This window comes from Morganella morganii (assembly GCF_019243775.1).
Lineage (GTDB): Bacteria > Pseudomonadota > Gammaproteobacteria > Enterobacterales > Enterobacteriaceae > Morganella > Morganella morganii.
Map to the genome: position 1 here is coordinate 2,529,932 of NZ_CP069157.1, position 115,343 is coordinate 2,645,274.

At 52.4% G+C, this 115,343-nt stretch carries 102 protein-coding genes, 2 pseudogenes and 1 other annotated feature (1 of these 105 cut by a window edge); of the genes and pseudogenes, 55 read left to right on the forward strand and 49 right to left on the reverse strand.

Annotated elements, in window-relative coordinates:
• Positions 1-41: 41 nt before the first annotated feature.
• Positions 42-839 (forward strand): envelope biogenesis factor ElyC, encoded by a 798-nt coding sequence (elyC, locus tag JL661_RS12240; protein ID WP_062772336.1) that lies wholly within the window; start codon positions 42-44, stop codon positions 837-839.
• 59 nt (positions 840-898) lie between these two features.
• On the opposite strand, the gene kdsB is transcribed toward elyC, so the two are convergent.
• The 11 genes from kdsB to serC all read right to left on the reverse strand — a co-directional run bounded on the left by kdsB (position 899) and on the right by serC (position 13,474).
• Positions 899-1,648, reverse strand: coding sequence for a 3-deoxy-manno-octulosonate cytidylyltransferase (gene kdsB / locus JL661_RS12245; RefSeq protein ID WP_004235831.1), 750 nt, complete (start codon positions 1,646-1,648; stop codon positions 899-901).
• Between the two features lie 5 nt (positions 1,649-1,653).
• Positions 1,654-1,830, reverse strand: coding sequence for a Trm112 family protein (locus JL661_RS12250; protein WP_004235830.1), 177 nt, complete (start codon positions 1,828-1,830; stop codon positions 1,654-1,656).
• 106 nt (positions 1,831-1,936) lie between these two features.
• A complete protein-coding gene (locus JL661_RS12255) occupies positions 1,937-2,152 on the reverse strand; it encodes a cold-shock protein (protein ID WP_004241772.1) in 216 nt (71 codons plus the stop codon).
• 360 nt (positions 2,153-2,512) lie between these two features.
• Entirely contained in the window at positions 2,513-3,496 is a 984-nt protein-coding gene (gene lpxK / locus JL661_RS12260; RefSeq protein ID WP_062772333.1) for a tetraacyldisaccharide 4'-kinase, read from the reverse strand.
• Positions 3,497-3,508: 12 nt separating this feature from the next.
• Positions 3,509-5,254, reverse strand: coding sequence for a lipid A ABC transporter ATP-binding protein/permease MsbA (gene msbA, locus JL661_RS12265; RefSeq protein WP_004235826.1), 1,746 nt, complete (start codon positions 5,252-5,254; stop codon positions 3,509-3,511).
• Between the two features lie 37 nt (positions 5,255-5,291).
• On the reverse strand, positions 5,292-7,592 hold the full coding sequence (locus tag JL661_RS12270) for a DNA internalization-related competence protein ComEC/Rec2 (RefSeq protein ID WP_062772330.1): 2,301 nt from the start codon (positions 7,590-7,592) through the stop codon (positions 5,292-5,294).
• A gap of 377 nt (positions 7,593-7,969) precedes the next feature.
• Positions 7,970-8,254: an integration host factor subunit beta gene (gene ihfB / locus JL661_RS12275; RefSeq protein ID WP_004235823.1), complete on the reverse strand. Its 285-nt coding sequence runs from the start codon at positions 8,252-8,254 to the stop codon at positions 7,970-7,972.
• Positions 8,255-8,319: 65 nt separating this feature from the next.
• Positions 8,320-9,993: a 30S ribosomal protein S1 gene (gene rpsA, locus JL661_RS12280; protein ID WP_004235822.1), complete on the reverse strand. Its 1,674-nt coding sequence runs from the start codon at positions 9,991-9,993 to the stop codon at positions 8,320-8,322.
• Between the two features lie 226 nt (positions 9,994-10,219).
• Entirely contained in the window at positions 10,220-10,909 is a 690-nt protein-coding gene (cmk, locus tag JL661_RS12285; protein ID WP_004235820.1) for a (d)CMP kinase, read from the reverse strand.
• Positions 10,910-11,025: 116 nt separating this feature from the next.
• Positions 11,026-12,303: a 3-phosphoshikimate 1-carboxyvinyltransferase gene (aroA, locus tag JL661_RS12290; RefSeq protein WP_049246896.1), complete on the reverse strand. Its 1,278-nt coding sequence runs from the start codon at positions 12,301-12,303 to the stop codon at positions 11,026-11,028.
• An 85-nt stretch (positions 12,304-12,388) separates the two neighbouring features.
• On the reverse strand, positions 12,389-13,474 hold the full coding sequence (gene serC, locus JL661_RS12295) for a 3-phosphoserine/phosphohydroxythreonine transaminase (RefSeq protein WP_062772328.1): 1,086 nt from the start codon (positions 13,472-13,474) through the stop codon (positions 12,389-12,391).
• A gap of 353 nt (positions 13,475-13,827) precedes the next feature.
• Between serC and ycaO the strand changes: the two genes are divergently transcribed.
• The 5 genes from ycaO to JL661_RS12320 all read left to right on the forward strand — a co-directional run bounded on the left by ycaO (position 13,828) and on the right by JL661_RS12320 (position 21,426).
• On the forward strand, positions 13,828-15,609 hold the full coding sequence (ycaO, locus tag JL661_RS12300; RefSeq protein ID WP_004235817.1) for a 30S ribosomal protein S12 methylthiotransferase accessory factor YcaO: 1,782 nt from the start codon (positions 13,828-13,830) through the stop codon (positions 15,607-15,609).
• 305 nt (positions 15,610-15,914) lie between these two features.
• Positions 15,915-16,775 carry a formate transporter FocA gene (gene focA, locus JL661_RS12305; protein ID WP_004235816.1) on the forward strand — a complete coding sequence of 287 codons (861 nt, stop codon included), beginning with the start codon at positions 15,915-15,917 and terminating at the stop codon, positions 16,773-16,775.
• A 54-nt stretch (positions 16,776-16,829) separates the two neighbouring features.
• Positions 16,830-19,112 (forward strand): formate C-acetyltransferase, encoded by a 2,283-nt coding sequence (gene pflB / locus JL661_RS12310; RefSeq protein WP_004235815.1) that lies wholly within the window; start codon positions 16,830-16,832, stop codon positions 19,110-19,112.
• A 104-nt stretch (positions 19,113-19,216) separates the two neighbouring features.
• Complete coding sequence (gene pflA, locus JL661_RS12315; protein WP_004235814.1) at positions 19,217-19,957, forward strand: pyruvate formate lyase 1-activating protein; 741 nt, start codon at positions 19,217-19,219, stop codon at positions 19,955-19,957.
• Positions 19,958-20,259: 302 nt separating this feature from the next.
• Positions 20,260-21,426, forward strand: a complete 1,167-nt coding sequence (locus JL661_RS12320) for a CyaA/EF/ExoY family adenylyl cyclase toxin (RefSeq protein WP_062772325.1) — start codon at positions 20,260-20,262, stop codon at positions 21,424-21,426.
• A gap of 76 nt (positions 21,427-21,502) precedes the next feature.
• Here the strand turns inward: JL661_RS12320 and serS are convergent, their stop codons facing one another.
• From serS to lrp, 5 genes are all read right to left on the reverse strand, one after another.
• Positions 21,503-22,795, reverse strand: a complete 1,293-nt coding sequence (gene serS / locus JL661_RS12325; RefSeq protein ID WP_004235811.1) for a serine--tRNA ligase — start codon at positions 22,793-22,795, stop codon at positions 21,503-21,505.
• A 216-nt stretch (positions 22,796-23,011) separates the two neighbouring features.
• Positions 23,012-24,355: a replication-associated recombination protein A gene (locus tag JL661_RS12330; RefSeq protein ID WP_015422574.1), complete on the reverse strand. Its 1,344-nt coding sequence runs from the start codon at positions 24,353-24,355 to the stop codon at positions 23,012-23,014.
• A 7-nt stretch (positions 24,356-24,362) separates the two neighbouring features.
• A complete protein-coding gene (gene lolA / locus JL661_RS12335; RefSeq protein WP_015422573.1) occupies positions 24,363-24,974 on the reverse strand; it encodes an outer membrane lipoprotein periplasmic chaperone LolA in 612 nt (203 codons plus the stop codon).
• A gap of 62 nt (positions 24,975-25,036) precedes the next feature.
• Positions 25,037-28,594 (reverse strand): DNA translocase FtsK 4TM domain-containing protein, encoded by a 3,558-nt coding sequence (locus tag JL661_RS12340; protein ID WP_062772322.1) that lies wholly within the window; start codon positions 28,592-28,594, stop codon positions 25,037-25,039.
• Positions 28,595-28,732: 138 nt separating this feature from the next.
• Entirely contained in the window at positions 28,733-29,227 is a 495-nt protein-coding gene (gene lrp, locus JL661_RS12345; RefSeq protein WP_004235807.1) for a leucine-responsive transcriptional regulator Lrp, read from the reverse strand.
• A gap of 561 nt (positions 29,228-29,788) precedes the next feature.
• Here lrp and trxB point away from each other — a divergent pair.
• The 5 genes from trxB to infA all read left to right on the forward strand — a co-directional run bounded on the left by trxB (position 29,789) and on the right by infA (position 35,457).
• Positions 29,789-30,748 (forward strand): thioredoxin-disulfide reductase, encoded by a 960-nt coding sequence (trxB, locus tag JL661_RS12350; RefSeq protein ID WP_004235805.1) that lies wholly within the window; start codon positions 29,789-29,791, stop codon positions 30,746-30,748.
• Between the two features lie 104 nt (positions 30,749-30,852).
• Positions 30,853-32,622: a heme ABC transporter permease/ATP-binding protein CydD gene (cydD, locus tag JL661_RS12355; protein WP_062772319.1), complete on the forward strand. Its 1,770-nt coding sequence runs from the start codon at positions 30,853-30,855 to the stop codon at positions 32,620-32,622.
• 2 nt (positions 32,623-32,624) lie between these two features.
• The gene (cydC, locus tag JL661_RS12360) at positions 32,625-34,391 is read left to right on the forward strand and encodes a heme ABC transporter ATP-binding protein/permease CydC (protein ID WP_062772316.1); all 1,767 of its coding nucleotides are present in this window, start codon (positions 32,625-32,627) and stop codon (positions 34,389-34,391) included.
• Positions 34,369-35,088 (forward strand): leucyl/phenylalanyl-tRNA--protein transferase, encoded by a 720-nt coding sequence (gene aat / locus JL661_RS12365; RefSeq protein WP_004235802.1) that lies wholly within the window; start codon positions 34,369-34,371, stop codon positions 35,086-35,088. Before cydC ends, aat begins: the two co-directional genes overlap by 23 nt.
• Before the next feature lie 150 nt (positions 35,089-35,238).
• On the forward strand, positions 35,239-35,457 hold the full coding sequence (infA, locus tag JL661_RS12370; RefSeq protein WP_002211347.1) for a translation initiation factor IF-1: 219 nt from the start codon (positions 35,239-35,241) through the stop codon (positions 35,455-35,457).
• A 76-nt stretch (positions 35,458-35,533) separates the two neighbouring features.
• Here infA and clpA read toward each other — a convergent pair whose 3' ends face one another.
• Both clpA and clpS read right to left on the reverse strand, forming a co-directional pair.
• Positions 35,534-37,819 carry an ATP-dependent Clp protease ATP-binding subunit ClpA gene (gene clpA, locus JL661_RS12375; protein WP_004235801.1) on the reverse strand — a complete coding sequence of 762 codons (2,286 nt, stop codon included), beginning with the start codon at positions 37,817-37,819 and terminating at the stop codon, positions 35,534-35,536.
• Between the two features lie 33 nt (positions 37,820-37,852).
• A complete protein-coding gene (gene clpS / locus JL661_RS12380; RefSeq protein ID WP_015422570.1) occupies positions 37,853-38,173 on the reverse strand; it encodes an ATP-dependent Clp protease adapter ClpS in 321 nt (106 codons plus the stop codon).
• A gap of 258 nt (positions 38,174-38,431) precedes the next feature.
• Here clpS and cspD point away from each other — a divergent pair, with 258 nt between their 5' ends.
• Complete coding sequence (gene cspD, locus JL661_RS12385; RefSeq protein ID WP_004235798.1) at positions 38,432-38,662, forward strand: cold shock domain-containing protein CspD; 231 nt, start codon at positions 38,432-38,434, stop codon at positions 38,660-38,662.
• 86 nt (positions 38,663-38,748) lie between these two features.
• Here cspD and macB read toward each other — a convergent pair whose 3' ends face one another.
• From macB to JL661_RS12400, 3 genes and pseudogenes are all read right to left on the reverse strand, one after another.
• Positions 38,749-40,695, reverse strand: a complete 1,947-nt coding sequence (macB, locus tag JL661_RS12390) for a macrolide ABC transporter ATP-binding protein/permease MacB (protein WP_049246904.1) — start codon at positions 40,693-40,695, stop codon at positions 38,749-38,751.
• 3 nt (positions 40,696-40,698) lie between these two features.
• Positions 40,699-41,808, reverse strand: a complete 1,110-nt coding sequence (gene macA, locus JL661_RS12395; protein ID WP_049246905.1) for a macrolide transporter subunit MacA — start codon at positions 41,806-41,808, stop codon at positions 40,699-40,701.
• Positions 41,809-41,822: 14 nt separating this feature from the next.
• A pseudogene (locus JL661_RS12400) lies at positions 41,823-43,504 on the reverse strand (DUF2813 domain-containing protein).
• Between the two features lie 237 nt (positions 43,505-43,741).
• On the opposite strand from JL661_RS12400, the pseudogene JL661_RS12405 reads away from it, so the two are divergent.
• The 6 genes and pseudogenes from JL661_RS12405 (at position 43,742) to artM (ending at position 49,116) form a co-directional block, all read left to right on the forward strand.
• Positions 43,742-44,642, forward strand: a pseudogene (locus JL661_RS12405) (LysO family transporter).
• 13 nt (positions 44,643-44,655) lie between these two features.
• A complete protein-coding gene (locus JL661_RS12410; RefSeq protein WP_062772313.1) occupies positions 44,656-46,104 on the forward strand; it encodes a DUF2867 domain-containing protein in 1,449 nt (482 codons plus the stop codon).
• A 118-nt stretch (positions 46,105-46,222) separates the two neighbouring features.
• On the forward strand, positions 46,223-46,951 hold the full coding sequence (artP, locus tag JL661_RS12415) for an arginine ABC transporter ATP-binding protein ArtP (RefSeq protein ID WP_024474069.1): 729 nt from the start codon (positions 46,223-46,225) through the stop codon (positions 46,949-46,951).
• 39 nt (positions 46,952-46,990) lie between these two features.
• Positions 46,991-47,725, forward strand: a complete 735-nt coding sequence (gene artJ, locus JL661_RS12420) for an arginine ABC transporter substrate-binding protein (protein ID WP_004241743.1) — start codon at positions 46,991-46,993, stop codon at positions 47,723-47,725.
• A 15-nt stretch (positions 47,726-47,740) separates the two neighbouring features.
• Positions 47,741-48,445, forward strand: coding sequence for an arginine ABC transporter permease ArtQ (artQ, locus tag JL661_RS12425; RefSeq protein ID WP_004235789.1), 705 nt, complete (start codon positions 47,741-47,743; stop codon positions 48,443-48,445).
• Positions 48,446-48,447: 2 nt separating this feature from the next.
• A complete protein-coding gene (gene artM / locus JL661_RS12430) occupies positions 48,448-49,116 on the forward strand; it encodes an arginine ABC transporter permease ArtM (protein WP_032098908.1) in 669 nt (222 codons plus the stop codon).
• 64 nt (positions 49,117-49,180) lie between these two features.
• Here artM and rlmC read toward each other — a convergent pair whose 3' ends face one another.
• The 3 genes from rlmC to JL661_RS12445 all read right to left on the reverse strand — a co-directional run bounded on the left by rlmC (position 49,181) and on the right by JL661_RS12445 (position 51,246).
• The gene (rlmC, locus tag JL661_RS12435) at positions 49,181-50,305 is read right to left on the reverse strand and encodes a 23S rRNA (uracil(747)-C(5))-methyltransferase RlmC (RefSeq protein ID WP_062772310.1); all 1,125 of its coding nucleotides are present in this window, start codon (positions 50,303-50,305) and stop codon (positions 49,181-49,183) included.
• A gap of 35 nt (positions 50,306-50,340) precedes the next feature.
• Positions 50,341-50,829: a type III secretion system chaperone family protein gene (locus JL661_RS12440; protein WP_004235786.1), complete on the reverse strand. Its 489-nt coding sequence runs from the start codon at positions 50,827-50,829 to the stop codon at positions 50,341-50,343.
• Between the two features lie 105 nt (positions 50,830-50,934).
• Entirely contained in the window at positions 50,935-51,246 is a 312-nt protein-coding gene (locus JL661_RS12445; RefSeq protein ID WP_046024373.1) for a YbjC family protein, read from the reverse strand.
• Positions 51,247-51,419: 173 nt separating this feature from the next.
• Between JL661_RS12445 and JL661_RS12450 the strand changes: the two genes are divergently transcribed.
• From JL661_RS12450 to JL661_RS12470, 5 genes are all read left to right on the forward strand, one after another.
• Positions 51,420-51,683, forward strand: a complete 264-nt coding sequence (locus JL661_RS12450) for a GrxA family glutaredoxin (protein WP_004235784.1) — start codon at positions 51,420-51,422, stop codon at positions 51,681-51,683.
• A 391-nt stretch (positions 51,684-52,074) separates the two neighbouring features.
• Positions 52,075-52,683, forward strand: a complete 609-nt coding sequence (ybjG, locus tag JL661_RS12455; protein ID WP_062772307.1) for an undecaprenyl-diphosphate phosphatase — start codon at positions 52,075-52,077, stop codon at positions 52,681-52,683.
• A gap of 802 nt (positions 52,684-53,485) precedes the next feature.
• The gene (locus JL661_RS12460; protein ID WP_062772304.1) at positions 53,486-54,805 is read left to right on the forward strand and encodes an HAAAP family serine/threonine permease; all 1,320 of its coding nucleotides are present in this window, start codon (positions 53,486-53,488) and stop codon (positions 54,803-54,805) included.
• 951 nt (positions 54,806-55,756) lie between these two features.
• Positions 55,757-57,076, forward strand: a complete 1,320-nt coding sequence (locus JL661_RS12465; protein WP_015422568.1) for an HAAAP family serine/threonine permease — start codon at positions 55,757-55,759, stop codon at positions 57,074-57,076.
• A gap of 129 nt (positions 57,077-57,205) precedes the next feature.
• Positions 57,206-58,573: an L-serine ammonia-lyase gene (locus JL661_RS12470; protein ID WP_015422567.1), complete on the forward strand. Its 1,368-nt coding sequence runs from the start codon at positions 57,206-57,208 to the stop codon at positions 58,571-58,573.
• A 62-nt stretch (positions 58,574-58,635) separates the two neighbouring features.
• Here JL661_RS12470 and JL661_RS12475 read toward each other — a convergent pair whose 3' ends face one another.
• The 3 genes from JL661_RS12475 to JL661_RS12485 form a co-directional block, all read right to left on the reverse strand.
• Positions 58,636-59,157: a LemA family protein gene (locus JL661_RS12475; RefSeq protein ID WP_004235777.1), complete on the reverse strand. Its 522-nt coding sequence runs from the start codon at positions 59,155-59,157 to the stop codon at positions 58,636-58,638.
• A 152-nt stretch (positions 59,158-59,309) separates the two neighbouring features.
• A complete protein-coding gene (locus tag JL661_RS12480; protein ID WP_036417020.1) occupies positions 59,310-59,765 on the reverse strand; it encodes a GNAT family N-acetyltransferase in 456 nt (151 codons plus the stop codon).
• A gap of 276 nt (positions 59,766-60,041) precedes the next feature.
• Positions 60,042-61,244: a serine hydrolase gene (locus JL661_RS12485; protein WP_004235775.1), complete on the reverse strand. Its 1,203-nt coding sequence runs from the start codon at positions 61,242-61,244 to the stop codon at positions 60,042-60,044.
• Between the two features lie 214 nt (positions 61,245-61,458).
• On the opposite strand from JL661_RS12485, the gene JL661_RS12490 reads away from it, so the two are divergent.
• Positions 61,459-62,079 (forward strand): glutathione S-transferase family protein, encoded by a 621-nt coding sequence (locus tag JL661_RS12490; protein WP_036417023.1) that lies wholly within the window; start codon positions 61,459-61,461, stop codon positions 62,077-62,079.
• Between the two features lie 3 nt (positions 62,080-62,082).
• On the opposite strand, the gene JL661_RS12495 is transcribed toward JL661_RS12490, so the two are convergent.
• Positions 62,083-62,910: an SDR family oxidoreductase gene (locus JL661_RS12495; RefSeq protein WP_049246915.1), complete on the reverse strand. Its 828-nt coding sequence runs from the start codon at positions 62,908-62,910 to the stop codon at positions 62,083-62,085.
• 198 nt (positions 62,911-63,108) lie between these two features.
• Here JL661_RS12495 and hisL point away from each other — a divergent pair, with 198 nt between their 5' ends.
• From hisL to JL661_RS12550, 11 genes are all read left to right on the forward strand, one after another.
• A complete protein-coding gene (gene hisL / locus JL661_RS12500) occupies positions 63,109-63,156 on the forward strand; it encodes a his operon leader peptide (protein WP_101495319.1) in 48 nt (15 codons plus the stop codon).
• Positions 63,132-63,256: a sequence feature (His leader region), on the forward strand. (Overlaps the previous gene by 25 nt.)
• Before the next feature lie 34 nt (positions 63,257-63,290).
• On the forward strand, positions 63,291-64,190 hold the full coding sequence (hisG, locus tag JL661_RS12505) for an ATP phosphoribosyltransferase (protein ID WP_004241717.1): 900 nt from the start codon (positions 63,291-63,293) through the stop codon (positions 64,188-64,190).
• 14 nt (positions 64,191-64,204) lie between these two features.
• Positions 64,205-65,518, forward strand: coding sequence for a histidinol dehydrogenase (gene hisD / locus JL661_RS12510; RefSeq protein WP_150974926.1), 1,314 nt, complete (start codon positions 64,205-64,207; stop codon positions 65,516-65,518).
• Positions 65,515-66,591: a histidinol-phosphate transaminase gene (gene hisC / locus JL661_RS12515; RefSeq protein ID WP_062772301.1), complete on the forward strand. Its 1,077-nt coding sequence runs from the start codon at positions 65,515-65,517 to the stop codon at positions 66,589-66,591. Before hisD ends, hisC begins: the two co-directional genes overlap by 4 nt.
• A gap of 19 nt (positions 66,592-66,610) precedes the next feature.
• On the forward strand, positions 66,611-67,678 hold the full coding sequence (gene hisB / locus JL661_RS12520) for a bifunctional histidinol-phosphatase/imidazoleglycerol-phosphate dehydratase HisB (protein WP_004235769.1): 1,068 nt from the start codon (positions 66,611-66,613) through the stop codon (positions 67,676-67,678).
• The gene (gene hisH / locus JL661_RS12525) at positions 67,678-68,274 is read left to right on the forward strand and encodes an imidazole glycerol phosphate synthase subunit HisH (protein WP_062772298.1); all 597 of its coding nucleotides are present in this window, start codon (positions 67,678-67,680) and stop codon (positions 68,272-68,274) included. The genes hisB and hisH overlap by 1 nt, the downstream gene beginning before the upstream one ends.
• Positions 68,271-69,008, forward strand: coding sequence for a 1-(5-phosphoribosyl)-5-[(5-phosphoribosylamino)methylideneamino]imidazole-4-carboxamide isomerase (hisA, locus tag JL661_RS12530; RefSeq protein ID WP_004241708.1), 738 nt, complete (start codon positions 68,271-68,273; stop codon positions 69,006-69,008). The genes hisH and hisA overlap by 4 nt, the downstream gene beginning before the upstream one ends.
• A complete protein-coding gene (gene hisF / locus JL661_RS12535; protein WP_004235766.1) occupies positions 68,990-69,769 on the forward strand; it encodes an imidazole glycerol phosphate synthase subunit HisF in 780 nt (259 codons plus the stop codon). The genes hisA and hisF overlap by 19 nt, the downstream gene beginning before the upstream one ends.
• 6 nt (positions 69,770-69,775) lie before the next feature.
• Complete coding sequence (hisIE, locus tag JL661_RS12540) at positions 69,776-70,387, forward strand: bifunctional phosphoribosyl-AMP cyclohydrolase/phosphoribosyl-ATP diphosphatase HisIE (protein ID WP_062772295.1); 612 nt, start codon at positions 69,776-69,778, stop codon at positions 70,385-70,387.
• Between the two features lie 100 nt (positions 70,388-70,487).
• Entirely contained in the window at positions 70,488-70,976 is a 489-nt protein-coding gene (locus JL661_RS12545; RefSeq protein WP_073970176.1) for a YbaK/prolyl-tRNA synthetase associated domain-containing protein, read from the forward strand.
• Positions 70,977-70,997: 21 nt separating this feature from the next.
• On the forward strand, positions 70,998-71,666 hold the full coding sequence (locus JL661_RS12550) for a hypothetical protein (protein WP_004235762.1): 669 nt from the start codon (positions 70,998-71,000) through the stop codon (positions 71,664-71,666).
• Between the two features lie 44 nt (positions 71,667-71,710).
• Here the strand turns inward: JL661_RS12550 and JL661_RS12555 are convergent, their stop codons facing one another.
• A complete protein-coding gene (locus tag JL661_RS12555) occupies positions 71,711-73,348 on the reverse strand; it encodes a Na+/H+ antiporter (protein WP_004241704.1) in 1,638 nt (545 codons plus the stop codon).
• A 113-nt stretch (positions 73,349-73,461) separates the two neighbouring features.
• Between JL661_RS12555 and JL661_RS12560 the strand changes: the two genes are divergently transcribed.
• Complete coding sequence (locus JL661_RS12560; protein ID WP_032098883.1) at positions 73,462-73,659, forward strand: hypothetical protein; 198 nt, start codon at positions 73,462-73,464, stop codon at positions 73,657-73,659.
• Positions 73,660-73,797: 138 nt separating this feature from the next.
• Here the strand turns inward: JL661_RS12560 and JL661_RS12565 are convergent, their stop codons facing one another.
• Complete coding sequence (locus JL661_RS12565; RefSeq protein WP_004235759.1) at positions 73,798-75,372, reverse strand: TerC family protein; 1,575 nt, start codon at positions 75,370-75,372, stop codon at positions 73,798-73,800.
• Positions 75,373-75,609: 237 nt separating this feature from the next.
• On the opposite strand from JL661_RS12565, the gene gndA reads away from it, so the two are divergent.
• From gndA to JL661_RS12580, 3 genes are all read left to right on the forward strand, one after another.
• Positions 75,610-77,022, forward strand: coding sequence for an NADP-dependent phosphogluconate dehydrogenase (gndA, locus tag JL661_RS12570; RefSeq protein ID WP_062772293.1), 1,413 nt, complete (start codon positions 75,610-75,612; stop codon positions 77,020-77,022).
• 116 nt (positions 77,023-77,138) lie between these two features.
• The gene (locus tag JL661_RS12575) at positions 77,139-78,017 is read left to right on the forward strand and encodes a rhomboid family intramembrane serine protease (protein WP_004235753.1); all 879 of its coding nucleotides are present in this window, start codon (positions 77,139-77,141) and stop codon (positions 78,015-78,017) included.
• 80 nt (positions 78,018-78,097) lie between these two features.
• Complete coding sequence (locus JL661_RS12580; RefSeq protein WP_029991050.1) at positions 78,098-78,286, forward strand: hypothetical protein; 189 nt, start codon at positions 78,098-78,100, stop codon at positions 78,284-78,286.
• Between the two features lie 55 nt (positions 78,287-78,341).
• On the opposite strand, the gene JL661_RS12585 is transcribed toward JL661_RS12580, so the two are convergent.
• From JL661_RS12585 to apbC, 6 genes are all read right to left on the reverse strand, one after another.
• The gene (locus JL661_RS12585) at positions 78,342-78,620 is read right to left on the reverse strand and encodes a riboflavin synthase (protein WP_062772290.1); all 279 of its coding nucleotides are present in this window, start codon (positions 78,618-78,620) and stop codon (positions 78,342-78,344) included.
• A 69-nt stretch (positions 78,621-78,689) separates the two neighbouring features.
• Positions 78,690-80,078, reverse strand: a complete 1,389-nt coding sequence (gene dcuC, locus JL661_RS12590; protein ID WP_062772287.1) for an anaerobic C4-dicarboxylate transporter DcuC — start codon at positions 80,076-80,078, stop codon at positions 78,690-78,692.
• 197 nt (positions 80,079-80,275) lie between these two features.
• Positions 80,276-82,138, reverse strand: a complete 1,863-nt coding sequence (gene asmA, locus JL661_RS12595) for an outer membrane assembly protein AsmA (RefSeq protein ID WP_062772284.1) — start codon at positions 82,136-82,138, stop codon at positions 80,276-80,278.
• Between the two features lie 59 nt (positions 82,139-82,197).
• Complete coding sequence (gene dcd, locus JL661_RS12600; RefSeq protein WP_004235748.1) at positions 82,198-82,779, reverse strand: dCTP deaminase; 582 nt, start codon at positions 82,777-82,779, stop codon at positions 82,198-82,200.
• Between the two features lie 68 nt (positions 82,780-82,847).
• The gene (gene udk, locus JL661_RS12605) at positions 82,848-83,492 is read right to left on the reverse strand and encodes a uridine kinase (protein ID WP_004235746.1); all 645 of its coding nucleotides are present in this window, start codon (positions 83,490-83,492) and stop codon (positions 82,848-82,850) included.
• A gap of 271 nt (positions 83,493-83,763) precedes the next feature.
• The gene (apbC, locus tag JL661_RS12610) at positions 83,764-84,876 is read right to left on the reverse strand and encodes an iron-sulfur cluster carrier protein ApbC (RefSeq protein ID WP_004235745.1); all 1,113 of its coding nucleotides are present in this window, start codon (positions 84,874-84,876) and stop codon (positions 83,764-83,766) included.
• A 256-nt stretch (positions 84,877-85,132) separates the two neighbouring features.
• On the opposite strand from apbC, the gene metG reads away from it, so the two are divergent.
• The 6 genes from metG to sanA all read left to right on the forward strand — a co-directional run bounded on the left by metG (position 85,133) and on the right by sanA (position 92,262).
• The gene (gene metG, locus JL661_RS12615; RefSeq protein ID WP_004241695.1) at positions 85,133-87,166 is read left to right on the forward strand and encodes a methionine--tRNA ligase; all 2,034 of its coding nucleotides are present in this window, start codon (positions 85,133-85,135) and stop codon (positions 87,164-87,166) included.
• A 124-nt stretch (positions 87,167-87,290) separates the two neighbouring features.
• On the forward strand, positions 87,291-87,743 hold the full coding sequence (locus JL661_RS12620; RefSeq protein WP_004241694.1) for a CidA/LrgA family protein: 453 nt from the start codon (positions 87,291-87,293) through the stop codon (positions 87,741-87,743).
• Positions 87,737-88,432 carry a CidB/LrgB family autolysis modulator gene (locus JL661_RS12625; protein ID WP_004241693.1) on the forward strand — a complete coding sequence of 232 codons (696 nt, stop codon included), beginning with the start codon at positions 87,737-87,739 and terminating at the stop codon, positions 88,430-88,432. Before JL661_RS12620 ends, JL661_RS12625 begins: the two co-directional genes overlap by 7 nt.
• 131 nt (positions 88,433-88,563) lie before the next feature.
• Positions 88,564-89,448, forward strand: a complete 885-nt coding sequence (gene cdd, locus JL661_RS12630) for a cytidine deaminase (protein ID WP_062772281.1) — start codon at positions 88,564-88,566, stop codon at positions 89,446-89,448.
• A 198-nt stretch (positions 89,449-89,646) separates the two neighbouring features.
• Positions 89,647-91,344 (forward strand): NAD-dependent malic enzyme, encoded by a 1,698-nt coding sequence (locus JL661_RS12635; protein WP_004235738.1) that lies wholly within the window; start codon positions 89,647-89,649, stop codon positions 91,342-91,344.
• A 150-nt stretch (positions 91,345-91,494) separates the two neighbouring features.
• Positions 91,495-92,262: an outer membrane permeability protein SanA gene (sanA, locus tag JL661_RS12640; protein WP_062772622.1), complete on the forward strand. Its 768-nt coding sequence runs from the start codon at positions 91,495-91,497 to the stop codon at positions 92,260-92,262.
• Positions 92,263-92,269: 7 nt separating this feature from the next.
• Here the strand turns inward: sanA and yeiB are convergent, their stop codons facing one another.
• From yeiB to JL661_RS18570, 5 genes are all read right to left on the reverse strand, one after another.
• A complete protein-coding gene (gene yeiB / locus JL661_RS12645; protein ID WP_062772278.1) occupies positions 92,270-93,421 on the reverse strand; it encodes a DUF418 domain-containing protein YeiB in 1,152 nt (383 codons plus the stop codon).
• Between the two features lie 3 nt (positions 93,422-93,424).
• Positions 93,425-94,084 carry a GTP cyclohydrolase I FolE gene (gene folE, locus JL661_RS12650; RefSeq protein WP_004235735.1) on the reverse strand — a complete coding sequence of 220 codons (660 nt, stop codon included), beginning with the start codon at positions 94,082-94,084 and terminating at the stop codon, positions 93,425-93,427.
• A 225-nt stretch (positions 94,085-94,309) separates the two neighbouring features.
• Complete coding sequence (locus JL661_RS12655; RefSeq protein ID WP_015422563.1) at positions 94,310-94,498, reverse strand: hypothetical protein; 189 nt, start codon at positions 94,496-94,498, stop codon at positions 94,310-94,312.
• Positions 94,499-94,895: 397 nt separating this feature from the next.
• Entirely contained in the window at positions 94,896-96,077 is a 1,182-nt protein-coding gene (locus JL661_RS12660; RefSeq protein WP_062772275.1) for a YbfB/YjiJ family MFS transporter, read from the reverse strand.
• Positions 96,078-96,155: 78 nt separating this feature from the next.
• Positions 96,156-96,281: a hypothetical protein gene (locus tag JL661_RS18570; protein WP_004241683.1), complete on the reverse strand. Its 126-nt coding sequence runs from the start codon at positions 96,279-96,281 to the stop codon at positions 96,156-96,158.
• Between JL661_RS18570 and moeA the strand changes: the two genes are divergently transcribed.
• Both moeA and moeB read left to right on the forward strand, forming a co-directional pair.
• The gene (gene moeA / locus JL661_RS12665; protein WP_046024224.1) at positions 96,280-97,530 is read left to right on the forward strand and encodes a molybdopterin molybdotransferase MoeA; all 1,251 of its coding nucleotides are present in this window, start codon (positions 96,280-96,282) and stop codon (positions 97,528-97,530) included. The two genes, JL661_RS18570 and moeA, sit on opposite strands and share 2 nt — an antisense overlap.
• Entirely contained in the window at positions 97,530-98,303 is a 774-nt protein-coding gene (gene moeB, locus JL661_RS12670; RefSeq protein ID WP_046024223.1) for a molybdopterin-synthase adenylyltransferase MoeB, read from the forward strand. The genes moeA and moeB overlap by 1 nt, the downstream gene beginning before the upstream one ends.
• On the opposite strand, the gene JL661_RS12675 is transcribed toward moeB, so the two are convergent.
• Positions 98,260-99,564, reverse strand: coding sequence for a cytosine deaminase (locus JL661_RS12675; protein WP_046024222.1), 1,305 nt, complete (start codon positions 99,562-99,564; stop codon positions 98,260-98,262). The two genes, moeB and JL661_RS12675, sit on opposite strands and share 44 nt — an antisense overlap.
• Positions 99,557-100,804, reverse strand: a complete 1,248-nt coding sequence (codB, locus tag JL661_RS12680) for a cytosine permease (RefSeq protein WP_015422558.1) — start codon at positions 100,802-100,804, stop codon at positions 99,557-99,559. The genes JL661_RS12675 and codB overlap by 8 nt, the downstream gene beginning before the upstream one ends.
• A 1,008-nt stretch (positions 100,805-101,812) precedes the next feature.
• On the opposite strand from codB, the gene JL661_RS12685 reads away from it, so the two are divergent.
• Positions 101,813-103,165 carry an APC family permease gene (locus tag JL661_RS12685; protein WP_015422557.1) on the forward strand — a complete coding sequence of 451 codons (1,353 nt, stop codon included), beginning with the start codon at positions 101,813-101,815 and terminating at the stop codon, positions 103,163-103,165.
• Between the two features lie 27 nt (positions 103,166-103,192).
• Positions 103,193-104,914 carry an amidohydrolase gene (locus JL661_RS12690; RefSeq protein ID WP_004235724.1) on the forward strand — a complete coding sequence of 574 codons (1,722 nt, stop codon included), beginning with the start codon at positions 103,193-103,195 and terminating at the stop codon, positions 104,912-104,914.
• A 56-nt stretch (positions 104,915-104,970) separates the two neighbouring features.
• Here JL661_RS12690 and JL661_RS12695 read toward each other — a convergent pair whose 3' ends face one another.
• Entirely contained in the window at positions 104,971-105,432 is a 462-nt protein-coding gene (locus JL661_RS12695) for a GNAT family N-acetyltransferase (RefSeq protein ID WP_032098870.1), read from the reverse strand.
• Positions 105,433-105,444: 12 nt separating this feature from the next.
• Positions 105,445-106,020 carry an LOG family protein gene (locus JL661_RS12700; protein WP_015422556.1) on the reverse strand — a complete coding sequence of 192 codons (576 nt, stop codon included), beginning with the start codon at positions 106,018-106,020 and terminating at the stop codon, positions 105,445-105,447.
• Positions 106,021-106,268: 248 nt separating this feature from the next.
• Between JL661_RS12700 and rhtA the strand changes: the two genes are divergently transcribed.
• The 3 genes from rhtA to JL661_RS12715 all read left to right on the forward strand — a co-directional run bounded on the left by rhtA (position 106,269) and on the right by JL661_RS12715 (position 108,853).
• Positions 106,269-107,168 (forward strand): threonine/homoserine exporter RhtA, encoded by a 900-nt coding sequence (gene rhtA, locus JL661_RS12705; RefSeq protein ID WP_036414183.1) that lies wholly within the window; start codon positions 106,269-106,271, stop codon positions 107,166-107,168.
• A gap of 142 nt (positions 107,169-107,310) precedes the next feature.
• Positions 107,311-107,814 carry a DNA starvation/stationary phase protection protein Dps gene (dps, locus tag JL661_RS12710; protein WP_004235719.1) on the forward strand — a complete coding sequence of 168 codons (504 nt, stop codon included), beginning with the start codon at positions 107,311-107,313 and terminating at the stop codon, positions 107,812-107,814.
• 334 nt (positions 107,815-108,148) lie between these two features.
• Positions 108,149-108,853: a fimbrial biogenesis chaperone gene (locus tag JL661_RS12715; RefSeq protein WP_046024220.1), complete on the forward strand. Its 705-nt coding sequence runs from the start codon at positions 108,149-108,151 to the stop codon at positions 108,851-108,853.
• A 15-nt stretch (positions 108,854-108,868) separates the two neighbouring features.
• Here the strand turns inward: JL661_RS12715 and dinG are convergent, their stop codons facing one another.
• Entirely contained in the window at positions 108,869-110,977 is a 2,109-nt protein-coding gene (gene dinG, locus JL661_RS12720; protein WP_004235715.1) for an ATP-dependent DNA helicase DinG, read from the reverse strand.
• A 188-nt stretch (positions 110,978-111,165) separates the two neighbouring features.
• Between dinG and JL661_RS12725 the strand changes: the two genes are divergently transcribed.
• Together JL661_RS12725 and sseA are read left to right on the forward strand one after the other, a co-directional pair.
• Positions 111,166-111,315 (forward strand): hypothetical protein, encoded by a 150-nt coding sequence (locus tag JL661_RS12725; protein WP_004235712.1) that lies wholly within the window; start codon positions 111,166-111,168, stop codon positions 111,313-111,315.
• A 32-nt stretch (positions 111,316-111,347) separates the two neighbouring features.
• Positions 111,348-112,187: a 3-mercaptopyruvate sulfurtransferase gene (sseA, locus tag JL661_RS12730; protein ID WP_004235710.1), complete on the forward strand. Its 840-nt coding sequence runs from the start codon at positions 111,348-111,350 to the stop codon at positions 112,185-112,187.
• Between the two features lie 56 nt (positions 112,188-112,243).
• Here the strand turns inward: sseA and JL661_RS12735 are convergent, their stop codons facing one another.
• From JL661_RS12735 to rhlE, 3 genes are all read right to left on the reverse strand, one after another.
• Positions 112,244-112,492: a GlsB/YeaQ/YmgE family stress response membrane protein gene (locus JL661_RS12735; RefSeq protein WP_004235708.1), complete on the reverse strand. Its 249-nt coding sequence runs from the start codon at positions 112,490-112,492 to the stop codon at positions 112,244-112,246.
• Between the two features lie 84 nt (positions 112,493-112,576).
• Complete coding sequence (gene dusC / locus JL661_RS12740) at positions 112,577-113,521, reverse strand: tRNA dihydrouridine(16) synthase DusC (protein ID WP_062772272.1); 945 nt, start codon at positions 113,519-113,521, stop codon at positions 112,577-112,579.
• A 12-nt stretch (positions 113,522-113,533) separates the two neighbouring features.
• Positions 113,534-114,880 carry an ATP-dependent RNA helicase RhlE gene (gene rhlE, locus JL661_RS12745; protein WP_004235705.1) on the reverse strand — a complete coding sequence of 449 codons (1,347 nt, stop codon included), beginning with the start codon at positions 114,878-114,880 and terminating at the stop codon, positions 113,534-113,536.
• Between the two features lie 214 nt (positions 114,881-115,094).
• Between rhlE and JL661_RS12750 the strand changes: the two genes are divergently transcribed.
• On the forward strand, positions 115,095-115,343 hold the 5' portion of the coding sequence (locus tag JL661_RS12750) for a CerR family C-terminal domain-containing protein (RefSeq protein ID WP_004235704.1). Its footprint extends 438 nt past the window's final position; 249 of the gene's 687 nt are visible here — the first part of the coding sequence; it begins with the start codon at positions 115,095-115,097; the stop codon falls past the right edge of the window.

Below are 115,343 nucleotides of genomic sequence, written 5' to 3' on the forward strand. Positions count from 1 at the left end.
CCGTTAACCGGTGATAAATCAATCATATTTAAGGTGCGCTCATGCTGTTTGCCCTGAAAAAATACCTCGGCGGTTTTCTGATGCCGCTGCCGTTTATGCTCCTGCTGATCCTGGCCGGATTACTGCTGCTGTGGTTTTCCCGATGGCAGAAAACCGGTAAAACCCTGATCACCGTGAGCTGGCTCGGGTTGGTGCTGCTCAGCCTGCAACCGGTGGCGGATACCCTGCTGCTGACAACAGAAAAACCGTATGAAAAACGTTATGAGCTCATTACCCCGGCAGAAGTTCAGCAACAGGAACTGCGCTATATCGTGGTGCTCGGCGGCGGCTTTACCTATAACCCGGAATGGTCACCTTCCGCCAATCTGATCGGTAACAGTCTGCCGCGCGTCACGGAAGGTGTGCGTCTCGCACTGCGTTACCCGCAGGCGACGCTGATTTTCACCGGCGGGCCGGGCGCAAACAGTATCAGCAGCGCAGAGGCCGCAGCGCAAGTTGCGCAGTCACTGGGGATCCCTGCTGAACGCACACTGCCGCTGGTATTGCCGAAAGATACCGAAGAGGAAGCCGCCGAAGTGAAAAAAGTGGTGGGCGATGCACCGTTCCTGCTGGTGACCTCCGCTAACCATATGACCCGCGCCAAAGCCTTCTTTGATGCGCGCGGCCTGCACCCTATCCCGGCACCGGCTAACCAGCTGGCCGTCACCACCCCGCTGCACAGCTGGGAAAAAACCATTCCTTCCGCGTACTATCTATCACACAGTGAGCGGGTCTGGTATGAAGGGCTGGGGCGGCTCTGGCAGTCAGTAAAATCGTCAGATAATGAAGGACAGGAATAGAAGACAACAAAAACGCGGGTTCAGAAGTGACCCGCGTTTTTGTTTATGACTGATATTTCTCAGCGGGCGGCAAACAATCTGCGCACGGTTTCAAGATCTTCCGGGGTATCAACACCGGTGCCCGGCGCTTCGGATGCCTCCGCGACATGAATTTTTTCACCGTACCAGAGTACACGCAGCTGCTCGAGCATTTCGATTTTCTCCAGCGGGCTGGTTTCCCACTGAATATAGCGGCGGATAAACCCGGCGCGGTAGGCGTAAATCCCGATATGGCGCAGGAAATTATCACCGGCGCTGTCACGGCTGTGCATGAAACGCTCGCGATCCCACGGAATGGTGGCCCGGGAGAAATAGAGCGCATAGCCCTGTTTATCCATCACCACTTTCACCGCATTCGGGTTAAAGGCTTCTTCCGCTGAGGTGATTTTTACCGCCAGGGTGGCCATACCGGCTTCGCTGGCTGCCAGATTTTCAGCAACCTGCGCAATAATACTGTCAGGGATTAATGGCTCATCCCCCTGAACATTCACGATAATCTCATCATCAGCAAACCGGTAGTGATCAATCACTTCCGCCAGGCGCTCGGTCCCGGACTGATGATCTTCGCGCGTCATACAGGCTTCGCCGCCCTCTGCAATCACGGCATCAAATACCGCCTGTGTGTCAGTAGCGACAATGACTCTCGCGGCACCGGAACGTTTTGCCTGCTCCATCACACGGACAATCATCGGCTTGCCGCAGATATCCGCCAGCGGTTTACCGGGCAGACGCGTGGAGGCATAACGCGCAGGAATGATAACTGTAAACATGGAGATTATCCTTCTGAGACCGGCAATTCGCGGGCTTCATTCTCTAATAAGACAGGGATATCGTCACGGACGGGATAGGCCAGACGGCAGCCTTTGCAGATGAGTTCGAGATTTTGCTTGTCGTAGCTGAGTTTGCCGTGGCAAACAGGGCAGGCCACGATTTCGAGTAAACGGTGATCCATACGTCCCCCAATGAGATAAAAACGTTGGCTCAGAATAACATAAGCCCGGTCTCACCGTTAACTCTGTTGTTGCGATATCACTGAGATAATCGCGTTTTTACCCATATTACAGCGCGATCACATCGTTCGCTGCAATACCATAACTGCCGCGGGTCAGTGAGAATTCCACTTCCTGCCCTTCGCACAGTAATTTGTTACGGGAATTGGCGATCCCGTTACGGGTTACCCAGATATCATCGCCGCCGTTAACCGGGGAGATGAAACCGTAACCTTCTTTCGCGTCATACCATTTAACGCGGCCAAGTTGTAATTGTTTAGACATAGTATTAACTCCTTTTATATCACCAGGAATGGTATACACCCCATCGCTGGTTATGTCTGCTCCGGCCGGGCAACACGGGTGCTCTCTTTGCGAACAGCCACCCGGTAATGAGCAAAACATTATAGTTATTATTTTTTATTCTGATTTGCAGCCGGTCAGACACCTGCTGCAAAACATACCGTTTATCCGCGGGATCCGGTCATCCGCACCACAAGATTAACAAGGTGGTGTGAAAAAATTATGACAGCGGGATCAGAATATGTGTTGACACGCGGATTGGTTGCACAGTGAGATATGAAATACATCACAGAAATACAACTTTTTGATTAAGCCATATTCAGATAAAAAGCGCAAGTCCCTTTATGCATTTTTTATGTGAGATATGACTTTATCCAGAATTAAATCGGCGGATTTTGCGGGAATGGCGGCACTGACCGGTAAATACCACCAGTCAGTTGCAGAAAAGGCAAAACATTTCACTGCATCCTTCTCTGTCATCAGGAGTGACTGACCGGGTTTTATCAGTGCGGAAAGCTGTTCAGGGCTGTAAGACTGGTGATCCGGAAACGCAATACACTGTGCCGGTGTCACGCCGAGGGAGTTCAGCGTGGCAAAAAAACGCGGCGGGTGCCCGATACCGGCCATCGCCACACACTCACCGATTTCAGCCGCCGGTTTACGGGTGCCGTCAGCCAGGTTAACAGCCTCTCCCGGCACCAGTTGCATAGCGGTTTCCCCGGGTTGTGCGGTACCACCGTTGACAATCACCGCATCCACCTGTTTCAGACGCCCTGCCCGTTCCCGCATCGGCCCGGCAGGCAGCCACCAGCCGTTACCGAAACGGCGTTCGCCGTCAATCACCACGATTTCCATATCGCGCTGTAGTGCGTAATGCTGCAAACCATCATCGGTGATGATCACATCCACCGGTGCATGCTGCAAAATAGCTTCTACCGCTGCGGCACGGTCTGGCGCGACCGCAACCGGCACACCGGTACGGCGGGCAATCAGCACCGGCTCATCACCGGCCTGTGCTGTCGTCGTGTCTTTCGTGATAAGCAGCGGATAATGATCCGATTTACCGCCGTAACCGCGGGAAACCACTCCGGGACGGTAGCCACGGGCCAGCAGTTGCTCTGTCAGCCAGATAACCACCGGTGTTTTACCGTTACCGCCGGCGGTCAGATTACCGACCACCACCACCGGCACCGGCATACGGCGGGATTTTTTCAGTCCGCAGCGGAACAGCAGACGCCGCAGACCGCTCACCGCCCCGTACAAAAACGAGAGCGGCAGAAGCAGCCAGTAAAGCTTTGAGCGGCCGGACCAAATTTTATCGATCATCAGCAGTGCCGCTTAGTGACCAAACTGCATGTTATAGAGCTGCGCATAGATACCCGGCTGTTTCACCAGTTCATCATGCGTACCGCGCTCCTGCACTTCGCCGTCCTGCACCACGAGGATTTCATCCGCCTTCTCAATGGTGGATAAGCGGTGAGCGATCACCAGACAGGTACGGTTTTTCTGTAACTCATCGAGCGCGGCCTGAATCGCACGTTCAGATTCAGTATCCAGTGCCGAGGTTGCTTCATCGAGGATAAGGATCGGTGCATCACGCAGCAGTGCACGGGCAATCGCAATACGCTGGCGCTGACCACCGGAAAGCAGAACACCGTTCTCACCGATTTCGGTATCCAGCCCCTTCTCCATCTTATTGATAAAGTCCATGGCATAGGCCATTTCAGCGGCTTTTTCAATCTGCTCGCGGGTGTACTTCCCTTCTGTGGCATAGGCGATATTATTCGCGACCGTATCATTGAAAAGGTGAACATTCTGCGACACCAGCGCCACCTGACTGCGCAGTGATGCCAGCGTGTAATCGCGGATATCATTGCCGTCGATCGTAATGTGTCCGCTTTCAATTTCATAGAAACGGGTGATCAGATTGGCAATGGTGGATTTCCCGGAGCCGGAGCGCCCGACCAGTGCCACCGTTTTGCCTGACGGAATAGTGAACGACACATTTTTCAGCGCCGGGTTCTCTTTCCCCTGATAACGGAAAGTCACATTCTCAAACGCCACATCACCTTTGGCATCTTTCAGCACTTTGGTGCCGGTGTCTTTTTCCTGCTCCATATCAAGCAGAACAAACAGTGTCTGACAAGCCGCCATCCCGCGCTGGAACTGAGCGTTCACGTTGGTCAGGGATTTCAGCGGACGCATCAGAGCAATCATGGAAGAGAAGACAACTGTAATGGAACCGGCACTCAGCGCTTCTTTAATTTCAGGGAAACTGGCGGCAAACAGCACAAATGCCAGCGCAAAGGAGGCAATGATCTGAATAATCGGGTCGGCAATAGATGATGCGGTAACCAGTTTCATACCCTGGCGGCGCATATGGTTGCTGACTTTATCGAAACGATCATTTTCCACTTTCTGACCGCCGAAAATCAGCACTTCTTTATGCCCTTTCAGCATCTGTTCAGCACTGGCGCTGACCTGTCCCATGCCGCTCTGCATGTTTTTACTGATTTCGCGGAAGCGGACAGAGACTTTGCGGATAACAAAAGCCACAATCGGCGCAATAACAATCAGAATCAGCGACAGCTGCCAGCTGTTGTAAAACATAAGGCTGAACAGCGCAATAATATAAGCGCCTTCACGGACGACCGTAACCAGTGCACCGGAAGAAGACGAAGCCACCTGTTCGGAATCATAGGTGATACGGGAGAGCAGTGTCCCGGTGGATTGCTGATCAAAGAAGGAAACCGGCATGCCCATCATATGCCGGAACAGGTTACGGCGCATAGTCATAACCACTTTGCCGGACACCCAGGAGAGGCAGTAGCCTGAAACAAAACTGGAGATACCGCGTAACAGCATCAGCCCCAGGATAATCAGCGGCATGATACGGAGAAAATCATTGTCGGCAGTGCCGAAACCTTCATCAAGCAGCGGTTTCAGCAGCGACAGCATAAATGCATCGCCGCCCGCATTGATGACTAACGCAATAGCCGCCACGATGATACCTGTTTTAAACGGTGCGATTGTCGGCCATAACCGGCGGAATGTTTGCCGGGTTGAAATATCAATATCTTTCATTATTGCGTTTACCAATACTAAAAATTAGCTGCCTATATTACCCGTTTACCGGCTGATCTCCAAACCATGCGCTGAACCAGCGGGCGGAGAGATGGGTACGGTAAGTCGCGACGGATACCTCATCAGCAAAAAAGGACACAGAAATCTGGCCGCTGTGCGCAGTATCATGCCACTGCACGCCGAGATTGTGATAGCGACGGCGTACTTTATCAGAAGGCAGACGCCACGGGCTATAGCGCGCAACAGAAACCAGTGCGAAAGCGGGATTTACCGCACGAATAAAAAATTCTGATGAGGAGGTTTTGCTGCCATGGTGCGGAACTTGCAGTACTGTGGCGGAGAGTTCATCTTTATACTTAATCAGCTGTTTTTCTGCCTGTTTTTCGATATCCCCGGTCAGCAAAACCTGATGTTTACCGTCACTGATGCGGATAACACAGGAGCCGTCATTTTTGCTCAGCTGATATTTTTCGTCCGGCCATAACACCTCAAAATACAATGACTGCCATAACCACCGCTCCCCGCGGCGACAAGGTGTATCGGCCTGCGGAATGTTGCCTTTGACCACAGCGGCAGGATAAGCACTGCGCAGAGAGCTCAGTCCCCCGGTGTGGTCACGGTGGTCATGGCTGATCATAATCCAGTCCGGAGTCAGGCGGTGATAACGCAGATAAGGCAATACTGTGCGCAACCCGTCATCCCGTGACCCGAAGCGGTTGCCGGTATCATACACCACCGCCCTGCCATCTTTTATCACCACTGCCGCCAATCCGTGCCCGATATCCAGTATGGTAACTGACCACTCAGGCAGCGGAGTTTTCCGCAGATACAGACAGCAACTGAGCACCATTCCCGGCAGCAGCAGCGGGTGCTGGCGCCACATATCCAGCCGGATGATATAAACAGCCGCCCACATCAGTGGTATCCATATCAGAGCGATATGTCCGGTAACCATCCAGCCCTGTGCCAGAAACGGCAGCGGCCATAATGCCAGCGCCAGAGAGAAATCCGCCAGCGGCAATGCAGGCCCGATCAATAACCCGGCAAACAGCAGCGGCACCGTCAGAAAAGAAATCACCGGTACCACCCACAGATTGCTCAGAAACGACAGCATATTCACGCCGCCGAAGAAAAATCCCTGAACCGGCAGCAGTAACAGAAATAATCCGCACTGGTAAGAGAGAAGCGAACGGATATTGCGCCACAGGCGGGCAAAAGGTGTCAGCGGGATAAATATATTACTGCGGGAGAAAACACCGGTGTGATGCCAGAACAACAGTGCGGTAACGGCAGTATAAGACAACCAGAATCCGGCGGATAGAATTGTCAGCGGATCCGCCAGCAGTAACAGTGCGGCACTGATCATAACAAACTGATACGCTGGCAGATGGTAATGCCGCCAGCGCAGCAGATGCCACAACAGCAGCGCAGACAATGCCCGGCAGGCCGGAACCGCAAACCCGGCCAGCCAGACATAAGCAACAGCGGCACAGACTGACAGCACAGACGGAATAACAGGTGTCACCATACGCAGCGGTAACAACAGCAACAATAACCGCCCGGCCCACCATCCCCATAACGCCGCCAGCCCGATATGCAACCCGGAAATAGCCACCACATGTGCCACTCCGGTTTCCTGCACCAGTCTGCGCTGCTCTGCGGTGATGCCGCGCCGTTCACCAAATAACAGCGCCGCCATCAGTCCGTTATACGGCAGGTTATCCATCGCAGGAAGGTATGCCGCAATCATCTTCTGACGCTGACTGCAGTCTGAAGATAATTTTTCACTGCGTCCCGGCGTCAGAGAAAACAAAACCCGCTCTGACAGTAAATATTGCTGCCGGTTTGACTGTCCTTCATTTAACAGACCGTGTACCGGCCTCAGTACAGGGCGGAATATACGCCAGACTTCACCGGAACATGCCGGTTTAAATGAACCTTTTATTTTTGTATTAATAAAAACAGTATCATCATACATTTTATTATTTATATTAATAATCCGCCCTTTGACGGAATAATAGTCAGATGAGTTAATCATGACATCATGGATCATAATATCGATATTATCGGGTAGTTCAGCGGAAAAGAGTGATAATGTATTACTGATATGAATATTTACTGCCAGAAAAGTACCGGCAATAATGCGGATAAAAAAACTCAGTCTGGTGCGGATAAGAAAAAACAAGCAAATACCAGTGAATAGCAGCAGACTTTCTGCCGGTAACAACAACCGCGGAATCAGCAACAGCGGCATATGCCCGGCCACAACGGCAGCCGCAGCAAGCCAGAGCGGTAACGGACGGGGAAACAGATATTTCATCACAGCCATAACAGACATATTACTCACCGGAAAGGTAACCAGGCCGGTATTATGTTATGGCGGGCATCACGTGTTATTACGATAATAAAAAAATGCGTGTCGTCACGAATTTATATTTCAGGCATACAAATAATCAATTATTTTATGCGAGTCAACTCACAATTATTTGCTTAATTATAAACACAGTCTAATTTCCAATAGTATTTTATGGCGAACTGAATATGATGTCTCCGGTAACCTATTATTAATAAACGAATTCAACTTGCCAACACCAGAACCTTACACAACCATAATTTATTAATACAATATTAACATTTTTATAATAATGATAATTTAATGTTTGCTGCAAAAAAAAATGACGCCGGTGGCGTCATTTTTATTATCTCTGTCAATAATCAAGCATAGATATTTGCGCGGTCGCGTAACTCTTTGCCCGGTTTGAAGTGAGGAACGTGTTTACCTTCCAGTTCCACCTGTTCGCCGGTTTTCGGGTTACGACCTACCCGCGGTGCACGGTAGTGCAGAGAAAAACTGCCGAATCCACGGATTTCAATACGTTCACCGTCAGCAAGCGTATTTGCCATATGCTCAAGGATCTCTTTTACTGCTTCTTCAACAACTTTAGCCGGAAGATGAGATTGTTGGCCTGCCAGCTTCTCAATCAGTTCAGATTTGGTCATATAACCTCCTGGACTACCCTGATTATCATAAAAGCAGACCGCTTGCGCGGCCTGCTGCTGCTTAATTACTCGCCTTTAGCTGCTTTGAAAGCTTCTGCCATTGCGTTGTTAGAGAAGCCAGCTTCTTCCTGCTTGTTCACAGTAGCGATAGCGTCTTTTTCATCCGCTTCGTCTTTTGCACGTACAGACAGGTTGATTACACGGTTTTTACGATCAACACCAGTGTATTTAGCTTCAACTTCATCACCAACGCTCAGAACCAGAGTAGCATCTTCAACGCGATCGCGTGAAGCTTCTGATGCACGCAGGTAACCTTCAACGCCATCCATCAGCTCAACAGTTGCGCCTTTAGCGTCTACTGCAGTTACTTTACCGGTGACGATAGCACCTTTCTTGGTAACAGCGGTGTAGTTGTTGAACGGATCTTCAGCTAACTGCTTAACGCCCAGAGAGATACGCTCGCGCTCTGCATCAACCTGCAGAACAACAGCTGCGATTTCGTCGCCTTTTTTGTATTCACGTACTGCTTCTTCGCCTGCAACGTTCCAGGAGATGTCAGACAGGTGAACCAGACCATCGATGCCGCCATCTAAACCAATGAAGATACCGAAGTCAGTGATTGACTTGATTTTACCTTCAACGCGATCACCTTTGTTGTGAGTTTCCGCGAACTGCTGCCATGGGTTAGATTTGCACTGCTTCAGGCCCAGGGAGATACGACGACGTTCTTCGTCGATGTCCAGAACCATAACTTCAACAACATCGCCCACGTTAACAACTTTAGATGGGTGGATGTTTTTGTTGGTCCAGTCCATTTCAGAAACGTGTACCAGGCCTTCAACGCCTTCTTCGATTTCAACGAAGCAGCCGTAGTCAGTCAGGTTGGTCACGCGACCGGTCAGACGGGTGTTCTCAGGGTAACGCTTAGCGATTGCGACCCAAGGATCTTCGCCCAGCTGTTTCAGGCCCAGAGATACGCGGGTACGTTCGCGGTCGAATTTCAGCACTTTAACAGTGATTTCGTCGCCGACATTCACGATTTCGCTTGGGTGTTTAACACGTTTCCACGCCATATCAGTGATATGCAGCAGACCATCAACGCCGCCCAGATCAACGAATGCACCGTAGTCAGTGAGGTTCTTAACGATACCTTTAACTTCCATGCCTTCCTGCAGGTTTTCCAGCAGCTGATCGCGCTCTGCGCTGTTTTCTGACTCGATAACTGCACGACGGGAAACAACCACGTTGTTGCGTTTCTGATCCAGCTTGATTACTTTGAACTCAAGCTCTTTGCCTTCCAGATGCGTGGTGTCACGAACAGGACGCACGTCAACCAGTGAACCCGGCAGGAACGCACGGATGCCGTTCAGTTCGACAGTGAAACCGCCTTTAACTTTACCGTTGATAACACCGGTAACAGTCTCAGCTTCTTCGTATGCTTTTTCCAGCATCAGCCATGCTTCGTGGCGTTTTGCTTTCTCGCGGGACAGAACAGTTTCACCGAAACCGTCTTCTACTGCGTCCAGAGCAACATCAACTTCGTCGCCAACCTGGATTTCCAGCTCGCCCTGAGCATTTTTGAACTGTTCTACCGGGATAGCAGATTCTGATTTCAGACCTGCGTCAACCAGAACTACGTCTTTATCGATAGCGACAACAGTACCACGGACGATAGCGCCCGGACGGGTTTCGATAGCCTGCAGGGATTCTTCAAAGAGTTGAGCAAAAGATTCAGTCATGTTTGATCTTCAAGTGTTTAAGTATTAACGTCCATTTAGCATCCGGCCGAATGGGGTTGTTTCACATACCTTGCAACATTCCTTGTCACAAAGGGGTGGCAGAAAACTGCTTCTTTGCCTTGTTCTCTGCCGGTAAAAAACTTCAACTTAACATTATAAACAAAAACGAATACAGAAACCTACTAAAAAACACGTTTTCAGTCAGATTTTCCGCAAATTTTGTTTATCATTCCGCCGTTTCTGCCAGTTTTTCCTTCGTATAACGAAGGGCTTCGGCAATAACGTCGTCAATTGACATGGTTGTTGAGTCCAGAATCAGCGCATCGCCGGCAGCCACCAGCGGGGCAACCGCACGGTTGCGGTCGCGGAAATCACGCTCTTCTATCTCAGCAAGAAGGCGGTCAAAATTAACACTAAAGCCTTTGTCCTGCAACTGCTTCATCCGGCGGTGGGCGCGCTCCTGCGCACTCGCGTCGAGGAAAATTTTCACCGGGGCATCCGGGAATACTACCGTGCCCATGTCGCGGCCGTCGGCAATCAGGCCCGGCGCCACACGGAATGCGCGCTGACGGCGCAGCAGAGCTTCACGGACACGCGGGAACGCCGCGATTTGCGAGGCTGTCATACCCACTTCTTCCTGACGGATAGCCCGGCTGACATCCTCACCTTCCAGAATTGTCTCAGGACCGGTGTCTTTTGCCAGGAATTTCACATCCAGATTAGCCGCCAGCGGAACCAGTGCATCTTCCGAAGTGATATCCACATGATGATGCAGTGCCGCCAGTGCCAGAACGCGGTAAATTGCGCCGGAGTCCAGTAAATGCCATCCCATTTCGTTTGCCAGTGCGTGACAAAGGGTACCTTTGCCCGCGCCGCTCGGGCCGTCAATGGTAATGACCGGAACATATACTGCCATGCGCGCTCTCCTGTCGCAGTCCGGCGGCCGTCACAACGGCCGCCTGAAAAAAGATGCCCGTATTATACGCATCTGTGACAGCAGAGGAAACGCCCTGCGCGCAGAACGGCGTTTTTTTATTCTGACAGTGCCGCCAGCTCACTGAAGTAGCCGGGGAAGGTTTTTGCCGTACAGCCCGGATCGAGGATCGTGACCGGGGTGTCTGACAGTGCCACCAGCGAGAAACACATGGCGATGCGGTGATCGTTATAGGTTTCAATTTCCGCATGCTGCAGTTTTGCCGGCGGGGTGACCTGAATGTAATCATGCCCCTCTTCCACCTGTGCGCCGACTTTACGCAGTTCAGCTGCCATTGCACTGAGACGGTCTGTCTCTTTCACCCGCCAGTTATAGATATTGCGGATAGTGGTTGTCCCTTCGGCGAACAGCGCGGTGGTGGCAATCGTCATCGCCGCATCCGGGATGGCGTTCATATCCATATCGATGCCGTGCAGAGTATCGCGGGTACATTCAATGTACGTGTCCGCAAATGTCACTTTCGCGCCCATTTTTTCCAGCACTGCCGCAAATTGCGTGTCACCCTGCAGACTGTTACGCCCGATGCCGGTAACCCGCACGGTGCCGCCTTTAATGGCTGCCGCCGCGAGGAAATAGGAGGCGGATGACGCATCCCCTTCCACCAGATATTCACCCGGGGACTGATACTGCTGTTTTCCTTTGATCAGGAAACGCCGGTAATCTTCATTCACCACCGTGATGCCAAAAGAGGACATCATCGCCAGCGTGATATCAATATACGGTTTGGACACCAGCTCACCGCTGATAGTGATTTCGGTGTCATTCTCCGCCGGTGGTGCTGCCATCAGCAGCGCGGTCAGAAACTGGCTGGATACGGAACCATCCACACTGATGCGGCCGCCGGTAAAGCCACCGCGGATCCGCAGCGGCGGATAACCGTCATTTTCCGGAAAATCAATCTGTGCGCCGCCCTGACGCAGTGCATCGGTCAGATGACCAATCGGGCGCTCTTTCATACGCGGTTCGCCGGTCAGGGTAATGTCATTATCCCCGAGACACAGTGCCGCAGTCAGCGGGCGCATTGCCGTTCCGGCATTACCGAGGAACAGATCAATACCTTTAAATCCGCTGATCGGTTTGCCCTGACCTTCCACAATACATTCGGTTTTGTCGTCAGAAAGCTGATAACGGATCCCCAGTTCCCGCAGTGCGCTGAGCATATGGCGGATATCATCGCTGTCGAGCAGGTTGATAAGGCGTGTTGTGCCCGCAGCCTGTGCCGCCAGCAGCAGTGCCCGGTTGGAGACACTCTTGGAGCCGGGCAGGTTAATCGTCCCGTTAATGCGGGCGATCGGTTGTAACGTCAGGGAATCCATACGAAGTTATTCTCCGGTGTGTAAACATAAAAACGAAAAACGGGGCCGGATGCTTACCCGGTCCCGGAAAAATGTCTGCAAAAAATCAGCTGTGGCGGCTTTCAAACTCCGCCATAAATTCGGCCAGTGCACGCACGCCTTCATACGGCATCGCATTATAAATGGAGGCGCGCATCCCGCCGGCAACTTTGTGCCCTTTCAGGGAAACCAGTCCCTGTGCCTGTGCTTCGGCGAGGAATTTACTGTCCAGTGACGGATCAGACATCTGGAACGGCACGTTCATCAGGGAACGGTTGGCCGCCGCCACACGGTTAATATAGAAATCACAGTGATCCACCGCAGAGTAAAGCAGTTGTGCTTTATCATAGTTGATCCGGGCGATTTCCTGTAAACCGCCCTGTTCAATCAGCCACTTAAAGACCATGCCGGAGAGATACCAGGCAAAGGTCGGCGGGGTGTTGAACATGGAGTCACATTCACTCAGTACGGTATAGTCGAGGATGGACGGGGTTTCTCTGCGCGCTTTGCCCAGCAGATCCTCACGGATAATCACCAGGGTCAGCCCGGCCGGGCCGATATTTTTCTGCGCGCCCGCATAAATCATCCCGAAACGGCTGACATCCAGCGGTTTGGACAGGATGGCCGAGGAGTAATCCGCAATCACGATTTTATCGCCGAAATCCGGCTCTTCATGGATAGCGATACCATCAATGGTTTCATTCGGGCAGTAGTGAACATAGGCTGCATCATCACTGAGCTGCCATTCGCCCATCGGCTTCACGCCGATACCGTCTTCCGATTCGGTTCTGACATTAATAATGTTCGGTGTGCAATATTTTTTTGCTTCTTCTGCCGCACATTCCGCCCAGTATCCGCCCACCACATAATCCGCTTTGGTTTTCTCGCCCAGCAGGTTCATCGGCAGTGCGGCAAAATGTCCGCGTGCGCCGCCGTGACAGAACAGCACTTTATAGTTATCCGGCACCGCGAGGATCTGACGCAGATTATTTTCCGCTTCCTTTGCCACCGACATAAACTCTTTACTGCGGTGACTGATTTCCATGACTGAGGTGCCGAGCCCGCGCCAGTTGCACAGTTCCTGCTCAGCACGGCGCAGCACTTCTACCGGCAGCATAGCCGGACCGGCACTAAAGTTATATACCTGACTCATTGACCTCACCCTATCTGTAAATTAATGCCCTGTATATCCATCATATGAATACGCCCTGTCTGTCGGTTTTATCACTCCCCACCCTTCGCTGCAACGCTTATTGCATGATGGGCGGTAAACCCTTTTTGTCACCCGGCAGAATATCTGACTGCCTCTGACCATCAAATTGGGATATTATATAATGTATTTCCGGAGATGCATGGCGGACAGCGGAAATACAGCGGAATAACCCGGCAGTAACTTTACATTCACAAAGGTAGCCGCTGACACGAAAAATCCGTATTATGTGCGCCTTTCTTCCCCGGTATTCCTGAGTCCGCATGCAGCGGGCCGTTACAGCAATTGTGGATCCCATGACGCAAACACATACTTTTATTCCCGGCAAAGATGCCGCTCTCGAAGATTCCATCAGCCGTTTTCAGCAGAAACTGCAGCAACTGGGTTTCAATATAGAGGAAGCCTCGTGGCTCAACCCGGTGCCGAACGTCTGGTCCGTGCATATCCGTGATACTGACTGCCCGCTCTGCTTTACCAACGGCAAAGGGGCCACTAAAAAAGCCGCGCTGGCCTCCGCCCTGGGCGAGTATTTTGAGCGTCTGTCCACCAACTACTTTTTTGCTGATTTCTGGCTGGGCGAAACCATTGCCAACGGGGAGTTTGTTCACTATCCGGATGAGAAATGGTTCCCGCTGACAGAGGATGACTCACTGCCGGACGGTATTCTCGATCAGTATCTGCGCGATTATTATGATCCGGAAAATGATTTGCAGGGCAGCCAGCTGATTGACCTGCAATCCTCCAATGAGGAGCGCGGTATCTGCGCCCTGCCGTTTACCCGCCAGTCTGACGGCAAAACGGTATATATTCCGATGAATATCGTCGCCAACCTGTATGTGTCCAACGGCATGTCCGCCGGGAACACCCGCAATGAAGCCCGCGTGCAGGGATTATCGGAAGTCTTTGAACGTTATGTGAAAAACCGCATTATTGCTGAGCGCATCAGCTTACCGGCGATCCCGGAAGAGGTGCTGGCGCGTTATCCGCAGGTCACTGAGTCAATCCGCACCCTGGAAAGCGAAGGTTTCCCGATCTTCTGTTTTGATGCCTCTCTCGGCGGTCAGTATCCGGTTATCTGTGTGGTGCTGTTTAACCCGGCCAACGGTACCTGTTTTGCCTCTTTCGGCGCTCATCCTGATTTCGGTGTTGCACTGGAGCGGACTGTCACTGAGCTGTTACAGGGACGCAGCCTGAAAGACCTCGATGTTTTCACTGCACCGACCTTTGATGACGAGGAAGTGGCGGATCAGACCAACCTGGAAACTCACTTTATTGATTCAAGCGGCCTGATCAGCTGGGATCTGTTTAAACAGGATGCGGATTATGATTTCGCTGACTGGCAGTTCCGCGGCACCACCGAAGAAGAATTCACCACACTGATGGCACAGTTCGCGGCATCCGGCCACGAAGTGTATATTGCCGATTATGAGCATCTCGGTGTGTATGCCTGCCGTATCCTGGTGCCGGGCATGTCAGATATCTATCCGGTGGAAGATTTGCATATGGCCAATAACGCCATGGGTATTCATCTGCGTGAAACCATTCTCGCGCTGCCGGAAAGCCGTTACCGTCAGGAAGATTATCTCTCTCTGCTGGCGCAGCTGGATGAAGAAGGCCATGACGATTTTACCCGTGTCCGTGAATTGCTGGGCATTGCCGCCGGTAAAGATAACGGCTGGTCCACCCTGCGCATCGGTGAGCTGAAATCCATGCTGGCACTGGCCGGTGGTGATACCGATCAGGCGCTGGCCTGGGTGGAGTGGACACAGGACTTCAACGCCAGTGTTCTCAGTGCCGCACGGGCAAACTATTACCGCTGTCTGCATACCCTGCTGCTGTTAACGCAGGAGCCGGAGCGGGACACAGAACAGTACCTGCCGGCGTTTGCCCGTATGTATGGTCAGGAAACCCTGAATGCGGCGCTGGATGCCCTGAACGGCAAAAATTGTTTCTTCGGGTTATGTGCATCAGATAATAATTTAACGGCATTTCCTGCTCATCAGGCACTGCTGGCAGCTTATGAAAAACTGCAAAAAGCAAAAGCGCATTTTTGGCCAAACGATAAAAATGCGATTTAATCGTCGTAAATAGCAATAAACGTAAATATTAGGTTAATTTGTTCGTTTTAAGTAACACAAAAACGACAAGTTAACCTGATTTTTTACTTTAATTAAATAAAAAACAAAAAATAAAAATATATTACAATTTTTAAAAAATTGTTTTTCCTTTATATACATAAACTTACATTGATTTTTCAACTTTTTTCAGGGTATTTGACGATTCTCTTGAACGCCTTTATGATCCACATCAAGTTTAATTTTTTCACCCTTTGTTACTATCATTGCGTGCTATAATTATTTGGAATCAAGAGACAGTTAGCATTATGAAAACTGACGCACTTTTTAATTTATTATCTCCTGCCGATATGGCACATGTTGCAGACGATGTGGGTGTCTATAAAGCAACGAAAGCCCCTCACATCACATACTTATCTGCATTTATGGCAGGAATATTCATCTCAGTAGGTTTTGTCTTTTATATTACAGCCACCACCGGTACCGCAGGCATAGTGCCTTTTGGTATCGCTAAACTTATCGGTGGTTTATGTTTCTCGCTCGGTCTGATGCTGGTTGTGGTTTGCGGGGCTGACTTATTCACCTCCACCGTATTAACCAGCGTGGCAAAAGCCACCGGGCGTATCACCTGGGGACAGATGTTTGCAAACTGGACCCGCGTGTATTTCGGTAACCTGGTCGGCGCCCTCTTCTTTGTCGCCCTCATCTGGTACGCCGGACAGTATATGGCAGCCGACGGGCTGTGGGGATTAAATATCCTGCAAACAGCGGATCATAAGCTTCATCACACCTTTATTGAAGCCGTCTGTCTCGGGATTCTGGCAAACTTAATGGTTTGTCTGGCGGTATGGATGAGCTACGCAGGCCGTAGTCTGACCGATAAACTTTTAGCTTTAGTCTTACCTATCGGTATGTTTGTTGCCAGCGGATTTGAGCACAGTATCGCCAATATGTTTATGATCCCGATGGGGATTGCGATTAAAAATTTTGCACCTTCTGAATTCTGGACTATGGTTGGTTCGTCGCCTGAACAGTTTCCGTCCCTGACAGTTTCTGATTTCGTGATTAACAACCTGATTCCGGTCACCATCGGCAACATTATTGGTGGTGCAGTTTTAGTAGGTCTGACTTATTGGCTGATTCATTTACGCGGTGACCAGAAGCATTAATCTCTGTTTATCACGACTGAATTTCTAAGTTCCATTGTTAAAAGGTAAAGTATCATGTCAGAATTAAATGAAAAATTCGCTTCAGCATGGCAAGGCTTTAATCTGGGTGACTGGTCACAGGAAGTTAACGTCCGTGACTTTATCCAGAAAAACTACACCCCATATGAAGGCGATGAGTCTTTCTTAGCGGGCGCTACAGAGGCAACAACTGCTCTGTGGGCGAAAGTTATGGAAGGCATCAAAATCGAAAACAGTACCCACGCTCCTATCGATTTTGACACTGATCTGCCGTCTACTATCACTTCTCACGATGCCGGTTACATCGACCAGTCTTTAGAAAAAGTCGTTGGTCTGCAGACTGAAAAACCTCTGAAACGTGCAATGCTGCCGTTCGGTGGTATCCGTATGATCGAAGGTTCATGCAAAGCCTACGGCCGCGAAATGAACCCGGAAATCGAAAAAATCTTCACCGAATACCGTAAAACGCACAACCAGGGTGTGTTCGACGTTTATACTCCGGACATCATCCGCTGCCGTAAATCCGGTGTTCTGACCGGTCTGCCTGACGCATACGGCCGTGGTCGTATCATCGGTGACTACCGTCGTGTTGCACTGTACGGTATCGACTTCCTGATGAAAGACAAATTCGCACAGTTCACTTCTCTGCAGGCTAAATTAGAAAGCGGCGAAGATCTGCGTGAAACTATCCAGCTGCGTGAAGAAATCGCAGAACAGCACCGTGCATTAGGCCAGATGAAAGAAATGGCTGCCAAATACGGTCTGGATATCTCCCGTCCTGCTGCTAACGCTCAGGAAGCTGCACAGTGGACTTACTTCGGCTACCTGGCTGCTGTTAAGTCTCAGAATGGTGCTGCAATGTCCTTCGGCCGTGTTTCCACATTCCTGGACGTTTACATTCAGCGTGACCTGGAACAAGGTAAAATCACCGAAGTTGAAGCTCAGGAAATCGTTGACCACCTGATCATGAAACTGCGTATGGTCCGCTTCCTGCGTACCCCTGAGTATGATGAACTGTTCTCCGGTGACCCAATCTGGGCAACAGAATCACTGGCAGGTATGGGTACCGACGGCCGTACTCTGGTAACCAAAAACAGCTTCCGTTTCCTGAACACCCTGTACACCATGGGTCCTTCACCGGAACCAAACATGACCATCCTGTGGTCTGAAAAACTGCCTCTGAACTTCAAACGTTATGCAGCTAAAGTGTCTATCGATACCTCTTCTGTACAGTATGAGAACGATGACCTGATGCGTCCTGACTTTGATAACGATGACTACGCAATCGCATGCTGCGTGAGCCCGATGGTTGTCGGTAAACAAATGCAGTTCTTCGGTGCCCGTGCAAACATGGCTAAAACCCTGCTGTATGCAATCAACGGCGGTGTTGACGAAAAACTGAAAATCCAGGTTGGTCCTAAACACGAACCAATTCACACAGATGTTCTGGATTATGATGTTGTTATGGCTCGTCTGGATGAATTCATGGACTGGCTGGCAACTAACTATGTAACTGCACTGAACTGCATCCACTATATGCACGACAAGTACAGCTACGAAGCAGCTCTGATGGCTCTGCATGACCGTGACGTATATCGTACTATGGCATGTGGTATCGCAGGTCTGTCTGTTGCAGCTGACTCCCTGTCTGCTATTAAATATGCGAAAGTAAGCCCGATTATTGACGAAAGCGGCCTGGCTGTTGACTTCAAAATCGAAGGCGAATATCCGCAGTTCGGTAACAACGACTCCCGTGTTGATGACATCGCATGTGACATCGTTGAACGTTTCATGAAGAAAATTCAGAAACACCACATGTACCGTAACGCGGTTCCTACACAGTCAATTCTGACCATCACTTCTAACGTTGTGTATGGTAAGAAAACCGGTAACACTCCGGACGGCCGTCGCGCAGGCGCTCCGTTCGGACCAGGTGCTAACCCTATGCACGGCCGTGACCAGAAAGGTGCTGTTGCCTCTCTGACTTCCGTTGCTAAACTGCCGTTTGCTTACGCGAAAGATGGTATTTCTTACACCTTCTCTATCGTACCAAACGCATTAGGTAAAGATGACGATGTTCGTCGTACTAACCTGGCAGGCCTGATGGATGGTTACTTCCACCACGAATCAAGCATCGAAGGTGGTCAGCACCTGAACGTGAACGTAATGAACCGTGAAATGCTGTTAGAAGCAATGGAAAATCCTGAGAAATATCCTCAGCTGACTATCCGTGTTTCAGGCTACGCAGTTCGTTTCAACTCACTGACTAAAGAACAGCAGAAAGACGTTATTACCCGTACATTCACAAAATCCATGTAATTTGTGCGGTAACCATTTGCTGTCTTATTAAAATGACATAAACTAAAAGGCCCCTCTGTTTCGGGGCCTTTATTATAACTGGTCAGTTTTGGAGTAATCCTGTCATGTCAGTATTAGGTCGTATTCACTCATTTGAATCCTGCGGGACCGTTGATGGCCCGGGCATTCGTTTTATCGTCTTTTTCCAGGGCTGTCTGATGCGTTGCCTGTATTGTCATAACCGCGATACATGGGATCTGCATGACGGTCAGGAAGTCACTGTGGACGAGTTAATGAAAGAAGCGGTCACATACCGCCACTTTATGAATGCATCCGGCGGCGGTGTGACAGCATCCGGTGGTGAAGCGATACTGCAGGCTGAGTTCGTGCGTGACTGGTTCCGTGAGTGTAAAAAAGAAGGTATTCACACCTGCCTGGATACCAATGGTTTTGTCCGCCGTTATGACCCGGTCATTGACGAGCTGATGGAAGTAACCGATTTGGTTATGCTGGATTTAAAACAACTCGATGACAGCATCCACCAGAATTTAGTCGGCGTATCCAATCACCGCACATTACAGTTCGCCCGTTATCTCGCTGAACGCAATCAGAAAACCTGGGTACGCTATGTTGTCGTGCCGGGCTGGTCTGATGATGAGCATTCCGCCCACCTTCTCGGTGATTTCACCAAAGATATGAAGAATATCGAGAAGATTGAACTGCTGCCTTACCATGAGTTAGGAAAGCATAAATGGACGGCAATGAATGAAGAATACAAACTTGATGGTGTTAAGCCGCCGTCAAAAGAGACCATGGAAAAAGTGAAATCCATCCTGGAAAGCTATGGTCATAAAGTGATGTATTAAGTTATCTCACTGCTATTTCTGACAGCACACCCCGGTGTGCTGTTTTTATTTGTATCCCCCCTGTTCGTTTATCTTTTGTTTTACTTACCGGGCGGCGTCTGAAACCGAAGAAGAATAAAATTTAAGATTTAAAAACCAATAAAATACATCTCCTAGCAGAGCCGGAAATAACTAAATCTGCAACCTAAACAGAAAATATAGTCAGCCTGTAATCTTATTTATACTGTTTCCGGTTGTTTTCTGACACTTTTTTCCTGCCAGTTTTTTATCCTGACCTTTTGGCAACAATGGATAATCAACACATGTACAAGATCTCCGGCTCACCTTCTTTACCCGATTCTGTCAGTCCCCCGGAAATATCATCGCCCCCGCTTTCTTCCGATGCCACAGCCGCATTCCCGGGGCTGATAACAGACCGGCAAACCGTCATTTCACAGACAGGTATCGCTGCAGAGCATCTTGCCCCGCTTCAGGCATTAGCTGAAAAGCAGCAACTGGTGATCAGCTTCCGTCCGGTTGAGGCGACCGCAACCGGCCTTATCAGTGCCGGTTACCCGACCAAAAATTTTAATATCAAAGGGAAAAGTGCCAACTGGGGGCCGATGGCCGGCTTTATTCCGGTTGATCAGTTTTACAGTAAACTGTGCGGACAGAAACATAAGACTGAACTGATGAACAGGAAAGTCGCAGAATGCCTGCGGGATGGACATGCTATCGCAGATAATCTGCAAATAACCGGTTCGCGTATAAACGAACTGGTTCATATGGGATTACTTACCCGCCATCAGCCGGATAAAAACGGATTTATCACACTCGAAAGCAAGTCGCCTCATGGTCATCTGCATTTATTCACCGCGAAACCGGCTGAAAATGATTTATATGCTATCTATGCGCAGAAAAATGATACCCCGGTGCAGATTCTTTGTTCCCCGCAACTGAATAAGCCACTGACCGCTGACTATGACCTGATGATTGTGGCTCCCCGTACGGAAGATTTCGGCAGTCAGGATATTCCGCATAACCCGGATGTCAGCGCAGACGCATTTGCGGAGAAACGGCCTTATCTGCTGCGCCGCGGGTCGACAAAAGAGATTATCCGCCGTGAATTACTGGAGAGGGAAGATCCTCATTTTGGTAATAACACCCCGAGAATCACCGCGCTGATCCTACAGATTAATGCAGTTCTGTTTCGCGGGGAAGGCAGAGAAGTCGTGCATCACAGTATGGATGCCACTAACCCTTTTTCTGAGATAGGGGCCAATTTCCCTGCCACCTTTTTCCTGCCGGAGCCGCTGGACGGATTACCGCAAATGCTGCTGGCAAACGATATTGAGGGTTTGCGGACAGTGATCCATACGCTGGAATGTCATGGCTTTATGGTACCCCATAACCCGCTGTGGAGTGATGAGATCCCGTCACTGCGCCGGGAAAGCTTTGAAGCTACCAGAAAACTGTTTAATACCCTGTAATGGTTCAGGGATATAAAAAATCCCGCAGATTTTCACCGGCGGGATTTTTATCAGATCAGTGACAACTGACCGGCAATCAGCCGATATGTGTCAGACCTTTCATATACGGACGTAATACTTCCGGAATTTCGATACGACCATCAGCCTGCTGATAGTTTTCCATGATAGCCACAAGGGTACGGCCGACAGCCAGACCGGAGCCGTTCAGGGTATGAACCAGCTGTGGTTTTTTATCATCTTTACCACGGAAGCGAGCCTGCATACGGCGCGCCTGGAAATCCCAGCAGTTAGAGCAGGATGAGATTTCACGGTAGGTGTTCTGCGCCGGAACCCAGACTTCGAGGTCATAGGTTTTACGGGAACCGAAGCCCATATCGCCGGTGCACAGCAGCACTTTACGGTATGGCAGGTTCAGCAGCTGTAATACTTTCTCAGCGTGGCCGGTCAGTTCTTCCAGAGCTTCCATGGATTTTTCCGGATGCACAATCTGAACCAGCTCAACCTTGTCAAACTGGTGCATACGAATCAGACCACGGGTATCACGGCCATACGAACCCGCTTCGGAACGGAAGCACGGTGTATGAGCGGTCATACGCAGCGGCAGATCAGCTTCATCCAGAATTTCGTCACGGACCAGGTTGGTGACAGGCACTTCGGCTGTCGGGATCAGCGCATAGCTGCTGGTTTCCGCTTCTTCTTCCAGTGGTTTGGTATGGAACAGGTCACCGGCAAATTTCGGTAACTGACCGGTACCGTACAGCGTATCGTGGTTAACCAGATACGGTACATAGATTTCCTGATAGCCGTGCTGTTCTGTGTGCAGATCCAGCATGAACTGTGCGATAGCGCGATGCAGGCGGGCAATCTGGCCTTTCATCACGACAAAACGCGCACCGGTCAGTTTGACGGCAGCCGGGAAATCCAGGCCATCAGTCATTTCGCCCAGTGAAACGTGATCGCGCACTTCGAAATCATACTGCTTAGGTGTGCCCCAGCGGCTGACTTCAGGGTTATCGCTGTCATCTTTACCAAACGGCACTTCGTCTGCCGGAAGGTTAGGAATATTCAGAGCAATGGTGCGTAACTCGGCCTGCACTTCATCCAGCGCAGATTTGGCAGCATCCAGTTTATCCCCTAACAGGTTCACTTCACGGCGCACTGCTTCAATGTCTTCACCGCGGGCTTTCGCTTCACCAATGGACTTCGATCGGGAGTTGCGTTCAGCCTGCAGAGTTTCAGTTTCAACTTGTAAAACCTTGCGGCGCTCTTCGAGAGTGCGCAGCGTGTCCACATCCAGGGTAAAACCCCTGCGAGCCAGTTTTTCGGCAACCGCGTCCAGCTCATTACGCAGTAAATTTGGATCGAGCATGCTATTCCTGTGCTTGTTGTTATAACGTGAGTGTCAGTAACGGAGATGCAACCGGCGAAAAGTGTTTTCCTGCTTTCCGGCAGTGCGGCTGTTATTAACGCAACTGTGAAACGTCTTAATCCGCCCGGAAACCCGCACTGTATGCAGGATGAACATTCTGAGTGTTTTAAGCCATTTACCTATTCTTACATTTCACACCTTACCGCAACAGCGGCATTAACGGTAGCGTTTTATCGGGCTATTTTGATCCTGCTCAGCAAGCCAGGCGAGTTTCTCGCCGATTTTTCCTTCCATGCCCCGGTTTGCCGGAAAATAGTAACGGGTATCACGCATTTCAGGCGGAAAATAGACTTCTCCGGCAGCATACGCATTCGTTTCGTCATGGGCGTAACGGTACTCTTTGCCGAGCCCCATTTCTTTCATCAGTTTGGTCGGCGCGTTGCGCAGATGCTCCGGCACGTCATAATCCCGCCCTTCTTTTGCGTCACGCATCGCCGCTTTGAAGGCGGTGTAAACGGCGTTACTTTTCGGTGCACAGGCGAGATAAACAATCGCCTGGGCAATCGCCCGCTCACCTTCCGCCGGTCCCACACGGGTAAAGCAGTCCCATGCTGAAATGGCGACCTGCATGGCGCGCGGATCCGCATTACCGACATCTTCTGATGCAATCGCCAGCAGACGACGCGCCACATAGAGCGGATCCCCGCCTGCGGTGATAATCCGGGCATACCAGTAGAGTGCGGCATCCGGTGCCGAGCCGCGCACTGACTTGTGCAGCGCGGAAATCAGGTCGTAGTAGCGGTCGCCTTTGTTATCAAAGCGGGCGCTGCGTTCCCCGCTGACTTCCTTCAGCAGTTCTGTGGTCAGAACACGTTTGCCGTCAGCACCGGTTTCGGCCATATCCGCCATCATTTCCAGCACATTCAGCGAACGGCGGGCATCACCGGCGACCAGTTCGGCCAGCAGTTTACGGGTCTCATCCGGCAGGACGATATTTTGTCCGCCCAGTCCGCGCTCAGAATCATTCAGCGCCTGAATCAGAACCGCTTCGATATCTTCCGGTGACAGGGATTTGAGCAGATAAACACGGGCGCGGGATAACAGTGCGGAGTTGAGTTCAAATGACGGGTTTTCGGTGGTGGCACCGATAAAGGTGACTGTACCATCCTCAATATGCGGCAGAAATGCATCCTGCTGGCTTTTATTGAAGCGGTGTACCTCATCCACAAACAGAATGGTGCGGCGCCCCAGATTACGGTTCTGACGCGCCCGCTCGATAGCTTCGCGGATCTCTTTTACCCCGGAGGTCACAGCGGACAGGCGTTCGATATCCGCATCCGCATAGTGGCCGATCACTTCCGCCAGGGTGGTTTTCCCGGTGCCCGGCGGTCCCCACAGAATCATGGAGTGGAGCTGTCCGGCGCGGATAGCCCGCGGCAGCGGTTTGCCCTCTGCCAGCAGGTGAGTCTGTCCGATATACTGTTCCAGTGTCCCCGGCCGCATTCTGGCGGCCAGAGGCTGGTAATCGTTTTGCGAAAAATCGAGAGAAAAGTTAGTCACTGACGCCTCATTGACGCTGATCGTCCAGCGTAACCCCCTTCGGCGGTGTAAAGGTGAATTTGCTCATATTCACATCAGTACTCTGCTGCCCTTTGAGCTGATAGCTGCTTTTCTGGCCATCCTGCTCAACGGCGGCAAACTGCTGAATAATACCGTCCGGAGTTACAGTGATAGTAAATAATTTCAGATTGCCGTCGCTGGTTTTCGGTTTCAGCTCAAAGCTGTCGCCTCGCTGGCTCACCATGTACTGCTGCCAGTCAGCCGGGTCGTTACGCGTGATCAGCATAAACGGGGTATTTTGTGTGGCATCTTTCAGCCAGGTGGCAGTAACCTGCTCAACAAACGGGTTATAGAACCACAGTGTTTTGCCGTCAGAGACCAGCACACTTTCATCCGGCGCGCTCATCTGCCAGTTGAACAGGTTCGGGCGTTTCACCCATAAATCCCCTGTTCCTTCCTGAACCAGTGCGCCGTCAGCATCAGTGACGGTCTGTGCGAAATTCGCATGGAAACTGTTCACTTTTCCCAGACGTGACTGAAGGTCACTGCGGGTATCTGCGTGTGCTGCACTGACTGCGACACCTGCCAGAAGGCAGGCTGTGATAAACACCTTTTTCATGTATGCATTCCTGATGATGCGTTCGGATAAATCAGACGCCGCCTTTGCAGGCAGCGGCGTCATTAAAAGTTATTTGAGGACGGAGCCAGTACTTCGCGGTTACCGTTATGGCCCGGTTCACTGACAATGCCCTGTTCTTCCATTTCTTCCACGATCCGCGCCGCCCGGTTATAACCGATGCGGAACTGACGCTGAACACCGGAAATGGAGACCCGCTGTTTTTCTGTGACGAATTGTACCGCCTGATCGAACAACGGATCCAGATCTTCCCCGCTGACAGAACTGCCGCCTTCTCCGTCATCGCCACCACGGGTGATATTATCGATATATTCCGGACGACCACGGGCTTTCCAGTCATTCACCACATCATGCACTTCCTGGTCACGGACAAACGCGCCGTGAACACGCAGCGGCGCATTGGCACCCTGCGGCAGATAGAGCATGTCCCCGTTACCCAGCAGAGATTCCGCGCCGCCCTGGTCGAGGATGGTTCGTGAGTCAATCTTACTGGATACGGTAAAGGCAATACGGGTCGGGATGTTGGCTTTAATCAGACCGGTGATAACATCCACTGACGGACGCTGTGTCGCCAGTACGAGGTGGATCCCCGCTGCACGGGCTTTCTGTGCCAGACGGGCGATGTGTTCTTCCACTTTTTTACCGGCGGTCATCATCAGGTCAGCAAATTCGTCCACCATGACCACAATATACGGCTCTTTTTTCAGAACCGGATGCGTCATTTCCATGCTGTCTGTCGGTTTCCAGAACGGATCCGGAATCGGCCGTCCCATGGATTCCGCCATCAGGATTTTTTCGTTATAGCCCGCGAGGTTACGCACCCCGAGAGCAGACATCAGTTTATAGCGCCGTTCCATTTCCGCCACACACCAACCGAGAGCATTGGCGGCGTCTTTCATGTCGGTCACCACCTGGGTCAGCAGGTGCGGAATACCTTCATAAACAGAGAGTTCCAGCATTTTCGGGTCGATCATGATAAAGCGGACTTCTTCCGGTTTCGCTTTATACAGGATGCTGATAATCATGGCGTTTACGCCGACCGATTTACCGGAGCCCGTTGTACCGGCGACCAGCAGGTGCGGCATTTTACCCAGATCCGCCACCACCGGCTGACCGGAGATATCTTTCCCCAGCACCACAGAGAGCGGTGATGGCGTATCGCGGAATTCATCGCAGTCCAGCACTTCGCGCAGATAGACGGTCTGACGTTTTTCATTCGGCAGTTCCAGCCCCACATACGGCTTGCCCGGGATAACTTCCACCACACGCACCGCTACAGTCGAGAGTGAACGCGCCAGGTCGCGGGACAGGTTGGAAATACGCGAGGCTTTCACGCCCGGTGCCAGATCCAGCTCAAAGCGGGTGATCACCGGACCCGGTTCATAACCGACCACACGGGCTTTGATGCGGAAGTCATTGAGCCGCGCCTCAATCAGACGGGCTGTCTGCTCCATCGCAAATTCATCCACCGGCTCAATGGTACCCGGCGGTGAAGCCAGCAGATCCAGAGACGGCATCGGGGTGGTTGATTTCGGCAGCGGCTGGTCATTGCGGACCAGGAACGGATGGAACAGGCTCTCTTCCATCTGTTTTTGTAACTGTGCTTCCTGTGACGTTACCGGTGCCGCATTCTGCTGTGGTGCGGCAACAGGTTCAAAGCGCTGAGCAGCGGTCTCCAGTGCGGCATAAACCGGAGCCGGTTCTGCCGCAGGGGCGGTGACCGGTGTCGGGATAAACAGCGGCACTGCCGGTTCCGGATCCACCAGATCCTCCACCGGAGAGAAGGCTTTCAGTTCGGCCAGATCAGATAAAATAGCGTCAGCCTGCCCGCTGTAGCGCTGTTGCTGCATCTGCATAAACTGCGCCTGAAGACGCTGAGCTTCCTGCTCATCTTCATCGTCTTCTTCTGCCACCGGGTGAACATCCGTCACCGGCGGTGCAGACGCAAAGGAGTGATGGCTGACCGGTGCCTGATAGGCAGATGCAGCCGGGATAAAGGCGGAGGCGGTACCGGTGGTAATTTCCGGTTCAGTTACTGCCTGCACCGGCTCTGCTGCCGGAGACATGTCCGCCTCATCATCGCCGTAGCGGTTACGCTGCTGCGTCATAAACTCATCACGCAGACGCGCCTGTAATACGTCGTCTTCATCCGGCTCAGTCTGTGCGGCCTGATGTTCCGGCTGATGCAGTTGTGCAAATTCATCCTGCTCACGGCGCAGACGTTCAAGTTCCGCGTCACGCTGAGACGGAATGCGGATGCCGTAAAGCTCGCGCCGGGTCGGGAGGCGCACCGGATTCGGACGCGGCAGTTCAGGGCCGAGCCCCTGTTTGACCTGTACGGCACCAAAAGCCGCCGCTGCGGTTGCTGCGGCCGCAGAGCTCAGATGTGCGCTGCCGTTATCACCGGTATCCGGCACATCAGGCAGGTCGAACGTAAAGACCGGTTCTGTACGGCCGCTTCCCGCAAACGGGTTTTCCCATTGCGGTGCTGCCGGTTCAGGCTGAATATCCGGTAGATTGATCGGGGCATTCAGGTCAACGGTTGTCCGGTAAGCATCCGGGACATCAAAACGGTAGTGTTCAGGTTCATCCGCAGCCGGTGCGGTGTGTTCCTGTTCAGCCGGTTCCTGTGCATGCACAACAGGCACCACAGATTCAGCGGCGGTTTCCGGATATGCGGAGAGATTCTGTACCGGGGTCAGCAGCGGATCGCTGTTATCCGCCGGATCCTCATAATGTGCCTGATGCGCCAGTTCCGCCGCATTTGGTGCGGAAAACAGCACATCGTCCGCATCATCGTATTCACGGTACTGTGCAGTCTGAGTCTGTGCCTCACTGTCAGGCGCAACAGCAGTCAGAGCTGCGGCAGTTGCTGTCTGCGGTATGTTGTTGTGCTCTGTCTGCTCATCTGTTTTCTCATCGTCGTAGTACTCGTCCTCATCGTCATATTCACGGTCGTCGTGATACTGATCGTCATAACGGTCACGGGAGTGATTGGTGATGAAGGTAATCGGGGAAAGGACCGCTGCACCGGTTTTTTCGGCGATGGTGATCCACGACCAGCCGGTCAGCAGCATCAGACCTATCGCCCACAGACTGAGCAGCGCGAGTGTCGCGCCGAGGGCATTAAACCACGGCATCAGCGCAGAGCTGAATAAACTGCCGATCACCCCGCCTGCCGCGAAGTTCTGCATATCATCCACATTCAGGGATGCCAGGGCACAGGATGAAAGGATAAGAGTCAGCCCCCCGATGATACGCATCGAGAGTGAGAAAAAGTCCACATAATCTTTATTTTCATTACTGCGGAAGGCCGACCAGCACCCCAGGATCATCAGCGGGGGTACGGTGTAAGCCAGTATGCCAAAGGCGGAAAAGAGAATATCCGCAAACCAGGCCCCGATACTGCCGGCCAGATTCTTCACCGGCTCATGCCAGGTGGTCTGGGACCAGCTCGGGTCTGACGGATTAAACGATAAGAGAGCAACCAGCAGAAAGACGGCGCACAACCCGATCACAATAAGGACGGCTTCCAGCAACCGGCGGCCGCTGCTGATTTTTCTGAATTTGATGTGTTTGTCTTCTGTATATTCCTGGCTCATGTCATTTCCTGACGCAACGTCCGGTTTTTTCCTGTCAGTAAAACGGAACAACGCTGAGGGTAGCTCAGCGTTGAAACTGTATGCATAAACAGGAGTGTAACTGATTTATCCCGTTTTGCACATGACGCAGGAAACAAATTAACGGGTCTTGATGACCAGACGGTTACTTTGTTTGACCTCTTCCATCACCACGTAAGTACGGGTGTCGTTCACGCCCGGCAGACGCAGAAGAGTTTCACCCAGCAGTTTGCGGTAAGCCGACATGTCCGGCACACGAGTTTTCAACAGGTAGTCAAAATCACCGGAAACCAGGTGACATTCCTGAATCTCTTCCAGCTTCTGCACGGCGGTGTTGAACTGTTCAAACACATCCGGTGCCCCGCGGTTAAGGGTAATTTCCACGAATACCAGCAGGGAGGCATCCAGATAGTGCGGATTCAGCAGCGCGGTATACCCGGTGATAAAGCCCTGACGCTCCAAACGACGCACACGTTCCAGACACGGAGTCGGAGACAGACCCACACGTTTGGAGAGTTCGACGTTAGAGATACGGCCATCTTTCTGCAATTCGTTAAGAATATTCCTGTCGATTCTGTCAAGATCTTTACCCGGACGCTTTTTGTTATCAATCATCTCGTTATCTCTCTTATTTACTATTTTCCTACACCCATAACACTTCCTTTACCTGACGGAACAAAATCAGCATCGGAAAACATGTTTTCAGGCCAATTCTTTGCATTTCTGATTATTAGAATACGCAACCGGCGCCAGTTTACCGGAACATTCAGATTATTATCGCTATAGTCGTAAGCTGAAATTACCATGCTTCGTCATCAGGACAAACACATCACCGGTGTAACAGGATGTATTAACCCGACGGATAAAAATCTCTTACACTGATGTTTTCGCAAATGCGCAGCCGATTGTCAAAGCAAATGAACAAAAATCAGAACAACCTGTTGAAGAAAATGACAGAAAAACGTTTCGCTGACAAACAGGACGTGCTTTTGGTGTGATATTCAAACAACTTAGGAATCTTCTGAATAATCACTTTCTCGTACAATCGCCTGAAAATCTACTCATTTCCGGCTGATTTCAATTTTGTGCTCTGCCGTTTTTATTCCTTTTTTTTACCCCTTCGTTTCTCCTACAATCCTGTACACGCTTTTTTGCCATTCTGTTAATGAGGTGTTCATGAACGCAACCCGACACAGTAAATTAATTATTCTGGGTTCCGGCCCTGCCGGATATACCGCTGCGGTTTATGCGGCACGGGCGAATTTAAATCCGGTACTGATTACCGGGGTGGAAGTCGGTGGTCAGTTAACCACCACCACCGAAGTGGAAAACTGGCCGGGTGACCCGGAAGGTCTGACCGGGCCGGTCCTGATGGAGCGTATGCAGGCTCACGCCGAAAAATTTGAGACTGAAATCATCAATGACTACATCACTGACGTGGATTTCAGCAAACGCCCGTTTACCCTGACCGGGGAAAATACCTATACCTGTGACGCGCTGATTATCGCCACCGGCGCATCCGCCCGTTATATCGGCCTGCCGTCAGAAGAGGCCTTCAAAGGCCGTGGTGTGTCCGCCTGTGCCACCTGCGACGGCTTTTTCTACCGTAACCAGAAAGTCGCAGTGGTCGGCGGCGGTAACACTGCCGTGGAAGAGGCGCTGTATCTCTCCAATATCGCGTCAGAAGTGCATCTGATCCACCGCCGTGACAGCTTCCGTGCTGAAAAAATCCTTATCAGCCGTCTGATGGATAAGGTTCAGAACGGCAATATCGTTCTGCACACTGACCGCACCCTGGATGAAGTACTCGGCGACCAGATGGGTGTGACCGCTGTCCGTCTGCGTGACACCAAAAGTGACGCAACCGAAGAGCTGCCGGTGATGGGCTGCTTTATCGCCATCGGCCACAGCCCGAATACCGGTATTTTTGAGGGACATCTGGATCTGGAAAACGGCTATATCCGTGTTCAGTCCGGCACGCACGGTAATGCAACACAGACATCCGTTCCGGGTGTGTTTGCCGCCGGTGATGTGATGGATCATATCTACCGTCAGGCGATCACCTCTGCGGGAACCGGATGCATGGCCGCACTGGATGCCGAGCGCTATCTCGACAGCCTCGCAGACAGCAAATAATCCAGCATTTTCAGGGCGCTATATCTGTAGCGCCTTTTCGTGTACCATGACATTATCCTGCTGATTTCAGCCGTATTTTTACTTATCACCTGCATACAGAAAAAATGGATAAATCAAGACAGTCAGAACTCGTCCGCTGGTTAAAACTTCAGGCGGCACCGGCCCGGCGATGGTTACGCCTCTCGATGTTGCTGGGTGTGCTCAGCGGTTTACTGATTATCGGCCAGGCCTGGTGCCTCGCTGTCCTCCTTCAGTCCCTCATTATGGAGCACGTGCCCCGCGAACAGCTCCTCACTCCGTTCACTGTACTGGTCATACTGTTTATTGCCCGCGCCGTTGTTGCCGCGATCCGCGAACGGGTCGGGTTTATCTGCGGACAGGTGGTGAGACGTGATATCCGCCGGACAGTACTGGATAAACTGGAACAGCTCGGGCCGGTACGGGTAAAAGGCAAACCGGCGGGCAGCTGGGCGACAATTATTCTCGAGCAGATTGATGATATGCAGGATTACTATTCCCGCTATCTGCCGCAGATGACCCTGTCCGCCACCATACCAATGATGATTCTGATCACGCTGTTCCCGATCAACTGGGCGGCAGCCCTGATTCTGCTGGTGACAGCGCCGCTGATCCCCGTTTTTATGGCGCTGGTGGGCCTGGGTGCCGCCGATGCCAACCGCCGTAACTTTCTGGCCCTGAGCCGCCTGAGCGGCGATTTCCTCGACCGCCTGCGCGGGCTGGAAACCATCCGCTTCTTCCACCGTGGTCGTGAGGAAGTGAAACAGATTGATGACGCCACCGAGGATTTCCGCTCGCGCACCATGGAAGTGCTGCGCATGGCATTCCTCTCCTCCGCTGTGCTGGAGTTTTTCGCGGCGATCTCGATTGCTGTCGTCGCGGTTTATTTTGGTTTTTCCTATCTCGGTGAACTGAATTTCGGCAGCTACGGCATGGGTGTCACGCTGTTTGCCGGGTTTATTGCTCTGATCCTCGCGCCGGAGTTTTTCCAGCCGCTGCGTGACCTCGGTACCTATTACCACGCCAAAGCACAGGCGGTGGGCGCGGCGGAATCCCTGTTTACCCTGTTATCCGCCGAAAACAATGATGACGAATTACCGGGCACAGAACCGCTGACACCGGCAGAACAGATTGCTGTCACCGCAACCGATCTGGTGATTTTTGCCCCGTCAGGGGAAAAACTGGCCGGGCCGCTGAATTTCATCCTGAATGCCGGGCAGCGTATCGCGCTTGTCGGCCAGAGCGGTGCCGGGAAAAGCTCGCTGCTCAATCTGCTGCTGGGTTTTCTGCCGTATGAAGGCAGTATCCGGATCAATCAGCAGGAGTTGCGTGATATCCGCCCGGAAAGCTGGCGGACACAACTGAGCTGGGTAGGACAAAACCCGCACCTGCCGGAACAGACCATTCTGGACAATATCCGCCTGAGCCGCCCGGATGCCTCTGCTGAGGAAATCACGGCGGTGATGGAAAAAGCCTATGTGACCGATTTTATTGATTCGCTGCCTGACGGGGTCAATACAGTGGTCGGGGATAATGCCGCGCGGCTCTCTGTCGGCCAGGCACAGCGGATTGCAGTGGCACGTGCCCTGCTCAATCCGTGCCATCTGCTGCTGCTGGATGAGCCTTCCGCCAGCCTGGATGCCCACAGTGAGGAGCGCGTGATGCATGCCCTGAATGAGGCGGCACATCAGCAAACCACCCTGCTGGTGACACACCTGCTGGAAGAAACCCGTGACTATGATGAAGTCTGGGTGATGGATAAAGGTCTGATTATTGAACAGGGCAGCTATGCTGCTCTGCAACAGCAACAGGGTGCATTTGCACAGCTGCTGTCACACCGGACGGGGGATCTGTAATCATGCGTGTTTTACTGCCGTTTTTAGCCCTCTACCGCCGCCACTGGTTTTTACTGACACTCGGGATCCTGCTGGCGATTGCCACGCTGCTCGCCAGTATCGGGCTGCTGACGCTGTCCGGCTGGTTCCTCGCCGGTACTGCCATTGCCGGTGTGCCGGGGATTGCCTTTTTTAACTATATGCTGCCTGCCGCCGGGGTGCGCGGTGCCGCTATCTCCCGCACCGCCGGACGCTATGCGGAACGGCTGGTCAGCCACAGCGCGACCTTCCGTGTGCTGAAACATCTGCGGGTATTTGCCTTTGAGAAAATCCTGCCGCTGACTCCGGGCGGTATTGCCCGCTTCCGTCAGGGAGAACTGCTCAACCGGCTGGTCGGGGATGTGGAAACGCTGGATCACCTCTATCTGCGGGTGATTTCGCCGATTGTTGCCGCGCTGGTGGTGATTGCAGTGCTGACATTCGGGCTGGGTTTTCTCGATCTGACTATCGCTTATGCACTGGGCGGGTTTATGACCTTCCTGCTGTTTGCCCTGCCGGTGGTGTTCTATTACGCCGGTAAGCCAATCGGCGTGCAGCTGACCACACTCCGTGCACAGTACCGCACCCTGCTGACCAGCGCACTGCAGGGTCAGGCAGAACTGACCATTTTCGGTGCACAGTCCCGCTTCCGCTCTCAGTTGGCAGAGACCGAACAACGCTGGCTGGTACAACAGCAGCGCCAGGCCGGTCTGACCGGACTTTCCCAGGCGATTATCATTCTGGCGACCGGGTTTGCCGTTGCGCTGATGCTGTGGATGGCTTCCGGGGTCAGCTGGCCGTACCGCGAAAGCGGTGCCATTATCGCTCTGTTTGTCTTCTGTGCGCTGGCTGCATTTGAGGCATTAGGCCCGGTGGCGGTGGCTTTCCAGCATCTCGGCCAGGTGATGACCTCCGCAGAGCGTGTATCGCAGATAGTGGACACCAAACCGGAAGTGACTTTCCCGGCCAGTGGTCCGGCAGCCTCCGCACAGGTCAGCGTCAGCCTCAGTGGTGTCGGGTTTACCTATCCGGGACAGCCGCTGCCGGTGCTGAAAGATATCTCCCTGACACTGCGTGCCGGTGAGCACCTCGCCCTGCTGGGAAAAACCGGCTGCGGAAAATCCACCTTATTGCAGCTGCTGACCCGTGCATGGGATGTCAGTGAAGGTGAAATCCGCCTGAATGACCAGCCGATTGCCGCTTATGATGAAAATACCCTCCGGTCACTGATGGCAGTGGTTCCGCAACGTATTCATGTGTTCAATAACACACTGCGCGGTAATCTGCGGATCGGAAATAACGAAGCAACCGATGCACAGCTGAATGCGGTGCTGGCACAGGTCGGGCTGGAAAATCTGCTGGATAACGACCAGGGCCTGAATGCCTGGATCGGCGAAGGCGGCCGTCTGCTTTCCGGCGGCGAACAGCGCCGTCTCGGTATCGCCCGCGCCCTGCTGCATAATGCGCCGTTCCTGCTGCTCGATGAGCCGACAGAAGGCCTGGATGCAGATACTGAGCAGCATATTCTCGCCCTGCTGCGGGATATCGGCCGTGACCGGACCATGCTTATCATCACCCACCGTTTACAGGGCCTGGAACACATGGACACGCTGTGCGTGATGGACGGCGGGCAGATAGCCGAACAAGGCTCTCACGACGCGCTGCTGGCACGCAGAGGCCGTTATTATCAGTTTGTGAACCGTATTCCGGTAATGACCGGGGGATCAGATGCCGTTTTATCAGCTGGATGAGGAACTTCTCTTTCCGCCTGTTGAACACGCGCTGACCGACCCGGACGGGCTGCTGGCCACCGGCGGGGATCTCTCTCCTTCCCGGTTGCTGCTCGCCTACCGGGAAGGGATTTTCCCGTGGTATTCCCCCGGTGAACCCATTCTGTGGTGGTCGCCGGATCCGCGTGCGGTATTGTATCCGGCGGAGCTGCATGTCAGCCGTTCGCTGCACAAGATTCTGAAAAAACACCCGTACAGGGTGACACTGAATCATGCCTTTGAGCAGGTCATCCGGGCCTGTACAGAGCGGGACGAGGGTACCTGGATAGGAGAGGATATTGTGGCCGCCTATATCCGGCTGCATCAGGCAGGACGTGCTCATTCGGTCGAAGTGTGGGATGATGACGCGCTGGTCGGCGGGCTGTATGGCCTGAATACCGGGTTACTGTTCTGCGGGGAGTCAATGTTCAACCGTGTCAGTAACGGGTCAAAAATCGCTTTTATGACCTTTTTTGCCCATTTTACCGGCCACGGCGGCAGGATGTTTGATTGTCAGATACTGAATCATTACACCGAATCATTCGGTGCGCGGGAGATCCCGCGACAGGCGTTTATCCGTCAGCTTTATCAGCTGCGTGATAATCATTTACCGCAGTCATGCTGGCAGCCGCAGACATTAGCACGTCCGGTGCCGTCACAACTACCGCCTTTTTTATAAAATCGCTGTAAACCAACAGGAAATGGTATGTTTCAGCCCGTTTTATGTTTCAGACGCGGTGCTTAAAAAATATCATTCCTTTACATAATCCCGGTTTTTCGGCATTATCTTGCGGTTTGAAAATACTGGTTATTAACATTAGAGGATTAGATGGCCAAAGAAGACAATATTGAAATGCAAGGCACTGTGTTAGATACACTGCCGAACACGATGTTCCGTGTGGAACTGGAAAACGGACACGTTGTGACTGCACATATCTCCGGTAAAATGCGTAAAAACTATATCCGCATCCTGACAGGCGACAAGGTTACAGTAGAACTGACCCCATATGACCTGAGCAAAGGCCGTATCGTCTTCCGTAGCCGCTGATCCCTGCAGGCCACGCCTCATAAAAAGACACCACAGGCAACGCACCGGAGTGCGTGTCCTGTGGTGATCGTTTCTGTCAGGCTACCGGGTCGCCGGATTTCTCTTTCAGGGCACTGAAGCGGTAAGTCAGTTCATCTTTCTTCTTATCAAGATCGATAATCACCGAACCGCCGTTCACCAGCTCACCGAACAGTAATTCGTTCGCCAGCGGTTTTTTCAGTTTATCCTGAATCACACGGGCCATCGGACGTGCGCCCATCGCCGGGTCATACCCTTTTTCTGCCAGCCATGTACGGGCACGGGCAGACACTTCAATGGAAACACCTTTCGCATCCAGCTGCGCCTGGAGTTCAACAATGAACTTGTCGACCACCTGAGCGATAATCGGCTGCGACAGCGCATTAAACCAGACAATGCCGTCCAGACGGTTACGGAACTCCGGTGTGAACACCCGTTTGATTTCCGCCATCGCGTCAGTGCTGTTGTCCTGCTCGGTAAACCCGATGGATTTACGCTGGGTTTCACGCACACCGGCGTTGGTGGTCATCACCAGGATCACGTTACGGAAATCCGCTTTGCGCCCGTTGTTATCGGTCAGTGTCCCGTTATCCATCACCTGTAATAACAGGTTAAAGACATCCGGGTGCGCTTTTTCGATCTCATCAAGCAGCACCACCGCATGCGGGTGTTTGATAACCGCATCCGTCAGCAATCCGCCCTGATCAAACCCGACATAGCCCGGAGGTGCACCAATCAGACGACTGACGGTGTGACGCTCCATGTACTCGGACATATCAAAGCGCAGCAGCTTGATACCCATTGCTTTGGATAACTGCACAGTGACTTCGGTTTTCCCGACCCCGGTCGGCCCTGCCAGCAGGAAGGCACCAATCGGTTTCTGCTCGTTCCCCAGACCCGCACGGCTCATTTTGATGGATTCCGTCAGAGCATCAATCGCCGGATCCTGGCCGAAGACCAGCATTTTCAGGCGGCTGTCGAGGTTACGCAGCAGATCTTTGTCACTGCTGGAAACGGTTTTTTCCGGGATACGCGCGATCCGTGCCACAATTGCCTCAATTTCACCGACGCCAATGGTTTTCTTACGGCGGCTCAGCGGCATCAGACGGGTTCTTGCCCCGGCTTCATCAATGACATCAATCGCTTTATCCGGCAGATGGCGGTCAGTGATGTATTTCACCGACAGATCCACAGCCGCCTGAATAGCTTTCGCGGTGTAACGCACATCGTGGTGTGCCTCATATCGGGCTTTCAGGCCGTTAATGATACGCACGGTTTCATCGGCAGTCGGTTCATTGATATCAATTTTCTGGAAACGGCGGGTCAGCGCTTTATCTTTGTCAAAGATATTGCTGAATTCCTGATAGGTTGTGGAACCAATCACCCGGATCTTCCCGTTGGATAATAACGGTTTAATCAGGTTTGCCGCATCCACCTGACCACCGGATGCCGCACCGGCACCAATGATGGTGTGGATCTCATCAATAAACAGAATGCTTTTTTCGTTTTTCTCCAGCACTTTCAGCAGTGCCTTAAAGCGCTTCTCGAAATCACCGCGGTACTTGGTACCGGCCAGGAGTGAGCCGATATCCAGAGAAAAAATGGTATAGCCTTTGATCACTTCCGGTACATCATCCTGCTCGATACGCCAGGCGAGCCCTTCCGCAATCGCGGTTTTACCGACCCCGGATTCCCCGACAAACAGCGGGTTATTTTTACGGCGGCGGCACAGCACCTGAATGGTGCGCTCCAGCTCCGCCTGACGGCCGATCAGCGGGTCAATCTGGCCTTTACGGGCCAGGTCATTAAGATTGGTGGTGAAATTATCCAGACTGTCCTCACCGCCGGTACTCTCTTCGGCAGCAGACTGTGACGGCTCATCAAAGGACGGGCCGCTCTCATTTTCATCCTCACCTTTGGTGGTGCCGTGAGAGATGAAATTCACAATATCCAGACGGCTGACATCATGCTTGCGCAGCAGATAAGCCCCCTGGGACTCCTGCTCACTGAAAATGGCCACCAGCACATTCGCGCCGTTGACTTCATTACGGCCCGATGACTGAACATGGAAAACGGCGCGCTGCAACACGCGCTGGAAACTGAGTGTCGGCTGGGTTTCACGATCATCCCCTTCCGGCAGCAGCGGTGTGGTCTGTTCAATAAAATGCTCAAGTTCCTGGCGCAGGATGGCCAGGTTAACGCGGCAGGCTTCAAGCGCCTCACGGGCTGATTTGTTACCTAATAACGCCAGCAGCAGGTGCTCTACGGTCATAAATTCATGCCGGTTGTCCCTTGCTTTGGCAAAGGCGATATTCAGACTGAGCTCTAATTCTTGATTGAGCATAGGCACCTCCATTCAGAGAAACAAAGTGTATTCTTATACCTTCTCGAGTGTACACAGCAACGGATGATCGTTGTCTTTCGCGTACGTATTGACCAGTGTTGTTTTCATTTCAGCGATTTCAGCGGTAAATACCCCGCAGATCCCTTTTCCCTGATAATGGATGTCGAGCATAATCTGCGTCGCACGATCAACATTATAAGAAAAGAACTTTTGTAAAACTTCAACCACAAAGTCCATAGGGGTATAGTCGTCGTTGTTTAAAACCACCTTGTACATTGACGGTGGCTGTATCTTCTGCAGCGCTTTTTCCCTGAGCGTGACATCCGTTTGTGATTCAGATTGATAGTGACTCATTGCTATTCCGGTTATAGAAAACGTACGCCACATCAGGCGTATCAATACTTAGCGTTATCTGTATCAAACTTTACAGGCCAATACAGTGTTGCTGTAAACAAAGGCTTGACGTTACCCTCTAATTCAATAGAATATAAATAATGTACAACGTAACCAGTATATCCGCGTACAGCTGATACTTCATTACTGAGTATTATGGATCATATGGTGCATTGTGCAGCATTTTTCAATCGTTTGACAGATGAGGGTTGTAACAGTATGGAAACAGGTACTGTTAAGTGGTTCAACAACGCCAAGGGTTTCGGGTTTATCTGCCCGTCGGATGGTGGTGACGATATTTTTGTACACTATTCGACGATTCAGATGGACGGCTACCGCACGCTGAAGGCGGGTCAGAAAGTGAATTATGACACCATTCAGGGACCAAAAGGGCATCACGTCAGTGTGATTATTCCGGTTACTGAAGATGACGACACCACAGCGCCGTAACACGGTATTTAACAAAATTATGCGGATCGTCGCGGCAATGTCAATCGTCATTCCGCGACGTATTCGTATTTTCAGACTGTGCGCGGTTACTCCCGCGCCAGTGCATCAATAGGATCAAGTTTAGCTGCATTTCTGGCCGGCAGAAAGCCGAAGATGATCCCGATAGCGGTCGAACAGAGCACCGCGCTGACAATCGCCGCAGGGCGGAAAACAAACTCCCAGTCCGGCAGTGCCATTTTGGCGGCAAAGGCAATGGAATAAGAAAGCCCGAGGCCGATAGCCCCGCCCATCAGACACACCAGCACCGCCTCAATCAGAAACTGCTGCATCACATCCCCTGCCCGCGCACCAACCGCCATACGGATGCCGATTTCGCGGGTGCGCTCCGTCACACTGACCAGCATGATGTTCATCACACCAATTCCCCCCACCACCAGCGAAATTACCGCCACCAGCGTCAGGAAGAGCTGCATGGTGGTCGTGGTTTTATCCACGGTTTTCACAATGCTGTCGAGGTTGTAGGTGAAGGTATCTTTTTTGCCGTGGCGCAGCGTCATCAGCCGTACCAGCTGCTCTTCCGCATTTTTGGTGTTGTAACCGTCGCGGATGCGCACAGAGATCATATCCAGATAGTTGCGCTGCATCAGCCGCCCGGTCAGGGTGGTGTACGGCATCCAGACCTGTAAGGTTTTTGAGTTACCGAACATGGATTTGCGATCCGCAATCACACCGACCACCGTTGCAGGCATGTTGCCCACCAGCAGCATTTCCCCGATCACATTATTCTGATGCGGAAAGAGTTTGCGTTTGGTATTCATATCGATGATGACAACCTGGGAGCGGCGCTCGTACATCTCCGGAGAGAACGCCCGCCCTTCGCCGAAACGCATGTCATACACAGTGAAAAAGTCCGGCCCGATGCCGGTGATACGGGCTGCAGAATCAAGATTGCCCCGGCGCAGACGCGCACTGTTCTCTATTTCCGCTGACGCCGCATAAACATACGGCTGCTGGCGGATCACATCCACATCGCCGGGCTTCAGAGATTGCTGATCCTGCCCCGGGTCACTGCCGAAATCTTTGCCGGGATAGACAAAAATGGTGTTGGTACCGATGGATTTGATATCCGACAACACCAGTGCTTTGGCAGCATCCCCGATCACCAGAATGGTCACCACGGAGGCAATCCCGATAATAATGCCCAGCATGGTGAGCAGAGTCCGCATCTTGTTGACCACCATGGCGCGCCACGCCATCAGCAGCGCTTCATTAAAGCGGCCGAGGAAACGGCTGAACGCGCTGCTTTTCAGCGCTGGTTTCGCAGCCAGCGCTTTCGCCTGCGGGTTAATGACTGATCCGCTGTCGCTGAGGATATGTCCGTCTTTGATTTCAATGATCCGCGCCGCCTGTGCGGCAATGGACGGATCATGGGTGACGATAATCACCGTATGTCCGGCGTCACAGAGCTGGCGCAGAATAGCCATCACCTCTTTGCCCGACTGACTGTCGAGTGCGCCGGTCGGTTCATCCGCGAGGATCACTTCCCCGCCGTTCATCAGGGCACGGGCGATACTGACACGCTGCTGCTGTCCGCCGGAGAGCTGTCCCGGCCGGTAAATCAGCCGCTCACCCAGCCCCAGGCGCTGCAACAGCGCTGCGGCCCGTTCACGGCGCTCACGGGCGCTCAGTCCGGCATAGATAGCCGGCATTTCCACATTTTGCTCAGCACTGAGGTGGGATAACAGATGGTAACGCTGAAAAATAAAGCCGAAATGTTCACGGCGCAGCGCCGCCAGTTCATCACCGCTCAGCTCTGCCGTGTTTTTTCCGGCAACAAAATAGTGCCCGTCACTCGGCGTGTCCAGGCAGCCGAGGATATTCATCAGCGTGGATTTACCGGAGCCGGACTGGCCGATAATCGCCACCATTTCACCGGCACTGATAGTCAGTGAGACATCATCCAGCACCGTGACACTGCTGTCTCCGGAAGGATAACGGCGGTAAATATTCCGCAGTTCTAATAATGCGCTCATGAATTATCCTGCTGTGCCGTCATCAATACCGGTCACCACTTTCTCATGCTCCGCCAGGCCTTTAACCACCTCGGCTTCCACATCATTACGGGTGCCGAGTGTCACCTGACGGGTTTCCGGCTGACCATTTACCAGCACCTGCACTTCGTATTCGGTCGGGGAGATCTCTTTACCCAGTGCCGCCAGCGGGATTTTCAGCACGTTTTCGCGGTTTTCCAGCGCGATAGTGACCTGGGCAGTCATGTCCAGTTTCAGCACATGCTGCGGGTTCGGCACTTCAAAACGGGCATAATAGAAAATGGCGTCATTGATTTTCTGCGGTTTCGGCAGGATATCGGTGATCACGCCGCTGAAGGTTTTATCCGGCGCGCCCAGCACACTGAACGTGGCTTTCTGGCCGGGTTTCAGATACACCACATCCGCCTCGGAGACTTCCGCATTCACCAGCATGGTATCGAGATCCGCCAGGGAGAGGATGGTCGGCGCCTGCTGCATGGCAATCACCGTCTGGCCCTGTAATGTTTTCAGCTCCGTCACCACACCGTCCATCGGCGCACGGATATTGGTGTACTGCAAATCATTGCGGGCGGTATCGAGTGTGGCCTGATTGCGTGCCACCTGCGCTTTATAGGTATCAATCGCCGCACGCTGCACATCCATATTGCGCCGCGCCTCGTCCACATCCTGCTTTGAGATAACCTGAGTTTTTGCCAGTGCCAGCCGCCGCTGATAGGTTGCCTGTGCAAAGGCATACTCCGCCTCTGCCTGCTTCAGCCGCGCTTTGATTTCACTGACCGTCTGCTCGGCCTCAATCACCACGTTCTGTGCTTTGACCGGGTCGATGACCGCCAGCAAATCGCCCTTCTTAACAAAATCACCCTCTTTGACATTCAGGGTCTGCAGCTGCCCGTTGACCTGGGCACCGACATCCACTTTCTGCAGTGCATCCAGCTTGCCGGTGGCCATCACTTTTTTTTCGAGTGTGCCGCGCTGCACATCCGCTGTCATATAGCTGACCGGTGCATCTTCGCGGGTGAAGAACCAGAAACCGCCGGCGATCAGAATAATCAGAATGCCGGCGGTCACTATTTTTTTCTTTGAAACTGCTTTCATTAACACCTTTTTCCTCAGTTAGCGCGCCCTCTGGCGAGCCATGCCACGCGGGAAAACATCCGGCGCAGCAACAGCGGGATAGAATCCACACCCCGGCTGGCCGCATTGTTGGCAATCGCAATCGCCAGATCCGGTTTTGAGGTGCGGTGAATCGCTTTGGTTATGACCCGGCGGGCCGGCATTTTTATATTTTCCGGAATATCCGCGACCTGGTGATACAGGCGGCTGAACCCCTCGCGATATAAGAAATGCTCCATATCCGGCGCGGGCAGACGGGTCAGTCTGTCCTGCTCGACATCATTGAGCCCCGATGAGAAGTGTGCGGCGGTGGCCGCGTATTTCTTACCGGCTTCGTCGCCGTCAACCAGCGTATGCCATTCTATACCCATTTTGTTGGCAAACTTTAACAAAGGTTTAAGACCGCACTGGGCAAACTCAATCACCTTGATCCCTTCGGTCTCAAAGTAATAATTACACTGTTTTGCCAGGTCGTTCATCAGCCAGATTTCCGTCTCTCCCTCCACCAGCAGCCAGCAGCGGGCAAACAGCGCCGACGGGCGGTTAAAGCGGATGTGGAATGAGATACGCCGCAGCTCTTCCGGTGACAGATGGTTTTCCCCCAGCCGGTAGGCGGCAACGCGGGTGGATTCCCGCACCAGGCGGCAGATATCATGAATCGGTACCAGTGAAAGCAGTTCACCGGAGTTGGTGGTGGTAATGCGCTGTAAGGAAAACAGATTGAGCAGCCCCCACGCCACCGACAACATGATCGGATGCAGGCGGGTTTCCGGGTCTTCCACGATAATGATCGGACGGGCATAGGGGTCGAGTTTCAGACCGCTGTTGGACTGGAGCAGTGCGGCAAACATACCGAGGATGATCAGCCGCACATTACGCTGGTTGGGGCCTGCCACCACGCGGTTAATCCCTTCCAGCGCCTGCCACGCCCGCTGGCGCGGTTCGATATTCAGCCGTTTGGCTTTACGGCGATCGAGCAGGTACTCCCCCTGCTCGGCAAAATAGTGGCTGAGCAGCTGTTTCATGGCCTCAAGGCCATCCTGCAAATCATCATTGGAGAGTGTCTGCGGGTTGCTTACCAGGCTTCGGTCAGATCCGCCATCCGGTTATTGAAGGTCTCCGTTTGTGTGCGGAGATCATATTCCTCTTCCTCACAATCAGGCACATTTTTTCTCAGGCCGCGCATAAAGCGGGCATCCCGCAGACGCAGCACCGGATAGAGGCGGATAATCTCACTGATAAACTTATCAGTTTCCGCCGGCAGCAGCGGCTCGCCCGCCTCATCCAGAAAAGTGCGCTGACTGGTAATGGTGTTATCATCCGCCAGATCCGCGCTGACGCGGTAGTTGATCCGCAGATATTCATCCCCGTTAGTGCGCCACAGCGGTGCCAGCTCACGGAAACGGCGGGAGCGGGAACGTCCGGGCCGGGTTTCACGGAATGTCAGGACGATCTGTAAGTGACGGACAGGCCCGGCTTCACTGTCAGCAGCGTGATAAAAATCACTCAGGACAAATTTCGCATTCAGCGCCTGCGGAGACAGCGTCAGCGTCAGGGCATCCAGCAAGCTGGATTTCCCCCAGGCGTTCTCACCGATCAGTACCGTATTGCCGGTCAGTGGTAATGACAGGCGGTTAATACCGCGAAAACCCAGAATTTCCACTCTTTCCAGAATCATAGTTCCCTCACTGTTTGCCGGATACCGCCTGTTTTATGACAATACTGTCACAATAATGATCACAATAAAGTATTATCACAATGTAATAAATAAAAACGGTTTTGACTTATACTAAACACGAAAACAGAGGGATACGTAGCAATTATGGTGAGGATGCCGCTATAATCGCCTGCTTTTTAATCAGATACTGACACGAACATAAGTTAAAGACGGCATTATTTTACGGAAACGACACACATGTATTCAGGGTTATTAATTATTCTCGCCCCGCTCATTGCGGGTTATCTCATCCCGGTCAGCAGCACGGCACTGAAAAAAAATCATCGGCCGTGGTCTGAGCGCGATGGTGTATGTGATTCTGTTTCTGATGGGGATAAGCCTGGCGCTGGTGGAAAACCTCGGGGCAAATCTGCTGGTGATTGTGCAGTACACCCTGACCTTTTCTGTGGTGGTGCTGGGCTGTAACCTCGCCGGACTGTTTTTATACGGCAAAAAATACCCGTGGCAGGTTCCGGCTCACAAACAGCAAAAACCGCCTTCCCGCCTGCATATGGTGCTGGAATCCCTGCAACTGTGTGGTGTGCTGCTGGTTGGCTTTGCCACCGGGTTATTCGGCTGGTCGTTTCTCGCCTTTGCCGGTGCCGCCAGTGAATATGCTCTGATTTTCCTGCTGTTCCTCGTCGGGATCCAGCTGCGCAACAGCGGCATGACGCTGCGCCAGATCCTGATCAACCGCCGCGGTATGCTGGTCTCGCTGATAGTGGTCATTACCTCGCTGCTCGGCGGCGCACTCGCGGCACTGATAGCAGGGCTGCCGGTCAAAACCGGGATGGCGCTCTCCTCCGGCTTCGGCTGGTATTCGCTGTCCGGTATTCTGCTGACCGACGCTTTCGGCCCGGTGCTCGGCAGTGTCGGCTTCTTTAACGACCTGGCGCGGGAAATTGCCGCGATTATGCTGATCCCGCTGCTGATCAACCGCCACCGCGCCGCAGCACTCGGCCTCGGCGGTGCCACCACGATGGACTTTACCCTGCCGGTATTGCAGCGCAGCGGCGGTGTGTCGATTGTCCCGGCCGCGATTGTGCACGGCTTTGTCCTCAGTCTGTTTGCCCCGGTGCTGATAGCCCTGTTTACCTGAAGAGTGAAAACGTATGCCACAACAACGGATTTTAGTGCTGGGTGCCAGCGGTTATGTCGGACAGAATCTTATCCCGCAGCTGATCGCTGCCGGTCATCAGGTCACTGCCGCCGCCCGCCGGGTGGAGTGGATGCAGGCGCAGGGCTGGGAAAACACCCGCTGCTGCTATGCGGATCTGTATGATAAATCCACCCTGGAAACCCTGTTTCAGGACATTGATGTGGTGTATTACCTCGTCCACAGTATGACGGATGAGGATGACTTACTGGCGCGGGAACGCCTGGCGGCGGAAAACGTGCAGGAGATGCTGAATAAATCTGCTGTGCGGGAAGTCATTTACCTGAGCGCCATGCAGCATAAAGACAGCGACTCCCCGCACCTCGCCGCCCGCAGGCTGACCGGCGAAATCCTCGCGGACAGCCGCGTGCCGGTCACCGAGATCCGCGCTGCCATTATTGTCGGCCCCGGCTCAGCGGCATTCGAGATCATGCGCGACATGGTATACAACCTGCCGATCCTGACCCCGCCGCGCTGGGCACGCTCAAAATCCTCACCGGTGGCCCTGGAAAACCTGCTGAATTACCTGACCGGCCTGCTTTCTCACCCTGCAACCGGAAACCGCCGCTTTGATGCCACGGGGCCGGATTACCTCAGCTATCTGGAGATGTTCCGCCATTTTATAACCATCAGCGGCAAAAAGCGGCTGATGATCCCGCTGCCGATCCCGCTGCGGCTGATTTCAGTTCACTTTTTACGGCTTATCACCACGGTACCGGAAGGTATCGCCAAAGAGCTGATTATGGGGCTGAAATATGATCTGCCCGGCGACGGAAAACCGCTTCAGGCGCTGATCCCGCAGACGCTGCTCAGTTTTGATAATGCCGTACGCAAAACCCTTAAAGATGAAACGGATGCCGTGGATAATGAAGACTGGGGTTATGACCCGGAAGTCCGCGCCCGCTGGCGGCCGGGTTTCGGTTTCTATCCCAAACAGGCCGGTTTTACCCTGAATACCTCTGCCTCCGCCGATGCCCTGTGGCATGTTGTGCAGCAGATTGGCGGCAAAGACGGCTATTTTTACGCCAATATTCTGTGGTCAGTCCGCGCCCGGCTGGATGACCTGTGCGGTAATAAAATCACTTACGGCCGCCCGGATCGCGATACCCTCGAACCGGGGGATAAAATCGACGGCTGGAAAGTGATCACCGTGAAACCCCGGCAGCAGCTCTCCCTGCTGTTCGGCATGAAAGCCCCCGGGCTGGGACGGCTGACCTTTACCATCCGCGACCACGGCCACCAGCGGACGCTGGATGTCCGTGCCTGGTGGCATCCCGCCGGATTCAGCGGGCTGCTCTACTGGTTCGCCATGATGCCTGCTCATTTATTCATCTTTAAAGGAATGGCGAAAACCATCGTCAAACGGGCGGCAGCATACGTCACCCCGGCATCTGATAAGACATAATCACTCAGTAAAAGTCATTAGTTTGCTTTTTTAGTAGTTTTTTATGCAGAAATAATTGCATATTTATTCTTACAGCGTTAATATTCACTCAACGTCACTGAGTATGCAGAATTACAGCATGAGTATTCAATTAAAAAACATCAATTGCTTTTACGGACAGCATCAGGCGCTGTTTGATATCAACCTGGAATGTGGTGCAGGCGAAACCATGGTACTGCTCGGGCCGAGCGGCGCCGGTAAGAGTTCGCTGCTGCGGGCACTGAACCTGCTTGAAATGCCGCGTTCCGGTGAACTGACCATTGCGGATCACCATTTTGATTTTACCACCACGCCATCTGCCAAAGAGATCCGTTCCCTGCGTCAGAACGTCGGTATGGTGTTCCAGCAATATAACCTGTGGCCGCATCTGACTGTCATGGATAACCTGACAGAAGCACCGATCCGGGTGCTGGGTCTGACCAGAGAAGCGGCTCAGGCAAAAGCGGAAAAGCTGCTGACACGTCTGCGTCTGACCGATTTTGCAAACCGTTTCCCGCTGCATTTATCCGGCGGCCAGCAGCAGCGTGTGGCAATTGCCCGTGCCCTGATGATGGAGCCGCAGGTACTGTTATTCGATGAGCCGACAGCGGCACTGGACCCGGAGATTACCTCTCAGGTCGTCGATATTATTAAAGAGCTGTCACAGACCGGGATTACCCAGGTGATTGTGACTCACGAAGTGGATATCGCCCGTAAAACCGCCAGCAAGGTGGTGTATATGGAAAACGGCCGCATCGTGGAACAGGGCGGCGCCCAATGCTTTATCACGCCGCAGACAGAGGCATTTGCCGGCTATCTGTCACACTGATTATTTTCTGCCACTGAACATTAAAAATAGGATGTTGCTATGAAAAAACTGGTTATTGCCGCATTAATCGGCGCGTTTGCTTTCTCCGCAGCGGCGGCAGAAAAAGAAAAAATCCGTTTCGCGACAGAAGCGAGTTATGCCCCGTTTGAAACCGTGAATGAGAAAAACGAAATCGTCGGTTTTGATGTGGATCTGGCTCAGGCAATGTGTGCCAAAATCGATGCGGAATGTACCTTTACCAACCAGGCGTTTGACAGCCTGATCCCGAGCCTGAAATACAAGCGTTTTGACGCGCTGATGGCTGGAATTGACGTCACACCTGAGCGTCAGAAGCAGGTTGATTTCACCAATACCTATTATGATAACTCTGCTGTTTTCGTTGCAGTTGCGGGCAAATTTGATAGCATTGACAGCCTCAAAGGGAAACAGATTGGTATCCAGAACGGCACCACGCATCAGAAATACCTGATGGAGCAGTTTAAGGACATGAAAATTGTGCCTTATGAAAGCTACCAGAACGCGGTACTGGATCTGAAAGGCGGACGTATTGACGCCGTATTCGGTGACACAGCTGTTATCAATGAATGGCTGAAGAGCAACGACAATCTGAAAACCGTGGGTGAGCGCGTCACCGATCCGGAATATTTCGGCACCGGCCTGGCTATTGCGGTCCGCAAGGGCAACAGCGAGCTGAAAGACAAACTCAACAAGGCGCTTGGTGAGGTCAAAGCGGACGGTACTTACGATACCCTCTATAAGAAATGGTTTGAGTAATAACATAAAAAATTAATGAACGATTTTCTCTCTTTAGCAAGCGCCGCCGGGGTAACCGTCGGCCTTGCTGTTTCTGCACTTCTGATCGGTCTGGTGCTCGCGATGCTGTTTACCCTCTGGGAAACCGTGCGCTGGAAACCTGTCGCCTTTGCCGGAACCTGTCTTGTTACGCTTATCCGTGGTTTACCTGAGCTGCTGGTGGTCCTGTTTGTCTATTACGGCACACAGGAAGTGATTATTCAGCTGAGCGACGGTATCAATCTGGGCTTCTTCACCCTGACGCTTGAGATCGACAACGGTCCCTATGTGCCGATCTTCAGCGGTATCACCGCCCTGTCTCTGCTCTATGCGGCCTATGCGTCACAAACCCTGCGCGGCGCCCTGAAAGCGGTGCCGGACGGACAGCGGGAAGCAGGCCAGGCGCTTGGTCTGAGCCGCGCCACCATTTTCCTCCGCTTTGTTATGCCGCAGATGTGGCGGCATGCCCTGCCGGGGCTGGGTAACCAGTGGCTGGTTCTGCTGAAAGATACCGCGCTGGTCTATCTGATTGGTATTAACGAACTGATGCTGCAGACACAAAGCATTGCCCGCCGTACTGAAGAACCTTTCACCTGGTACAGCATCGTGGCGCTTATCTACCTCGCCATCACGCTGGTCAGTCAGTACATCCTCAAACGTATCGAACTGCGTACCACACGTTTTGAACGGAGCGGCCAATGAGCATATTTGATTATATTCTTGCCGTCTTACCGGGCCTGCCGGTCAGTCTGTCACTGACCTTTACCGCACTGATCACGGCGTTTCTGCTGTCAGTGCTGTTTACACTGGTACTCTCTCTCAAACCCCGGGTTCTGACGCCGCTGGTCAAAGGGTATATCACCCTGTTTACCGGGACGCCGCTGCTGGTCCAGTTTTTCCTGATTTATTTCGGGCCCGCGCAGTTTGAAGGGCTGAAAAACTATCCGCTGCTGTGGGAACTGATGTCCTCCCCGTGGCTCTGTGCCATGGTGACACTGGCGCTCAACAGTGCGGCTTATTCGACACTGCTGTTCTACGGTGCGGTAAAAGCAATTCCGAAAGGTCAGTGGCAGTCCTGTCAGGCGCTGGGAATGTCGCAGAAGCAGACCATGCGGATCATCCTGCCCTATGCCTTTAAACGTGCATTGTCGTCCTATTCCAACGAAGTGGTGCTGATTTTCAAAAGTACCTCACTGGCCACGACAATTTCACTGCTTGAAGTGATGGGTTACAGCCGCCGCCTGTTTGGTCAGGATTACGATCTGAACGTCTTTATTGCTGCGGGGATTATTTATCTGGCCGTCAACAGCCTGCTGACGCTGGCGATGCGTCTGATTGAACGCCGCGCACTGGCATTCGAACACCGTAACTGATCCGCTCATACAGAAACGGGGCTGACGTATACACGCAGCCCCGTTTTTTTTTATTCTCTGATGATTATTTCCGGGTCAGCAGCACCAGCACTTCATAATGTGCGGTATGCGGGAACATATCAAACAGCTGCACGCACTGCGGCTGATACTGTGTGAGATGCGCCAGGTCCTGTGCCAGGCTCTGTGCATTGCAACTGGAATAGATAATCGTCTCCGGTGCCATGGTATTAAGATAATCACACAGCGCTTTACCGATCCCCCGGCGCGGCGGGTTCACCAGCACCAGTTCCGGTACGGCGGATTTGCCGAGGGCAAACTGCGCGGAATCCAGCGCCTGAAAGGTGACATTCTCCAGCCCCATTTTTTCCGCTGAGCGGGTGGCGCAGGCTATCGCTTCCGGGCTGATTTCAATCCCGGTCAGTTGTGTGGATTTATCCGCACAGTGCAGGCCGAATCCCCCCGCACCGCAAAACAGATCCCATAAACGGGTGATCCCCAGCTCACGCACCCACTGTCCGGCGGTATGATACAACTGCGCGGCAACAGCCGGATTGGTCTGGAAGAAGCTGTGCGGACGGATATAGAGCGGAATGCCGTTGAAGGTCTCTTCCAGTACCTCATCCGGGGTAAAGATAATTTCCTGCTCACCTTCCAGAATCGCCATCGCGACCGGCTGGATATTAGCGGAAATCACCGATAACTGCGGCAGTTTCGCCTGCAAAAACGGCAGTGCCGCCTGTAATTGCGCCACTTTTTTCTCTGAGCGCAGCACAAAGCGCAGCATCATTTTACCGCTGGCGCGGCTTTCGGTCAGAAGCAGGAATTTCAGTTCGCCACGGCGGCGTTCCACATTGTACGGCGTGAGTCCAGCACGGGCGATAAAGGGCTTCAGTACGGCAAACACCTCGGCAAAATGCGGCGGATAGAGCGGGCAGTCCGATAAATCCACCGGTTCGTTATCCGTCACGATCCCGAACACCGGGCGCTCCACGCTGCCGCTGACCACCATCTTGGCTTTATTTCTGAACGCGGTTTCCGCGCTGCGGACCGGCGGCAGCCAGTTGTTAACGGCAAACGGCGAGAGCAGCGTGCGGAGATCCTGCTCTTTATCATCAATCTGCTGAATATAGGGTTTTTCAAGCCACTGACAGGAACGGCAGCGGCCGGCGGAATACTGAGGGCAATGCATGATGGTGTCCCGGATATCGAAAGTGGTACGGATAATCAGTGGATCACCGGAGAAGGAACGGAATCAGCGCGGAAGCTTTCTTCATCTTCCGGTTCCGCATCATTCGGATCAAACAGCATATTGTTACTGAACAGCTCAAAAATCACTGCACCGACCTGCTCTTCCATCAGTTGCAGGGAGAGAGAGAACTGCTCAAATGTCAGCCCGGCACTGAGCGGCAGTGAGTAACAGACCACCAGCTTCGGCATGGCGGAATCCTGAATATCCATAAAGGTTTTGACCAGCAGCGAACTGGCGTTGATCTGGCTCAGGTTGGCAATCAGCGGGACAATCGCGGTCGGGCGGACTTCCGCCAGCGCCGAGAACACCAGCATATCGTCAAGGATATCAATTTTGGCATCAAACACACCGTCCACATTTTGCATATGCGGCAGATGCAGTGCCTGGCAGGAATCACACTCAAAACAGGAGAGTTTCATCTGATCCAGCCATGTGCGTAATATCGTGAGATCGGGAATGATCATGAACCTGAAACCTTTTAACCGGAAAAACAAAAGTACAGCGGGGAAAACCGTCACCCGCAGACCAATGACGGATCTTAGCTGAAAAACGTGAAGGGGAATAACGTTTTATTGCTTTTTTTCATTTTTCTTCTGCCGGGTCTTTTTGTCTGCCCCGCTTTTGCTGTCAATACCCACGGACGGCATGGCGCTGATGGCCCGCCAGACAATATTGATTGCCGCCGGTACCAGACATCCCAGGCCGGCAAACGCCATCACCATCAGGGCATTTTTGCTGCTCATAAATCCGGGCAGCGAAATAAAATCATTCACCGCCAGATAGACCAGCACCAGTAATATCACACCGATGACCTCACAGATAATTACCGGGCGCGGCATATCCCCTAATGAACGCATTTGTCGCGGCTGTTTTCTGGTCATTTTATCCTCTGTGATTCTGCCTTTTATGTCCGCACTGCGGATAGTCACTGAACCATTGGTGCGGACTACCGCACAAATCGTCACAACATTCTTTTCTATCCGTTATGATACAGGCATAATTTATCCCATTAAAGCACCACTTCCGGTGTTACTGATGAATGAAGGAGCTTTTCATGTATACCGTTATTTTTGGCCGTCCGGGTTGTCCTTATTGTGTTCGTGCGAAAGAACTCGCAGAAAAACTGAAAAATGAGCGTGATGACTTCGATTATCGCTATATTGATATTCACGCTGAAGGCATCAGCAAAGAAGATTTATCTGTCACTGTCGGCAAACCGGTTGAAACGGTTCCTCAGATTTTTATCGATGAAAAGCACATCGGCGGCTGCACTGATTTCGAAGCTTACGCGAAAGCCAATCTTGGTCTGTTCAGCTAAGCTATCCGGCCGTTTCCCGCCTGGGAAGCGGCTTATTTATTCCTCCCTATCCCGCTGATTTTCAACACCAAAAAATTATTTTCATTTTTTTGAATCTTTTTTCGAACTTTCTTACCGGGGCGCAGTCTGAATAAGTGCCACTGCTTTTCTTTGAATATCCCCAAGATTGAGGAAGCCCGATAGTCACCAATTTGGTTTTAACTATCGGGTTTTTTATTGCCTGCTGTTTATCCCGCCTGTTGTTATTTCAGATTTTGTCAGTTTTCTGCAATGTTACGTAATAGCACGATTAACCAAGACATTTTTACTTTACCTTGATGCACAAGACGGCTACCCTGACCCGTCATTTTATTACCGGGTATATACAGGTGTGTTTTTTAAGGAGTCTGCTGTGCTGGAAAATCTGAATCATTCGCTTTTTCTCCTGATTAATGCCACGCCGGAAACGTCTCATGCCATGATTATTGCCGCCACTTTCGCGGCTAAATATCTGGTTCTGCTGTTTCCGGTTGTCGCCGCAGGGTTCTGGCTGCGGGGAACACCGGAGAATATGGTCCGCCAGCGCCGCGCTGTCTGCAAAAGTGCCATTGCTCTGCTGATTGGTTTCGCGGCCTCCTGGATTATCGGCACACTCTGGCCGCATGCCCGTCCGTTTGCCGAACCGTTCGGCCACAGTTTCCTTGATCATGCACCGACGGCCTCATTCCCGAGCAATCACGGCATTATTGTGTTTACCTTCGCGCTGGGCTGCCTGTTCTGGTGCAATGTCCGTGCAGGATTGCTGCTGATGATCCCGGCACTGATTGTCGCCTGGTCGAGGGTTTTCCTCGGCGTTCACTGGCCGGTGGATATGCTGGGTGCCTTTATCACTGTGCTGATTGCCTGTGCACTGACAGAGCTGCTCTGGAGCCTGTTCGGCCCGGCACTGCAAAACCGGCTGCAGGTGCTCTACCGGCACTGTTTTGCCATGCCTATCCGTAAAGGCTGGGTGCAGGGATAACAATACAACGTTGAATCAGACAATACCGGCCGGTGTGCCGGTATTTTTTTAACATTTCTGTTTTATTCTTCATCAATATCACTCAGACCACTTAATTCGCGATTAAAAAAATTATTTTAATCATCAGGGATATGCAATGGGCTCATTATATAATCCCTGTTTTATACTATCGGATCTTCCGCATTCTTCCTTAATCACCACAAACTCAAGAGCACAACAATTTATCGTTAAAAAACAATAAATAACATAATAATCCATATTCCTGAAATGATTTTCACACTGTGATAAACGTTTTTATCTCTGTTTTGTCATAATGCGATATTGTGCAGCACATATACTAATTCACACCTGAATAAATAAATTTGTTTAAATAAAAAACAGAAAAAAATAATATTATTGCAGAATATCTGCTCTCCTATGCTATTTCGGCATACCTCATTCAGCAAAAACCAATTAACATCATTATTAAATGTTGCAACACAACCACTTTTAATGATATTTATAGCAATTGAGATACAGATCACAGCGTTTTTCACTATAAAACGGTATATTTTCACTACAAAAAGACAGTTATCAATCTCAGATTCTTTTGAATATGAATTAATGCAGAGACCTTATTTGCCCGGTGCAGATATCAGGTCGCTGCTGTTTATTATTTTTACCGGTAAGCAATTACAGGTCACTTTCCCGTTTTACTTATTTTTATCCGGTTGCGTACATAGACCCTGCTTCAGAGACACATTTTGTGCACAGCTCACCGTGCAATTTTTCGTTGTTATTTGTTGCAAATTTGGAGACATCTATGGAAACAACACATCCGCAGGCTGTGGTCAGCAAGACTGACACCGGCAATGATTACCGCAAATGGCGTAAATCCGATACCGTATGGATGCTCGGACTGTACGGCACAGCCATCGGGGCCGGTATCCTGTTTCTGCCGATTAACGCCGGTATCGGCGGGCTGCTTCCGCTTATCATCATGGCGGTACTGGCCTTCCCGATGACCTTTTTCGCGCACCGTGGTATGTGCCGCTTTATATTGTCCGGTAAAAATCCGGGTGAAGATATTACTGAAGTGGTGGAAGAGCATTTCGGCGCCAAAGCAGGAAACCTTATCACCCTGCTCTATTTCTTTGCTATTTATCCGATCCTGCTGGTCTACAGTGTGGCTATCACCAACACCGTGGAAAGTTTTATCGTTAACCAGATGCATATGACGGCGCCGCCGCGCATTATTCTGTCCCTGGTACTGATTGTCGGGATTATGTGTATTATCCGCTTCGGTGAAGCCGCGATTGTCAAAGCGATGAGTGTGCTGGTGTTCCCGTTTGTGGCCGTTCTGATGGTGCTGGCGCTGTATCTGATCCCGCACTGGAATACCGCAATATTTGATACGCTCTCTTTCAGCAGTCACTCTGCCGGTGATACCGGACGCGGTCTGATGGTCACGCTGTGGCTGGCGATTCCGGTGATGGTATTTTCGTTCAACCATTCTCCGATTATTTCAGCATTCAGTGTCGCAAAACGTCAGGAATATGGTGATAACGCAGAGAAAAAATGCTCCCGCATTCTGGCATGCGCCCACATTATGATGGTACTGACAGTGATGTTCTTTGTGTTCAGTTGTGTACTGAGCCTCTCCCCGCAGAACCTGCAGGAAGCAAAAGATCAGAACATCTCCATTCTGTCTTACCTGGCAAACTTCTTCCATAATCCGATGATTGCCTATATCGCACCGTTAGTCGCCTTTATTGCGATCACCAACGCGTTCCTGGGTCACTATATGGGTGCCCGTGAAGGCTTTAATGGTCTGGTTAACAAAGCACTGCGCGCCAAAGGTAAAAGCATTGCACCGTCTAAGCTGAATAAACTGACTGCACTGTTTATGCTGGTGACCTCCTGGGTTGTTGCCACACTGGACCCGAGCATTCTGGGCATGATTGAAACCCTGGGCGGCCCGATCATCGCCATGCTGCTGTTTATCATGCCGATGTACGCTATCCGCAAAGTCCCTGCGATGCGTAAATATGCCGGTCACCTGAGCAACCTGTTTGTGGTCGTGATCGGTCTCATTGCCATTTCAGCAGTGTTTTACAATCTGTATCAGCTGTTTTTTGGCTGATAAATACATGACTGTTGCCCTCTCCGGCGGGCAACCTGCCGGGTTCTGTTGGTACCGGCGCGATACCGGCCTGCACGCCGGTATTTTTTTATCGCTGTTTTATTTCTGCCGCCGGCGATTTTTTTTAACCGCATTTTTCACTGCCGGCAGTATTATTTTTGTTCGCAGAATATTATTCTGGTATTTATTTAACATTTCTGTTTTATATGACACCAGTATCACGCAAGTGACTTAATTCGTGATTAAAATAATTATTTTAATCATCTGAGACAGACAATGTGATCATTATATAAAGCCATATTTTATACTGCCTGCCTTTCAGCATACTTCCGGTACAGTCACATACTTAATCAGAAAATATTTTTTACATTAAAAACAACAGATAACACAAATAAACCATACTTTAAACAGGGTCTTTAATCCTGTAAAAATCAGGCTTGCCACTATTTTTAAATAATGCGGTTTGTGCGGGTGATATATTTATTAATATATGAATAAATTAATTTAATTAAATAAAATACAGACAAAAACCGCATTATTACAGAGCACACAATCCCTCTATGCCGTTTCGGCATACTCCATTCCGTAAACCCGGATTAACAATTTTATCAAATCTTGCAACAGAGCCTGTTTTACTGTGATTTATAGCATTTGAGACTGTGATCACGGTGTTTTCCACTGAAAAACAGTATATTTTCACCATCATAAAGAGAGTTATCAATTTCGGGTACTTTTGAATATGAATTAATGCAGAGACCTTTATTTATCCATTACAGATATCAGGTCGCTGCTGTTTATTATTTTTACCGGTAAGCAATTGCCGGTGACTTTTTAGCTTTACTTATTTTTTATCTGGTTACGTACATAGACCCTATTTCAGAGACGAATAAATGCACAGATCAGCGTGCAAAATTTTAATTGTTGTTATTGTTGTACATTTTGGAGACTTCTATGGATACAACACAACCGCAGGTTGTGGTCAGCAAGACTGACACCAGCAATGATTATCGTAAATGGCGCAAATCCGATACCGTCTGGATGCTCGGACTGTACGGTACCGCTATTGGTGCAGGCGTACTGTTTCTGCCGATTAACGCCGGTATCGGCGGGCTGATCCCGCTTATCATCATGGCCGTGCTGGCCTTCCCGATGACCTTTTTCGCACACCGCGGTATGTGCCGCTTCGTGCTGTCCGGTAAAAATCCGGGCGAAGATATTACTGAAGTGGTGGAAGAGCATTTCGGCGCCAAAGCCGGCGGCCTTATCACCCTGCTCTATTTCTTTGCTATCTATCCGATCCTGCTGGTCTACAGTGTGGCAATCACCAACACCGTGGAAAGCTTTATCGTTAACCAGATGCATATGACGGCGCCGCCGCGCATTATTCTGTCACTGGTACTGATTATCGGAATTATGTGTATTATCCGCTTCGGTGAAGCCGCGATTGTCAAAGCCATGAGCGTGCTGGTATTCCCGTTTGTGGCGGTTCTGATGGTGCTGGCGCTGTATCTGATCCCGCACTGGAGCACTGATGTATTCAAAACCCTCACTTTCGACAGCAATACGGCCAGTGTCACCGGTCATGGTCTGCTGATAACGCTGTGGCTGGCGATTCCGGTAATGGTGTTCTCCTTTAACCATTCCCCGATTATCTCTGCCTTTGCTGTCGCCAAGCGTGAAGAGTACGGCGAAAATGCGGAGAAAAAATGCTCCCGCATTCTGGCGTACGCTCACATTATGATGGTACTGACTGTGATGTTCTTTGTGTTCAGCTGCGTGCTGAGCCTCTCCCCGCAGAACCTGCAGGAAGCAAAAGATCAGAACATCTCTATTCTGTCTTACCTGGCAAACCACTTCCAGAACCCGATGATTGCCTATATCGCACCATTCATCGCGTTTATTGCTATCACCAAATCATTCCTGGGTCACTACCTGGGTGCCCGTGAAGGCTTTAACGGTCTGGTTAACAAAGCATTACGCGCCAAGGGCAAAAGCATTGCACCGTCTAAACTGAATAAACTGACTGCACTGTTTATGCTGGTAACCACCTGGATTGTTGCCACATTAGACCCGAGCATTCTGGGTATGATTGAAACCCTGGGCGGCCCGATCATCGCTATGCTGCTGTTTATCATGCCGATGTATGCCATCCGCAAAGTACCTGCGATGCGCAAATATGCCGGTCACCTGAGTAATCTGTTTGTGGTTGTGATGGGTCTCATTGCAATTTCAGCGGTGTTCTACAATCTGTATCAGCTGTTTTTTGGTTAATAAATAAATGACTGTTGCCCTCTCCGGCGGGCAACAGCAACAACAATAATCAGCCGGAACTGAAAAGTAACGGCTTCGTGAATCTTCACGACACTATTAATCCACGCCTTAACATAGGGGGCGAGCAATATGGTCAGTGTATTTGACATCTTCAAAATTGGTATTGGTCCGTCGAGTTCTCACACGGTCGGTCCGATGAAAGCAGGTAAACAGTTCGCTGATGATCTTATCGCGGCCGGACTGCTGGAAAAAACCACCCGCATTCAGGTTGATGTGTACGGCTCTCTGTCTCTGACAGGGAAAGGTCACGCAACAGATATCGCTATCATTATGGGTCTTGCGGGTAACCTGCCGGATTCTGTTGATATTGACGCGATACCGGGCTTTATCAGGGATGTTGAAGAACGTGAACGCCTTTTGCTGGCAAACCAACGCCATGAAGTGGATTTCCCGCGCGATAACGGGATGAACTTCCATAAAGAAAACCTGCCGCTGCATGAAAACGGCATGTCCATCAGCGCATTCGCCGGTGATGAATTACTGTACAAGAAAACCTATTACTCCGTCGGCGGTGGTTTTATCGTCGATGAAGAGCATTTTGGCCAGGCTGCGGACAGCGAAACCAAAGTGCCTTATCCGTACCAGTATGCAGCTGATCTGCAGAAACACTGCAATGAAACCGGGCTGTCTCTGTCAGCACTGGTTATGCAGAATGAACTGGCGCTGCACAGCAAGGAAGAGCTTTCTGCTCACCTGGCGGCAGTCTGGGACGTGATGAAAGCCGGTATCGAGCGTGGTGTGAACACCGAAGGTCTGCTGCCGGGGCCGCTGCGTGTACCACGCCGTGCCGCTGCACTGCGCCGTCAGCTGGTTACCAGTGATAACACCTCCACTGACCCGATGCAGGTTGTTGACTGGATCAACATGTTTGCCCTCGCCGTTAACGAAGAAAACGCCGCCGGCGGCCGTGTTGTTACCGCACCAACCAACGGTGCCTGCGGGATCATCCCGGCAGTACTGTCGTATTACGATAAATTCATCCGTCCGGTGAATGAAAACGCCTATACCCGCTATTTCCTGGTATCCAGCGTGATCGGTTCACTGTACAAAATGAACGCCTCTATTTCCGGTGCGGAAGTGGGTTGTCAGGGTGAAGTCGGTGTTGCCTGCTCCATGGCGGCAGCCGGTCTGACCGAACTGCTGGGCGGCAGCCCGATGCAGGTCTTTATCGCGGCGGAAATCGCGATGGAACACAACCTCGGCCTGACCTGTGACCCGGTCGCCGGGCAGGTACAGGTACCGTGCATCGAGCGTAACGCCATTGCCGCAGTTCAGTCTGTCAACGCCGCCCGTATGGCGCTGCGCCGTGTCAGCGAACCGCGCGTTTGTCTCGATAAAGTTATCGAAACCATGTATGAAACCGGTAAAGATATGAACGCCAAATACCGCGAAACCTCACAGGGCGGCCTGGCAATCAAAGTGATCCCGTGTGACTGATTAACCCCGATCCCCGGAAAGTCAAAAAAACCCCGCAATCTGCATTGCGGGGGTTTTTCATATCAGGACATCAGCAGCAGTGTTTTGGGTCCGAACCCGAACAGCCCGGCCACCAGGGTGTCCGGATAGTGCTGAACCGCAATATTGTACTGAAGTACCGCCTCATTAAAAGCACGGATGCCGGGATTCAGGGCATCCTCAACATCACATATCCCCAGCTGAATACGGACAAACTGCGGATCCGCAATCAGCACCGGGAATGTCTCTGTCAGCGTCATAATATGATAAAAAGCACTGCTGATATCATTTGCGGCACTGACACTCTCATCCAGTGTCGCCGCCTCTGTATAGCGCGGATACGCATCCTGCCAGGAATAAAACAGCGTTGCATCCCGGATACCGGCTTTTTCCGTCATATCCACCAGCTGGCCGATCCTCTCCGCCCGCTGATGCAGCATGCCGTCAATCGCCGCATAAGCTTCGGTGATTGGTGCCTGAAGGCGGTTTATCCGGAGATATACCCGCCGGATCCATACAATTCCGGCCACGGCAATGACCAGTGCGATAAACACAATTGTCCCCATATCTTTAATCCTTTATTGACCGGTGTGTAAAAATACCGGTCCTTTTTTATAAAAAAATCCGATATCAGGATGTAATATCGGATCTTATACGGATTTCAACAGGGTAATTCAGCAGACAGCATGATAAATTGCCGCCTGAAAGGGGAATAACCTTATGATGATAGCGGCATTTGCGCCATTTCCTCCCCGAAATCCATCATCTGCACCACCTTAAAGCCGAAACGCTGATAAAAGTGTTTTACGAATTCATTTTCCGGCTCATAACTCAACCGCAGCCAGGGCAGCGGCTGCTCCCGGGCGTTATTCATCGCGGTGATTTTTTCCAGTAAAGCAGCAAATGCGGCTTTACCCAGCCCTTTGCCCTGAAACTGTGCATCCAGCATAAAGCGCCAGATCCAGAACATGCCATCATCGTCATCAATACCGTACATGGCAAAACCGATCATGGTTTCATCGTCATAAATCACATCGGCACTGAAATTATTCACAAACTGAAGCTGTGCCAGGGAATACACATTGGAGGCCACAAAATCCTCCTGATCCTCCCGCACTTCCAGATCCACACACGCTTCCCAGTTATCTTTACTGACCGGACATAAACGAATCATCGCCTCTCCTGTTGTTACCGCTGTTTTTTTCTGCCTGTCTATTATTGCCGCTCTGATAAAAAATAGCCGCACGGGATGGTGCATTCCGTGTTTTTCTTTCTTAATTCAGATTAAATTCCGCAGGAAGATACCTTCGCGGGTCACTGAGGTTACATACAACAATGGCAGCAGTAAGAATGGAGGCGTGATTTCAGGAGTACTGTCTGAACGTGATACCGGAATTACCGGTAAACGGAGAGAAAACCTGCCGGTCAGTTAACCGGCAGGCTGTTGTGATTAACCGAAGACGGAATGCCACAGTCCGGCAAAGAAGCGGACAATATAATCCCAGATACGGCCGAAGAAACCGGCTTCCTCAACCTGCTGCTGAACTACCAGCGGACGCTGTTCAACGACTTTATCATCAAGGATAAAGTTGATTTTCCCGACCACCTGGTTTTTCGCCAGCGGCGCTTCCAGCGTGGTGCTGTCCAGCTCAAAAGTGGCTTTCAGATCTTTGAGTTTGCCTTTCGGGATCGTGACATAAATGTCTTTTTCCGCGCCCAGCGGCACTTCTGAAATATCCCCGAACCAGACACGCTCAGTGGTCAGCGGGGTATCGGCTTTCACCGGTGCCACGGTTTCAAAGAAACGGAAGCCCCAGGAGAGGATTTTTTCGCTTTCAGCAAAGCGGACACGGTCACTCGGTGCACCCAGTACCACAGAAATCAGACGCATCGGACCGTCGGTCGCGGAAGCCACCAGGTTATGTCCCGCACCGCTGGTGTGACCGGTTTTCACACCATCCACATTGAGATTAGTGCTCCACAGCAGGCGGTTGCGGTTCGGCTGACGGATCTTATTAAAAGTAAATTCTTTCTCTTTATGGATAACATATTCATCCGGCACATCGGTGATCAGCGCCTGGGTCAGCAGCGCCATATCTTTGGCGGTACTGTACTGCCCTTCGGAATCAAGCCCGTGAACCGTTTTAAAATGGGTATTTGTCAGGCCAATCTGTTTGGCATAACTGTTCATCTGCGAAACAAAGGTTTCCTGGCTGCCCGCGACATATTCCGCCAGCGCAATACTGGCGTCATTGCCGGACTGAATAACCATCCCTTTGTTCAGATCGATTAATTTTACGCGGTCATCGGGCTTGAGGAACATCAGGGAAGAGCCTTTCAGCACCGGGTTACCGGTTGCCCAGGCATTGATGCCGACGGTGACGATATCATCCGGTGTCACTTTTCCGGCTTTAATCGCCTGTCCGACCACATAACTGCTCATAATTTTTGTCAGTGACGCCGGGTCAAGGCGCTCATCCGCATTCGCGGATGCCAGGATTTTCCCGCTGTTGTAGTCCATCAGCACATACGCTTTTGCATCCACCTGCGGTGCAACCGGTGTTTCCTCCGCAAACGCGTGGCCGATGCTTAAGAATCCGAAAGCAAGCCCGCCGATTAAACCGGTTACCCGTGAACTGATTACTGTCTGCATTACTCTTCCCTCTTTAAACCCGGTACATCGTGACAAAAATAAGAGTGATAACTCTGTGATAATGAATACTATATTCATTTCATGAATGGTAAGCCAATGACACTTTAACGCGATTCTTCCTGTTACGGGGATTTCGTGTAAAAATTTACACTTCATGACACAAAATAACCGACAATACGCACACGTCATCGCATATCTATCAACAGGAGTCACTATGATAACCGTCTGGGGCAGAAAAAACTCGTCTAACGTCAAGAAAGTCTTATGGTGTCTGACTGAACTGGGGCTGACTTATCAGCAGAAAGATGCGGGCGGGCCGTTCGGCGGTCTCGATACCCCGGAATACCTCGCCATGAACCCGAATAAAACTATTCCGACCTATCAGGACGGTGAATTTATTCTCTGGGAATCCAATGCCATTCTCAGTTATCTGGCGGATAAATATGATGACGGCACACTGCTGCCGCACAATGCGGAATTTCGCGCCCGGGCGGCACAATGGATGTACTGGTCAGACGGCAGTCTGTTCCCGTATATCAAAGCGATGATGGGACTGCTGGTCAGAACTCCGGCAGAGCAGCGCGATCCGGCGCGGGTGGAGGAGCTGAAACAATCTCTGAATCGCCTGATTGCCATGCTCAATGATGACCTTGCACAGCGTGATTATATCGCCGGTGATACCTTCAGTATCGCGGATATGGCACTGGCGCCGCTGCTCTATCCGTGGCGGGAAGTGTGTCATGACCGACCGGACTTCCCGCATATCGAGCGCTGGTTTGCACTGATTGAAACCCGCCCGGCGTACCGCGATATCGTGGCACTGCCGGTCAGTTAATACTTACTCTGTCATCGGCATCCGGCCGGGATCAGGGTACTGATACTCAAAGCCCAGTTCCCGGCAGATGCGGCTGCCGTCAATCTCTTTTCCTTCAGTGATATCTTCTTCTCTGAACACCGGCGGCAGCAAATTAATCTGACGGGACATATCCGGATAAAATTCAGCCCGTGACGGGTGCTGCGGCGCACACAGATTATACAGATGACCGCCGTGCGGACGCTGGATCAGCAAACGGATCGCGGCAATCACATCATCCTGATGCACCAGATTGACCGGCTGATTCGCCCCTTTCACCGCCGTTTTACCCGCAAGGAAACGCCCTGCATGACGGGATTCCCCCACCAGCCCGGCCAGACGCAGAATATCCGCTGAAACACCCGGCAGCTCATTCAGCCAGTGTTCAATCTCAACAATCGCTTTGGCGGATTCTGTCACCGGATCGACCGGCGAGTTCTCTGTCAGCTTACCGGTCTGATTACCGTAAACCGCTGTTGAACCGGTAAAAATTACCCGCGACACGCCGCGCGCCGCCGCCAGATCCACCAGATTCTGCACCGCCTTCACATACAGATAACCACCGCTCGCAGTTCTTGATGCCGGCAGTGTGATCACCAGAATATCTGTCTGCAAAAAGGCATCCAGATCATCAGCGTTACATTCCGGCTCTGGTGTCAGATTCAGCATATAACACTCAATACCGCACATCCTCGCCGCCTCTGTGCCGTCCGGCGTGGTTTTGGTACCTTTGACACGGATACCGATATCCGCAAGATGCAGTGCCAGCGGCATTCCCAGCCAGCCCAGCCCCGCGATGGAAACTGTTTTCATCGTGCATGACCTCTCTGTGGCTTATTTTTCTTTAATTTCAGTAAATTATCTTAATTTCTGTTTTCTTTGCAAAAAAGGGGTTGCAAAGTCCGGGTGAGTTCTATAGGTTGAAAGACAAGCAATTTATAAACATCGTTATCACCATAATGACAACATTATCCGTGATAGCAACAGGCAGATAAACGACGAGAGATTATCATGACACGCATCCAGTTCAGCCATCACCACCACCATCACCCTGACTAGTCTTTCAGGCGATTGGTGCCGGAAGACGTTCAGAGCTTCCGGTGGCATGCGTGCTAAGAGAGAACCCCCGGAAGAATCTTTTTTCCGGGGGTTTTTTTATACCTAAAGAATTATAAAATCAAAGGATAATCAAAATGTTAGATAAAACGCGCTTACGGATAGCCATTCAGAAATCAGGTCGCTTAAGTGAAGACTCCCGCGAGTTGCTCGCGCGCTGCGGCATAAAAATCAACTTACAACAGCAGCGCCTGATTGCTTACGCAGAGAATATGCCGATTGATATCCTGCGGGTCCGTGATGACGATATTCCCGGTCTGGTGATGGACGGCGTGGTTGACCTCGGTATCATCGGCGAAAACGTACTGGAAGAAGAGTTATTAAGCCGTCAGGCACAGGGACAAAACCCGCGTTACTTCACGCTGCGCCGCCTGGATTTCGGTACCTGCCGCCTTTCGCTGGCCGCCCCGGTGGATTTCAGCTACAGCGGCGCGGAATGTCTTCAGGACAGCCGTATCGCGACTTCCTATCCATTCCTGCTCAAGCGCTATCTCGATCAGAAAGGTATCCGCTTTAAATCCTGTCTGCTCAACGGCTCGGTGGAAGTGGCACCGCGCGCCGGTCTGGCCGATGCCATCTGTGACCTCGTTTCCACCGGTGCCACGCTGGAAGCTAACGGTCTGCGCGAAGTGGAAGTGATTTACCGCTCCAAAGCCTGCCTGATTCAGCGCGACGGTGACATGCCGCCGGCCAAACAGCAGCTTATCGACAGAATGATGACCCGTATCCAGGGTGTTATCCAGGCACGTGAATCCAAATACATCATGATGCACGCTCCGTCAGAGCGTCTGGACGAAGTGATCGCCCTGCTGCCGGGCGCTGAGCGTCCGACCCTGCTGCCGCTGGCCGGTGAGCCGGATCTGGTGGCGATGCACATGGTCAGCAGCGAAACCCTGTTCTGGGAAACCATGGAGAAACTGAAAGCCCTCGGTTGCAGCTCCATTCTGGTTCTGCCGATTGAAAAAATGATGGAGTGATGACAATGACCGCAATGACCTTTAATACCTTGATCCGCTGGGAAAACCTTGATGCACAACAGCAGGCGGATGCCCTGATGCGCCCGGCGATGGCGGCATCCGGTGATATCAGCCGCGGTGTCAGTGACATCATCCGCGATGTGCGGGAAAACGGCGATGATGCCCTGCGCGCGCTGAGTGCCCGCTTTGATAAAACACAGGTGACAGAACTGCAAATCAGTGCTGCGGAGATTGCCGCCGCCGCTGACCGTCTGCAGGATTCGCTGAAATCCGCCATGGCGACTGCGAAAGCTAATATCACCCGCTTTCACGAGGCGCAGATCCCGGATGTGATTGATGTGGAAACCCAGCCCGGCGTCAGCTGCCAGCTGGTGACCCGTCCGGTGGACAGTGTCGGGCTGTATATCCCGGGCGGCAGCGCGCCGCTGATTTCCACTGTCCTGATGCTGGCTGTCCCGGCAAAAATCGCCGGTTGCCGCCGGATCATCCTCTGCTCGCCGCCGCCGGTGGCCGATGAAATTTTATATGCTGCGCAACTTTGCGGTGTGGAGACCATTTATCAGGTGGGCGGTGCCCAGGCAATTGCCGCGATGGCATTCGGCACAGAAACCATTCCCGCCACCGACAAAATTTTCGGGCCGGGCAACGCCTATGTGACCGAAGCGAAACGTCAGGTCAGCCAGACTATCGGCGGTGCAGCCATTGATATGCCTGCCGGGCCTTCTGAAGTACTGGTGATCGCCGACAGCGGTGCCAACCCGGCCTTTGTCGCAGCAGACCTGCTCTCCCAGGCCGAACACGGCCCTGATTCTCAGGTGGTGCTGGTCACCCCGGATGAAGCAATGGCACAGCGCGTGGTAGCGGAAACCAATTCACAACTGGAATTATTATCACGCAAAGAGATTGCCCGTCAGGCCCTGTCCGCCAGCCGCATTATTATTGCCCGCGACCTGGACACCTGTGTGGCGATCAGCAATCAGTACGGTCCGGAGCACTTAATTATCCAGACCCGCGACCCTGATGCCCTGCTGCCTGCTATCAACAGTGCCGGTTCCGTGTTCCTCGGTGACTGGTCGCCGGAATCGGCGGGTGATTATGCCTCCGGCACCAACCATGTTCTGCCGACTTACGGTTATACCTCGACCTATTCCAGCCTCGGACTGGCGGATTTTATGAAACGGATGACCGTGCAGAAGCTGACCCCGGCCGGGTTATCCGGTCTGGCAGACGCGATTGAAACCCTGGCGGCGGCAGAACTGCTCACCGCGCACAAAAATGCCGTGACACTGCGGATGAATGCCCTGAAAGCGGAGGAAAACAACCGATGAACAAACCATTCAGCGCGATGGCACTGGCCCGCGAAAATGTGCAGTTACTGACGCCGTATCAGTCGGCACGCCGTCTCGGCGGTAACGGGGATGTCTGGCTGAACGCCAACGAATATCCGCAGGCACCGGATTTCACCTTTACGGATCGCAACCTGAACCGCTATCCGGAGTGTCAGCCTGCGAACGTGATCAACCGCTATGCGGCTTACGCCGGTGTCAGTCCGGAGCAGGTTATCTCGGGGCGCGGCGCGGATGAAAGCATTGAATTACTGATCCGTGCCTTCTGTGAGCCGGGGAAAGATGCGGTGCTGTTTTGCCCGCCGACCTACGGCATGTACAGTGTCAGTGCGGAAACCTTTGGTATCGCACAGAAAGTGGTGCCGTCACTGGATGGCTGGCAGTTGGATCTGGACAGCATTGCCGCCAGTCTCAGCGGCGTGAAAGTGATTTATGTCTGTCACCCGAATAACCCGACCGGCAACCCGATCCGCGAACAGGATCTGCGTTATCTGTTTGATATCGTGGATAACCGGGCACTGATTGTGGTCGATGAGGCCTATATCGAGTTCTGCCCGGAGTTCAGCGTGGCATCGTGGCTGAAAGAATACCCTAACCTGGTGATCCTGCGCACGCTCTCCAAAGCGTTTGCGCTCGCCGGGCTGCGCTGCGGCTTCACACTGGCCTCTGCAGATATTATTAACGTGCTGATGAAAGTGATCGCGCCCTATCCGCTGTCATCCCCGGTGGCAGCCATTGCTGCCGAAGCCCTGCTGCCGGAAGGCATTGCCGTAATGCAGGAGCGCGTTACCGAAATCTGCCGCAACCGGCAGATGCTGTGTGATGAGCTGCAAAAGCTGCCGCTGACGGAAACCGTTTTCCCGAGCAAAACCAACTACATTCTGGTGCGTTTCCGTGATGCGGAACGGGTTTTCCGCAGCCTGTGGAATGAGGGAATTATTTTGCGTGACCAGAGCAAACAACGCGGGCTGGAAAACTGTCTGCGCATTACTGTCGGCACCCGGGCGGAATGCCTGCGGGTGATCACCGCTATCGCCGCGCTTGAAATGCCATAATCTGAGGACAACGGATACCATGACACAGAACGTTTTATTTATTGACCGCGACGGCACTCTGATCACCGAACCACCGGTGGATTTTCAGGTGGACAGATTAGACAAACTGGCTTTTGAGCCGGATGTGATCCCCGCGCTGCTGAAGCTGAAAGAGGCCGGATACCGCTTTGTGATGGTCACCAACCAGGACGGACTCGGTACAGACAGTTTCCCGCAGGCGGATTTCGAGGCACCGCACCAGCTGATGATGCAGATTTTCACCTCTCAGGGCATTACCTTTGATGAGGTGCTGATTTGTCCGCACAAACCGGCGGATAATTGCAACTGCCGCAAACCGAAAATCACGCTGGTGGAAAAATACCTGCTGCCGGGCGTTATTGACGCGAAAAACAGCTATGTGATCGGCGATCGTGAAACTGACATTCAGCTCGCGGAAAACATGGGCATTACCGGCCTGCGTTACGGCCAGCCGGACACTGACTGGAACAGTATCGCAGAGCAGCTGACCCGCCGTGACCGTTACAGCCGCGTGGAGCGCAGAACCAAAGAGACCGATATTCTCACCGAAGTATGGCTCGACCGCGAAGGCGGCAGCACCATCCGCACCGGTGTCGGCTTTTTCGATCACATGCTGGATCAGATTGCCACCCACGGCGGTTTCCGCCTCAATATTCAGGTCAGCGGCGACCTGGTGATTGATGATCACCACACCGTGGAAGATACCGGACTGGCGCTGGGCGAAGCCCTGAAACTGGCACTCGGCGATAAGCGCGGTATCACCCGTTTCGGCTTTACCCTGCCGATGGATGAGTGTCTTGCCCGCTGCGCTCTGGATATCTCCGGCCGTCCGCACCTGGAATACAAAGCCGATTTTAAATATCAGCGTGTCGGCGACCTGAGCACTGAGATGATTGAGCACTTCTTCCGCTCGCTCTCCTATACCATGGGCTGCACGTTACACCTGAAAACCAAAGGGAAGAACGACCACCACAGAGCCGAAAGCCTGTTTAAAGTGTTCGGACGGACACTGCGCCAGGCTATCCGTGTGGAAGGTAATGTTCTGCCGAGTTCAAAAGGGGTGCTGTGATGCACATAGTGATCACCGATACCGACTGTGCCAATATCGCCTCCGTCCGCTACGCGGTGGAGCGTCTTGGTTATCAGCCGCTGGTCACCGCCGACCCTGACCTTATCCGTCAGGCAGATAAAGTCTTTCTGCCGGGAGTCGGGACGGCGGGCGCGGCAATGGAAAATCTGACAGCGCGCGGGCTGGTGAGCACCATCCGTTCCCTGACCCAGCCGGTGCTGGGGATTTGCCTCGGCATGCAGCTGCTCGGCACCACCAGCGAAGAGGGAAATATCGATCTGCTCGGTCTGATTGATACCCCCGTACAGAAAATGACGCCGGATGGTCTGCCGGTGCCGCACATGGGCTGGAATACTGTTGAATTTACCGCCGATCTGCCGCTGTTCCGTGATATCGCGCCGCAGAGCTATTTTTACTTTGTTCACAGTTACTCCTGTCCGGTCAGCGACGCCACGGCAGCCACCACCACGTACGGTGAGGCTTTCAGCAGTGTTCTCTGCCGCGATAATTTTTACGGCGTGCAGTTCCACCCGGAGCGTTCAGGTAAAACCGGTATCACACTGATTAAAAATTTTCTGGAGATGAAAGCGTCATGATCATTCCCGCACTGGATTTAATTGACGGACAGGTAGTGCGCCTTCACCAGGGCGATTATGCAAAACAGCGCGATTACGGCGCGGATCCGCTCAGCCGTTTGCAGGCTTATGAGCGCGAAGGGGCGCAACTGCTGCACCTTGTGGATTTAACCGGCGCCAAAGACCCGGCGAAGCGTCAGATCCCGCTGCTGAAGACACTGCTGGCGGGTGTGAGCGTGCCGGTACAGATCGGCGGCGGGATCCGTACTGAAGAAGATGTTGCTGCCCTGCTTGATGCCGGTGCCGCCCGTGTGGTGGTCGGCTCCACGGCGATCAAATCCCCGGAACAAGTAAAATGCTGGTTTGCCCGTTGGGGCGCGGAACGCATCGTACTGGCGCTGGATGTGCGCATCGGCGCGGACGGTAAAAAACGGGTTGCGGTCAGCGGCTGGCAGGAAGATTCAGAGCAGACCATCGAAGACGTGATCCGCGATTTCGCCTCTGCCGGGCTGCGCCACGTATTATGTACCGATATCTCAAAAGACGGTACCCTGGCGGGCTCCAATGTGGCGCTTTATCAGGAAATCTGTGCCGCGTTCCCGGAGATTGCCTTTCAGGCCTCCGGCGGTATCGGCGGGCTGAGTGATATCGCCCCGCTGCCTGCCACCGGTGTGGCGGGCGTAATCGTTGGCCGGGCGCTGCTCGACGGCAAAATGACATTACCGGAGGCTATCGCATGCTGGCAAAACGCATAATTCCCTGCCTGGACGTCCGTGACGGACAGGTGGTCAAAGGGGTTCAGTTCCGTAATCACGAAATCATCGGCGACATCGTCCCCCTCGCCCGCCGTTATGCCGAAGAAGGCGCGGATGAGCTGGTATTCTATGATATCACCGCCTCCTCTGATGGTCGCGTGGTGGATAAAAGCTGGGTAGCCAAAGTAGCAGAAGTGATTGATATTCCGTTCTGTGTGGCAGGCGGGATCCGCAGTACCGAAGATGCTGCCGCGATCCTCAGTTTCGGGGCGGATAAAATCTCCGTTAACTCCCCGGCGCTGAGTGACCCGACCCTCATCACCCGGCTGGCTGACCGCTTCGGCGTGCAGTGCATTGTCGTCGGGATCGATACCTGGCACGATGCGGAAAGCGGAAACTATCAGGTCTATCAGTTTACCGGTGATGAAAAACGCACCATCGCCACTTCCCGTAACACCCTCGACTGGGTACAGGAAGTGCAGCAGCGCGGCGCCGGAGAGATCGTCCTTAATATGATGAACCAGGACGGTGTGCGCAACGGCTACGACCTGGAGCAGCTGAAAAAAGTGCGTGAGGTGTGCCAGGTACCGCTGATTGCCTCGGGTGGTGCCGGTCATCCGGATCACTTCCGTGATGCGTTTTTACAGGCCGGTGTGGACGGCGCGCTTGCCGCCTCCGTCTTCCACAAACAAATTATTAATATCGGCGACCTGAAACGCGGACTTGCCCGCGACGGGATCGTTGTCAGAATACAGGAGTAACACACAATGCTCACGGAACAGGAAATCGCACAACTGGACTGGCAGAAAACCGGCGGCCTGCTGCCGGTTATTGTTCAGCACGCCGTCTCCGGTGATGTGCTGATGCTGGGCTACATGAACCGCGACGCACTGGACAAAACGATCAGCGAAAAACGCGTGACGTTTTATTCCCGCACCAAACAGCGGCTGTGGACCAAAGGGGAATCATCCGGGCATTTCCTTAATCTGGAAGACCTGTTTAAAGATTGTGACAACGACACGCTGCTCGCGCTGGTCACCCCGATCGGCCCGACCTGTCATCAGGGTACCAACAGCTGTTTTGCGCCGGCACAAACTGCACAGGGTTTCCTGTATGAACTGGAGTACGTGATCAAATCCCGCAAAACAGCCGATCCTGACAGCTCTTACACGGCGCAACTTTATGCCGCCGGGACCAAACGGATTGCGCAGAAAGTGGGCGAGGAAGGCGTGGAAACCGCACTGGCCGCTACTGTCCGCGATAAAGCGGAACTGACGTCGGAATCAGCGGATCTGCTCTATCACCTGCTGGTACTGCTCCAGGATGCCGATCTGGATCTGGCCGCTGTTATTGAAAAACTGCGCTCCCGTCACCGTTAATCCGAAAGCGGGGGAAATCCTTTTTTGTCCGCTGTTTTTGTTGCCGTAACCTTCTATAATAGGCAGGATATTGGCAACAAATGCAGAGACTGTGAGTGATATGACCCCGATTTTTGAGAAACTGACCGCCCGGCTGGATGAACATAATGCCCGCTACCGTGTGGTACATCATGCCTCCGCCGGGAAAACCGAAGAAGTCGCCAGAGTGCGCGGCACACACCACGGTCAGGGTGCCAAAGCACTGGTTTGTCATATCAAGGGAAACGGTGTACGTCAGTATGTTCTTGCGATTCTGCCTTCTGATCAGCAGGCGGATTTACAGGCACTGGCAAAAAAAACCGGCGGCACCCGCGCCTCTCTCGCCAGCCCTGCAGAAACAGCTGAACTGACACAGTGTGTGTTCGGTGCTATCCCGCCGTTCAGCTTTCACCCTGATCTCCGTCTCGTTGCCGATCCGATGTTATTTGAACGTTTCAGTGAGCTGGCCTTTAATGCCGGCAGCCTGGAGTGCTCCATTATTCTGAATACAAAGGACTATCAGCGGATTGCCGATCCTGAAACAGTATCGTTTGTCCGCCGTGAACTCTGATTTTTGCTTGGGAAGGCGCTTATGCAGGACGAACTTTTAGACTCGCTTTATTATCTGCTGTTACTCAGCCTGCTGCTGTATCTGTCGCGCCACCGCTGGCGCCGCTGGTTCAAAACACAGAAATCCCGCAGGCGTTTTGTCTCCTCACCGGAGGAAGATGAGCAATCCCTGCGGCAGCAGCTGAGTGCACCGTATCTTAACGGCAGCCAGTTTCATAAAACCGACCACTTTTTTGCGGTCAGTGCCCTGCTGCGTGAAGTCCTGATGCATTATGAGGAAAAGCAGATCCGGCTGAATGACAGTCTGTTTACCCGGGAAGACAGTTATGAGTTTACCTGTCTCGGTACTCCGCTGCCCGCGCCTGAAACCGCCACACTGGCAGAGCGGATGGCACTGCGGGATGATTTTCAGTATACCGCCGCTGAACGGCTCAACCGCTACTGCATCACCTCTCCGGCCGGAAAGCCGCTGAACCAGCAAATCGGCCTGTGGATAGATATGATCCAGTCTCTGCTGGATACCGAACTGGTTCTGTTACTGGAAGAGAACAACCAGAAGGACCGGGATTGCCCGTCACTGCAGTTATCCGCTGAGCAGGTTCATCACTGGCTCGATGAAATCAACGATACCATGACACAGACCGCCTCACGGGTTCTGCAGGCACATACCCGCAGCAGTGTTGTGATGTAAAAAAAGACCCGCACTACGGGTCTTTGATTTTTATTCTGTTACTGTCAGTGCAGCGCCAGTTTCAGCGCCTCTTCTTTCAGATCCAGTTCCTGCACCAGCCGGGTGTAAGTGTGCTCACTGATATTCTTACTCTTACGCAGCTGTTTGAGGGCATCCCGCTCCGCCTGAAGCGCTGTCAGTGACATCCGCCGTTCCATGCGGATCACATTATGCCAGTCAAATCCGGCAGTCTGGTCATCACTGTTACTGTCAAGATGACGGCCGTAGATCTCCAGCAAATGAGTCCCCACTTCTGTGCGCAGTGTCATTTCATCAATATCTTCCAGCGGCTCCGCCATCTGCACACGCAGATTGCTCATTGCGGCTTCATTCAGGGTGAAACGGGCATTCAGCTCTTCATTATCATGCGGTAAGTCCGTATTCAGCCCTCTGGTCAGCACCGGCAGTGCAACTGCTGCAATCACCAGTGAAAACAGAATTACCCCCATGGCGAGGAAGATAGCCAGATCCCGGTGCGGAAACGGTGAACCGTCATTCATCAGCATCGGCAGTGTCAGGATACCGGCGAGGGTAATCGCCCCGCGCACACCGGCGGTTGCCATAATCGCCATCAGGCGCAGATGCGGCATATCAGACTGCTTACCTTTGCGGCGCTGGCGGAAAACCGTCAGTGTCATGGCAATCCATACCCAGGCAAAACGCAGCACCGCCAGGCCAAAGGTGATAATCACCACGTACAGCAGCAGTACCCACGGCGCGGAAGCCCCGGCATCCGCCGCCACCTGCGGCACTGAGCGCCACATTCCCGGTAACTGTTCACCCAGCAGAATAAAGATCATCCCGTTCAGCGCGACCTGCACGGTGTCCCAGACCGCCTTGCTCTGCATGCGGGTGGCAGACTGCATACGGCCGACAATGCGCTCATAGTGCATGGCGATACCGGCCGCCACTGCGGCCAGGATCCCGGACACACCCAGGTGCTCTGCCGCCAGATAAGAGACAAACGGGATCAGCAGGCTGATCATAATCTGAATCGCCGGGTCTTCCCCGGTGCGCTGCACCAGGAACTGGTTCACTTTCCCGATAAACATGGCAATCAGCAGGCCAACCATAATCCCGCCCAGCGCCACCACCATAAACTTCCCGGCAGCCGACGGCAGAGAAAACGTCCCGGTCAGTGCCGCACCTACCGCAAAACTGAAGCACACCAGGCCGCTGGCATCATTAAAGAGGGATTCCCCTTCCAGAATATGAGCCATACGGGACGGCAGCGGCGCATTGACCGTCATTGCCGCCACAGACACCGGGTCTGTCGGTGACAAAATCGCCGCCAGTGCAAAAGCAACCGCAAGAGAAACCGCCGGGATCAGCCAGTGGATAAACAGCCCCATGCCGACAACGGTGAAAAACACCAGACCGATGGCCAGCGAGAAAATCGGTTTGATATCACTGAACAGCGCTTCTTTCGGGATCCGCCAGCCATCCAGAAACAGCAACGGCGGAATAAAGAGGAACAGGAACAGATGCGGCTCAAACGCAACATCAAAACCGAAGAGTGATAACCCCGCGCCAATGGCAATCTGAATAAAAGGCAGCGGAATTTTGTCCCCCAGCAGACGGGAGATAAACACACTGGCAATCACAGCCAGCAGAAAAATAAGGATCAGTGTCACAACAGACATAGGCGGTTTTTTTATCCCTCAGGAAATCTGATACATAACCATAATTCAGGAATTGCAGGGTATACAATTAAAGATAAAAATAAAGCAGATAAATCAGTAATTGTAAAATTATTGTGTGTCAAAATCTGAATACCCCGTTACCGGCCACCCTGACAGATATCTTAAATGAAAAAATACTACTGGCCGGTGTGATTACCGCCTGCTCTGCTTATGCAGTCCCTGATACCTGGTCAATGGGCGCTGCCCGGGGATTTACTGAATACTGCATCAGTAACGGATCCGGTGATCGCGTGATTATTACCTGTAACTAACAAACCAGCCGGAAAATTTAAACCCCGCGCCAAAAACAGCCAGAAAATCTTCAGTGATTTTGAATGTGCCCCGGTTGAATAACCTGCACAGAAATGAGAATAACGCCGCCGTCTCCGGCGGCGTTATTGTTTTAACCCTTAGTAATCATCACGGTCTTCCGGATTCTCCGGCAGTGTGATTTTCACACGGTTAATACGGTGATTCTGAATTTCCAGCGGCTCAAACAGGCAGCCATCAATGTTAATCTGCTCACCGACTTTCGGCAGACGCTGCAAATGCTCCATCAGCAGACCGGCCACCGTTTCATACTCGCGTTTTTCATCGAGTGTCAGCGGAATATAGTTGATTAAATCCTCCAGCGGCATAAAGCCGTTGGTGATCCAGCTGTTATCATCCGTAAACTGAATGTCATGGCGGGCATCATTCTCAACACCGCTGACCGGCAGATTACCGGCAATGGTTTCCATCACATCTGTCAGTGTCACCACCCCTTCGACATACCCGAACTCATCGGCCACAAAGGCAAAGTGTGTCTGCGCCTGACGGAACTGCTCCAGCGCTTTCAGTAATGACAGCTGTTCAGGGAAGACCAGCGGCTGTTTGATCAGCGCATGCAGATCCAGCGTATCCTGTTGTAAACGCTGATGCAGCAGGTCAATCACATGCACCACACCCAGCAGTTCATCATCATCCGCCGAGCCTTTGATCACCACGCGGGTGTGCGGATTTTTAATCAGCAGTGCCGCAATTTCATCACTGGTCGCATCAATCCGCAGCATCTCCACATCATGACGCGAGGTCATAATACTGTTGACGTTACGCTGCGACAGCCCCAGCACGCGGACAATCATCTGCCGCTCTTCCGGGTCAAAAATTTCCTGATTATCCGAAATCAGATCCGCCGTGCGGTTATCCAGCTCTGAAGATTCGCGCTTGCCGCTCAGAATACGCAGTACCGCTTCCGCCGTGCGCTGGCGCAGAGAGTTTCTCCCGCGCAGGAATTTACGGCGGTTAAACATTGCCACCTGGTTGAGCATCTCAATCATGATGGAGAAACCGATCGCCGCGTAGAGGTAACCTTTCGGAATGTGATAGCCGAACCCTTCCGCCACCAGGCTGAAACCGATCATCAGCAGGAAGCTGAGACACAGGATAACAATGGTCGGGTGCTCATTGACAAAGCGGGTCAGCGGACGGCTGCCCCAGATCATCAGCAGCATGGCAATAATCACCGCCGTGACCATCACACCGATGTGGTCCACCATCCCGACTGCCGTGATCACGGAGTCCAGCGAGAAGACGGCGTCCAGCACAATAATCTGTGCCACCACCGCCCAGAATTTTGAGGTTTTCCGCTGCTGCCCGTCGTTATGCTCACCGCCTTCCAGCCGTTCGTTCAGCTCCATTGTGGCTTTGAACAGCAGGAACAGACCCCCGATCAGCATAATTAAGTCACGCGCACTGAACGGATGGCCGAACATCGTAAACATCGGTTTGGTCAGCGTGATAAGCCAGGAGAGGCTGAACAGCAGAATAATACGCATGACCAGCGCACACAGCAGACCGGTTATACGGGCTTTGTCACGCAGTGCAGGAGGAAGTTTATCGGCAAGAATGGCAATGAAAACAAGGTTATCAATACCAAGAACAATTTCGAGTACGATTAATGTGGCCAGGCCGGCCCAAATCGACGGATCAGCGATCCATTCCATACGGTTAGTTTTACCTTTTATTCACACAGTTTATGCTGCATCCGGAATAATGCGGATTGTGCGGCCAAATAGCAATAAAAAATTCCGTACTTTGCCGCTGTTCCTGTTGTGCGCTATGACGAGACCGTTTGCATCAATCGCTACCACGCAGCCTTTACATGCGTTAAACTGTGACGAAATTAACAGTCAGCTAACGAAATCGTCGTTAGTCACGGGTCAATTCCTGAAGGAGTCTTCATGTCCAAACAACAAATTGGTGTTGTCGGTATGGCCGTTATGGGCCGTAACCTCGCACTGAATATTGAAAGCCGCGGTTATTCTGTTTCTGTTTTTAACCGCTCTTCAGATAAAACCGATGAAGTGATTGCTGAAAACCCGGGAAAAAAACTGGTTCCCAGCTACAGCATTGAAGAGTTTGTTGACTCCCTGGAAAAACCCCGCCGTATCCTGCTGATGGTCAAAGCCGGTGAAGCCACCGACAAAACCATCGCGTCCCTCACTCCGCATCTCGATAAAGGCGACATTCTGATCGACGGCGGTAACACCTTCTTTCAGGACACCATCCGCCGTAACAAAGAGCTGTCCGAACAGGGCTTTAACTTTATCGGCACCGGCGTTTCCGGTGGTGAGGAAGGCGCACTGAAAGGGCCGTCCATTATGCCGGGCGGACAAAAAGAAGCTTACGAACTGGTTGCCCCGATCCTGAAACAGATCGCGGCACAGGCCGAAGGCGAGCCGTGTGTGACCTATATCGGTGCTGACGGTGCCGGTCATTACGTCAAAATGGTTCACAACGGTATCGAATACGGCGATATGCAGCTGATTGCGGAAGCTTACTCCGTCCTGAAAAATGCCCTCGGCATCAGCAATGATGAACTGGCTTCCGTCTTCAGTGAGTGGAACAACGGCGAACTGAGCAGCTACCTGATTGATATCACAAAAGATATCTTCCGCAAGAAAGATGAAGACGGCAACTATCTGGTGGATGTGATCCTCGATGAAGCCGCTAACAAAGGTACCGGTAAATGGACCAGCCAGAGCGCGCTCGACCTCGGCGTGCCGCTGACACTGATCACCGAATCCGTATTTGCCCGTTATATCTCGTTTCTGAAAGACCAGCGCGTTGCGGCTTCCAAAGTACTGAAAGGACCGAAAGCAGCTGTGTTCAGCGGTGATAAAGCAGAGTTTATTGAAAAAGTCCGCCGCGCCCTGTATCTGGGTAAAATTGTCTCTTATGCTCAGGGCTTCTCACAGCTGCGCGTTGCCTCTGATGAGTACAACTGGGATCTGAACTACGGCGAAATCGCGAAAATCTTCCGCGCCGGTTGTATCATCCGTGCCCAGTTCCTGCAGAAAATCACTGACGCATATGCGGAAAACCCGGCACTGGCTAACCTGCTGCTGGCCCCTTACTTCACACAGATTGCCGATGAATATCAGCAGGCACTGCGTGATGTGGTCTGCTACGGTGTTCAGCACGGTATCCCGACACCGACCTTCTCTGCCGCTATCGCCTATTATGACAGCTACCGCAGCGCGGTACTGCCGGCGAACCTGATCCAGGCACAGCGTGACTATTTCGGTGCACATACTTATAAACGTACTGATAAAGACGGCGTGTTCCACACCGAATGGCTGGAAAATAATTAATTCCTGCCGCTATCCGCATTTGTCAGAGCCGGGATAATTATCCCGGCTTTTTCCTGTTTACAGCCTGCCTGCCCCTCAAATAGACTTAATCAAATCAAATTATCCGCAAAATAATAATGAATAACATAAATCCCTGGGGTGATGTGGTTCTGCCTTCACGGCCGGAGTACCGGCTCTCAGCCATGCTGCTCACCTTTTTCCTCGCCCTGCTCAATACCGGCGTTTATATCTGGCAGGTGAATTACGCTTCGCCGCTGGCAGACCAGGTCTACAATATGCTGCTGGCGGGCGGCAGTGTGTATCAGTTATCACTGACCGGCGACTGGTGGCGCTATATAACCAGCATCCTGCTTCATTCCGATCCGTTTCATCTGGGCGTCAATCTCATCGCCCTTCTGGTGTTCGGCATTAACTGTGAAGCGCTGACCGGCAAAATGAGAATGCTGTTTATCTATCTGTTTACCGGTATTTCCGCATCCTTTGCCAGCGCGCTCTGGCAGGCCACTCAGAACGATATGTCTCCGCTGTCCGGCATTCCGGTGACTGTCGGTGTCGGGGCCTCCGGCGCCATTATGGGGCTTGCCGGTACCACCGTGATGTATCTTATCCGGGCCCGGAAAGATCCGTCCGTGTCGGTGGCGGACAGCCTGCGTTATAAAAATCTGCTGATCACCATGATTGTCCTGATCGTACTGTCGGTACTCAGTGCAGTGCCGGATGATGAGGAGCCGGTGACGGATAATGTGGCCCATTTCAGCGGGCTGATTTGCGGTGCCGTTCTGGGATGGCTGTATTCCGCTGCCTCCGGTGTCCGTAACCGCAGAATGGATCGCCGTTCATGGCTGATTTCCGCCGCCGCAACCGGTCTGCTTATCCTGCTTCTGTTCACCTGCTCTTCAAGCCGTGAACAACAATTGCTCTTTGAACGGGAAACGATTCTGGAAGATATCGCGGCTCAGGCTGATGCGCTGCCGTCCGGACAGAAAAACAATTAAATGATTGATTCCGGTCACATTAATCAGTGACGTAAACCGCTATGGTGATTAAACGATTAATGACAGAAGCAGGTGATGATATGGATTATTGGTTTGTATCGTACAAAGTGCGTGCCCGTAACGGAGACACTTTACAGGGACATCAGATCACAGAAACCGAAGCCGGTGTGTCACCCCGGGATGCATTAGAACAAGCTACTCAGAAAATTGCCGACGAGTCTCAGGCTGACCTGCGTTCAGTCCGTATTCTTGCCTTTAACCGTGTGTAATTAACGCCCCTCACAGAACAAAAACCCCGTCAGATACGGGGTTTTTTTTATATCATCAGACCGCCACTCTTTCGATATTGACCTTATCACCCGCAGCCAGCCGCCCGAGCGCGGTTTTCAGCAGGGTATCGGTGAAAAGATAAAACCCGACATGGCTGTTATCAATCGCTGCGACAGTCAGGCAGCAGCCGTTATACGATACGGAATCACCAATCACCAGCCCCGTTAACAACTCCTCCGGAAACTGCACAATATGAATCAGATGATCATTGTTTTCTTCAATTTTTAGAATCAGCGCCGTGCCCTGCACCACACCGGTAAAAATCTTATCCAAAGCCAACCTCACACTTTCCGTACTGATACAAAAAAGCCGCAGCGGATAACCGGTGCGGCCCGTGTTGTTTTACAGTGTTACCGGCACCAGGAACTCAGTGGCGACAATCACCACCAGCAGGCCGACAAGCACCGGAACGGATGTCCGTTTCACCACTTCAAACGGTGAAATTTTCGCCATACCGGCAACCGCCACCACCACACCGGAAACCGGTGACATGGTACGGCCGAGGTTGGATGCCTGTAACATCGGGATCACCAGGTACGCCGGGTTGATACCCATCTGCTGTGCCAGGCGCGGGATCAGCTCCACAAACGCATAGAACGGCGCATTACCGGAACCGGTAGTCATCGCCGCCAGCATGGTAATAATCACCAGAGCAATCATCATGATAATCGCGCCGGAACCGAAAGACTGCGCCAGGCTGATCAGACCGGAGATAAAGCCGACAGTGCTCAGACCCTGAGCAAACACACCGGCCGCCACCAGCAGCATAACCACGGTGGCAAAGGCATCCGCCATACCACGGTAGCAGACATCCAGCCCGGCATAGACTTTCTTGCCGTCAAAACCACGGAGGAATTCAATGATGGCCGACAGAATAATACAGCCGACAATAATCGTGATGATGTGTAATTCAGGCAGCACGATATGGCTCAGGAAACCGATGCTGAACGGCTTACCATCAAACAGCAGTACGCCGATGATCGGCATAAACGGCAGAATGGCATAAAATTTCGGCGCATTGGTGGTGATTTCTTTGACGTCCAGGATCTCAGATTTGATATCTTCTTTGCGATCGAGGAAACGCTGCCAGAAATAGTGAGCAATCGCCATAGATACAATCGCCACGATAGAAATCGGCAGAGTCAGGCTGAATGCAAACTCTTTCAGCGGGATCTGAGATGCTTCTGCCGCAATTACCACATCGCCGGAGGTCGGTGCCAGGATAATTGCCGCCGGAGAGGCACAGATAGCCGCCGCCGCACCACGGCTGATCCCCACGTTCACCATCACCGGGAACAGGGTTGCCATCAGTAACACACCGAGACCGGTGGCGGAGGAAACCGCCAGAGACATCAGACAGGCAATAAAGTAGGCCACGATCATCAGCAGGTACGGAGAGTTCACGACCTGTAACGGTTTGGAGACCATTTTGATGACCACGTCGTTGGCACCGATATGAGTCATATAAGCCGCAAAGCCGCACAGTACCATGATCATCATACCGAGGTCGCCGCCGCGGTTCATCAGCAGGTACTTCACATACTCAATAATGTTTGTCGGTCCCCAGCCGGTGGAGGTGGCGGCGGACGGCAGGATGTTTTTCCCCATGATGACACTGATGATCAGAAGCAGTAAGCCCCCGACCATCAGCACCCCTGTGGCTGAATACCCTTTAATAATATAGCGCCCGACGCCGACAGCGACGACAGCACCAATAAGAAGATCTAACATTTCTGCTCCTGTCTGGTATTTTTATTTATAAAAATGATTAATGCACTCTGCCGAAAACCGGGAACAGATTAAATGATATGCGTCAATGAACCTTAGTTATTACCCGTATCATTTAAGTGTTCCGGCCTCCGGCATTAAAAAAGCAGTGACAATATAAATTATCGTCACTGCTCTGTTTGTATAAATCGTCCGCGAATTTATAACCGGTTAAGCAAGGATTCCACAGCTTTGAGCTCCTTTCCGGTTTTTTCATTCAGCAACTCTCCGGCTGCCTGTTTTACCCGTTGCTGTATCTGATTACGCAACAGGTTTTCCACTTCGAACTTATACTGAATATTATCCCAGTTACCGAACAGCACCACCGGAATACGGACAGACTGCAGCCAGGTCACCAGGTCATTGGTTTTCCCCCAGCCTTTTAAGATCTGAACCCCCAGGTTCACATCCATATTCTGTTTCACCAGGTTCGTCCGGCCGCTGCCGGTGATATTAAAGGCATCGGATACCGCCAGAATTTTACTGATTTTTACTTCACCGTTATTCAGGGTACCGATAGCTTCCAGTTTTTTCGCTTCGGTCATAGCATCCATCGATTCCGGCTGCGCCACTTTATCTGTCGCCTGGGAGAGCGACTGCTGGATAAGATACGGAATATTCAGGCCGAGCAGCTTAACATCAGTGATGGTCAGTGCCACGTCACCGCGCCAGTTGTTTAAGACCGCGTCCTGGTCATAACCGGTACCACGCAGATCGCCGTCAAAACTCAGGCGTCCGGTGAATTTTTCCGGCATTTTAAACGCCGCCAGCAACGGTTTGACATCAATATTCTGTAACAGCGGTTTGATACGCAGCTGTGCCGGAACTTTTTCGGAATAAATCGTCATCGGCAGAGAGAAACGGCCGCCGAACACGTTGCCGGTCATTTTGGAGATTTCCGTGATGCTGCCCCGGTTCTCTGCTTTCACCGTCAGCTGGCCGATTTCCATTCCCTGGTAAATCAGGGAATCCACATTCAGCGCCAGAGTGGCATTGAAGTGGTTCATAAAGGTCAGATCATATTTATCCGCATCACTGCCGGTGGTAACCACCGCCGGTTTGGTGGCAACCGGGGTTTTTTCCCCGTTTTCTGCATGTACGGCACGCTCATAACCGAGCAGATTATCCAGATTCAGTTTTGAGGAGGTCAGTTGGATATCATAACGCGGGGTTTCACCGAGTGCCGCTTCCACTGTGCCGCTGAGCTGGCTTTCGTTAGCGCTCAGTTTCAGGTTTTCCAGGATCAGGGACTGCGGTGCCTGGCCGACCGCTTCGTGCCAGGTATAGGTGGTCGTACCGTTGCCGTTGATGCCGTTGGCATACAGACCGGCACCGGACAGACGGTAATTCAGGCGGTTAATATTGCCGCTGACCTGCACCGGGTACTGGGAGAGGTCAATATCAGAACTCAGGCTGAAAGAGAGCTCCTGCTGATTGCGCAGAATATTACTGTTCAGCGCTATCACATAGCGTTCAGGAGTATTACGCTCAAGAGAGAAGTTAATATCGCGCATGTTGATCTGCGAACCGTCTTCTGTCTGCCAGACCAGCAGGCTGTTGGCGATACGGATGCGGTCAACATCAAACGACCATTTGTTTTCCTGTTCGACAGGCACCGGGCGGGCTTTCTGATTACCCGGCGCAACAGGAGCGCTTTTCTTCTCTTTTGATTCGGTTTCAGGCAGGATTTTCAGCAGTGCGCCGTCAAGCATCACTTCACGAACCGATAACTGATGGGACAGCAGCGGCCAGAGTTCAACGTCGAGGCGCATATTTTCGGCAGTTACCACCGGTTCGGCGGCATCGGGGGCAGTCAGGGACATTTTACCGGTGATGATGCTCAGTTTCGGCCAGACATGCCAGCGCATATCATCTTTCATCACCAGCTCGTAACCGGTGTCTTCCTTCACCTTGTTAACGATATAGTCGCGGAAATCATTCGGGTTCACCAGCAGGATTAAGGCCGCGAGGCCCGCCGCTATCACGACAAGCAGAATAATCAGCGTGGTGAAAAATCGTTTCATAATCCCTGTTCCTTTCCCATTCTCTGTTGAACCCGCTGGCGGACAGTACTGTCCGCCGTTTAATCTTCGCTGATACGGCTGCCCACAGCTCCCTGCTGATTTTTGTATTTTGCATCGCTGCGGCGGTTATACGGCCGGTCAGCGGAGCCGGATAACGGCTCAAAACTCAGGGCACCGATCACCATTCCCGGCCGCAGTGCCAAGGGTAACTTACCTGAGTTGTAAAATTCCAGTACGATTTGCCCGTGCCAGCCCGGATCGATCCGGTGTGCGGTCACGTGGACCATCAGCCCGAGGCGTGCCAGTGATGAACGCCCGTCCAGCCAGCCGACCAGGTTATCCGGCAGTGTGACAGATTCCAGTGTCACTGCCAGTGCCAGTTCACCCGGATGCAGGTAGAACACTTCATCTTCAGTCAGGGTGATTTCATCACTCATGACATTTTCCAGCGCCGCATTCACTTCTTCTTTCGGGCCGCTGAGATCAATATACGCGGCGGTATGGCCCCGGAAAACCCGGAACTGATGCCCGAGGCGGACATCGGCGGTCGCCCCGTTGATCCGCTCAACCGGCGGACGCGGGGAGATGGTCAGTCTGCCGTCATCAAGCCACTGAATAATGTCACGGTCACAAAGTCGCATGGTATCATCCTTATAAAACTCAGCGTTTATCACCGGCGGATAAACGCGGATTAATCGTTGTCGGCGGCTTACTCGCAGAACTGACTGATTTTGGCTTTCAGAATATCAATCGCCACGCGGTTTTTACCGCCCCGCGGCACTATGATATCAGCATATTGTTTTGTTGGTTCAATAAATTGCAGGTACATCGGACGGACGGTTTTATTGTACTGTGCAATCACCGAATCCAGTGTGCGTCCGCGCTCATTCACATCACGGCGGATGCGGCGCATCAGGCAGATATCCAGCGGGGTGTCGACGAAAATGGAGAAGTCCATCTGCTCGCGCAGACGTTTGTCTGTCAGCAGCAGGATGCCCTCAAGAATAATCACCCGTTTCGGGCTGAACAGAACCGATTCCGGTTTGCGGGTATGCTCGGCGTAATCATATTGCGGTAACTGAATCGACTTACCGGATTTCAGTGTTTTCAGATGCTGTAACAGCAATTCGTGATCCATAGAGCCCGGATGGTCATAGTTGACCTTGATGCGCTCTTCCATCGGCACATCGCTCTGATCTTTATAGTAGCAGTCTTCCGGAATCACACCGATATTGTGATCGCCCACCTGAGCACGTAACTCGTGATAAAGCGTGTTGGCAATCAGACTTTTTCCTGACGCGGATGCGCCGGTGATGCCGATGATAGTGCACTGCTGCTGTGCTGTGTCAGCCATAATTGAAATAACCCGGTTTGAAAATAGGAGAGAAAAAAACCGAAACGGTCTGCTGCGGCCTCTTTTAATGCTTATCCGGCCGTGAGTAACAAAACGTGTCCGCCCGGCGCTGAATTATAGGGAGTAACGGCGTGAGATTCCAGCATAATCGGGCATCCGGCCTCATTATTTCGGGGTAACCGCTCTTATGGCCACCCGAAAAAAAGACCAGCACATCACTGCACTGGTCTTTTTGACTTTCCGGACGTGCCGGAGCAGAAATAAATTCCGCTTAAACTGCGCGGAAAGCGATCTCTGTCGGGATTTTATCCCCTTCCCAGAACATTTCTGCCGTCACATTTACGGCGATCTCACGGTAGATATCCGCAAACTCGCCATCCGGGTCACGCATCACCGTCGGCTGGCCGCGATCGAGGTCTTCACGCAGCGAAATATGCAGCGGCACCTGTCCCAGCAGTTTGGTGTGATAGCGTTCCGCCAGTTTCTCCGCCCCGCCGGTGCCGAAAATCGGCTCGACATGGCCGCAGTTACTGCAGATGTGCGCACTCATGTTCTCCACAATCCCCAGAACCGGCACGTTCACTTTCTTGAACATGACGATACCTTTCATGGCATCCACCAGCGCGATATCCTGCGGCGTGGTTACCACCACGGCTCCGGTGACCGGAATATTCTGTGAGAGGGTCAGCTGGATATCACCGGTGCCCGGCGGCATATCGATGACCAGATAGTCCAGATCCGGCCACAGGGTATCCTGTAACATCTGCATAAGGGCTTTACTGGCCATCGGGCCGCGCCAGACCATGGCGTTATCATCTGTCACCAGATAACCGATAGAGTTGGAGGCCAGGCCGTAAGCCATAATCGGGGCCATATGCTGGCCGTCCGGTGAGGTCGGGCGCTCTTTGGTGGTGCCCAGCATGTTCGGGATGGACGGGCCGTAAATATCCGCATCGAGGATACCGACTTTCGCCCCTTCTGCCGCCAGTGCCAGTGCGAGGTTAACCGCAGTGCTGGATTTACCCACACCGCCTTTGCCGGAGCTGACCGCCAGGATATTGCGGACACCGTTAATGCCCGGCAGATCGTTGGCCCGGCGCAGTGTTGCGATATCATGACGCAGTTTCCAGTCCACCGCTGCCGCACCGGTCACTTTGCGTAATTCTTTGGTTTTTGCTTCAATCAGTGCTTCAAACGGGCGCTTCCAGACAAACGGCATCACCAGCTCAACATGCAGCACATCATCCAGCATTGCGCAGTGATTCAGCGCTTTGATGGCAATCAGGTTGCGTTTGAGTGTCGGATGCTCAAATGTCGCCAGTACCTGCGCGACCTGGTCGTTCAGCAATTCAGGGTTCATCTCCCCGGGGGATTTCGCATTCATCCCGGCTCCTTAAATTTATCGTTTTTATTGCCTGTAACTATCGGCTTCAATGATAGCAGAAGCCAACTGATTAATTTAGTCATTCCGCGCAAACCCGCACAAAACAAATCCCCTGCAATCAGCAGGGTTATCGCCGGATGTTCACGGCAGAAAAAAGTCCGGAAAACCACACACAAAGCCGGATTACTGCTGGCAGGGGTGGACGGGATCGGTTAACATCAAAGACCCTTTATTATTTGAGGAAGTGAAATACTCTATGTCTCAGATCGCTAATAAAATTTTGGTAACCTGTGCGTTGCCATATGCAAACGGTTCAATCCATCTCGGTCATATGCTGGAACATATCCAGGCTGATATTTGGGTCCGTTTTCAGCGAATGCGCGGCAAAGAGGTTCACTTCATCTGCGCCGACGATGCTCACGGCACCCCGATTATGCTCAAGGCACAACAGCAGGGGATCTCTCCTGAAGAGATGATCGCCAACATGAGCATCGAGCATCAGAAAGATTTTGCCGATTTCGCCATCAGCTTTGATAACTACCACTCCACGCACAGCGAAGAGAACCGGGTGTTATCAGAGAATATCTATCTGGCGCTGAAAAAGAACGGCCATATTGAAACACGGACCATTTCCCAGCTGTATGATCCGGAAAAAGGCATGTTCCTGCCGGACCGCTTTGTAAAAGGCACCTGCCCGAAATGTAAAGCGGAAGACCAGTACGGCGATAACTGCGAAGTGTGCAGCGCGACCTACAGCCCGACCGAGCTGATTAACCCGCGCTCCGTGGTCTCCGGTGCCACACCGGTGCTGCGCGAAAGTGAGCACTACTTCTTTGATCTGCCGGCTTTCGCTGACATGTTACAGGCATGGACCCGCAGCGGCGCGCTCCAGGAGCAGGTTGCCAACAAAATGCAGGAGTGGTTTGATTCCGGCCTGCAGCAGTGGGATATCAGCCGTGATGCACCGTATTTCGGCTTTGAGATCCCTGATGCACCGGGCAAATACTTCTATGTCTGGCTGGATGCGCCAATCGGCTACATGGGATCATTCAAAAATCTGTGTGACAAACGCGGCAATCTCGATTTTAACGAGTTCTGGAAGAAAGATTCTGACGCTGATCTGTACCACTTTATCGGTAAAGATATCGTGTACTTCCACAGCCTGTTCTGGCCTGCCATGCTGGAAGGCAGCGGTTATCGCAAGCCGACCAACCTGTTTGTCCACGGCTATGTGACGGTTAACGGCGCGAAGATGTCCAAATCACGCGGTACCTTTATCCAGGCCCGCACCTATCTGAATCATCTGAATGCAGACAGCCTGCGTTATTACTACGCGGCGAAACTCTCTTCACGTATTGATGATATCGACCTCAACCTGGAAGATTTCGTTCAGCGTGTTAACAGTGACATCGTTAACAAAGTGGTCAACCTGGCATCCCGTACCGCCGGATTTATCAAAAAACGCTTTAACGGCCGCCTGAGTGCAACCCTGGCTGAACCTGAGTTATATCAGCAATTTGTTGATGCTGAAAAAACCATCAGCGAAGAGTACACCAGCCGTGAATTCGGCAAAGCTATCCGCGAAATCATGGCGCTGGCTGATGTCGCCAACCGCTATATTGATGAGAAAGCACCGTGGGTGGTGGCGAAACAGGAAGGTAAAGATGATGAGCTGCACGCTATCTGCACCATGGGTATCAACCTGTTCCGCGCACTGATGACCTACCTGAAACCGGTGATGCCGGAACTGGCGGCCCGCAGTGAAGCGTTCCTGAATCAGGAACTGACACTGGACGGCATTGCCAAACCGCTGCTGGATCATCAGATCGCAGACTTCAAGGCCCTGTTCAGCCGTATTGAAATGGCGAAAGTGGAAGAGATGATTGAAGCTTCCAAAGAGGATATCAAAGCGATGTCAGCCAAACCGGTCAGCGGCCCGCTGGCAGATGATCCGATTGCGGACACCATCAGCTTTGATGATTTTGCCAAAGTTGATATGCGTATTGCACAGATCATGTCTGCCGATTTCGTGGACGGCTCTGACAAACTGCTGAAACTGGTACTGGATCTCGGTGGCGAAACCCGTCAGGTCTTCTCCGGCATCCGCCAGGCGTATCCGGATCCGAAAGCGCTGGAAGGCCGCCTGACAGTGATGGTCGCTAACCTCGCACCACGCAAAATGCGTTTCGGGATCTCTGAAGGCATGGTCATGGCCGCAGGCCCGGGCGGAAACGAGATTTTCCTGCTCAGCCCGGATTCCGGTGCACAACCAGGTCAGCAGGTGAAGTAAGTTCTTCTCTGTACAATAAACTGAAAAAAACCTGCGCTCCGGTGCAGGTTTTTTTATGTGACCTATAGCACAAATAAAAAGTTAATTGTATGATGAATAGGTTCATCCAAGAAGGAACATTATCATGAAACCAAAACAGATAGCGGAAACCGGCTGGCGCTATCTCCGGGCATTTCTGATCCTGTATCTGTGCCTGTTTGCCGGCAATATTATCGCGGTGTTACTGCCGTTTTCCGTCCCGGGCAGCATCGTGGGCATGCTGCTGCTTTTTGTGCTGCTCGCACTGCAGATTGTTCCGGCGCACTGGGTTCAGCCCGGCTGTACCTTATTAATGAAAAACATGACGATGTTATTTCTGCCGATCGGTATCGGTGTGATGAACTATTACGATACCCTCAGCGCCCAGCTGCTGCCGATCCTCATCGCCTGTGTCGTCAGTACCTTTATCGCCATGTGTGCTGTGGCGCTGAGTTCTGAATTTATTCACCGCCGCCATGTTCCGGTTCCGGAACAACAGGAAGCCGATGCGGTTGCCGCAGCAGAACACACCGAACAACAAGAGAAACGCAAATGTTAACGCATATCTGGTGGTCGCTCCCGCTTACCATCGGCGTCTATTTTCTCGCCAGAGCTATCTATATCAAATTTAAGCTGCCGGTATTAAACCCGCTGCTGATATCCATCGTGATTATCATTCCGCTGCTGATATTCACCGGAACTTCATACAACCACTATTTTGAGGGCAGCCGCATTCTCAACGATCTGCTGCAACCTGCGGTGGTGGCACTGGCGTTTCCGCTGTATGAACAGCTGCATCAGATCCGTGCACAGTGGAAATCCATCATCACCATCTGCTTTGCCGGGAGTGTGATTGCCATGGTTACCGGCACCGCTATTGCCTTTATGATGGGCGCGACACCGGAAATTGCGGCCTCTATCCTGCCTAAGTCAGTCACCACCCCGATTGCGATCGCGGTGTCCAATTCTATCGGCGGCGTGGCGGCAATCAGTGCTGTATGTGTGATTTTCGTCGGGATCCTCGGCGCGATTTTCGGCCATACCCTGTTCAGACGCCTGCGGGTTACGACCAAAGCCTCACGCGGCCTGGCAATGGGTACAGCCTCTCACGCCCTCGGTACCGCCCGCTGCGCGGAAGAGGATTATGTGGAAGGCGCTTACAGTTCACTGGCATTAATGACCTGCGGGATTATTACTTCTCTGATGGCGCCGTTTATCTTCCCGGTACTGCTGGCATTATTCGGCTGACCTGAAAATTTGAGCTCCATCTCGCAAATTCAATATTTGTTTCATTCGTTTCATAATGAACGTGATAAAAATCACGTTCATTATGTATAACTACCCGCTAGAATGATCTCATTGATAATGGAGGTCATTTTATGCAAAACCGCTTTCATGCAGCCCTGAACACGCTCCCTTCCCCGTTACAGACCCTGCTGACAGACATTGTTTGTGCTGATACGTTCCCGGGATACTTATCGGCCAAACAGGTCAGCGCACTCTGCAACGCCACAGATACTGATGAGGATGCACTTGCACTGACCATGCTGCCGCTGGCCGCAGCCTGTGCCGTGACGCCGGTATCCAGGTTTAATGTCGGCGCGATTGCACACGGACTGAGCGGTAACCTCTATTTCGGCGCCAATATGGAATTCTGCCATGTGCCGTTACAACAGACAGTGCATGCAGAACAGAGCGCGATCACTCACGCCTGGCTGCGCGGCGAGAAAGGTTTGCGCAAAGTAACTGTCAATTACACTCCGTGCGGCCACTGCCGTCAGTTTATGAATGAACTGAACAGCGGTACAGAACTGCTGATCCAGTTACCGGAACTGGCCGCTATGCCGCTGAAAACGCTGCTGCCGCATGCTTTCGGGCCGGTGGATCTGGGAATTGAAACCCGGTTATTTGACCAGGTGCATCACGGTTATCATTTCCTCGCCACCAATGCAGTGGTCGGAAAAGCACTCGAGGCAGCCAACCGCAGCCATGCACCGTATTCTCATTCCCACAGCGGTGTGGCTCTTCAGGACAGCCGCGGACGCATCTACAGCGGTGCTTATATTGAAAATGCCGCCTTTAACCCGGGACTGCCGCCGCTGCAGGCTGCGCTGATCTTTATGAATATGGCCGGCGGCGACCTGCACGACATCCACCGCGCCGTGCTGGTGGAAGGCAGTAACGCCACGCTGTCACAGTGGGAAAGTACCTCTGCCACACTGAGCGCCCTGGGGTGTCAGGATATCGCCCTGTTCAGCTATTAATTCTGTCTTCGCTGAGGCTGATACCCATCTGTTCCGGGTATCAGCCTTTACGTGATTATTAAATATAAATCTATCCCGCCTCTCACTTTCACACATCGGCATCACTAATTTCGTAACAATTACTGTACATATTTTTCAGATAACTTAGGATCAGTGCGTCCTGTCTTAAAAATGTCAATTGGCAAAGAGTAGTCATACATGGAACTGGAATACGAAAGCAAACGTGCATTATATATCCCGTATGCGGGCCCTATCCTGTTAGAATTTCCGCTGCTGAATAAGGGAAGCGCCTTCTCCGAAGAAGAGCGCAGTAATTTCAACCTCCACGGCCTGCTGCCGGAAGCGGTGGAGACCATCGAAGAGCAGACTGAACGCGCTTATCGTCAGTATTCTGATTTTAAAAACGATACTGACAAACATATCTACCTGCGTAACATTCAGGATACGAATGAAACGCTGTTCTACCGCCTGCTCAATGCTCACCTCAAAGAAATGATGCCTATCATTTACACCCCGACTGTCGGGGCGGCCTGTGAGCATTTCTCGGACAGCTACCGCCGTGCGCGCGGGCTGTTTATCTCTTATCCGAACCGCGCTTACATTGATGACATGCTGCAGAATGCCACCAAGCAGAATGTAAAAGTCATCGTGGTAACCGACGGTGAGCGGATCCTCGGTCTGGGTGACCAGGGGATCGGCGGGATGGGGATCCCGATTGGTAAACTCTCTCTGTATACCGCCTGCGGCGGCATCAGCCCGGCGTATACCCTGCCTATCGTGCTGGATGTCGGTACCAATAACCAGCAGCGCCTGAATGACCCGCTCTATATGGGCTGGCGTCACCCGCGTATCACCGGCGAAGAATATGATGAATTTGTTGATGAATTTATCAATGCGGTTAAGCGCCGCTGGCCGGATGTGCTGTTACAGTTTGAAGATTTCGCCCAGAAAAACGCGATGCCGCTGCTGGAACGCTACCGCGATCAGCTCTGCTGCTTCAATGATGATATCCAGGGTACCGCATCAGTCACCCTCGGCAGCCTGATTGCCGCCAGCCGTGCCGCAGGCGGACAGCTGAAAGACCAGACTGTTGCCTTCCTGGGTGCCGGTTCAGCCGGGTGTGGTATCGCCGAGCAGATTATCGCGCAGATGAAATCCGAAGGTCTGAGTGAAGAGCAGGCGCGTGCCCGTATCTTTATGGTGGACAGATTCGGTCTGCTGACGGACAAACTGCCAAACCTGCTGAATTTCCAGAGCAAACTGATCACCAAAAGTGACATTATTGCGGACTGGGATGTGCAGAATGATGCGATTTCACTGGAAGATGTGGTCCGTAACGCTAAGCCGACTGTGCTTATCGGGGTTTCCGGTCAGCCGGGGCTGTTTACGGAAGAGATTATCCGTGAAATGCACAAAAACTGTGCGCGTCCGGTCGTCATGCCGCTGTCCAACCCGACCTCCCGTGTGGAAGCCCGTCCGGAAGATATTATCGCCTGGACAGACGGTCATGCACTGGTTGCAACCGGCAGCCCGTTTAATCCGGTGATTTATAAGGATAAAACCTATCCTATCTCCCAGTGCAACAACTCCTTTATTTTCCCGGGGATTGGTCTGGGTGTGCTGGCCGCCGGTGCCAGACGTGTGACTGACGGCATGATGATGGCAGCAAGCCGCGCGCTGGCTGAATGCTCACCGATGGTTGTTAACGGCGAAGGCTCACTGCTGCCGGATATCGAGGACATCAAAAAAGTCTCCCGTATCATCGCCAAACAGGTTGCCAAAGAAGCACAGATCCAGGGTGTCGCGACTGTGACCTCTGACGGTGCACTCGATGAAGCTATCGAACGTAACTTCTGGCATCCGGAATATCGTGTTTACCGCCGGACATCTTTCTGACGAATAACCGGTATTCTGCCGCTGAAAACCCGCACTTGTGCGGGTTTTATTCTTTTTTTCACCCTTGCCAGCCTTTCCCTGCTCAAGTAATCTTAGCCTTATGGTAACTAAATAGTGATAAAGGTCTCAGTAATAATGGGAAAAGCCCGGATATGGAAACGGATCATTCTGTGGATGCTGGCAGGTATTATTCTGGCGGCAGCAGCGGCTATTGCGGCAGATCGCTGGATTAGCTGGAAAACCGCGCCTTATATCTATGAAAATATCAATGACCTGCCGCCGAGTGAAGTCGGCATGGTACTCGGTACGGCTAAGTACTATAAAAACGGGACAATTAACCAATATTACCGGTATCGTATTCAGGGTGCCGTAAATGCATACAACAGCGGCAAGGTGAAGTATCTGCTGCTGAGCGGCGACAATGCCCAGCACAGTTACAATGAGCCGAGCACGATGCGCAAGGATCTGGTGAATGCCGGGATCCCGGCCAGTAAAATTGTGCTCGATTTTGCCGGATTCCGCACGCTGGATTCTGTGGTACGGACACGAAAAGTCTTTGATACCAATGGCTTTACGATTATCACCCAGCGCTTCCATTGTGAACGGGCGCTGTATATCGCGATGGAAAAAGGTATTGAGGCGCGCTGTTACGCGGTTTCCTCCCCGAAGAATATGTTTACTGTCCGTGCGCGGGAAGTGGTTGCCCGGCTGGGCGCACTGGCTGATTTATATATTCTCAACCGCGAGCCGCGTTTCCTCGGCCCGCAGGAATCGATTCCGGCACCACAAACGTTACCGGAGAATGTACCGTCATATCCGGCAGTGACACCGGAAGAGCTGAATGTACTTTATCCGGAGCCCCCTGTGACACCGGAAAAACCGGCGGATACCACACAACCGGCACCCGCTGCGCAATAATCCGGTTTCAGCGGGCCGCCAGCTTATTGGCTGCCTGCCGCCATAACCACTCCACCGGCCCCTGAGAAAAATAACGCAGCCACAGGGTTGAGAACAGGATGTTGATCAGCCACATCAGCGGCACAAATGCCAGCAGCGTCAGGCGATCAAACTGACTGAAATAACCGAGGTACTCAAACAGTATCACCCCGCACACCGATTGCAGCAGATAACTGCTCAGTGCGGTACGCCCGACCCGCTGTAAACAGGCGGCAACCGGTTTCAGCTGTGGCTGCAAACCATAAAACAAAGCAATAAGCCCGGTAGTCTGTACCGGCTGCAAAATATCCGCCAGCGGATAACCAACAGTGCCCATCCAGAAGACACTCCAGTCGTTCAGGTATTCCAGCCACATCACAACCGCCTGCAGCAGCAGTGACGGGATCAGCAGCCACGCTGCCAGCCGCCGGTAATGAGACAGCGGATATGCCCCTTTCAGCCAGCCGTTTTTCATCAGTGTTGCGCCCAGCAGCATCATTGCCAGTAACTGCCAGCCATACTGAACCACCATCATCATCAGCATACCGCTGATGGTACTGATTCTGTCCAGCATGCCGGCAATACCACCGGTGTCGGCGATCAGTACTTCATAATCCAGCATTTCCTGCGACGGCTGCCAGTACAACAGTTTCAGCTCACCACCTTCCGATAACAGGAAAAACAGTAAAAACAATCCGGTCAGGATCAGCACCGGCACCAGCTTCAGCCACCAGCGGGAGGAAACATTATGGATGATCCAGCAGGCGGCAACGCCGGTCAGGCTGTACATCAGCAGGATATCCCCGTCCCAGAGCAGAGCGGTATGCAGCAGCCCGATCACTCCAAGCACCAGTAACCGCGCCATATTCCAGGGCTGGCTGTAACGGCTGAGCATCATCAGAGTGGCACCGAACAGCAGTGCAAACATGCCGAGGAATTTCCCCTGCACCAGCACACTTAATACTGCCCAGGTGGCGATATCTGTTGCGGACGCCGCCGGGGTGTACAGCGGGTTCAGATAGGCCGCAGACGGCAGCGCGAATCCGCCGATGTTCAGAATAAAAATACCGAGGATGGCCAGCCCCCGCACCATATCGAGGACATCAATACGGGCAGAGGCAGATGTGACTGAAGTATTCATCCGTTAAATATGACGGGCCGCGCGCAGGAATTCCTGGCGGGTATTCTGGCTGGATTTAAATAACCCGCCCAGTGAGGTGGTGGTGGTGGTACTGGTTGCGTCACGGATGCCGCGCGCTTTGACACAATAATGCACCGCGTCAATGGATACCGCCACATTAGTGGTGCCGAGCAGCGTTTGCAGTGCCAGAAGAATTTGCTGTGTCAGACGTTCCTGAACCTGCGGGCGCTGGGCAAAGAACTGCACAATGCGGTTAATTTTCGATAACCCGATAACGGTGTCTTTCGGGATATAAGCAACGGTGGCTTTACCGTCGATAGTGACAAAGTGGTGTTCACAGGTGCTGGTCAGCGTGATATCACGGACCGTCACCATTTCATCCACTTTCATTTTATTTTCAATCAGGGTGATTTTCGGGAAATTGTGATAATCCAGTCCTGAAAAAATTTCATCCACATACATCTTCGCGATACGTTTCGGGGTATCTGCCAGACTGTCGTCGCTCAGGTCGAGATTGAGCAGCTTCATAATTTCTGTCATATGCGCTTCAATCTGAACCTTGCGGGTTTCCGGCGGCAGTGTCTGCTCCCGCAATGGTGTCTCCAGCCCGCGTGCGATGAGCGCGGCGTGGACAAGTTCTGCTTCCCGGCTTAATGATGACATACCTTCTCCGACTATTTTTCAGGTGACTCCCGGTGCTGTGTTGCACCCGTCGGCCGGTCAATACCCGCCGCCCTGCTATTTTAGAGCAATACACCGTTTTGTTAATCCATTTTGTGGTTTTGGTGATGAAAAGTTTGCACCGGAAATCCCTGTTAATAATGCGGATATCAGCCGGAATGACGCTGACGAAAACATTTGCCGGAAAAATGCCGGATAACGGATGTGTTATATAACATCATAACGAAGACGGGAAATATCCTTATGATCAGCAAAAACAATTTCTTCATTGTTCCGGCTGATATTTGAGATCATTACAGCACTGATATCAAATGCAATACCGGCGAACATCATTCCGGCAGAGATAAACCCTGCACCTGAAACGAACAATAATTGTTCCTGATTTAATTCTTTCATAATTAACCTCTCAATTATTCAAATATAAAATACAGTATCTTTTTTGTCAGAACATAAAACCCCACATAAATAACAGGGGTGAGAAAGACATCGGTCATCACATTGTCCGGTCTGACAATGCGCAGTGAGGAGTGCGTTACTGTCAGAGATGTCAGTATCATGCTGATACTCATGGACCACAATCGTATATCTTTCAGATCATTGATTACCTTCTGAAGAAAATTGTTCTTTCTCATCGGGAATAACTGCCCTGTTATATTTCAGAATAATGACTTTATGCCCTGAAAATTAAATAAAGCATAAACAGGCTAAGTTATAAAACCGTTTTTTTAATTATCCGTTTTTTATTTTTAATGAATAATAAAGATAACAGGATTAATAAATAATAACCCTGTTATCACTGAGATAATGATTCTTTTATATCGCTGCGGTCACGGAAAACCAGCAAACCACCGATAATCAGTGCTGCAAAGGCCACCCACAGCGCCGGTTCCAGTTTACCGGTAAAATACGCGGAGACAGAGGATACCAGCGGGCCGCCGAGCTGCCCGACGGCATACCAGGTGGTCAGCAATCCGGCCATATAGCGGCCGTGCTCCGGTGCCAGTTCGCGTCCGCACTGGAATACCAGCTGGACCGCAGCCATCAGGCCGCCGCCGACCAGAAAAGCACTGACTGCCAGACCACTGATCCCGGGCATGATTTCTGCCGCCAGAATACCCGCTGCCTGTGCCCAGAGAGTGATTGCCAGCCGCCGCTGCGGCGTGAAAAAACGCCGCGTGGCAATCGCGGCCACGATACCGGCGACTGCCGCTATCCCGAATACCGGCCAGACAAACTGAGCAAACAGGCTGCCGGGGAAACGCGCCGCCGCCATCTGTGATAAAAACGTGGCAGGCAGAATATAGCCGAATCCGGCCAGCGCATAGCTCCACAATAAACGGCGGATTTTTGGTGTCATCCGCGGTTTACTGTGCGGGGAGGAGGAGCTGCTCAGTTCCCCCGGGCGCGGCAGATAGCGGCTGACATACAGACTGAAGAGCAGTGCCGCAGCACCATAGATCCACCAGCCCTGCGAGGCGGTCAGTGATAAGCCCTGAATGCCGATAGCTGCCAGTCCGCACAGCAGAATTCCGGTACCGGTGCCGCCGTAAACCGCGACACTCAGTGCCGGACGGTTAAGTTTTGCCAGTGCGTCATTGGTCCAGGCAGCTGCTAACACCAGTGTCCAGCCGCTCGCCCAGCCGATAAAAAAGCGCGCGATACTGTGCAGCACAGCCCCGGAAATCACCGCTGACAGCAGTGTGATAATCACCGCGCCCCATAAACCGGTCCACAGCCGCAGCTCAATACCGCGTTTTGCCCGCATAGCATCAAAGGATCCGGCCAGATAGCCGAGGTAGTTCCAGGCAGCCACAATACCGGCAGTTGTCAGGTCAAGCTGGTGCTCGTCAATCATCAGCGGCACCTGCGGGGTAAAAGCAAAGCGCCCTATTCCCATGGCCACCACCAGCGCAAGAAAACCACTGACTGCAATATGAAGCGCCGTTGTCTGACGGGCGGAGTGAGATGTCGTCATATGAAATGCAATATGTTAATAATTTGTAACTTCGTTATACCAAAAGAAGCCTTTAAAATGCAATAATGACTTCCGGAATCAGATCTGTTGCTCACGCTTTTGTGCCACATCATTCAACTTGTGCTGTAAGTCTGCCATAATGCCCTTCTCTTTATTATCCGTTTTATCTGCGCCCAGCAGGCGCCGGGAGTGAAACAGCATCATGGCTAATCCGACAGAAAGTTACACCTCTTCGTTAATCTCTTTACAGGAAGCACTGGATAAGCTGCTCGCGACCCCGGCCGCGATCACCGGTACTGAAACAATCGCGCTGACGGATGCCGCCGGGCGGATCACTGCCACCCCGGTTATTTCGCCTATCAATGTACCGCCGTTTGATAATTCCGCAATGGATGGTTACGGGTTTCGCCTGTCCGACTGGGACGGAAAAACCCCGCTGCCGGTTGCCGGTCGCGCTCTGGCGGGTGTTCCATTCAAAGGTGAATTACCGGCCGGACAATGTGTCCGTATTATGACCGGCGCACCGGTACCCAAGGGTGTGGATACCGTGGTGATGCAGGAAGAAGCGAAAGTGTCGGATGCCGGAATTACCTTTACCGCCGGAATTACCGCCGGGCAGAATATCCGCCGTACTGGTGAGGATATCGCGCAACACAGTGAAGTTTTACCGGCAGGCACCAAACTGGCCGCCGCCCAGCTGCCGCTGATTGCCTCCCTCGGTCTGGCGGAGCTGTCCGTGGTGCGCAAACTGAAAGTGGCGGTGTTCTCCACCGGTGATGAATTGCAGGCGGTCGGCCAGCCGCTGGGTGACGGACAGATTTATGATACCAACCGCTTTGCGGTTCGTCTGATGCTGGAAAAGCTCGGTTGTGATGTGATTGATCTCGGCGTGATCCCGGATAATCCGGACATTCTGCGCGCCACTTTTGAGAAAGCCGATGCACAGGCGGATCTGGTGATCAGCAGCGGCGGCGTGTCTGTCGGCGAAGCGGATTACACCAAACAGATTCTTGATGAAATCGGCAAAATTAATTTCTGGAAACTGGCGATCAAACCGGGCAAGCCGTTTGCTTTCGGTAAGCTGAATAACGCCTGGTTCTGCGGTCTGCCGGGCAACCCGGTCTCCACCACTGTTACCTTTTATGAGCTGGTGCAGCCACTGATCGCGCGTCTGTCCGGCTTCAGCCAGTGGCAGCCACCGATGCGGTTTAAAGCCGTCGCCACCACGCCGCTGAAAAAATCCGCCGGTCGTCTGGATTTTCAGCGCGGTATTGCCGGGGTGAATGAACAGGGTCAGATGGTGGTCAGAACCACCGGCGATCAGGGCTCGCATATTTTCAGTTCATTCAGCCTCGCCAACTGCTTTATTGTGCTGGAGCGTGAGCGCGGTGCGGTTGCCGCCGGTGAAACCGTTGAAATCGAGTTTTTTAACCATTTACTGAAGAATGACTGATGGCGACTGAACCCGGACATATTGAGCTCAGTGATGAGGAAGCGCTGCGTTATAACCGGCAGATCGTGCTGCGCGGCTTTGATTTTGATGGTCAGGAAGCGCTGAAAGCCGGGCGGGTGCTGATCACCGGCCTCGGCGGACTCGGGTGTGCGGCAGCGCAGTATCTGGCGGCGGCGGGCGTGGGGCATCTTACGTTGCTGGATTTTGATACCGTGTCGCTCTCCAATCTTCAGCGTCAGATCCTGCATACCGATGCCCGTATCGGGATGGCAAAAACAGAATCCGCCGCGATTGCGCTGAAAGCCGTCAATCCGCATTGCCATACCGAAACCGTTACCAAACAGCTGGATGATGATGAGCTTACCGCTCTGATCCGGTCTCACCATGTTGTACTGGACTGTACCGATAATGTCGCCGTCCGCGAACAGCTTAACCGGGCGTGTCATCAGTTGAAGATCCCGCTGGTGTCCGGTGCCGCTATCCGTATGGAAGGACAGATTTCTGTCTTTACCTGGCAGGAGGGGGAACCCTGTTACCGCTGCCTGAGCCGGTTATTCGGGGAGAACAGTCTGACCTGTGTGGAAGCGGGTGTGATGGCACCGCTGGTCGGTACCATCGGCACCCTGGAGGCGATGGAGTGCATCAAACTGCTCACCGGCTACGGGCAGGTGAGCAGCGGAAAAGTGGTGCTGTTTGATGCGATGCGCATGCAGTTCCGCACCATTAATCTTAAGCCTGATCCCCAGTGCGAGGTGTGCGGCTGTAACGGATAGTCTCCGGTTTATCCAGATGGATCTGTGTGACGGCAGGCTGTGTTTCTGCTATCACACGGCCGTCACGGACAGAGTAACGCACCGGCACCTGACGGCGGACAGCATCAAACCCGTTTTCCGCCGGCAGGATCAGCAGACTGGCGCGTTTGCCTTCCGCCACGCCGTAATCCTGTAAGTTCAGGGTACGCGCACTGTATTCCGTAATCAGCTTCAGCCCGTCATTAATCTGACCATATCCCATCAGCTGACAGACATGCAGCCCCATATGCAGCACCTGGAGCATATTGGCGGTACCCAGCGGATACCACGGGTCAAACACGTCATCGTGACCGAAGCAGACATTAATGTCCGCCGCCAGCATCTCTTTGACACGGGTGATCCCGCGGCGCTTCGGATAGGTATCGAAACGCCCCTGTAAGTGAATATTCACCAGCGGGTTCGCCACAAAGTTAATGCCGGACATTTTCAGCAGACGGAACAGGCGGGAGGTATAAGCCCCGTTATAAGAGTGCATCGCCGTGGTGTGGCTGGCGGTAACACGCGCGCCCATTCCCTCACGGTGTGCCAGCGCGGCAACGGTTTCCACGAAACGGGACTGTTCATCATCGATTTCATCACAATGCACGTCGATCAGACGGTCATATTTCTGTGCCAGCGCAAAGGTTTTGTGCAGGGATTCCACGCCGTATTCGCGGGTAAATTCAAAGTGCGGGATAGCCCCCGCCACATCCGCGCCCAGGCGCAGTGCTTCTTCCAGCAGTGCTTCACCGTCCGGATAGGACATGATCCCTTCCTGCGGAAACGCAACAATCTGCAAATCCACCCACGGCGCAACTTCCTGCTTCACTTCCAGCATCGCTTTCAGCGCGGTCAGGGTGGCATCAGAGACATCAACGTGAGTGCGGACATGCTGGATGCCGTTGGCAATCTGCCATTTCAGGGTCTGCCGGGCGCGGGTTTTCACATCATCGTGCGTCAGCAGCGCTTTGCGTTCCGCCCAGCGTTCAATCCCTTCAAATAAGGTGCCGGACTGGTTCCACGCCGGTTCCCCGGCAGTCTGGGTGGTATCGAGGTGAATATGCGGCTCGACGAACGGCGCGGTGACCAGGCCGCCTTCGGCGTCCAGGCTTTCCGGCAGTATTTCACCCTCCGGCTGCGGCACAATCGCGGTAATGCGCTGATTATCGATGTCGATACGCCACAGGCCAGCACGATCCGGCAGACGGGCATTAAAAATATGTTTTACGGTTTGATTAAGCACGGGTCATCTCCGGGTTGGTTGTACGACGACGGTTAAGTAACGGATTGAGGACAGCATAGCTTAACGCCCCGCCGAGAACTGCGTTCACCGGCACAATCCCCGGCAGCCAGTGCCCGGCAATCACACCTGCCGCCACGGCCAGCAGTGCGCTGACATTCACATCGCGCATTTTGCTGCGGTCAAAGGTTTCATAACGGTGACGGTACATCAGGTAATCGGCAATAATAATGCCCCCGATTGGCGGGATAGCGGCGGATAAGAAAGTCAGCCAGCCGACAAAATTATTGTAGAGCCACAGAGCGCACAGTGTGCCGATAAGCCCGTTGACGATAGATAAGGTTTTGCTGGAAAGCCCGGTGATATTGGCAAACCCCAGACCGGAGGCGTAAAGCGCGTTATCATTGGTGGTCCAGATATTCAGACCGAGAACGATAATCGCCGGTAATAACAGTCCCTGTGCAATCATCACATCAGAGATATCCGCCATACCGAGAGACGCCGCCCCGGCCGCCCCGAAGATAAACATCAGTGAATTACCGAGGAAGAAGGCGATAATCGCCACCAGCACCGCAATTTTCGGCTTGCGGCCGAAGCGGACAAAATCCGCTGTCAGCGTGCCGGCACTGACAAACGAACCGACCACCATGGCGAGCGCCAGATTAAAATCAATCGGCTGTGCAGGGAGCACATCACGCAGTGCGCTCATGCCGCCCATGCCTGTAACCGCGAGGTAAACCGAATAGCTGCCGAGAATGGCAATCGCCGGAACCGCAATCACCGAGAGTACGGTCAGCGCAGAGATACCGAAGAACACGGTTATGGTCATCAGCACCCCGGAGATACCGATCAGCCAGTTGATATCCCAGCCCGTTGCTTTGCCGACCGGAATGGCAAACATGGCCACACCGACGCCGAACCAACCGACCTGTGTGCCGCCGAGTAAGAATGAAGGGAGCCAGGAGCCTTTAATACCGAAGGAGTAACGCGCGAGAAGATGGGTTGTTAAGCCGGTTTTGGAACCAATGAAACCAAGAAAAGCGGTGTAGACACCAAGAAGAAGATTACCGATAAGAACTGCGAGGAAGAAATCATTAAAACTGAGACCGGTACCGAGAGCACCTCCGGTCCACATACTGGCGGAAAAGAAGGTCAAACCCAGCATTACAAAGGTTAATGCCAGCCCGCCTTTCCGCGCGGATATGGGCACAGGCCCATGACTGTAATTTTTATCCCCGGACACAATTGCCTCCTGTTGCTTTTCTCAGGCCAAAAAAAATCTGACGAATTCTATAGCCGCAAAAAACAAAAGCAAACGATTTCGTTCACACTTTAAGAGAATTAACACATTGTTAATATTTGTATCAAGCATCGTTCCGGCGGCAAAAACAGGCAGAAAATACAAAAAGAGTATTTCAGATTACGGCACTCTGTTATTTTCAGCCGGGAGGGTAATATCCGTCATCATGGCGTGAACATAAAGTGATTAAAAGCCGGCCGCAGTTGTACAGAAAGACAAAAAATCACATGAAAATCAATTTATTATTATTTTAATTATTTACCATCATATTATATAACGATAAAAGTGGTATGACTGCCGGTAAATAAGACTGAATCGCTGCGGATCCTATTTCTCTCCCGCAATACGTTTATTTCCCCGGATATTCCGCCGTGGATGCTGTTAATTTTTATATTCTCTTTTTGACCCGCTATTACTTTATCTTTATTTATCGGTTATCCGCCGTTTTACGGTGATGAAAAGCAGCAGCCTGAGACTTATCCGTCACCCTCCCGGTTCAAAAATACCCCGGTTATTCTCTTTTGTGGCCGGATAACAAATTACGTTATGTTACGTAATGTATTGCCGGTAACACCGGCTTATTAATTAAAACAGGTATCACAATGAATTTACTGAAAAATATATCAGGTTATGTTGTTTTCGGTATGCCTGATAATAGGCCGGAAAAGCACGACCGGTAAGGATGGTTTATCCTTATTATTATCCTGTTCAACTTCTGTTGCCAAATACAGATAACTCATATATTGTACGCCGCCTGCATTTACCCCAGCGTGTGGTGATGGCCCGTTTATCACTGACGTTTCAGTAAAGTGCGCACGATGCAGACGCAAGGTGCGAGGTTTATTGAAAATAAATGCAGACTGACCGTCATCCGCTGACGGCCGGAAATATATATTGTGCCCGGATGCGATATCCGCGGCATGTTTCAGGCTATTGGGAAGGGCTGTAAAAATGCAACAGAATACTGTGCAGATGAAACGCGTCTTAAATACCCCCGCGTTGGTTTTCTTCGGGCTCGCCTATATGGTGCCCCTTGGTATCTTCACAACTTACGGACAGGTTACCGTCCTCAGTGAAGGTCATTTACCGGTTGCTTATATTATTACTCTGACAGCCGTCCTGTTTACCGCACTCAGCTATTGTAAAATGACCAGCACACTGCCGCTGGCCGGCTCTGCGTATTCCTATGTCCAGAAAATCTTCGGCGGGAATACCGGGTTTCTGGTCGGCTGGGCGCAATTGCTGGATTATCTGTTTCTGCCGATTATCAACTATATCGCCATCGGTATTTTTGTGCATGAAGCCCTGCCGTCGGTGCCGATGGAGCTGATTATCGTCTCCACCATTGTGATTGTCTCTGTGCTGAATATTCTCGGGATCAAACTGGTCACCTCGATGAATATGCTGATCATTGTGATGCAGCTGATATTTATCACGCTGTTCCTGTATCTCAGCTTCAGTTCCGCGTTCACACTGGATAAAGAGGCGCTGCTCGCCCCGCTGACGGTGATGTCTGATCAGGTGTCCGGGCTGTTTGCCGGTGCGGCGGTTCTGTGTCTCGCATTCCTCGGGTTTGATGCCATCTCCACCATGGCGGAAGAGACCAAAGACGCCAAACGGGCGCTGCCGAAAGCAATCCTCTATACCGTGTTTATTGCCGGGACATTATTTATCATTATCTCTTACGCCGCACACCTGAGCTATCCGGCGTGGCGTGATTTCCTGCCGAACACCGATATCGCCAGTATTCAGGTGATGGAAAAAGTCGGTGGTGCACTGATGGCGTCCTCCTTTATTACTGCCTATGTGATCGGCGTGTTTGCCTCCGCGATGACATCCCAGGCCAGTATTGTGCGGATTTTTTATGCTATGGGCCGTGAAGGGGTGCTGCCGCGCTCAGTATTTGCCCGTCTGCATGCCAGATTCAACACTCCGGTACTGTCGATCCTGTTTGTCGCCCTCGCCTCACTGATGGCGCTGGTGCTCTCCCTGAGCCTGGTGGCGTCCATGATAAGCTTCGGCGCACTGATTGCATTTACCTTTGTAAATCTGTGTGTTATCAAACACTTTATTATTGACCGGAAAGAACCGCTGACGGCTGCTGTGATCCTGCGTTGTCTGGTGGTACCGGCTATCGGGGTGCTGCTGACCCTGTGGCTGTGGACCAGCCTGGATGCTCAGGCACTGACTGTCGGCCTGATCTGGCTGGGGATCGGTGTGGTATACCTCGGTGTGATCACCCGCTTCTTTACCCGCCGTCCGCCGTCAATCACGGAAGAAGAAACTCACTTAATTATCAATTAACTCTGTTGATGAGGATTGGAGAGCATAATGAAAATGACTGCCGCTGATATTATTTATCACAACGGTTATATCTATACTGCGGATGCGGAAAACCGCGTCGCCGGGGCCATCGCCATTGCTGACGGCCGTATTCTTGCCTGTGGTGATAATGATGACATGGCAGCATTCCGTGGTGAGCATACACAGTTTATCGACCTCGACGGCAAAATGATGATGCCGGGGATTATTGATGGTCATATGCACCCGTTCTGGGGCGGTATTCAGTTGTTCGGCTGCCATCTGAATTATGAATCCCTGACCATTGATGAGATCCTCGCCCGTGTGCAGGCGCATCTGGATAATGATCCGCGCACCGGCGAAAATGACTGGCTGAAAGTGACCGCCTGGCTGCGTCAGGGCATGTTACCGGCCGGTATTGATATGTACCGCGAAGATATGGACAAGCTCAATACCCGCCGCCCTGTCGTATTGTTCTCCAATGACTGCCATACCCTGCTTGCCAACAGCCGTGCGCTGGAGCTGTTCGGCATCACCAGAGAAACCCCGGCACCGAGTGACGGTAAAATCGGCAAACACGCCAATGGTGAACTGAACGGAATTCTTGAGGATGCCCCGGCGATGCGTGCGGCAGACAGTATTCCCTCCATTCAGGCTGACCGCGCAGTGGATGTCGCCCGTCTGGTGCAGAAAGTCCTCAATGAACAGGGCGTCACCATGGTCATGGATGCACGTGTGGCAGAATTACAGCTGGATGCGTTCCGTGCATTACAGGAGCAGGGTGAACTGACACTGCGTGTGCAGGCTGCCCGTGAAATCACGCCGGATGATGCGCCGGATGTGGCATCCGTGCCGCAGGCCGTGCAAAACGCCGTTGCCTTTGCGGAGCGCTATCATCAGCCTGAATGGGGCCCGGAACCGGGCATCGCGGTAAAAAACATTAAAATGTTTGTTGATGGTGTGCTTCAGTTCCCGACCATGACCGCCTCCCTGCTGAAACCGTACCGCATCAATCACGGCACCCCGGCACAACCGGACTGGCGTGAGACAGAAAATTACGGTGATCTCTATTTCACTTCAGAGGTGATCGATGCCCTGCTCGAACGTATCGCAGCTGCCGGGTACGATCCGCATCTGCATACTGTCGGTGAAGGTGCGGTTGATATGGTGCTCAACGGCATCGAAAAAATGCGGGCTGCGCATCCGGGCAAAGATATCCGTCCGGGACTGGCTCACAATGAGCTGGTGGATGCCAAAGATTACGCGCGTTTCGCCAGACTCGGCACCATTGCCTGCCTCTCCTTCCAGTGGGCGGCACCGACTGCGGAACTGGCGGAATTCACCCGCAATATGATCGGTGAAACCCGTTTTCAGCAGCTGGAGCCTATCGGTAAGTTTATTGATGCCGGTGCGGTCGTTGCGTTCGGCAGTGACTGGCCGATTGATGATTTTGATGAATGGTATGATCTGAAAGTGGCCGCCACCCGCCGTGGTCATCCGGTCAACGGTCAGCCGGCACAGCGTCTGGACACCGACCGTGACCTGACTGTCACGGAAGTGCTGCGTGCCGCCACGATTGACTCGGCTTATGCTCAGCACCGGGAAGATATTCTCGGTTCCCTGGAGCCGGGCAAACTGGCTGATATGATCGTGCTGGATCGCAATGTGTTTCAGATACCTGCTGATGATATTGCCAATGTGAAAGTACTGCGCACCATTGTCGGCGGTAAAACCGTTCATCTGACCAACTGACGGTAATCCGCAGTCTGATAAACCAAAACCTCATCCTGCGATGAGGTTTTTTTATCTCAGTGCTTAATCGCCAGTGTGTGGATCACCGGCTGATAGCCTTCGCGCTCATATAAACGCATGGCACCGGTGTTTTCCGGCAGCACTGACAACTCCAGATGCGTATGGCCCTGTGCCTTTGACCAGTCTTTAACAGCATCCAGTAATTTTTTTCCGGTGCCCTGTCCGCGTACCGCCGGATCAACCACAATATCAAAGATATAACCGAAACGACGCGGCACCACACAGGTATAAGGTGAGGTAACCTGCGTCTGCGCAAAGGCGAACCCGGCAATATGCCCTTCCGTTTCCGCCACCAGCAGACAGAACTTTTCATCTGTCACAGCGTTTTCGATAAATCCGCGATCCTGCTGCGCCGGGCGCCAGCGGTCGGGCTGATAATCCGCCATCAGAGTAAATAACTGCTGATAAAGCTCAGCAATGCGATCAGTGTCATTCAGTGCGGCAGGGCGGATTATCATAGTATTCTCCGGTTAATCGTAGGTTTTGACCGCAGGTGCCTCATAGTCACGGAAGCGGCGGATAAGCGCGTTACCGTCAGTTTCGACTACCGCCATATGGCGGTATTTTTCCTGCATAAACTGCTCATCGGTCATTTTGCTGATCAGAGACAGCAGCGGGTCATAATAATTATTGATATTCATCAGCCCGACCGGCTTCTGATGCAGCCCGATCTGACTCCAGGTAAAGACCTCAGCAAACTCATCCAGGGTACCGAAGCCGCCCGGCAGCGCGACAAAGCCGTCCGCCAGTTCAATCATTTTGCTTTTACGTTCATGCATGGTGCTGACGCGATGAAGCTCAGTCAGGTTTTTATGAGCAATCTCCCGTCCTTCCAGCAATGCCGGGATCACGCCGATGGCCTTCCCGCCTTCGCGGAGTACGGTATCCGCCACCGTCCCCATGATCCCCACACTGGCACCACCGTAAACCAGGGTAATTCCCTGCTCAACCAGAATCCGGGCAAATTTCACGGCCTCAAGGCGGTAAATCTCTGATGCACCTGCAGCTGATCCGCAATAGACTGCTATTCGTTTAATATCCCGCATATCTGCCCTGTCCTTATCGTGATGAAATGAAAATCCGGCAGTCAGTATACGCAAGCGGTCTGAAGATAGCACTCGTCAGATTTTGCTATATTACCCGGCAATCGCTGTCTGCGGATTAATATCCTCTTAAATCAGTAATTGCTATCCGTCAGCCGCCCCGCTAAGATTGCAGGACGAGTTCTGCCTTTTGCATGCAATTCAACATAACTAATTGTCTCACCGCATTTTTATTGCTCCCGAGGTTCTTCATGTCTGCGTCTCCCCGCCAGCAAAGTGGTTCTCCGTGGTTACCGATCGGCTTATTGCTGCTGTCGATGATCTCTATTCAGAGCGGTGCCTCACTGGCGAAAACCCTGTTTCCGGTTATTGGTGCCCCGGGTGTGACCGCCCTGCGATTACTGCTGGGTACAGCGATTCTGCTGGTGATTTTTAAACCCTGGCGGCTGCGTTTTACCCGTGAGTCTTTGCTGCCGATGCTGGGATACGGCCTCTCGCTCGGGGCGATGAACTATCTGTTCTATCTGGCGCTGTCCACCATTCCGCTCGGGATTGCAGTCGCCCTGGAGTTTACCGGGCCGCTGGCGGTTGCTATGTTCGGGGCACGGAAAATAACGGATTATCTCTGGATTATTCTGGTAATCGCCGGTCTGGCCTTCCTGCTGCCGCTCGGTGAGCAGATCGGGGATCTTGAGCAACTGGATCCGGTGGGGATGTTATACGCCCTGGGTGCCGGGGCGGGCTGGGCACTCTATATTATCTTCGGCCAGCGGGCCGGACGGTTTTACGGCGCAGCCACGGTTTCCGTCGGCTCGCTTATCGCCGCACTGATTTTTTTTCCGGTAGGGGCTTATCACAGTGATCTCAGTGTGATGTTCAGCTGGGCGGTACTGCCGGTCGGGGTGGCGGTAGCTATCTTATCAACAGCCTTCCCGTACTCGCTGGAGATGGTGGCACTGACCCGCCTGCCGACACGGACATTCGGCATACTGATGAGTCTTGAACCGGTGATTGGCGCAATGGTGGGTATTATCTTCCTGAGCGAGCATCTGTTATTCACACAATGGCTGGCGCTGAGCTGCATTGTCATCGCCTCCATGGGTGCGGCACTGACCATCAAACCAAAGTCAAAAATCAAAGCTGTTGAGTAATCACCCGCCATACTGAAACCGGCCTCGTGCCGGTTTGCCTATCGATTCTATAGATTTAATCGAATTTAACTATCATCTGCGCTGCCCTATAGTAATTCCATCGAAACAAAGATGTTTAACGGAATAAATAAGGGGAACAATAATGAGCACCGCGAAATTAGTGAAAACCACAGCTTCTCACTTAGTGTACACCCGTAACGATGTCACTGATGATATTAAGCAGGAAACCATTGATGAACTGAATCATCAGGTTCTGCAGTTTATCGACCTGTCGCTGATGACCAAACAGGCGCACTGGAATCTGCGCGGCCGTAATTTCATTGCTGTACATGAAATGCTGGACGGCTTCCGCGACAGCCTCAACAGCCACCTGGATACTTTTGCCGAACGCGCTGTTCAGCTCGGCGGTGTGGCACTCGGTACTTCACAGGCTGTCAGTAAAGCCTCTGCTTTACCGGCTTATCCGACCGATATCCACACCGTGCAGGATCACCTGAAAGCACTGGCCGACCGTTATGCCATCGTCGCCAACGATATCCGCCGTGCCGTCAGCCGCGTTGAGGATGAAAATACCGCAGATATGTTTACTGCCGCCTCCCGCGACCTCGACCAGTACCTGTGGTTCATCGAAGCCAATATCGAATAATAGTCAGAAATACGGCACCGCAGCCGGCGGGTTACGGTGCTGAAATAAACATCTCATGTGTGAGTATGTGTCGCAGACAATAAAAACAGTAAGACCTAGTGAGTCAATCCTACCCTTTATACCGCCTCCGGGCGGTTTTTTTTGCTTATTATTTTTCGGTATTAACGGTATTCCGTAATAAACAAAACCAAGAAAACATACGTATTTCAAAAACAAAAAAAACGCATAAAATTAAATGAAATAAAGGGAATACGTTAATACGTAATCATGGCAGGTAATTTTCTCAGTAATAATACCTGTCTGTGTATTTCTTCGTGCACAGCGGGGAAATAAAATGAAATCATATCTGTTATTTATCGGGTATTTTATCAGTGCCTTTTCTTTCGCTGACGGTATCAGTGCGAATAGCACACGGTATATTTATCCGAAAGGTGCTCACGATATTACGGCACGGATAAATAATGAATCCGCCACTGCGGCATTTGTTCAGTACTGGCTTGACCCGGGCGATTCCGAGGCTCTGCCCGCGAAATTGCCTGTCACACCGTTTGAACTGACCCCGCCGATTTCACGTATTAATCCCGGCGCAAACCAGATACTGCGTATCCGTCTGTTGGATAAAAGCGCCATACCGGCCGACAGAGGAAGTCTGTGGTGGCTGAATGTTCTGGATATTCCGCCGGTCAGTAAAACGTCCCCGCAGGAAGAGAACGACTCCGTCCAGCTTGCCGTTCGTTCCCGGTTTAAAATGTTTTACCGCCCTGCCGGATTAAGCGACAGAGATACCGCCACTCAGCAGATAACCTTTCAGTCAGGTAATCATTCAATCCTGATAAATAATAATTCGCCGTATCACATTACCATTACGGAAATAACGCTGGCGGATAAAAAACAGATATTACATAAATCGTTTATGCTGACACCGAAGAGCCGTTCAGACATCGCGGTAAAACGCGCGGTGAAACGCGGAGACCGGCTGATTATCAGCAATATCAATGATTACGGCAGTGACTCAACCTTTACCGCCACAGCAGAATAACGCTCACCCGTTTAATTATTTTTCCGGTTCAATATCCGGCCGCACAATCGGAAAGACCGGTAATGCATTAAGCAGCCTGCTGCCGTACCGTTTGGTCAGCAGGCGCTGGTCGTAAATTACCACATCCCCGTGACACTGATGACTGCGGATCAGCCGCCCGACCTGCTGAATCAGCGTAAATGACGCTCCCGGCAGGCTCTGGATTTCAAACGGGTAGCGGTTCAGGGATTTCAGCCAGTCGTTTTCCGTGATAATCACCGGGTTGGTGACCGGCGGAAACGCGATTTTGTGAATATGCACCTGAGTCAGGTAATCCCCTTTCAGATCAAGACCTTCGGCAAAAGAATGCAGGCCGATAAGCACACTGTTCTGCCCGTCCCGGATCCGCTGACAATGGGTTTCCACCAGCCGGTAACGGGGCTGATCCCCCTGCACCAGCAGTTGCAGACGTAAATCCGTCACATGGGTGAGAAACAGATCCATTGCCCGCTGGCTGTTAAACAGCACCAGCATGCCGCGGTGCTCACCGGACGCCAGCTGGGAGCGGAAATAACGCGCCATCTCCCCGATATGTGCGGCTTCATCGGCCGGTGTCGGTTCATAATGCATTTTCGGGATCACCAGCCGCCCCTGACGGCAGTGATCAAACGGAGAATCGAGAGCCACAAAGCGGTCGTCCGCCTTTTCACTCAGCCCGGTCATTTCCTGTAACCGGCTGAAACTGTTGAGTGAACGCAGGGTTGCCGAGGTCACCACAATATTCGGTACATTGCGCCATAACAGGTGGCCGAGCTGTTCGCTGACGCGGATCCCCGCGCAGTGGAACCAGAGGTGAGACTGATTTTTTTCATAGCGGCGGCTGAGCCACTTTGAGACCGGCGCGTGTGAGATTTCCGACAGCGCCGCCAGACGCCACAGTTTGGCGCTGTTTTCCAGTGCACCGAGGAACTTTCCGGCCGTGAGGATGGCGCGGTGCAGACGGACAATATCCTGTTTTGCCGTCTGTTCGTTCAGATCACTGAGTATCCCCTCCACCATGCTGTGCAGAGCATCCGTCTGTTTTGACAGTTGCTGAGCCGCTGCCGTCAGCGGTTCCGGCAGTTCCCCGAGCGGAAACAAATAGTGCGGATCCGCCGCCTGCTCCGGCAGCAGCGCCTGTGTGTACATCGCCATATCGCGGTACACATCTGACATCGCGTCCAGATGTTTTTGCAGACGGGCGCTGTCCGCCAGTTTCGGCGGTTTTAGCGGACGGAACTGTTGCAGATACTGAGTGACAAAGCGGGAAAGGTTGTCCAGCTGCGCCTGAAGTGATACCAGGGTGATATCCCCTTCCACTTCCAGGGAATCACGGGCCACATCAGCGATATGGTGTCCTTCATCCAGCACCAGCAGCAGTTTTTTGCTTTCCGGCAAAACCGATTCATTCTCCATTGCCGCCATCACCAGCGCATGGTTGGCGACCACCACATCCACACTTTCAATTTCACGCCGCGCCAGGAAAAACGGACAGCGCGAGTAATACTGGCAGTTGCGGCCGAGACAACTGAGTTTATCAGTGCTGATTTTGCGCCACAGGCTGTCCGGAATGGAGGTTTTGTGGTGATCGCGCAGGCCGTCCCAGCCGAAAGAGGTAAAATCATTCTGCAGCTTGCGCACAGTATCGCGTTCAGAGGCCGTTGCCACATCTGCCTTGTCTTCGAGCAGCAGCATCAGGTCGATCTGTTCCCCTTCCGCCGCGCCGATCACCGCCATATTGCGCGGACACACGTAGCGCCCGCGCCCGAACGCACCGGTAAAACGCAGGTCAGGGATAATTTTTGCCAGCAGCGGCAGATCTTTGCTGTAGATCTGATCCTGCAACGCGACATTGGCGGTGCTGATCACCAGCAGCTTTTGCTGTTCCCGCGCGACCGCAATGCCCGGGATCAGATAAGAGAGGGTTTTTCCCACCCCGGTCGGGGCTTCAATCACCAGATGCCGTCCTTCATCACCCGCCATCGTCCGGGCAACTTCCGCAATCATTTCCCGCTGCGGGGCGCGCGGGACAAAGCCGTCAATCTGCTCCGGCAGGGCTTTGTACCAGGCGCTGATTTGTTGTTTGACGGTGGCGGAAAGGGGCATCTGAAAAACCTATGGATAAATAAACAGGGCGCTATTGTTTCACACTACAGAAAAAAAAATCAGCATGTCCGGGCCGTTACCGCTCATTTTCTGCATACGGTTGCTTCAATAGTTTGTTACAATTAATCAACATAGCCCCCGGATTTGTCCGGCAGACAGGCTCCACCAGATAAGACCAGAATACATCTATGAAGAAATTATTGATTATTTTCATTTTTATTTTTGCCTTCGGCTCCCTCGGCGGCGTTTTTCTTGCCGGAATGAATATGTATAATCGTTCGGTTGCCCCTGAGACTCCATCCACGGCGCAGGAAACAACCACCGGAGAAACCCGGTAGCTCTCTGCGTCCTGCTAACGAGGTTAATTGCGATGTACCGAGACTATTTTGTGACCGCAGACTGGCTGCACACGCACCTGAATGACGACAATCTTGTTGTGCTCGATGTCAGCAAAGCGCCGCCCGGTCAGCCCGCAGATTGCCATCAGTTATGGCTTGAGCGCCATATTCCGGGCGCACACTATTTTGATCTGGACAAAGTGGCTGATCTCTCTTCCCCGCTGCCGCATATGCTGCCGTCACCGGAAGTGTTCGCACAGGCTGCCGGTGAATTCGGGATCGATAATGACACCATGGTGATTATTTATGACCAGGGTAACCTGTTTTCCGCCCCGCGCGCCTGGTGGACACTGAAAACCTTCGGTGTGAAAAATCTGCGTATTTTACAGGGCGGACTGAATGCCTGGGCCGGTGCCGGTTATACCACCGAAAGCGGTGAGCTGCCGCTGCCGCAGGCGAAAACCTTTGTGCCGGAGTTTCAGCGTCATAATGCGGTAAATAAAGATGATGTGCTGCTGGCAATTACGGATCCGGAAATTCAGATTGTCGATGCCCGTTCTGCCGACCGTTTTCAGGCGCTGGCACCGGATCCGCGTCCCGGCGTGCGTTCAGGCCATATTCCCGGCAGTTGCAATGTACCGTGGAATACCCTGGTGGAGAACGGGATCTTCAAATCCCCGACGCAGATTCAGCAGATATTCCGTGATGCGGGTGTGGATTTAAGCAAATACCTGGTGGTGTCCTGTGGTTCCGGTATGACAGCCGCCATACTGCTGCTGGCGCTGACACTCACCGGCCATCAGAATGTCCGTCTGTATGACGGTTCCTGGGCGGAATGGGGCGGCTCAGACACCCTGCCGATTGAACCATAAAAAAATGCCGGAGCGCGTCAGCTGCTCCGGCATTTTTTAAATCTGTTATGCGGCTGTCAGCCCGCAAACTTCCCGGCGAGAAACAGCACCACCATCGCACCGATCACCGCTACCACAAAGCTGCCGAAATTAAACCCGTCGACACGCCCCTTGCCGAAGAAAACACTGATATATCCCCCGACAACAGCACCAACAACACCCAGTACAATCGTCATAATAATGCCGATACTATAGGTTCCGGGCATAATCCATTTCGCCAGCACACCGGCGATCAGGCCAAAAATAATCCAGGACAGAAAATTCATCAGTACCTCCTGCTGTATTAACGGGTTAAGAAAAAATCCGGCTCACCTGTCAATTAAAGTGCGATATGGCAAAAAAAGCAAATTTTATGCACCCTGAGCCCGGGCAATCGCCTGTGCAATCGAGGCAGAATCTTTCAGCGGGCGGATCACGGCAAAAAGTTCATCCGCTTCCTGCGAATAGGCTTTATGCAGATAGCTGAACCACTGTTTGACACGCGCCACATGGTACAGCCCGGTATCACCCTGCTTTTCCAGCTGCGTGTAGCGGTACAGTAATGCCACCACTTCCGGCCACGGCATAAAGGGCGCGTTATATTTAACCACACAGCTCAGGTTCGGCACATTGAGCGCTCCGCGCCCGAGCATCACCGCATCACAGCCGGTCACGGCCAGGCATTGCTGCGCACTCTGCCAGTCACGGACTTCGCCGTTGGCAATCACCGGAATGGAGAGCCGCTGACGGATAGCTGCGATCGCCGGCCAGTCAATCAAATCCGTGCGATAACCTGCTTCTTTGGTGCGCCCGTGCACCGTGATCTCGGTTGCCCCGCCTTGTGCCACCGCATCGGCGATTTCAAACTGGTGCGCATTGCTGCTCCAGCCGAGCCGCACTTTCACCGACACCGGCAGATGTGCCGGTACCGCTTCACGGATAGCTTTGGTGCCCTGATAAATCAGCTCCGGGTCTTTAAGAAGCATCGCCCCGCCGCCGCTGCCGTTCACTGTTTTGGACGGGCAGCCGCAGTTGAGATCCACCCCGTGCGAGCCGAGTTCCGCCGCACGTGCGGCATTTTCCGCCAGCCATTGCGGGAACTGCCCCAGCAGCTGGATCCGCACCGGCGTACCGGATTCGGTCAGACCGCCGTTTTCCAGCTCCGGACAGAGACGGAAAAACAGTTTCTCCGGCAGCAGCATATCCACCACACGGACAAACTCGGTGATACAGAGATCATAGTCATTCACCGCCGTCAGCAGATGACGGACGAGGGGGTCTAAGACCCCCTGCATTGGTGCTAAAAGAACACGCATGAGCCGGTTCCGTTATTTGCCCCGGTTACCCCACGGGCTGCCGGAGTCGCTGTTGCCGGAACGCGGTTTGTGCTGACGCGGACGCGGCGGACGTTTGTCACCGCCACCGCTGTTACCGCGGCCTTCGGCGCTGCGACCCTGTCCGCCCTGACGTCCTCCGCCGGAACGTCCGTTGCCGCCGCGACCCTGCTTCGCTTTCTGGATAGGTTCGGCTTTGATGGACGGATCCGGATCGTAACCCGGTTCAGCCATCCGCTCGATTTGCTTTTTCAGCAGTTTTTCAATGTCACGTAATAAGTCATGCTCATCGACACATACCAGTGATAATGCCAGGCCGGTAGCCTCCGCACGCCCGGTACGGCCGATACGGTGGACATAATCTTCCGCCACATTCGGCAGTTCATAGTTCACCACATACGGCAGCTGCTCGATATCCAGACCGCGTGCCGCGATATCAGTCGCGACCAGAGCGCGGATAGCGCCGCTTTTGAAATCCGCCAGTGCACGGGTACGTGCGCCCTGGGATTTATTACCGTGGATAGCCGCCGCTTTGATGCCGCTGTCGTTAAGGAATTCCGCCAGACGATTGGCACCGTGTTTGGTGCGGGTGAAAATCAGCACCTGCTCCCAGTTATCACGGCCAATCAGGTGCGCCAGCAGTTCTGCTTTGCGTTTTTTATCCACCAGATGAACAAACTGTGTGACCTGCTGTGAGGCACTGTTGCGCGGGGAAACTTCCACCGTCACCGGATTATTCAGAATGGTATTCGCCAGAGATTTGATACCATTGGAGAATGTCGCGGAAAACAGTAAATTCTGACGTTTCACCGGTAATTTTTTGATAACACGGCGGATATCATGGATAAAGCCCATATCCAGCATGCGGTCAGCTTCATCCAGCACCAGAATTTCGACTTTGGATAAATCCACGGCATTCTGATGTTCCAGATCCAGCAGACGGCCCGGAGTGGCAATCAGGATATCCACGCCGCCGCGCAGTTTCATCATCTGCGGGTTGATGCTCACCCCGCCGAAGACCACCAGCGAACGGGTGCGCAGATGGCGGCTGTACTCGCGGACGTTTTCGCCGATCTGAGCGGCCAGTTCACGGGTCGGGGACAAAATCAGCGCACGGACCGGACGCCCGCCGCCTTTGCGCGGATTATCCTGTAAATATTGCAGGATAGGTAAGGTAAAACCGGCGGTTTTTCCGGTACCGGTTTGTGCGCTGGCTAATAAGTCATGTCCGGCAAGAACCTGCGGAATGGCCTGCATCTGAATCGGGGTCGGCTGTTCGTAGCCCATCTCTGCGACGGCCTTCTGAATTTCCGGGCATAATGGTAATGATGAAAAACTCATGAATTGTTAAGACTCCGCCCCGGTCTGTTGTCTGCGGGGCCTGCTGATAATTGAATGTCGAAAATTAATCCGTCACTCCGGAAGAAATATCGATAAAATACGTCTGTGATCAATCCGTTGCTTACTGCTCATTTACAACAGATACTGATGAGCATACAGTTAATCATATGATTGATCTCTCGTTTATGCCGACACACCCATAAGGATATACGCCATGTCAGTCAATACGACTAATACGCCGCGAGGCGAACAAGCCAAACTCGCTTTACTGGAAGCCGCTATTGAGATTTTCGGACTGAACGGCCCAAATAGTGCCACTACTCGCCAGATTGCACAACGTGCGGATCAAAATATCGCAGCTATTGCTTATTATTTCGGCTCAAAAGACGGGTTGTATCTGGCCGTTGCACAGCATATTGCCGACATTATCCGTGATGAATTCCGTCCTGTCATTGAAGAAATT

Coding starts and splice junctions, on each gene's coding strand:
- elyC (WP_062772336.1), top strand. CDS start 42: ATGCTGTTTGCCCTGAAAAAATACCTCGGCGGTTTTCTGATGCCGCTG.
- kdsB (WP_004235831.1), bottom strand. CDS start 1,648: ATGTTTACAGTTATCATTCCTGCGCGTTATGCCTCCACGCGTCTGCCC.
- JL661_RS12250 (WP_004235830.1), bottom strand. CDS start 1,830: ATGGATCACCGTTTACTCGAAATCGTGGCCTGCCCTGTTTGCCACGGC.
- JL661_RS12255 (WP_004241772.1), bottom strand. CDS start 2,152: ATGTCTAAACAATTACAACTTGGCCGCGTTAAATGGTATGACGCGAAA.
- lpxK (WP_062772333.1), bottom strand. CDS start 3,496: ATGATCGATAAAATTTGGTCCGGCCGCTCAAAGCTTTACTGGCTGCTT.
- msbA (WP_004235826.1), bottom strand. CDS start 5,254: ATGAAAGATATTGATATTTCAACCCGGCAAACATTCCGCCGGTTATGG.
- JL661_RS12270 (WP_062772330.1), bottom strand. CDS start 7,592: ATGTCTGTTATGGCTGTGATGAAATATCTGTTTCCCCGTCCGTTACCG.
- ihfB (WP_004235823.1), bottom strand. CDS start 8,254: ATGACCAAATCTGAACTGATTGAGAAGCTGGCAGGCCAACAATCTCAT.
- rpsA (WP_004235822.1), bottom strand. CDS start 9,993: ATGACTGAATCTTTTGCTCAACTCTTTGAAGAATCCCTGCAGGCTATC.
- cmk (WP_004235820.1), bottom strand. CDS start 10,909: ATGGCAGTATATGTTCCGGTCATTACCATTGACGGCCCGAGCGGCGCG.
- aroA (WP_049246896.1), bottom strand. CDS start 12,303: ATGGATTCCCTGACGTTACAACCGATCGCCCGCATTAACGGGACGATT.
- serC (WP_062772328.1), bottom strand. CDS start 13,474: ATGAGTCAGGTATATAACTTTAGTGCCGGTCCGGCTATGCTGCCGGTA.
- ycaO (WP_004235817.1), top strand. CDS start 13,828: ATGACGCAAACACATACTTTTATTCCCGGCAAAGATGCCGCTCTCGAA.
- focA (WP_004235816.1), top strand. CDS start 15,915: ATGAAAACTGACGCACTTTTTAATTTATTATCTCCTGCCGATATGGCA.
- pflB (WP_004235815.1), top strand. CDS start 16,830: ATGTCAGAATTAAATGAAAAATTCGCTTCAGCATGGCAAGGCTTTAAT.
- pflA (WP_004235814.1), top strand. CDS start 19,217: ATGTCAGTATTAGGTCGTATTCACTCATTTGAATCCTGCGGGACCGTT.
- JL661_RS12320 (WP_062772325.1), top strand. CDS start 20,260: ATGTACAAGATCTCCGGCTCACCTTCTTTACCCGATTCTGTCAGTCCC.
- serS (WP_004235811.1), bottom strand. CDS start 22,795: ATGCTCGATCCAAATTTACTGCGTAATGAGCTGGACGCGGTTGCCGAA.
- lolA (WP_015422573.1), bottom strand. CDS start 24,974: ATGAAAAAGGTGTTTATCACAGCCTGCCTTCTGGCAGGTGTCGCAGTC.
- JL661_RS12340 (WP_062772322.1), bottom strand. CDS start 28,594: ATGAGCCAGGAATATACAGAAGACAAACACATCAAATTCAGAAAAATC.
- lrp (WP_004235807.1), bottom strand. CDS start 29,227: ATGATTGATAACAAAAAGCGTCCGGGTAAAGATCTTGACAGAATCGAC.
- trxB (WP_004235805.1), top strand. CDS start 29,789: ATGAACGCAACCCGACACAGTAAATTAATTATTCTGGGTTCCGGCCCT.
- cydD (WP_062772319.1), top strand. CDS start 30,853: ATGGATAAATCAAGACAGTCAGAACTCGTCCGCTGGTTAAAACTTCAG.
- cydC (WP_062772316.1), top strand. CDS start 32,625: ATGCGTGTTTTACTGCCGTTTTTAGCCCTCTACCGCCGCCACTGGTTT.
- aat (WP_004235802.1), top strand. CDS start 34,369: ATGCCGTTTTATCAGCTGGATGAGGAACTTCTCTTTCCGCCTGTTGAA.
- infA (WP_002211347.1), top strand. CDS start 35,239: ATGGCCAAAGAAGACAATATTGAAATGCAAGGCACTGTGTTAGATACA.
- clpA (WP_004235801.1), bottom strand. CDS start 37,819: ATGCTCAATCAAGAATTAGAGCTCAGTCTGAATATCGCCTTTGCCAAA.
- clpS (WP_015422570.1), bottom strand. CDS start 38,173: ATGAGTCACTATCAATCTGAATCACAAACGGATGTCACGCTCAGGGAA.
- cspD (WP_004235798.1), top strand. CDS start 38,432: ATGGAAACAGGTACTGTTAAGTGGTTCAACAACGCCAAGGGTTTCGGG.
- macB (WP_049246904.1), bottom strand. CDS start 40,695: ATGAGCGCATTATTAGAACTGCGGAATATTTACCGCCGTTATCCTTCC.
- macA (WP_049246905.1), bottom strand. CDS start 41,808: ATGAAAGCAGTTTCAAAGAAAAAAATAGTGACCGCCGGCATTCTGATT.
- JL661_RS12410 (WP_062772313.1), top strand. CDS start 44,656: ATGCCACAACAACGGATTTTAGTGCTGGGTGCCAGCGGTTATGTCGGA.
- artP (WP_024474069.1), top strand. CDS start 46,223: ATGAGTATTCAATTAAAAAACATCAATTGCTTTTACGGACAGCATCAG.
- artJ (WP_004241743.1), top strand. CDS start 46,991: ATGAAAAAACTGGTTATTGCCGCATTAATCGGCGCGTTTGCTTTCTCC.
- artQ (WP_004235789.1), top strand. CDS start 47,741: ATGAACGATTTTCTCTCTTTAGCAAGCGCCGCCGGGGTAACCGTCGGC.
- rlmC (WP_062772310.1), bottom strand. CDS start 50,305: ATGCATTGCCCTCAGTATTCCGCCGGCCGCTGCCGTTCCTGTCAGTGG.
- JL661_RS12440 (WP_004235786.1), bottom strand. CDS start 50,829: ATGATCATTCCCGATCTCACGATATTACGCACATGGCTGGATCAGATG.
- JL661_RS12445 (WP_046024373.1), bottom strand. CDS start 51,246: ATGACCAGAAAACAGCCGCGACAAATGCGTTCATTAGGGGATATGCCG.
- JL661_RS12450 (WP_004235784.1), top strand. CDS start 51,420: ATGTATACCGTTATTTTTGGCCGTCCGGGTTGTCCTTATTGTGTTCGT.
- JL661_RS12460 (WP_062772304.1), top strand. CDS start 53,486: ATGGAAACAACACATCCGCAGGCTGTGGTCAGCAAGACTGACACCGGC.
- JL661_RS12465 (WP_015422568.1), top strand. CDS start 55,757: ATGGATACAACACAACCGCAGGTTGTGGTCAGCAAGACTGACACCAGC.
- JL661_RS12470 (WP_015422567.1), top strand. CDS start 57,206: ATGGTCAGTGTATTTGACATCTTCAAAATTGGTATTGGTCCGTCGAGT.
- JL661_RS12475 (WP_004235777.1), bottom strand. CDS start 59,157: ATGGGGACAATTGTGTTTATCGCACTGGTCATTGCCGTGGCCGGAATT.
- JL661_RS12480 (WP_036417020.1), bottom strand. CDS start 59,765: ATGATTCGTTTATGTCCGGTCAGTAAAGATAACTGGGAAGCGTGTGTG.
- JL661_RS12485 (WP_004235775.1), bottom strand. CDS start 61,244: ATGCAGACAGTAATCAGTTCACGGGTAACCGGTTTAATCGGCGGGCTT.
- JL661_RS12490 (WP_036417023.1), top strand. CDS start 61,459: ATGATAACCGTCTGGGGCAGAAAAAACTCGTCTAACGTCAAGAAAGTC.
- JL661_RS12495 (WP_049246915.1), bottom strand. CDS start 62,910: ATGAAAACAGTTTCCATCGCGGGGCTGGGCTGGCTGGGAATGCCGCTG.
- hisG (WP_004241717.1), top strand. CDS start 63,291: ATGTTAGATAAAACGCGCTTACGGATAGCCATTCAGAAATCAGGTCGC.
- hisD (WP_150974926.1), top strand. CDS start 64,205: ATGACCTTTAATACCTTGATCCGCTGGGAAAACCTTGATGCACAACAG.
- hisC (WP_062772301.1), top strand. CDS start 65,515: ATGAACAAACCATTCAGCGCGATGGCACTGGCCCGCGAAAATGTGCAG.
- hisB (WP_004235769.1), top strand. CDS start 66,611: ATGACACAGAACGTTTTATTTATTGACCGCGACGGCACTCTGATCACC.
- hisH (WP_062772298.1), top strand. CDS start 67,678: ATGCACATAGTGATCACCGATACCGACTGTGCCAATATCGCCTCCGTC.
- hisA (WP_004241708.1), top strand. CDS start 68,271: ATGATCATTCCCGCACTGGATTTAATTGACGGACAGGTAGTGCGCCTT.
- hisF (WP_004235766.1), top strand. CDS start 68,990: ATGCTGGCAAAACGCATAATTCCCTGCCTGGACGTCCGTGACGGACAG.
- hisIE (WP_062772295.1), top strand. CDS start 69,776: ATGCTCACGGAACAGGAAATCGCACAACTGGACTGGCAGAAAACCGGC.
- JL661_RS12545 (WP_073970176.1), top strand. CDS start 70,488: ATGACCCCGATTTTTGAGAAACTGACCGCCCGGCTGGATGAACATAAT.
- JL661_RS12550 (WP_004235762.1), top strand. CDS start 70,998: ATGCAGGACGAACTTTTAGACTCGCTTTATTATCTGCTGTTACTCAGC.
- JL661_RS12555 (WP_004241704.1), bottom strand. CDS start 73,348: ATGTCTGTTGTGACACTGATCCTTATTTTTCTGCTGGCTGTGATTGCC.
- JL661_RS12565 (WP_004235759.1), bottom strand. CDS start 75,372: ATGGAATGGATCGCTGATCCGTCGATTTGGGCCGGCCTGGCCACATTA.
- gndA (WP_062772293.1), top strand. CDS start 75,610: ATGTCCAAACAACAAATTGGTGTTGTCGGTATGGCCGTTATGGGCCGT.
- JL661_RS12575 (WP_004235753.1), top strand. CDS start 77,139: ATGAATAACATAAATCCCTGGGGTGATGTGGTTCTGCCTTCACGGCCG.
- JL661_RS12580 (WP_029991050.1), top strand. CDS start 78,098: ATGGATTATTGGTTTGTATCGTACAAAGTGCGTGCCCGTAACGGAGAC.
- dcuC (WP_062772287.1), bottom strand. CDS start 80,078: ATGTTAGATCTTCTTATTGGTGCTGTCGTCGCTGTCGGCGTCGGGCGC.
- asmA (WP_062772284.1), bottom strand. CDS start 82,138: ATGAAACGATTTTTCACCACGCTGATTATTCTGCTTGTCGTGATAGCG.
- dcd (WP_004235748.1), bottom strand. CDS start 82,779: ATGCGACTTTGTGACCGTGACATTATTCAGTGGCTTGATGACGGCAGA.
- udk (WP_004235746.1), bottom strand. CDS start 83,492: ATGGCTGACACAGCACAGCAGCAGTGCACTATCATCGGCATCACCGGC.
- apbC (WP_004235745.1), bottom strand. CDS start 84,876: ATGAATGCGAAATCCCCCGGGGAGATGAACCCTGAATTGCTGAACGAC.
- metG (WP_004241695.1), top strand. CDS start 85,133: ATGTCTCAGATCGCTAATAAAATTTTGGTAACCTGTGCGTTGCCATAT.
- JL661_RS12620 (WP_004241694.1), top strand. CDS start 87,291: ATGAAACCAAAACAGATAGCGGAAACCGGCTGGCGCTATCTCCGGGCA.
- JL661_RS12625 (WP_004241693.1), top strand. CDS start 87,737: ATGTTAACGCATATCTGGTGGTCGCTCCCGCTTACCATCGGCGTCTAT.
- cdd (WP_062772281.1), top strand. CDS start 88,564: ATGCAAAACCGCTTTCATGCAGCCCTGAACACGCTCCCTTCCCCGTTA.
- JL661_RS12635 (WP_004235738.1), top strand. CDS start 89,647: ATGGAACTGGAATACGAAAGCAAACGTGCATTATATATCCCGTATGCG.
- yeiB (WP_062772278.1), bottom strand. CDS start 93,421: ATGAATACTTCAGTCACATCTGCCTCTGCCCGTATTGATGTCCTCGAT.
- folE (WP_004235735.1), bottom strand. CDS start 94,084: ATGTCATCATTAAGCCGGGAAGCAGAACTTGTCCACGCCGCGCTCATC.
- JL661_RS12655 (WP_015422563.1), bottom strand. CDS start 94,498: ATGAAAGAATTAAATCAGGAACAATTATTGTTCGTTTCAGGTGCAGGG.
- JL661_RS12660 (WP_062772275.1), bottom strand. CDS start 96,077: ATGACGACATCTCACTCCGCCCGTCAGACAACGGCGCTTCATATTGCA.
- moeA (WP_046024224.1), top strand. CDS start 96,280: ATGGCTAATCCGACAGAAAGTTACACCTCTTCGTTAATCTCTTTACAG.
- JL661_RS18570 (WP_004241683.1), bottom strand. CDS start 96,281: ATGATGCTGTTTCACTCCCGGCGCCTGCTGGGCGCAGATAAAACGGAT.
- moeB (WP_046024223.1), top strand. CDS start 97,530: ATGGCGACTGAACCCGGACATATTGAGCTCAGTGATGAGGAAGCGCTG.
- JL661_RS12685 (WP_015422557.1), top strand. CDS start 101,813: ATGCAACAGAATACTGTGCAGATGAAACGCGTCTTAAATACCCCCGCG.
- JL661_RS12690 (WP_004235724.1), top strand. CDS start 103,193: ATGAAAATGACTGCCGCTGATATTATTTATCACAACGGTTATATCTAT.
- JL661_RS12695 (WP_032098870.1), bottom strand. CDS start 105,432: ATGATAATCCGCCCTGCCGCACTGAATGACACTGATCGCATTGCTGAG.
- JL661_RS12700 (WP_015422556.1), bottom strand. CDS start 106,020: ATGCGGGATATTAAACGAATAGCAGTCTATTGCGGATCAGCTGCAGGT.
- rhtA (WP_036414183.1), top strand. CDS start 106,269: ATGTCTGCGTCTCCCCGCCAGCAAAGTGGTTCTCCGTGGTTACCGATC.
- dps (WP_004235719.1), top strand. CDS start 107,311: ATGAGCACCGCGAAATTAGTGAAAACCACAGCTTCTCACTTAGTGTAC.
- JL661_RS12715 (WP_046024220.1), top strand. CDS start 108,149: ATGAAATCATATCTGTTATTTATCGGGTATTTTATCAGTGCCTTTTCT.
- dinG (WP_004235715.1), bottom strand. CDS start 110,977: ATGCCCCTTTCCGCCACCGTCAAACAACAAATCAGCGCCTGGTACAAA.
- JL661_RS12725 (WP_004235712.1), top strand. CDS start 111,166: ATGAAGAAATTATTGATTATTTTCATTTTTATTTTTGCCTTCGGCTCC.
- sseA (WP_004235710.1), top strand. CDS start 111,348: ATGTACCGAGACTATTTTGTGACCGCAGACTGGCTGCACACGCACCTG.
- JL661_RS12735 (WP_004235708.1), bottom strand. CDS start 112,492: ATGAATTTTCTGTCCTGGATTATTTTTGGCCTGATCGCCGGTGTGCTG.
- dusC (WP_062772272.1), bottom strand. CDS start 113,521: ATGCGTGTTCTTTTAGCACCAATGCAGGGGGTCTTAGACCCCCTCGTC.
- rhlE (WP_004235705.1), bottom strand. CDS start 114,880: ATGAGTTTTTCATCATTACCATTATGCCCGGAAATTCAGAAGGCCGTC.